Origin of the sequence: Chitinophaga varians (assembly GCF_014529945.1) — a bacterium.
Taxonomy (GTDB): domain Bacteria; phylum Bacteroidota; class Bacteroidia; order Chitinophagales; family Chitinophagaceae; genus Chitinophaga; species Chitinophaga varians.
The window spans coordinates 230,687-346,029 of record NZ_JACVFB010000008.1 but is presented as its reverse complement, the minus strand read 5'-3'; the positions used below and the strand labels follow the sequence as shown (position 1 = coordinate 346,029).

The window sequence follows — 115,343 nt, the reverse complement described above, 5'->3', positions numbered from 1 at the left end:
CCCGGAGGGCATATCAATGGCTACAATGGTATGGCGGGAATGCTGGTCGTTGATCTTGTGAATGATACCGGCCAGCCAGCCTTCGATGGGTTTGTTCAGCCCTGTACCAAAAATGGCATCTACAATCACCGCGGAGGCGGGTAGTTCAGGAAAACCCGTGACGTCCGCTATTTCACGGATACGACCGGCATATTGCTGTTGTAATCTCCGGTAATAATATACATAGTCTTCACTGGCCTTGTTACCATATTCGAGCAGACAGGCAGTTACCTGATAACCTTCTTCGAGTAGCCGTTGCGCGATCACCAGTCCGTCGCCGCCATTATTACCTTTTCCACAGAAAACAAAAAAAGCATGGGAAGGAGCAAAGCGGTCCAGCAACCAGTCGGCGCACTTACCGGCAGCCCGCGCCATCAGGTCGGTACTGCTTACAGGCTCATGTGCGATGGTGAAGGCATCTGCCTCCCGGATCTGTGCAGCGGTGAAGATTTTCATATCCTGCTGTTGAACAATAAAAGTAGCTCAAAAATAAGGAACATAAAAAAACGGATCATGCTTGCCTCATGATCCGTTTACGGGTTATTAGCGTTTCCGCTATGTTAGAAGGTATATCGTGCAGATATACCGCCAATTTCTTCTCCGATGAAGTTAGTTGGTCCGACAAACTGAACGTAAGGTTTCAGATCGGCGCTCAGGTTCAGCGGTATGTTCTTGAAAGTCCATTCAACACCGATGATACCATCCAGGCCGGGAGATACGTAAGTACCTTTACCTTTGTCCACATAACGGTCCCAGTCATAATCACGACGATCATAGAAGCCCAGGTGTGCACCACCACCGGCATACATGTTCAGTTCTGGTCTGCCGATATTCCAGTGGTATTCATACAGCGCAGTGAACGTTACGTTGGTTTTATGTTCGTGGTTGGTAGTTACCATTCCTTCAATGGCGTGAGGGCCCTGAATAAAGTGCTTAATGGTGAAACCCACTACCCATGGATTCAGGCGGATACCCAGTGCGGTGTTGTAGTTTTCAACACTGCTGCTACCGTAGCTTTTCTTTTTCTGCGCGTTAGCCTGTACTGCCAGCAAGGCAAACAAGCTGAAAAATAACACGACTTTTTTCATAGATGTTGCTATTTATTAATACAAAAAATGTATGCGACTATTAACGTTGGCTATACGCTCTAAAGTATATTCAGGTTGAATAAAATTCGGCATAGCCTTACAATAACAGTGCCAATCCGTCATTTGCTTTTCTTGATCGGGCTAACGGGCTTCAATAAACGAAGGAAAATAAATCCGGCTATCCCGGCTAACAGGGACGCGGCTATCACGGAAATAATGGAGATGATCTGATATTCTCTTTCTACATAAGCAAGGGAAGAAATAAAGATAGACATCGTGAAGCCGATACCGGCAATCAGGCCTACGCCGATAAGCTGTAACCAGCCTGCTTTGGAAGGGAGACTGGCCAGCCTTAGCTTCACGGCAGCAAAAGACAAAACAAAAATACCGATCGGTTTGCCCAATACCAGCCCTGCAATGATACCATAACTGATGTCATTGTGCAGTGCGCCCAGTATATCGGAGGGCAGTTGTATCGCGGTATTGGCCAGTGCGAAAACAGGCATGATGATGAAATTAACCGGATCGTGCAGGCCATGTACCAGATCAGCGATTTTATCCTGCGGGACGCAGAAAGCGAGTAATACCCCTGCAATAGTGGCATGTACGCCGGAATTGAAGAGGAAGTACCACAATATCACGCCCGGAATGAAATACAATATCAACCGCTGTACTTTCAGCAGGTTTAGTGCGATAGGAATCAGCAGTACGCCTCCGGCCATCAGCAGGTATTGCAGATTAAGATGAGGTGTATAAAAAATGGCGATGGTGAGGATAGCGCCGAGATCATCTATAATGGCCAATGCCATCAGAAATATTTTCAGGCTTACCGGTACTCTGTTGCCCAGCAGAGAGAGGATACCGAGAGAAAAAGCGATGTCTGTCGCCATCGGGATGCCCCAGCCATGGGCGTATTCCGTACCTCCGTTGAACAGGCTGAAGATCAGCGCCGGGAATAACATCCCGCCGATGGCGGCCAGTACGGGGAGAATGGATTTGCGCAGGGAAGAGAGTTCACCTACGGTCAGTTCTCTTTTTATCTCCATGCCTACCAGAAAAAAGAACAACACCATCATGCCGTCGTTTATCCATAACAGATAGGAATTGGGCAAATGCAGGGCACGGTACTGGTAATGATGGCCACCGGCAGGGTCGAAGAGCGCATTCCAGAAGTTGATATAACCTTCCTGCCACGATGAATTAGCCAATATCATAGACACGACGGTACAGAGGATCAGGATGATACCTACAGCACGGCTGTCTTTTAAAAAGGTGTGAATCGGGGACAGGAGGGTTTTGAATGCGTTTCTAATCATGTTGTTATTTTAATATTTTGCCATTTGGTTGTTTAAAGAGGGTCTTGTTTTCTTTAAACAACCAAATGGCAAAATAACTAAATAACAGCTAATTACTGCATAAGTTCATACTTCGTCTTCGGCTTGCGCTTGATGTCCCATTTGAAATTTTCCAGCTGGAGCTGTTCTTTGGGCCTTTGTGTGAAGGGATAAACGGTGCCTTCGGGGTCTTTGATCATCACCACTTTATCCACTTCTCCTTTTTTGAAGAATATATTAATAATGCCGCATTGCGCCTTATTGACGCTCATATAGGCGCCACTCTGGTCTTTTACGTAGTTGATTGTTTCGGCATTTCCTTCCACATGCATCCAGTCGAGCGATTCGCCGGCCACATATCCGGTGATGGTATTGCCTTTCACCTGATTGTACATGCCAGGGCCGGCGTCGTTGATGATAAAAGCATTTTTGATCATCAGCACTTTATCGGCTGTCTGGTTTTTCGTGAACATCAGCATGGTGTCTGCGCTCAGCTGGGTGGTATTATTGGACCAAAGCACCGGATCGCGGAAGAACCGGAAGATGGAGTCTTTGGTGGAATAATATACGCTGTCTGCTACGCCTTGCAGGGAATCGGAGAACATGCGCACATGATGGTAAGCCAGGATGTAGCGTTGGTCGGCCGTATCTTTCGCGGGTGGTGCAGACAAGGCGATGCTATCTGCATGGTGTTTGATACCGGGCAGCGAATCTTTCATGATAATTGGTGGCGGCTGCGCCATCTTCACCAGTTTTATCCGGTTGGAGTCCAGCTTGTTCTTTGTTTTGGCCAGCACGCTGTCGGCCACGAACATCATGACCGTACCGGGCACGCTGTCCAGCTGTTTTTTAGCGAGCGAGTCGCCCTGATTGATCAGTGTGATATTGATCGGGATATGTTCTTTCGGTGGCCGGATGGTCTTTACTGCCCGCAGTGGTTCTTTCACCGGCTCTTTTTTCAACCCTGACACGGACGGGATAGAGAGGCTGTCGCCTGGTCTGATGATGCCGGAGAAGAGCGTATCTGCTGCGAGGTACATGGTATCTTTATTTTTCTCCATGATGAGCAGCGGTTTCTGTGTGGCCAGGATGGTTTTGGCTATCTGGTTGACCGTGCCATGGTTGGCCAGCAGTGACATTTTGCGGACGGTATCTTTATATACCATGTTACCGGTGGCGTAGGCCATGCCGGTGAGTTTGTCCATTTCGATGTTGTCTGCGGTGAGGGTGCCGGTGCTGTCTTCGATGGTGGGGCGGTTGCCGAAGTTGCCATAGCCTTTGTCGGTGTCATAATAACCGCTGGTGGCGTACATGATGCGTTTCCCTTCGTTGATGGTGGTAGGCGCGATGATGTTGGCGATTTTTGTTTCGGTATTATAGAGCAGCGCGTCGGTGGACAGGGTATAGTCCGGGTCTACCAACACCACGTTCCGCTGGAAGTGCATTTCCTTTGTTTCGGTGTAGTAGTATCCTTCGTCGCTGGTCAGTACGCTTTTACCGTTCACGAGGCGGCCTGTTTTCACGTAGCTGCCTATTTTGGCGTTCATATCGTATTGCAGTTCCGGTCCGGTGATCGTGACTTTGCCGTCGGTGAGGCGGGCATTTTCCCGGAGGATGGCGATACGGGTATTACCGTCGTAGTTGAGGTAATTGCCATAGATATGGACGCTGTCGGCCTGGTTGATATGCACATTGCCGTAGGCGTCCACGATGTTGGTTTTATTGTTTTTAACGGCGCTATCGCAGAAGAACAGGGTGGTACCCTGTTTGAACCGGGCATGGCCGATAAAGCGGGTGACATTGATCGTGTCTTTCTCGATGAGCTGCAGGGTATCTGCCCCCAGGATTTCGATCACGGTCCCTTTTTTAGGCGCAGGCTGGGCCGGTATCTGGGCATGGGCGGGCAAAATGGCCGCCAGGCACATCACTGCCAGTAAAAGGACTGATCTGATATAATGATTCATGTATGACTATTATTGTACCGCTGCAGTATCGGAAGGCAGTGGTTTCGTTTTATCTTTTTTACCGAACAGGGAGAAATGCACATAACGTTTAGGATTGACGCGGAGGTCTTCCAGGAGTTTGTTGAGGCTGCCCAATGAAGCCTGCAGGTTGTTATACACCTTTTTATCGTTCAGCAGGAGGCCGGCCGTACCGTCGGTGGTATTGAGTTTGGCCATGGTGCTGTTGAGGCTGGCGGTGGTTTGCTGCAGCTGTTGTAATGTTTTGTCGATATTGCCGTTGGCCAGTGCGTCGGTGGCTTTTTTGGCGTTGTCGAGGATACCGCCGATTTTTTCATTGTTGGCCTTCAGGTTGCCGGTAACGGATGCCAGGTTGTTCATCGTGGCTTGTACGTTACCCCGCTGTGGGTCCAGCATATTATTGAGGGAGGCGGAGGTATTGGAGAAATTGCGCATGGTGGTGTTGAGGTTGCGCATGGTTTCCTGGAGGTTACCTTTAGCGGTGGTGTCGAGGATACCGCTAACGGCCAGCAGTACGGTATCGATATTGGACAGGGTGCCTTCCAGTTTTTTCACCAGCGGGGTGATTTGTTCCTTGATGGCATCTGTCATGGAGCCGTCTACGGAGGCGTAGATGGTATCACCGTTTTGCAGGTATTCGGTCGCGTTGCCGAGGTCCATCTGAACGGTCTTGGTTCCCAGCAGGTCGCTGCTGATGCGGGCTACCGAGTTGCGTGGGATGTTTACTTTTTTGGTGATGGTGAGGGTAACCAGTATTCTGGATGGATCGTTGTCTTTTACATTCAGCTCCGAAACGTTTCCTACCACCAGGCCGTTCACCTGTACGGCGTTGGACGGCTGCAGTCCATTTACCTGTTTGTAGACAGCATAGATGGTTTTGTTGTGTGAAAACAGGCTCTTTCCCTTCAATACATTAAAGCCCAGTACGAGTAAGGTGATACCCAGCACGGTAAGTATGCCTACCTTGGTTTCATTAGATAATTTGAGCATGAGATTCGTATACGTTCACCGCAAAAATAATCAAAAAGCATGCACGGGGCGTAGGTAGCAGAAAATGTTGATAATAAAAAAGGGGGGAGGGGTGGCGGGGGGAACGGGGTGGGGTGAAGTGTGGGCTCAGCAGGATGTTACGAAAGCATCTCTGAATCCGAGTTTGCGGGCTTTTCGTACAGCCGTGGAGGCCTGGCGGTCTGTTTTAAAGTGTCCCCAGGTATATCGGTGCATTTTTTTTTTATTCATGACAATCTGTTCATGACTGATAGAACCGTGGAGCTTCCTGAAAATGGAAGCTCCCGGTGTATATAATTTGTCAGTGGTCATCAGTTGAACGCAGTACGCGTCGTCAGACGGAGGAACGGAGTTTTTGCCTTTACCGGCCGGTTTGCGGACATGGTTGAAGGCCTGCGGGCGGCTGGCGGTAGATTCGTCCGTGTTGGAAGCGCGGTTGGTGAAGCGTTCCAGCTCATCGCGGTACCGTTTGATGGCTTTGAAGATACCCATGGCCAGTTCCTGTTGTCCGTTAGTGGAGTTGAGGTATTCTTCTTCTTCCGGATTGCTGATGAAGCCCAGTTCCACGAGTACGCTGGGCATAGCGGTGGCGGAGAGTACCCAGATACCTTTTTCATTACGCTGACGGGCGCCTCTGCTGATACGACCGGCTTTGGTGAACTCGTCCTCGATGAGGGTAGACAGCCGGAGGCTCTGGTCAAAGTAGGCGTTACGCAGGGTATTGAGGAGGATGAATGTTTCCGGGTTCTCGTCTGCGAGCTGTTTGGTTTCTTCTGAATCGGCGTCCAGTACGATCACGGAGTTTTGTTTGAGTGACTCCATTTTGGCGTTGTTCTTACTGGTAGCCCATATATACGTTTCCGTGCCTTTCGCATTGCTGGGGTAATAGGCGTAGATCGGTTGTTTTACGGCTATTTTCTTTTTCCCTTTTTTGCGGTAGACGGTTTTATAGTCGACCACTTTCCTGATTTTTGCGGTGGAGTTACAGTGGATAGACACAAAAAGGTCTCCTTTGGCGTCGTTGGCGATCTGTGCTTTTTTGCGGGGATCGTCGAAGCGGTCGGTTTTTCGTGTATACACTACCTTTACATCCGGAAGGTTGTCTTCGAGGATTTTACCCAGTTTCAGGGCAACAGCCAGTGTTACCTGTTTTTCTGTAGAGTAGCTTCCTCTGGCCCCGGGGTCGTCACCGCCGTGACCGGCATCAATTACAATAGTACGGATAGGGTTTTCCTGTTTCTTTGAAACTGGATTGTTTTTTGCCTGAATAAAAAAGGTACAGGTGAAAAGAGTTCCCAGTCCTAAAATCCAAAATCGGTTCCAGCGCATGATTCTCATTTTAATGGGTGCTGTTATCACAAAAAATAAAAAAATAAGTTTATCTGTTAAATTAGTAATTCCTTTGCTCCATGCGTGTTTACAGTCTCTTTCCTCTCGTCGGTCATCAAACTTTACAAGCTATCTTTTGTAATAATTTGTATAATTTCCTGTAGGTTTGTGCCCGCCTTAACACATGAGCTCTAGCTACAAAAATAATTATAAAAAGTTTTTACGGCAGACATACCTGGCTTTTGCAGGTGTGGTTATTGCCGTTCCCTTTATTATAGATGCATCAGGGGGCGCAAGGCCACAAGCATCTCCGACTTTTAACAAAACTTTGGCAGATACCGTTCCTGCCCGGAAAGACACCGTAAAGCCGAAAACGCCTAAAGTGATCGCCAAACCGGGTGCTGACACCAATGTGGTATCAAAAGACCAGGACACTACCAAAGAAGTGACAGTAGATACCGTTTTTGTGCCCAAGGTGTCCAAAGATACGCTGGATGCGCCGGTAACCTACAAAGCGAAGGACTCCATTATCCTGATGGTGCCCGATAAGCGCTTCTATCTGTATGGCACTGCCAGCACCAAATATAAATCGATTGATCTTTCTGCCGAAAAAATGAATTTCGACCAGAACACCGGCGTACTGGAGGCTACCAATGCCAAAGATACTGCGGGCAAGATCATCGGCCGCCCCGTGATGAACGACGGGGGCCAGAGCTTCGAATCAGACACGCTCAAGTATAATTTTACCTCCCAGAAAGCAAAGATCTATAATACCCGCTCCCAGTACGGCGAAGGTTATATCCATAGTGAACTTACCAAAAAGGAATCGGACAACACCATCTTCGGCTTTAAAAATGGTTACACCACCTGTAACCTCGATACGCCGCACTTTAGCTTTAGGGCCCGTAAAATAAAGGTTATCCCTGACAAACTGGTAATTTCCGGTCCGGCTAACCTGGAAATTATGGGAATACCCACTCCGCTGTACATTCCCTTTGCCATTTTCCCGATTACGCAGGGCCAGCGGTCCGGTATCCTGCCTCCCCAGTACGTGGTGAACCAGCAGAAAGGGATGGGCCTCGAAAATGGTGGCTACTACTTCGGGATGGGGGAGCATATGGACCTCACCCTGCGGGGCGACGTCTACTCCTACGGCAGCTGGAGCCTCACGGCCAGTCCCACCTACCGGAAACGGTATAAATACAATGGTGGCCTGAACCTGAGCTTTGCCAATACCCGCTACGGGGACCCGGCGGTACCATCGGAGTTTGTGAAGTCCCGCGACTTCCGCATTACCTGGAACCACAGTATGGACAGCAAGGCCCGTCCCGGGGTGAACTTCGGCGCCAGCGTGAACTTCGGTAGCTCTTCCTATAACAGATTCAACGTATTTGACTATAGTACCCGTGTCAACAACAACATCGGGTCGTCTATCACCTTTTCCAAAACATGGCAGGGCAAGCCTTACAACCTTACCCTGGGCCTGAACCACTCTCAGAACCTGGCTACCCGCGATGTGTCTATCTCTTTCCCGGACGGTACCTTTACGGTGAACACCATCTATCCGTTCCAACCGAAAGAAATGGTAGGCACCCCCAAATGGTACGAAAAAATCGGTATCTCCTATAATGCCGTATTACGTAACCAGGCCACCTTCAAAGACTCCGCATTTGGTAAGCAGGCCATGTTTAACGCCATGCAGACCGGTATGCAGCACTCCATCCCGGTGTCTTTCTCTATCCCGATCCTGAAAACGCTGACGTTTTCACCCAGTGTCAACTACAATGAGTACTGGTATACGAAGAAGGTAGTGAAAACATGGAATGAGCGGAAGCCTACCATCAAGCCAGACTCCCTGGGCGGCATTGATACCGCCTACCTGTCCGGTTTCTATGCGGCCCGCAGTATCAGCGTCGGCGCCTCCGTGTCCACCGCGGTTTATGGTATGTACGCTTTCAGCAAACACTCCAAAGTAAAGGCTATCCGGCACGTGGTACGTCCTACGCTGGGTGTCAGCTACAGTCCTGACCTCTCCGGCGCTTATTATTATAAATACCGTTTCTCTCCTAATAGAGCAGACTCCATCAGGGCATCCTATTTTGACGGCTCCATTATCGGGGTGCCGCCATCGGGCGCTTTCGGGGGTATCAACTTCGGTTTGGACAATAACCTGGAGATGAAAGTGTTCTCCCGGAAAGACACATCGGGGAACCATGAGCGGAAGGTGAAGCTGCTCGATGGTTTCGGCATCAACGGTAACTATAACCTGGTAGCCGACTCCTTTAAGCTTTCCAATTTCAATATCTATGCCCGTACCAACCTGTTCGATAAAGTGAATATCTCCGCCAGTGGCACGATCGATCCTTATCAGACTGATGGCCGCGGACACCGTGTTGATAAATTTGTGTGGCAGCAGGGGAAACTCAGTCTGGGCCGGTTAACCAACGCCAGCATCTCCCTGAGCACCTCCTTCCAGTCGAAAGACAAAAAAGGGCAGGACAAACAGAAGAAGATCGACTCCCTGGAGAATATTACCAATGCCGATGCGGCCATGGCTGCTCAACAGCGGCAGTTGCAGATGATGCGTAACAACCCCGGCGAATATGTGGATTTTGATATTCCGTGGCGGGTAGACCTGTCTTACAGCTTGTCGTACACCAATCAGCTTATTGCTGACTCCGGCGGAGTGATAAAGCGTATAACCCAGTACGTTAGTTTCAACGGCGACTTCAGCCTGACGCCTAAATGGAAAGTAGGTCTCAACAGTGGTTTTGATTTTACGAATATGCAGATCGCCTATACGAATATGTACATATCGAGGGACCTGCACTGCTGGCAGATGTCAATTAACCTGATACCGTTCGGTACATTCCGGCAGTTTAGCATCACGATCAACCCGAAAGCCAGTCTCCTGAGGGATTTGCGGATTAATCGATCGCGACAGTTCTACGACTTCTAGCTATTTTTTTATTTTTTTATTTTATTATTTAGATATTGAAAATGCAGCGGATCTCCGCTGCATTTTTTTAATGCCGAAACCGCTGAATGGATTTGGATATTTTTTTATTTTATTATTTGGATATTGAAAATGCGGCGAAGATCCGCTGCATTTTTTTAATGCCGAAACCGCTGAATGGATTTGGATATTCTTTTATTTTATTATTTGGATATTGAAAATGCGGCGAAGATCCGCTGCATTTTCAATATCCAAATAACAAAATGACTAAATTTCAACATGATTCCGGTGTTATTTTCTCTTCTTTTGGGGTGTTCTTCGCATGATAATGATTTCATAATATTAAACCCGTCTATGTATTTTTAATTTTATATCCTGTTGTGTAACTTAAAGTCAGATATCGATCTGCAATAATCCAATGATCTGATGAAGCTAACCGGAGTCAATGAGGAAACGTTATGGAAAGGCGTGATAGCCGGCGATCAGCAGGCTTTCAGGGTACTGTATGAAGCCTCGGCTGACATGCTGTATGCATACGCATTGCGGTATTTTCCGGATAAGGAGATGATCATGGATTGTATACACGACCTGTTTACAGATCTTTATATGCAGCGCCGGAACCTCGCGCCGCAGGTCAATATCCGTTTTTATCTGCTTGTTTCTTTCCGGCGTAAGCTGAATACCTCCCTGCGGAAAAATGCCCGTTTTTCGCTGCAGGGCGATATGGCCAACGCCGACAATTATTTCCAGCTCACCTTTGAGGCTAACGATGTACAGAGCCTGATCATAGCGCAGGAAGAAGAACAGAGCACCCTGCGGCGGCTGGCGACGGAGATGAATAAACTACCGGCGCGGCAGAAGGAAATCCTTTATCTGAAATATCACTGTGAACTTTCCTACGAGGAGGTGGCCCGTCTCATGCAGATTTCCGTGCCTACCTGCCGCACCCTTGCCTACAGGGCTATACGCCAGCTGAGACAAGAGATGCCGGTCACCACCATTCCGGCTTTCAGCATGTTGTTACTCGCCTGTCTGAAAAATTTTTAAATTTTTTTTCCGAAAGAAGTCTATAAAGCTGATATCAGTTGCTCTGTTATATAGGGGCAAATAGTAGCTATGGACATCAACAACCCATCATATGGAATGGAAGAAGATACGCCGGATGGTGCCGGGGGGGACAAGGAGAAAATGATCTCCCTTGTACGCGCGTCTGGTAATGAGCAGTTGTCTGTAGCAGAAAAGACCCTGTTGTGGGAGCGTATTGCTGCCGATATCACACAATCGCCGGTGCAAGTCTGGTGGCAGTCGTGGTGGACAATGGCCGCCGCTATTGCCATCCTGCTGTTGGCCGGACTGGGATGGTGGCAGTGGCAACGTACACAGGAATCGTTGCCCGCACTGGTGGCTTTCGCCAACCATCAGACCTATTCCCGCGGTGATAGCACGATGACCCGCATGATACTGGGTAATCAGCAGCTGAGCATCCGTAATACTCACGCGGCCATCGCCTATCAGGCCAGGGGCACGCAGGTGCGGGTAGATTCGCAGGAGATAAAGCAGGAGCTGGAAGCCGGCAAACAGGTATTTAATACCCTGCTGGTACCTTATGGCAACGTGGCGTCCCTGCAGCTGGAAGACGGCACCCGCGTTTGGCTCAATGCCGGCTCGCGGCTGATATATCCTGCCGCATTCGGGCAACAGCACCGGGAAGTGTTGCTGGAAGGGGAGGCCTACTTTGAAGTGGCCACCGATGCACATCGTCCTTTTAGTGTATACGCCAACGATATGAAAATAGCTGTGCTGGGTACGGCATTTAACATCTCTGCCTATCGGGAAGACGCCAACTCACAGGTAGTTCTCGCCAGCGGAAGCGTACAGCTGGAAACCTTCCGGGGGCCGGGAAAAAAAAGCACGCCGGTGCAGCTGTTGCCGGGCAACAGGGCACTGTATACCGGTCATAATGGTAGCATGACAGTAGACAATGTAGACGTCACCGGGTTCATATCCTGGAAAGATGGTCTTATGGTAGCAGAACATACATCTTTATATGAAATACTAAAAAAACTATCCAGGTATTATAATCAACCAATAACAACAGACGCGCGGTCGGGCAATGAAACATTTTCGGGTAAACTTGATCTGCAGAAAACACTGAACGATGTACTTGACATAATAGCTGCTTCCACTTCATTGAAGTACGAAAAGCAAGGGAACACAATCATTTTTAAAACCAAATAAGCATCAGCGAAAAGCCAAAAAAAAACCGGAAGATGCGGTAACATCTTCCGGTGAAGACTGCCTGCGGTAACAGGCGGCCCGGCTAACTATTTCATTAATTAAACCAAACAAATGTATGCAAAAAATTTACGTTTGTTGGCGCTACCTGCCTGCGGGCATAGTGCCAGCCAAATTATGGCATGTTATGCGGCTAATCATGATCCTGTTATTCGTGGGGCTGGTCAGCGCCCACGGTAAAACCTACTCACAGAATGCCCCGCTCAATGTGCGGGTGACGAATGCTCCGTTGCCGGAGCTTTTCCGCCAGATACAGGCGCAGAGCAACTGGCGTATTTTCTACAAAGATGAGCTGTTGCGCGGTGAGAAAAACATCACGTTGCACCTGCGTGGCAAAAGGCTGGTGGAGGTGCTGGACAAGGCCCTCGATGGTACCAGTCTCGGCTATACGATTGTAGGCACGCAGGTAGCGATCGTACCGAAAGAAGAGCAACCGGTGCGTCCGCTGAAACTGGCGCGGGAAGACAGTCTGCTTACCATCAAAGGCCGGGTGTATGATACCCATGAGCCGCCGGTAGCACTGCCAGGTGTTACCATCGGGGTGAAAGGCACTTCCCGTGGTACCACCAGTGATGCAGACGGTTACTTCACTATTCAGGCGCCTAAAAATGCCACGCTGGTTTTCAGCCTGGTTGGATTTATCGCCACAGAATACAATGTGTTGCGCAGCAACACCGGCCTTTCCATCGCATTGAACGAAAAAGTGTCAGCCCTCGATGAAGTAGTGGTGGTGGGAATTACAGAGCAACAGCGTAAACATATCGCCAGCGCTGTGGCTTCCCTTAATGTAAAATCGGCGATGAGTGGTAAGCCCATCACCACCATTTCACAGTCGTTGCAGGGTGGGGTGACCGGCCTGCAGGTAAGTCAATCTTCCGGCCTGCCCGGCGGTGATGCCGCTACCATCAAGATACGCGGTATCACCTCACTCAATGGGTCTAACCCACTGGTGCTGGTAGATGGTATTCCGATGGACATGAACTTCATCGATCCGCTCACAGTGGAAAGTGTGACCGTGCTGAAAGATGCGGCTGCAGCCTCTATCTATGGCGCCAGAGCGGCCAGCGGCGTAATCCTCGTTACCACCAAAAGAGGTACGCCCGGACGCGTTGCCGTGACCTACGACGGTTATTACGGCGTGCAGTCACCCACGAAAATGCCTGCCCTGGTAGACGCTCCCCAATACATGCGCATGTACAATGAAGCACTGGCCAATTCCGGTAAAACTCCCCTGTATTCCGAAGACGACATTCAACAAACCATCGCGGGCACCGACCCGGTAAAATATCCCAATACCGATTGGCAGAAAGTCATTGTCAACAAACAAGCGCCTATTACCAGCCATTCCGTAGGAGTGAGCGGTGGTAACAGCCTTGCCCGTTTTGCGCTCAATGCCAACTATCAGTACCAGGACGGCATGACACCGCTGACCAGCAGCAGGAAATATAATATCCGTGCTAATACCTCCGTATCGCTGGCTAAAAACTTCCAGATCAATATGGACCTGCTGGCCATCAAACGTAATATCCTGCTGCCCAACAGAACATTGGGGCATGATGGTACCCGTTTGCTGGAAGACGTATTCCGCGTGCCACCCACCATTCTGCCCAAGTATCCGCAGAAAGAAGGCAGCGCTGATATTTACGGCCGTTACGTAGATATCGTGAACCCATTGGCCTATGCTGAAAAAGGTGGCCGGTTTGTAAATGAATACGGACAGTCCAGCATCAACCTGCAACCTAAATGGGAAGTGATACCGGGACTGAACCTCCGCGGGCAGTTCAGCTACCGCCTCAACAGTGATCTGTTAGGCAGTCTGCGCGATAACTATAACTTCTTCGATTACTATACCGGACAGCTGCTGCAAACGTGGACGCAGCAAAGAGCTTACACACAGGCGCGGACCACCTACTATTACATCGCTGCCAATGCCGATTACACGCTGGAATTGAAAGATCATCATTTCTTTCTGATGGCGGGATATTCTCAGGAAGAAAAAAATACGAGTGCCAGCACCGCCGGAACTTACCTGTATATCAACTCGCTGTTGTCTTCCTATGCTAAGTTGAACTACTCCTATCAGGACCGGTATCTGTTGGAGCTGACCGGCCGTATGGACGCTTCTTCCAAATTCGATAAGGGACATAAATATGGTTTCTTTCCCTCAGTGGCCTTAGGCTGGAATATCAGTAAAGAAAAATTCATGTCGTCCCTGAAAGCGGTCAGCAATATGAAACTGCGTGCTTCTTACGGACAGCTGGGCAATGAATCCGATGTGGACCTGTATCAGTATCAGACCACGATCAACTCCGGTTCCGGTTTGGAGACGAACTACGGCAATCCCGACCTGAGCTGGGAGACAGTGAACATGGCTGATGTAGGATTAGATATCGGTTTGTTCAACAACAAGCTGGAGATCGTAGTAGATTATTATAACAAACTCACCAAAGATATTATCCTGCGTCCGCCATTATCCTTTACCGGCGGCTTCGAGGACAAAGTGCCTGTTAATGCCGGCAAGCTGCGCAACACCGGCTGGGAGGCTTCCGTGAATTATAATGGTAACATCGGTAAAAATGTTTCCGTGTCTTTCCGTCCGGGTGTGACCTACAATAAAAACGAGATCGTGTCCCTGTTGAGCGGGCCTTACGTGAGCGCCACCTCTATTCAGCGCGAGGGCGGTCCGTATGGTGGCATCTTCGGTTATAAAACCGCGGGACTGCTGCAGGCAAGTGACTTCGACAAGGACGGTAATCCGCTGGTGCCAGTATTGCCCGGCGCTAAACCCGGTGATATCAAGTACCTGGACATCAGTGGCAATAAGATCATCGACGGTTCTGATCAGACATTGATTGGTAATCCCATTGCGCGACTGAACTACTTCGCTAATTTCAGGGTGGCCTATAAAAATTTTGATCTTGAATTTCTGTTGCAGGGCACCGGCAAATCGGACGTAGTACTGGCTGGTATGCTGGCGTTGCCGATGGACAACAGTAAAGATGGCGGTGTGCCTACCCGCTTTTATGCAGACAACTACTGGACACCTGAACGCACCAACGCGATGTTCCCGCGTTTGAACACATTGCCCACCAATAACAAATTATCCTCTGATTTCTGGTTCCAGAATGGCGCTTATATGCGGGTGAAATATATACAGCTGGGATACAATACGCAGGCCGACTGGCTGAAACGTGCCGGTATCCGTGGTTTACGGGTGTATGTGAACGCACAGAACCCTATCACTTTCACCAAAATGAAGCTCACCGATGCCGAAAGCCAGGGTGATCAGTGGACCTATGGTATCATGAAGGCATTTATTGCCGGTATTAATGTTCAACTTTAATAATGGTCGTATGAAAAAGATATATGCAGTCATTTTTTCAGCCGTGATGCTGACATGCAGCAGTTGTGAAAAGTTCCTCACCCATGATGATCCTGTGAGTGTGACCGATGATAACTGGTGGAAGACAGAAGCCAATGCCACCGGCGCATTGGGCTCTGTGTATGCCGGTCTGCCGGGCGGTTCCAGCGGACGGCAGTTGATGTTCCTCTCAGCTTTGAGTGATGAGGCCGTGGCCCGTCAGGATACGCGTGGCGCTTATGAGGCGTATGCCAAAGGTTTACAGAACAGCAGCTGGGACGTGGCGCTGGGCCTGTGGCGGGATGATTACAAGGATATACGCCGTGCCTGCCGGTTCCTGGAAAACGTAGACCGCTGTTATATGGACTCGTCGCTGAAAGACCGCTACAAATATGAAGCGCGGGCGATGCGGGCTTACTACCATATGGAGATGATGTTGTTCTTTGGCGGTATTCCGATCGTCACCAAATCGCTGGAGCCGGCCAACAGCAACACTACCCGTAATTCTGAGCAGGAAGTATATGATTTTGTGGTGAGTGAGCTGACTGAATGTGCGCCTCATCTGCCGGAAGTGTACAACAATAACGAAGCGTGGCGTATTTCGTCCGGCGTATGCTGGGCGCTGATCTCCAAGCTGGCCATGTTCTACAGGCAGTATGAGACCGCTAAGATGGCCGCCAAAAAGGTGATAGATCAAAATGTATATGCGCTGTACCGCAGCACCAATACAAAAGTGAACAGTTTTGCGGAGTTGTTTACCTATGCCGGTGAATTGAATAAAGAGCGGGTATTTTTCCGGGATAATGGTTGTTCCAATGCGTGGAAAACTTTTGCGCCTTATGGTGTAGGCGGGCAGACCGTAGTATCGCCGACGATGAAAGTTGTCAACAGTTTTGAAACGCTGCAGGGCAAGACTTTACAGGAGCTGGGGCCTGATTCGCTGACGGTGTATCAGAAAGATCCTTTCTACAAAAACAACCGTGATCCGCGATTGGTGGCGTCTGTACTGGTACCGGGACAGGTATATGAGAAAGACACGCTTCGGCCGTTTGCCAGCGAGGGGAGTGATCGTATCGGTATCCTCAACAGTACCGCTACCGGCTTCTGGGTAAAAAAATACCTCGATCCCAAAGATCGTAATGGCGCCAGTCCTTCACTGGATTATATGATCATCCGTTATGCAGAGGTGCTGCTTAATTACGTAGAAGCGCTCACTGAGCTGGGTGACTGGCAGAATACCGATGTCATCAAACACCTGAATGATATCCGTACGCGTGCAGGCATGCCCGTAGTGGATGTTACCAAATACAATACGCAGGAGAAGCTGCGTCAGCTGATACGCCGCGAACGTACCGCAGAACTGGCGTTTGAAGGCGCCCGTTTTTATGATATCCGTCGCTGGGATATGCTTGGAGACGTGATGAACGGGCAGGTGTATGGCGCTGTGGACCCTGCCACCGGACAGCCGGTAATGGTAGAAACACGTTCCTGCAATGTGCAGCGTGATTTCCGTTATCCTATTCCGCTGAATGAGTTGTTAGCCAATCCGAAGATGACACAGAATCCGCTTTATTGATATTGTCCTATACCAAATGAAAGAACCCGTTTGAATCATCAAACGGGTTCTTTGTTTTTATCTTTCTCTGATTAGAGTTTGTCCTGGTTAGTGGTGTAGTAGTCCCACATGATTTTAAATACTTTCTCTTTCAGTGCCGGCAGGTCGTCGCGGGTCATGCCGGTGGTGGGAATGGGAGGAAGTACGTGATAGTGGATAGGATGCGGCCAGGCAAAGAATGTTTTACCCGGCGGCTGTATTTTTCTGGTATTAAACAGCAGGGAAGGCATCAGTGGTGTCTGGGTGTCTATGGCGAGGGCGAAGGCGCCGTCATAGAATGCTTTCAGTGGTTCGGGCGTGCGGTTGCGGGTACCTTCCGGGTACAGCAACATATGGATACCGAGACTGAGGGCATGTTTCATGTCCACCACACTTTGTTTGCGACTGGCTTCACTGCTGCGGTCTACCAGGATACTACCGATTTTGTACAGTACGCTGAACAGCGGGATTTTAGCCATAGAGGCTTTCGCCAGCGTTTTATTGGCGCCGGGCACATAACCGGTAGTAACAGGGATGTCCATCAATGCGTTGTGGTTGCATACTATTACATAGGTTTGGCCGGGGGCGAAATGTTCCTGGCCTTTTAGTTTGGCCGGGCAACCGATCAGCGGCAGGTAGATGTTCATCCACCAGCGGCCGAGGCCCACAAAAAAGGCTGAAGGGGTAGGCTCCGGCCAGAAAGAGGCGATCCAGATAGGGATAAAGACGATCAGCATGGTGGTTGCAAACAACAACAATGCGTATAGTGCGTAAATTCTTCCCAGTATATTTTTTAACATAACTGACAGCTTATGGTAAAGATACTGATAGTATGTAAATGATTAAAGGCGCCAGTCAACTGGCTCTATGCCCGCTTTAAGCAGCAGTTCGTTGGTTTTGGAAAAGTGTCTGCAACCGAAGAATCCATTAGCTGCGCTGAAAGGAGAGGGGTGCGCTGCTTTCAGGATATGATGGCGGGTAGCGTCTATCAGGATTTGTTTGTCCTGTGCGAAGCGGCCCCACAGCAGAAATACCACATCATTTTTCATGTCGGATATTTTGCGGATCACCGCATCGGTGAAGTTTTCCCAGCCTATTTTGCTATGAGATGCCGGCTCGCTGGCCCTTACCGTCAGGAACGCGTTGAGCAGGAGCACACCATGTTCCGCCCATTTGGTCAGGTTGCCGCTGGTGGGTATTTCCAGGCCGAGATCGGTTTGCATTTCCTTGTATATATTGCCGAGTGACGGAGGCGGCTTGATGCCGTCCGGTACGGAGAAACTGAGGCCATGTGCCTGTCCGGCGCCGTGATAGGGATCTTGCCCCAAAATCACTACTTTTACCTTGTCGAAAGGTGTTTGCTGGAAAGCGTTGAAGATATTGTTACCTGCCGGATAGATGGTTTTTCCCAGTGCTTTCTCGTGTTTCAGGTGCATGACAATCTCCGCGAAATAGGTTTTGTTGAACTCATCTTTGAGTACTTCTTTCCAGCTGTCTTCGATCTGTACGTCCATAGTTTTTAATCTATATTTCAGAAAAATTAAATTAAATTTGATTTATTGGAAAATATTTCCATAAATTTGCACTCCCAAAATGAGAGATAAATATAGGAATTTATTTCACATTGAAAGGAAAAACAAAATATAAGTCTCGGTAGCTCAGCTGGATAGAGCAACTGCCTTCTAAGCAGTAGGTCATTGGTTCGAATCCAATCCGGGATACAAACGAAGAGGAAAATTGCGAAAGCGGTTTTCCTCTTTTGGTTTCCGGAAGGAGGCTTTTTATGAAAACCGCTGTTAACAGTTTCAATCTTTACCTATGACCGCCCTGGCTTTGCTACTGCAAATCATGCAGTATGAGTACAGAGAAGGAGATATCGACATCGAAGAATGTCTGCCCAAACAACTCCGGCTCACACAGATTGTCAGCCTGGCCCACGCTTTAGGTTATTATGACGGATCAACCGCCGTGACCAAGGCCTGGCAGCAACCCAACGTATTGCGTGATATATATCTTTCCCTCAGGCCCAACAGGGAAACTCCTGTGAGCCCTGCTTTGCGGGAGAAGATACTGGCCTTTGTAGCGGAACATTATCCGGAATTTGAGCGGAGAGCTCTGAGAGGAGCGGAACTGCAATGGATGTTCATAGAATTATATGATTACAGAAAACGTGTGCTGCAACTGCTGTATTCCGGAGGCTCCATGCTGGAAGGGTTTTCCGGCGGATTGTTTTATGCGCAGCATCTGACCGGTAAAGTGAATAAGATGATGGCTGGTCAGCTGGCAGACATCGATGAGGCTCTATGGGAGTTGGCTGATCCGGCGAAACGTGTGCTGGACAAACTACCGGAAAGCTACCCCGATGAACAGACGGTGAAGAGCGCTGAACTACAATGGCGGATGGATCATTATTGATCACCTCGCAGCCCTCACCCAGCGCGGCGCATCGCCCGTATCTTTCCTGAGCAGCATATTCAGCTGCGCCGTATGATGTTGTACATGGCGCATATTATACAAAAACAATTCGAAAACAGGCATTACCTTATTGCCGTCTACTTCTACCCATAATTGAGCGAAATCGGCCTCCGTCATGTTAAGGATAAGATCGTGGCATTTTTTTCTGCTCATCTGCAGATAGGCAATAATTTCAGCCTGGCTGTAAATCCTGTCCGGCACAATGTCGTCAATGCCATCCTCCGGAATATCATCACTGAGCGTGAAGGAAAGCGGGGAGGAGAGCGGCCCTGCGGGGATTGTCAGGTAGTAGTCCAGGAAAACGGCGACATGATAAGAGATGTAAAAAAACTTTTTCTCTGTGTTCCAGCGATTTTCAGGATAGGCTGCAACAGCATTGATCAGCATATCAATACTGGCGCCAAATTGTTTCCACAAACCTTCTTTGATGGTAGGTGTCATGATGATGGTTTTTACCAGATCAAAAGGTAGATATTTCTGACCAGTTTGCCGGAATTTTAACCTGAAAATAAAGAAGTATCTTCACCGTATACAATAGCCTGTATTAATATATATCAAATGACCGACCTGTCAAATCGAAAACCTTTCTGTACCATTGTAGACAATAAAAACATCGTGGTGGTGGTGTTCGGCAATGAGCTGAATGAATTATCAGATAATGCCATGGATGCCGGAGATCCGTTCTGGTACATTATGGGAACCGATGCCTGGTTCGAACTACAGGAAATTGGCGGCCAGCCGTTATTGGCGGCTTGTACCTACGACAAAACCTATTTCCATTGCCCGGTGGATGAGCAGGCAATTGCCCTGCTTCAGGAAGAAAGCGGAGTCCTGGTCCTCTTTCCCCAGGTGCCGCTAAATGCTGCGGACATCAAACAAACATCAGACCTGGAAGAAATGAGGGAATGGATCAGCCATGAAATAGGGGAGGATAAGATGGATGGGCTCATCTATTGTTTTTACACAGCAGAAGACAAGAAAAAATATCATGGAGATAACTGATCGTAATTAGTTTTATTTTGCAATAAATATATCAACCATCACTGCCACTGGAGAATAACTTATGAGAAAATTGTTTTTATTGTTTTTGCTGTCACAATCATTGTCCCAGGAGATATTTGCCGCGCCCGCAGGGCCGCAACCAACGGGCGACAGCCTAAAGATCTATAACAAAGTACTGACTGTCCGTGAGATGAAGGAAGACCTTTTGCTCTTCCGCGATATCCGGGAAAAGGCCAATTCGGGATTATACCGCTACCGCACCAAAAAGCAGGTGGACAGTATTTATAAAGCAGCTTTTAAAGAGATCAGTAAACCCTTGAGTACCACTGAATACTTCAAGGTGATATTGCGGTTGACCGATTTCGAAGGCAGCTGTCATAACTACACCGAAGTAGGTAAAGACCTGATGGATTTTTACAGCCGTCAGCGCGGTTATTTCCCTTACGACCTGAAGTATGTTCAAGGCAAAATCATTTTCAATAATCAGACAAAAGACATCCCCGCAGGATCTCGTGTACTGAGCATCAATGGTGTGCCTGACACCACCCTGATGCAGTCTTTCTACAAATATTTCACTACCGACGGGTTTAACCGTACCCAGAAATGGACCGGAAGCGTACACCGCTCCTTCAATTACCGCTACATGATCGAGTATGGCGTGAAGGACAATTTTACGGTTACGTTTAATCCGCCGTACAGTAAAGAAGTGAAGACAGTCACGCTGCCGGCGGTAACGTTGGACGCCCGTAAGGAAAACCAGAAGAACCGGTACAGCATTGCGGTAGATAGTCTCATCGATTATAACACGCAGCCGAAATACAGTTTCAAGATGGTGAACCCGTCCACCGGGCTGCTTAGCTTCCGCATCTTCAGCATGGCCGACGGGGCAGATGACCCCAGGTTTCCGGGATATGTGCGTTTCATCGACAGCGTGTTTCAGGTGCTGGATAAAAATGCGGTGCCCAACCTCATCCTGGATATCAGGAGCAATCCCGGCGGCAGCGATCCTACTTTCGAACAACCCATGATGTATCTGACAGATCATTCTTTTAAAGAAAACATATCTGCCTATGCAAATTTTGACAGGGATACGATCCCTTATATGCAGTATTTCTGGGGAGTAGGCACCGACAGTAAATGGGGACCGGAAGAAATAAAGGAAGGCAGAAAATTCCTGAAAGGATACCTGCTGCCCTTCAGCAAAGGAAGAAGCTATCAGGACAGCGTCCATAATCCGGTGTATTATCCTAAACAGCCGGCATATAAAGGACATTTATACCTGATGATCGATGAGAACACCGCTTCTGCCGCTTCGCACCTGGCCTCTCTGGTGAAAGCATACGCCAGAAACACCACTGTTGTAGGGGTAGAAACTACCGGCGGATATTATTGCCACAACGGACATGCCGGTTTGGTGTATGAACTGCCACATTCAAAAATTAAGACAAAGTTTTCCATTATGTACGTAGTGCAGGATGCACCTGTAAAACCCGACCAACCGGAAGGGAGAGGGATTATGCCTGACCACGAAGTATGGCAGAACTACGAGGACTATATGAAACAAAAGGACTCGCAAATGGAGTACGTGCTTCGGCTTATCAGCGGGAAGAAATAACATCTGTAAATAAAGCAAACATAAAGCCTTGCAACTCAATGTTGTAAGGCTTTTTTGTTTCGGGATTATCTTCTTTCCCGCTTATATTCCCCCGTTTGTGTGTTTATTTTAATCAGATCAACCTGGTTTCTTTTGTTCTCATCTTCTTCCCCAAAAACATAAAAACTGCCTTCCTGTCCGACTTCTATTCTGTAGGTGATCCGTGAAATAAGATGTTTGTTGGCTTTGTTCTGCTCAAATATCTCCTCCGCTTTTTCATAAGAGATGGTAGCTGATTGGGAGATACTATCAAAGGCAGGTGTTTGAGGAGCGATCATCCGTTTGTGTTTGTCGGTTTCCGGATGCCACCAGCCATCGTTTTTAAGTAAGGTACCGCTTGTCTGTTCATTGTTGATCATACATTCTGCTGCAAAGCGGCAATCGTGGCTGCCTACATAACCAAACATGCCATAATGCAGGGATGCGTAATGGTGGTAGCCCGAAATATAATAGTGCAGGCCGCCTTCCGTGCTCACCACAATGGTGTCTGTTTTTAGGAAAAGCGGATAGGGGAGGCTGGTAGCAAAAAAAGTACTGTCATCGGATACATAGGAGAATTGGGTTTTTACCAATGTATCCCTGGTGAACTGCCCGTTTCTCAGGATTTTAAACCGTAATTGCCGGATTTCTTTCAGGCGGAACCCGGAAAACTGGATCTTTGGTTGTTCGGTGATGACACGGATGGTATCGCAAATCCGGCTATATTTTTCACCGTCTTCCTTCGCCTGTCGGTATTTTTGTTCCGTAGTTACCCAGAAACACCCTGCCACGAACAGTATCAGCACCAGGAAGATGCCGATGAAAATGAGGAAATATTTCAGGAGTTTTTTCGGAGGTGTCATTTTATTATTTTCTGATGACGGCAATATGTTAAAAAAATGGATATGGTGAGCTGGTGAATTCATATTTACCGGCATCGGGTTGATATTCGCAGTCCAACGGGAATCATTGCTTATTCGCCAATCTTTTAGTAAATTGATTCTGTCCGAAACAAATCCGGTTTTCCGATATGAGCACCCGTATTCCATCCACCTCCCGGAGGATCATAGAAACGATCATTGTGCTGCTGCTACTGCTGGGGCTCATGTATGCTTTATACGATGTGCTGAAGGTATTTTTCGGTGTCTTTACGTTTGCCATTATTTTTTCGGTGTCTTTGTTTAACCTCTACGAAAAGAGCGTGGTGTGGCTGGGCGGCCGGCGCAAGCTGGCGGCTGTTATTTATTCCCTGCTGCTGGTGGCCGTGGTGGCATTACCTTTTGCTTATGCGGTCTCCACGGTCAATGACCACCTGAAAGAAATCGGTTACTGGCTGGAAACGGCCAGGGACGAGGGCATCCCGGACCTGCCGGTGTGGATCACCAACCTGCCACTGGTGGGGAAAGAGATGGCGCAGTTCTGGCATGAGCTACAGCTGCGGCCGAGGGAGACGGCCAGTATCTACGAAAGACAGATCATGCATAGTATTCATCATGTGGTGACTACCGGAGTAGGTATCCTCGGCATGGCTTTGCAGGTGGTGTTGGGCATTGTGGTCTCCGCTATTTTTCTGGTCAGCGGCGACCGCCTGATGCGGCCGGTACGCGCTACGATGACGCATATGTTTGGCGACAAAGATGGTTATGCGCTGCTCGCAGCCACCGCACAGGCCGTGAAAGGTGTTTCCATCGGTGTGATGGGCACCGCGCTTGCCGCCGCAGTAGTATCCTGGATAGGATTCACAATAGCTGGCATCCCCTTCGCGCTGGCGCTGGCGGCCATCGTATATTTTCTGGTGCTGATACAGGTGGGCCCGCTATGGGTGTGGATACCGCTCGTGATCTGGATGGCCATGCAGGGAAATACCGGCTGGGCCGTTTTTCTGGCCATCTACGGCGCCGGTGTGCTGATACTGGATGGTGTATTAAAACCGATTCTCATTGCAAAAAGCGGAAAACTTCCGTTTCTTGTGCTTTTCCTCGGAGTTATCGGTGGCATGATCGCGTGGGGATTTACGGGTATGTTCAAAGGCGCCATTATCCTGGCGGTGTTCTATACTGTCTTTAACTCCTGGCTGGAAAAAACGAAATACTATGCACCTAAAGAATAAGTAATGAGATATTTTTTCCTGCTGAGCACCGTGATCGTGCTGACCCTATGCCGGACAGTGACCATGGCCCAAAACGCGTTCAAATTTGCGCTGATGACAGACATCCACGTGGGCAGCGATCATGCTGCGGAAGACGTACAGCGCAGCGTGGCCGATATTAATCAGGACCCATCCATCGCATTTGTGATCATCTCGGGAGATATTACCGAATTTGGCGCGGACGAAGAACTGCAACTGGCCAAACGATTGCTCGACAGCCTCAACAAACCCTGGTACATCATCCCCGGAAACCACGACACCAAATGGTCTGAGAGTGGCGGCAATACTTTTCGCCGCGTATTCGGCAACGAAACATTTTCGTTTAAGCATGGCGGTTATTGGTTCATCGGTACCAACTGCGGCCCTAACATGCGCATGGGCCCGGGACAGGTGCCCCGCGAAAATGTAGTGTGGCTCGATAAGTTACTGAAGACAAAAGATACCACCACACCGATTATTTATATCAACCACTACCCGCAAAACCCGGACCTCAACAACTGGTACGAAGCACTCGATCGCCTGAAACAACACAACATCCAGCTGATCCTTTGTGGGCACGGTCATACTAACAAAACATACGATTTTGAAAATATTCCCGGCGTGATGTGCCGCTCCAATCTCCGGGCAAAAGACAGCATCGGTGGTTACAATATCATCACAGTGGCTAACCATCAGGCTACTTTTGAAGAACGGACACCGCTGATCGGAAAGAACCGGCAATGGACCGTGCAGCCGCTGAAAAGCCATCATGCCCGTTATGATGCGGCGCCATTTGAACGCCCGTCATTTGCGATGAACGATTCTTTCCCCGGTGTAAAAGCTATCTGGACGTTTCAGGACAACAGTGATATCGGCTCCGGTATGGCGCTGGTGAAAGACCTGGTGATCTCCACCAACACCGCCGGCGAAGTATATGCACTGAATGCCGCCACCGGAAAAATGAAATGGTCTTTCAAAACCGGCGGTAAAGTATATGCTACACCGGTAGTAACGGGAGATAATATTGTGGTGGCTTCTTCCGATCATTACATCTATTGTATCCAGGCTTCCAACGGGAAACAACGCTGGCGTTTTGAAACAGGTAAACCTGTGGTGGCCAGCGCGGAGGTGGCTAACGGTGTCGCCTATGTAGGGGCTTCCGACGGGCATTTCCGGGCTATCGACGTAGCAACGGGCAAACTGGTATGGGAATTTACCGGGGTGAAGGGGTTTGTGGAAGATAAACCACTGATCTATCAGGGCAACGTCTACTTCGGCAGCTGGGGCAACGATTTCTACGCCCTCGACGCAGCTACCGGCACGCTGAAATGGAAATGGAACAACGGCGCCTCTAACCGTATGTTCTCTCCGGCAGCCTGCTATCCGGTGGGAGCACAGAACAAAGTGTTTATCGTAGCGCCGGACCGCTATATGACGGCGTTTGACAGCCAGACCGGCAACGTTATCTGGCGTAAAACAGTACCCGGTGTAAGAATGCGTGAATCTATCGGACTGGCGGCAGACAGCAGCCAGACTTTCATCAAAACGATGGACGGCAACCTGTACGGCGTGTCTGCCACGGCAGATACGATGCAACTGCTGTGGAAATCTCCTATTGAAATGAGCTACGAACTGAATCCCGCGGCGGCGGTGGAACGCGACGGCGTAATCTTTACACCTACGCATTCAGGCGTGGTGTATGCAGTTAACCGTAAGGACTATACGTTATTATGGAAACATAAGCTGTCCAACTGCCTGGTGAACGCTGTGCTGCCGATAGACAACCGGAAAGTGCTGGTGAGCACCATGGATGGTAAACTGGCTTGTATCGGTTACTAAACGTACCTTTAAATAAAAAGAGCGGGCAAAATTGCCCGCTCTTTTTATTTAGAGGTACATTCCCCCAACTTTACCTTTGTTGGGGATAGGATTATTTTTCATTTTCCAATACAACCGGGCATAACTGTCGGTGCCATAAATGTTGAAGTCAGGATGGATAGTGCTGATCTGGTTGTTACTGAAGTCTGCATTCTGAATGAAGATGCGCGCAATGTGTGCCGGTAGTTCGGTCAACTGGTTGTGGTGCACCCAGAAGTCATCAAAACGAGTACCGGCGGCAATTGGCGGCAACTCAGCAATCTGGTTGTGATGGCCGTAAAAATCTTTAATCGGCGCCACAAATATAGACGGATGTAATTCCGTTAGTTGATTGTGGGAGATATCGAGTACGCGCATTACAAATCTGCAGCCTGTCATTTCAAAGGATGACAGCTGGTTGCGCGACAGGTTCAGTTCTCCCCATGAAATAGGTTCACCCCTGGAAATCGTTGCCAGCTGATGGGTATCTACTTCCGGTATTTTATTGGAGCGCAGCAGCAGCGAGGATAATTTGTATTTCCCCAGAAAGTAAGGGAAGGTAGTGATCTGATTATTGCTGAAGTCCAAGCGGTCCAGTTTCGGCAAACGTGCCAATGCTTCCGGTACGGCCGTCAGCTTGTTATTCCGGGCTTCGAGCAATTCCAGTTGCTGCATATTAAACACGGCCTCCGGAATGGCGGGCAGCTGATTGTTGTTTAACATGAGCCCTGTGAGGCTTTTCAGCGGTGTAAGCCAGTCCCAGTTTTTCAGTTTTACACCCGTAACATCCAGTGATTTCAGGTGTACCAGGGATTGCAGCGAATCTTCCACCGCCAGCGTATTGTGGGCTATCTCCAGCGTTTCCAGCTGTGTCAGCGTACCGATGGTAGCCGGTATCTGAACGTGGCAACTATTGAGCCGCAGGTGCTTTATGTTAGGCATCTCCGCAAAAATGGGGATAGCTGCTTCGATATTAAAGCCTTCGCAGGTTTCAAAATCCCAGTCGGTGATCTGGGAGAAGAAGGCTATTTCCGGCGGTAGTGTAATGTTGGCAATGCCCTTCATGCTGAAGGAGCTGACACGTACTTTACTGATATTGTTGTTGGAGCCGGCCACCAGCTGGTACATCAGGCGGAACATCACTTCATCCACATCCTGGCTGGCCACTACCCGTTGTAGTTTTGAACTAACGTTTCCGCCTACACGCAAAGATATTTTATTGTTTTTTACCTGCTGCCGGAACGCCTGTGAGCCGTATTTGTCATACAGCTTTTCTGCTTTTTTGTGAATTGTTTTGTCCGGATGGGCCAGCATCACTACGGCCAGCAGCGTCTGAATGATTTTGTTGGCGCCGCCCGTTTCGATGATCTCAAAAGCCAGCTGGTAGTTGTCCGGATCATTAGAGGTGAAGAGGCGCAGCAGCTGCGTATTAGCCGCTTCATTGTCGTCCTGCAGCAACCAGTGATCATCTTTATTGATCAGCACTTCATTGAGCTGGTCGGTGGTGATGACCTGGCAACCGGCGTCCAGCAAAGGCATCAGGTCTTCCATGGTGGTATCGGTGCCCATCACCACGATGGTGTTGCTGTCGATCTGTTTGTTGTTGACGGAGATGCCGTACTGTTCCAGCTTTTCGTTGATGGATTTCTGACTTTCTCCTTTGGGCTTTGCCAGCAAATGCAGATTGGGATGCTGTTGCGCAGCAATGGCGCTGGCCAGTTGATTGGGCAGTAATACGTTGATAGCAGGTATCACTTTTAAGTATACGCCAAACAATAGCTGTAGCTGAAAGTCATTGTAGGTTTTATCTTTTACTTTCAGGCGGAAGGCCGGCAGGCTTTCCCGGAAAGCGTAATGTATCTGCACCTGACGGGTGGTGGCCACACATAAAGGCGTTTTATAGGGTTCGGTGCGCCAGAGGCCATTGTACTGAATGTCCAGCATCCGCAACTTGTCCAGCAGCGGCATGTTTTCCGGTGACAACAACTGATAGTAGTCGTCTCCGGTGACCGTGATGTGTAGTTCCCGCAGGTTGGGTAGCGCTGTTACCAGCGCCATGACCTCCGGAATATTGCCTTTCATCTTGTCGTTGGAGAGAGATAGCTGCGTCAACTGTTTCAGCTGAGACAGGTTCGTAGGAAAGGCGTTTCCGCGCCAGTTGCCCAGGTCGAGGATACGAAGGTCCGGCAGTTGTGCGAGCAGTGGCAGTCCTTTGTTGACATCCATATTGCCGTTGCTGAGTTTGAGGCTCTGCAGTTGTTGCAGCTGGCTGAGCTCTTCCGGCACGGCTTTCATTTTGGTACCTGAAATCACCAGTGTTTTTAACTGTTTCAGGGAATAAATGGAACCTGGCAGGGCGGTCATGTTTTTAACATGCAGCGCCACATTTTCGGCGTGGGGGTATTCCAAAAAGATATCGTCGGGCAGTTGATCGATTTCTCCGTTGGCGTCCCATATATCGAGACTTTTATTGTTTCCGTAACGGACATATTTACTGAGATCTTGCATCACATTACATTTTGGCGAGCAGCAGTTTGGCTACTTCGGGTATGCTGTACAATTTTTTCAGGCTTTTGTTGGTGGCGTTTACCAGGTCCTGCGCCATGGCCAGCCGCAGATCGTTGGGGATGAAACCCAGCAGGATAAAGGATTTCAGATTGGCGAAAGCTTTGTCGCTGAGTTCTTCTTTGGCGTTGAGCAGGTGGTTGGTCAGCCTGGTCATCATCACGGAGAGGATGTCCATGCGTTTGGTCTGGCCGTCTACCAATGCTTTGATCTGGCCTTCCAGTATCTGGAAGTTGGGCGCGTTGAGGATATCCTGCGGCGCGATGAGTTTGTCGAGGTCCATGTTCACGAAGGTGATGAACGCGGAGGTGGTGGCTTCATCGAGACAGCCGTCGCCGAGCATTTTCACCAGATCGAGGTCGGCCCGCAGATCGGCAATGGTTTCGAGCGACTGGAAAAACTGCACCAGGGAGCGGGGCGTGGTACGGTTGCCGGTGACCACTTCCGGGTAGGTGAGGATGAAGTCGATGCCACGGGGATCGATGCCGGCGTTTTCTGCCCAGCGTGCCCATGTTTTTACGTCAAACTCCATGGTCACGTGCATCATACGCGTGAGCATGGCGTCGTCCATGGTGGAAACGGAATAGTCGCCACCATCAGGGTTGGCGGTGAGTATAATGATCCAGCCTTCGGGGAAGCGCCAGCTGACCAGCTCATAGTTTTGCAGCAGCTGCATGATACCACGCAGGATGCGGTCATCGGCGCGGTTCACGTCGTCTATCAGGAAGATACCGGGACCGGCCTGTTTGGGTACCCAGTCGGGCGCCACAAACTGCGTCGCGGCGGTATCGAGGTGTTGTGATATTTTGGGCATCCCCAGCAGGTCGCCCATTTCTTCAAATTGTGCGGGGGCAATGTAGGTGAACTGGTAGCCTTTGCGCAGCGCAAAATCGCGTACCATTTCTGTTTTGCCGATACCGTGCAGGCCCCAGATACAAATGGGGGTAGGCCTGCGTTTGCCGGCATGTTCGGGGTTATCGAAATGCTGATGGGTCACATGTTCGAGCATTCTCTCCACCTGTTGGGCATTGACCTTTGTTCCGTAGGTGATGTAGTTGAATTGCGGTGTTTTCGTTGTTGCCATAGTTTTTACGCAGTTCTCGGTCTGTATTTTTCAGGATGATGTTAATTTGGCTTTTCTGCCAGGCAGTGCCCGGAATTCCCCGGAATCGCCGGCGATGCCGTTGTTGCTGATAACCCACAACAACGGGAAACGGGCCATGACGGTGGGCGCTGGCGCAACGCCATCGGTAAAGTAGATCAGTCCGTCGGGACGGAAATTATCATTGCCATACTGGATAGGCGGATTAAAATCGGTACCGCCACGCCCCATGATGAATTCCGGCGGAACACCCTTATAGGCGTACACGCGCTGTACGGCGGCATCACACTCGAGCACCTGTATTTCAGCGCCCTGCCGCCAGATATGGTGTACTTCGCTGAAGAAAGTGGACAGCTCGTCCCTGCTGATACTGCCGGAAGTGTCTACCGCTATCAGCAGTTTTTTCTGTTTCCGGATTTTGATGCCCGGATTGGTACCAAAGCGCTTGGACGGACGTTTGAGTGTGCTGCGCACTTTCGTTTTGCTGCTGCTTTCGGAGAATATCTTGATTACCCGCCGCCAGTCTACCAATGGTTTGCTTTTGAGCAGAATCGTATCCAGATAAGACCGGAGTGACGCCGGCAATTTACCATAACCTTTTTCACTTGTTCTGTTGCGGGCTATGCCAATAAGATTATCTATTTCCAGGCTGGTCAGGTCTTTGTCGAGCTGGCTGCGTTCAAAGATCTCTCTCCACTGGCGGTGACGGTCCATACCATGGGATGCTTCTGAGATGGAACACAGCATGCGCGCGCATTCGGTGTCTTTGTACAAAGTATCCATGTTGTTGCGCAGGTGTACCAGTTTCTCATAGTAGTAGCGCCAGGTCTGGCCTTTTTCAAACTGTAATTCCGGAAACCCCTCCATGAATACAGACTCCACGGGCAGGTGCGCACGGTCAATGTACTGGTTCACCACAATGTCCATGGCGATATTGACCAACAGGCGATCTGCCATGGGTTCATGGACCAGCGTATGTTTAAAAACGATGTGTAATACTTCATGTTTCACCACCCCATAACGGTGACGCTTATCCGTAAAAAAAGTGTCCCAGAATGTCGGGTTGATGTAAAGGGTATGTCCTCTCTGACGCAGGCCTACGGCCATGGTCTGGATATCAGCATCGGGGCTGGTGACTTCTTTATTGATCGCTGCAAAAAAGTGAGAATAGAAAGGCTCCTGCATCAATAGTTCTATGCTGGTCCGGGTAACTTCTTCCAATATTCTTCTATGGTCCATTGCTGTTGGCGGGGTGGTTTGGGACAGCAAAATATAATAAAAAGATTAATGCACAAAAGCCTGAGACTGATTTTAGGAATCGGTAAGCAATGTAATCCCTGTGGTGGGGCCCTGCTGGCGGAGAATAGACTGCCGGCCGGTGGCCAGATTGACTTCACGGATATATCCGCCGAGGTCCGTTACATAAGCTCTGTTATCTTTTTCATCTACCGTGAGGCCGATGCCTTCCTCCAGGCCGGTAACCAATACGTGATGATTAATCAGCCGTCCGTCTTCCGTGAGGGTAGCGCTGTTGAGAGAATTGCCGTTGGGCGGCGCGCCGCGGTCTGTCCAGTACAGGCGCCCACTGATCTCCCCAAATTCCAGATCAATGGGTTCCGGTAGATCATCGAGCAACAGCGTAATATCGGTCCTGTTATCTGCTGTTTGCCCTTCCGGGATGTTGATGCCGGCCCGGAATATGCGTCCTTTCCCGCCTTTGGCGGGACCTTTCTGTGTCCAGTAGATATGCTGGCGCGATGTATTCAGGGTGATGCCCACACAGTGTTTTGTTGCGTCCGCGCGGTCTTGTTCGCCCTGGCCACGCCTGACCAGTGTTTCCAGCTCTGAGCCATCCATGCGGCAGCGCATCACCGCCATCCCTTCCCGGTCGCACCAGTAAAGGAATCCGTGTTCCGGATCTCCTATGATCTGTTTGGGAGTGATGACAGCGCCGTTGCCTACCAGTATGGCGTGTTGTGCGCCGTTCAGGTCACAACACTGAACAGAACCATCTTTCGCGGCATATTCCCCTTGCCCGCTGGTCAGGTTGCCCATGTTGGTCCAGTATAACAGGCGGGTGTTTTCATCAAACCAGACGCCATCGGGGATACCGTCTGTGATGGTGAAGATGGTCCGGGGAGGAGCATCGTAGAGTGGAAATGCGATGATAGCAGCAGGATGCTTCTGTAGGGTAATCAAGGATTTGTTCATGGACTATTTTTTGTAATCGTTGTAAAAACCTTCTGATTTATTAAAAAAACAGATAGGCAGGATCTTTGTTCAAAGGGGCGTTGGTACGATGTTTTACGGGAATCAAATAATTCCTGCTGCGCACCGTTAATAGGAGTATATTTGCAACGTTTTTATTTGCCAGGCTATTATGATTGCATCCATATTGACCAGGCTGGAGTCGTCCCGAAAAGAGCTCCTGGACCTTGGACTGAAGAATCCCCTTTTAAACTACAAGTTATCTGCCAGCAAAGGGTTACATATTGTTGACGAAGTATCGGTGGCCGTATATGAGCTGCTGGTAAAAGAGAATAAAACACTGACATTTCTCGACCGTCCGGATAAAAAAGCCGGACCGTCTGATGTGATGTATCAGGAACAACCCGCTGCTGCCGGTAAAGACGCGGTGCACGATACACGGTTGCAGACCAACGAGTCGCAGCTGAATCTGCACACCCGATTGCTCAATACTTACTATGCTGCCAGAATGAGCCTGGAAGAACAGGGCTTTAACATCCTGTATTTGTCGCTCGGTATGCTGCAATGGTGCGAAGCCGGTAGCACAGAGCCGCGGCTGGCGCCATTGGTGCTGGTACCTGTGCAGCTGGACCGTTCGGATATCCGTGAACGTTTCCGGCTGAAATATACGCTGGAAGAAGTAGAGGGCAATATCTCGCTGGAAGCGAAGATGAAAACTGATTTTAACATCAGCATCCCTGAACTGCCGGAGACAGAAGATTTTGATATCGCTGAATATTTCAAGGCGGTGGCCGCAGCCGTAGATGGCATGCCTGGCTGGAAAGTGGAAACCGATGCCATTGAGCTGGGTTTTTTCTCTTTCGGAAAATTCATGATCTACAATGATCTGGATGCTTCCAACTGGCCGGGGGATAGTGGCCCGCTGACCCATCCGGTGATCAACAGCCTGTTTGGTGGCGGTTTCTCCGACAATCAGCCCGGTATCCCGGAAGATGCTTTTATCGATAACGAACCACGCGCCGACGAGCTGTTTCAGGTAGTAGATGCTGATAGCTCACAGATCCACGCCATGCTGGCCGTACAGGAGGGAAAGCACCTCTTGATACAGGGCCCTCCGGGCACGGGTAAATCGCAGACCATTACCAACATCATCGCCGATGCCGTCGGCAGAGGAAAGAAGGTGTTGTTTGTAGCAGAGAAGATGGCGGCGCTGGAAGTGGTAAAACGTCGTCTGGATAATATTCAACTCGGCGAAGCCTGTCTGGAGCTGCACAGCCATAAAGCCAATAAAAAGGAACTGCACCAGGAGCTACGCCGCGTGCTGGAACTGGGGCGTCCTTCCGTACAGAAGCTACGCGAAGAAGTGTTGCTGCTCAACACACACCGGCAGGAGCTAAATGAATACTGCCAGGCCGTCAACGAACCGATAGGACAGAGTGGCCTTTCCGTACATCAGATCACAGGCTACCTGTTACGCATAAACGAAGATATTGCCGGTAAACAGCTGCCGGTTATTACGCCGCCGGACATGGCCTCCTGGGACGCTTCAGCCATGAATAAGGCCACGGCCATGGCTCAACGAATACAGGCCTGCCTGAGTGAAGCCGGCATGCCATCACAGTTGCTGTTCCTGGGCAGCCAACTGAACGTCCTGTTGCCGCATCAGCAGGAAGCGCTGCAGCGTCAGTTGCAGGATACCGCCACTGCATTGCAGGACTTGCAGCAAACCCTCGCCGGTATTGCCGGGAAGATGGGGCTGGAGATACCGGAAGAGGTAGCGGCCATGAAGCAGCTGATACATGTCTGCGATCTGCTGTCGCGCAAGCCGGACCTCGGTGGGCTGAACGCAGCCAGCAAGGCGTGGTTGCAGCAACAGCAGGACATCACTGCCTGGCTGGAAGCAGGCCGCCGCCTCACGGCTATTCATCAGGAATATCAGGACATCCTGATACCGGAAGCTTTTTCGCAAGACCTGATGGAAGTGCGACAGAATCTGCTGGCGCATGGTACCAAGTGGTATAAGTTCCTGATCGGCGCCTATAACCGCAGCAACAAACAACTGGCGGCCCTCTGTAAAGGTGCGCTGCCTAAAGACAATACGGAGAAGCTGCAATATGTAGACAGCATCATGGAATATCGCCGGCACGATGCGCTGTTGCAGGAACACGCCGTCCTGGCGCGCGACCTGTTTGGTACGCGCTGGCAGAAACACCAGACCGACTGGGACGCGCTGGACACCGCCACGGCCTATATAACGGACATGCACAAACGTATTTCCGCCGGCACCTGTCCGGAAGCTGTGTTGGATTGTCTGCATAAAAACATAGACCCCGCCGTGGCCGCCGCTGACCGCGATGCGATGCTGCAGGCAGCTGATAAAGCAGCTAACCTGCAGGCAGGCGCATTACAACAGTTGGACATGTTGGGCTATCAATGGCAGGCCACTTTTGCTGCCGCTGCGCAGCAGCTGGTCACCTGGAAGGAAAGACTACCGGAAATACATCATGCCATCGCGTGGAATAACATCACCGAAACAGCCACGCAGGAGAATTTATCCTGTCTGATCACGCCCTCCACAGACTGGGCTGAAGCGGCCCGTTTGCTGAAAACCGTATTGCAAAAGACATGGTACGAATACCTGCTGGAAACCGCCGTGAAAGCGCATCCTGCGCTGCGCCGGTTCGACAGGGCAGGGCACGAAGAGCTGGTACAGCAGTTCCGCCGCCTCGACGCCATGAACTTACAGTATAACCGTGCCCGTGCCGCCCTCAGCCACTGGGAGCAAATGCCCCGTATGGAAGCAGGCGGACAGGTGAACATCATCCGTACGGAATTCAATAAAAAAGCCCGGCACATGCCGGTGCGCAAACTCATGAAAGAAGCCGGCCTGGCGATACAGGCCATCAAACCGGTGTTCATGATGAGCCCCTTGTCTATCGCTAATTTCCTGCCACCGGCGACGCTGGAATTTGATCTGGTGATATTTGACGAAGCCAGTCAGGTAAGACCGGTAGAGGCGCTGGGGGCCATTCTGCGTGGCAAACAGCTGGTCGTGGTAGGAGATACCAAACAGCTGCCGCCTACCAGCTTCTTTGACACACTGACCAAAGAAGTGGAAGACGAAGAGAACATTACCGCTGATATGCAGAGTATCCTCGGCCTCTGCGACGCGCAGGGTGCGCCGCAACGTATGCTGCGCTGGCATTACCGCAGCCGTCATGAATCGCTGATCACTTTATCGAACCACGAGTTTTATGAAAACAAGCTGGTGATATTCCCCAGCCCCGGCTCTAAAGACAGCCGTGGCCTGGTGTTTCATCACCTTCCTGATACAGCCTACGACCGCGGTAAAACCCGCTCCAACCCCAAAGAAGCGGAAACCGTGGCGGATGCTGTGATGGAACATGCGCGTCGGCATCCGGGACTGAGCCTCGGCGTAGTGGCGTTCAGCACTTCCCAGCGGGAAGCCATCACCGTAGCGCTGGAAACACGCCGCCGCAACAATCCGGAGCTGGAATCGTTTTTCCGTCAACATGCCGACGAGCCCTTCTTTGTAAAGAACCTCGAAAACGTGCAGGGCGATGAACGTGACGTGATTTTCATCTCTATCGGTTACGGCCGTACGGAGGAAGGGTATGTAGCGATGTCTTTCGGTCCGCTCAACAATGAAGGCGGAGAGCGCAGGCTCAACGTACTGATCACCCGCGCAAAGTCGCGCTGTGAGGTGTTCACCAACCTTACGGCAGATGATATTGATCTTAACCGCACCCAGAGCAATGGTATTGCCGCGCTGAAGAACTTCCTGTACTACGCGCAGCATGGACGGCTCAATACGACCGTGGAAACCGGTCGGCCGGCAGACAGTCCTTTCGAAGAAAATGTAGCCGCCAAACTGGAGGAGAAGGGATACATCGTCAGGAAACAGGTGGGCTCCCGTGGTTTTTATATTGATCTTGCTATCGTAGATCCGGATAATCCGGGCCGTTATATCCTGGGTATCGAGTGTGATGGCGCCGCATATCATTCCGCCCGCTCCGCCCGTGACCGCGACCGGTTGCGGCAGCAGATGCTGGAAGCCATCGGCTGGAAGATGTACCGTATCTGGAGCACCGACTGGTTCCGCAACCCGGCGAAAGAACTGGACCGGCTGGTAGCCGCTATCGGGGCCGCTAAGTCCGCGCTCAGCCTAGATGATCAGGACGTTGAAGAGGAAGCGCCGCCGGCAGTTGCGCCATTACTGAAGAGGGAAGTGGTGGCGGAAGACACGGACGAAACGCAGATGTATGAAATAGCTACATTACCGGAAGAGATCAAAGACCAGGAGTTCCACGCCGCACCTATTGGCAGTTTGTGTAACTGGATAGAGCAGGTGGTGAACGTAGAAAGCCCGGTCCACTTCGATGAGCTGGCCCGTCGCATGGTGGAAGCAGCTGGTATTACGAGGGTAGGCCCCCGCATCCGGGAGATCCTTCGTCATGCCGTAAGACATTCCGACGCGAACAAACGCATCAAAATAAAAGGACAGTTCCTGTGGCATACCGCCCTGCCAGAACCCGTGGTACGTAACCGCAGCCTGCTGCCGTCTGCCGCCCGTAAGATCAACTATATTTCTGTAGAAGAAATGGGCGTGGCGCTGGAAAAAGTGGTGAAAGACGCTATTGCCATCCAACGGGAAGACGCCGTTCCTTTTATCGCTAAAATGTTCGGCTACAGCCGTGTTACAGAAGAGATGAAAGAAGAAATCCTGAAGGCAATCGACGCCGGCATCGCCAACAACGTGGTGCAGGTGGAAGGCGATCTGCTGAAAGTATAAACGAACAATCAGTGTATCGGAAACGGACATGTGTATATTTATTATTATACATATGTCCTTTCTTTTTATAGCCGGGGCCGCGTGGCATACTTTTGACAGCCCTGGTCACGTGAGGAGGAAGTAGTGGGAGGTGTCACCCTAAACTGTAATCACATGTTCCGGAATTATCTGTTGATAGCCTGGCGTAATCTGTCCAGGTACAAGTATTACACGCTGATCAATATTGCCGGACTGGCCATTGGCCTGGCTACCTGCTGGCTGTTGCTTTTATATGTGCTGGGAGAGACCAGCTATGAAAATTTTTTCCCCAATAAAGATCGTGTATACCGCACAGTAAATGATGCTGCCTGGGCCGGTGGCCGGCTCAATGTAGCTACCACATCGGCTCCTTTTGCCTCTCTGTTAAAAAGAGACTATCCGGAAATAGAAGAAGTGACGCGGGTATTAACCGACGGTGGCAGCCTGTTGGAATACAACAGCAAAAAAATGGAGGTGGGAGACATCTTTTTGGTTGACAGCACTTTTTTGAAGGTGTTACCTTTTCCGCTGCTGGAGGGCGATGCGGCGGCATGTCTCACACAGCCTAATGGACTGGTACTTACCCGGTCGCTGGCAAAGAAAATGTTTGGTGACCCGATGACTGCCATGGGAAAAATGGTCCGTACAGAAGACAGCGCTTTTGTATTTCAGGTGACCGGGATCATGGAAGATGTACCGGCCAATACACATATGTCTTTCAGCGCGCTACGGGTAATGCCGGCTAATTATAATGCAGACGGCTGGCAGAATTTCGACGTATATACGTACCTGTTATTACGCAAAGGCGTAGATGCCAAAGCGCTGGAAGCCAAGCTGCCACAGTTCGGAGAGCGATATGTAAAACCTCATATGGGAGAAGTGGAGTATCGTATGACGTTACAACCGCTGCCTTCCATTCACCTGCATTCACACCTGGGCTATGAGATGGGACCGAATGGTAATGTACTCTACGTATATGTGTTCCTGTTTGTGGGATTGCTGATATTGGTCATTGCCTGTATCAACTATATGAACCTGGCCACCGCTCGTGCCGTAGGTCGTGTGAAAGAAGTGGGCGTGCGCAAAACGCTGGGGTCAGGCAGGGAGGAAATAGCCAGTATGTTTCTCGCAGAGTCTTTGCTGCTTACCCTGGTATCCGCTGTGGTAGCCTTTGGGCTGGTCGTAGTGGCGTTACCGTATTTCAATGGTTTCGCGCACCGTCAGTTGGAGTTGTGGCAGTTTGGCGTAGTCCGTACTATTGGTGCTATTTTCCTGTTGGTGGCTTTCGCCGGGTTGATGGCCGGTATTTATCCGGCCGTGTTCATGTCCGGTTTCCGCGTGATCAGTGCGCTGAAGGGGCGGTTGAGCGGCAGCAGTCATGCCGGTTTCCGCAAGGGACTGGTCACTTTCCAGTTTATGATCGCTATTGTACTGACGGCCAGCACGCTGATTGCTTATGATCAACTGCAATATGTGATGCACACCAATCTGGGCTTTAACAGAGAGCAGTTGTTGTCTTTTCATATCAGTGACGTGCAGGCGCGGAAAAATATTCCCGCCATAAGACAGCAGCTGCTGGGCAATCCATTGATACTGGAGGCATCTGCGGTCAGCAACCCGATAGGGCGGAATGATCTGGGTACCACTGGTTATTTTGTGGAGCAGGGGGGTAGTATTTCGCAATCGTCGATACTCGCGCAAAGCCTCATGGTAGACGCCAATTTCCTGAAAACGATGGGCATCACTTTGCAGCAGGGCCGCAATTTCTCCGATACCGGCGAAGCTGATCGTTTTCATGCAGTACTGGTGAATGAAACACTGGTGAAAAATTTTCAGCTGAAAGATCCGATTGGCAAGCGGATACAATTTAAGATAGATAATAAAGGCACCCGGGCGGAACGCATTATCACCGGTGTGGTGCGGGATTTTCATACCTATTCACTGCAACATAAAATAGCCCCGCTGGTGATGCAGATGGCGCCTTTCCCGGAAATGGAAGATAATATGTACGTGCGGGTTAGTCCCCAAAATATCCCTGCGGCGTTGGCGCATATTGAAAAGGTGTATCAGCATTTTGATGCCGCCCATCCGTTCAGCTACCAGTTTCTCGATGATAATTTTGCAAAGCAGTATGTCGGAGAGCAGCAGCAGGAGAAAATATTTCTCTTGTTTACTGTGCTGGCGCTGTTCATTGCCTGCCTGGGCCTCTTTGGTCTGGCGGCGTTTATGGCGGTGCAACGTACACGGGAGATAGGCGTACGCAAGACGCTGGGAGCTTCAGCAGGCAGCATCGTAAAGATGTTGTCGCAGGATTTCCTGCGGCTGGTGCTGATAGCTGCCGTACTGGCGTTCCCGTTATCCTGGTGGATCATGGACCGCTGGCTGCAGAGCTTCGCTTACCGTACCGGTATCAGTATATGGGTGTTTGTGCTGACAGGCGTGGGCGTTACCATAGTGGCGCTGCTGACGGTCAGCTACCATGCGCTGCGTGCGGCTATGGCCAATCCGGTGAAGAGCCTGCGGGCCGACTGATTATGCCGTCCGGAAGCAGCGCATGCTGATGCTGCCGTTCTGAATTTCTTCGTAGGTAAATTGAATTTCTTCGTTTTTATTGACCAGTCCGAGCGTATACAGCATCGGGAGGTAGTGGTCGTTCGTTGGAATAGACAACTGTGCTGCCGTTCCCAGGGTGTGGTAGTTGATCAGGTCGTTGAATGCCTTTTGTTCCAGTTTTTCTTTTACGAGATGATCGAAGGAGATGGCCCAGTCGAATGGTTTGGCGTTGTCGGTGAATACGATCTGGCGCAGGTTGTGGACGATGTTACCGCTGCCCATGATGAGCACTCCTTTGTGGCGGAGGGCCTGTAGTGCTGCTGCCAGTTTAAAATGATATTCCGGTGGCTGGTGATAGTCGATGCTTAACTGATAAACCGGGATGTCCGCCAGTGGATACATGTGTTTGAGCACAGTCCAGGCACCGTGATCTAGGCCCCAGTGATCATCTTCCACAACTTTGGTAGCGGTGATGAGGTCTTTTGTTTCGCGGGCTATGGCAGGAGCGCCGGGAGCAGGGTATTGCACTTCGTACAGCGCTTCCGGGAAGCCGCCGAAATCATGGATCGTTTGTGGTTGTGGCGCTACCAGTACGTGTGTGCCTTTGGTCAGCCAATGGGCGGAGATCACCAGGATGGCGCGTGGTTTATCCGGAATTTGTTGCCCCATTTGCGTGAGTGCCCGGGTGAAAGCGTTGTCGCTGATGCCGTTCATCGGGTTACCGTGCCCGATAAACATAACGGGCATTGCTTTGTCAGCGGTTTTCAGGTCGCTGGTAATATGATGAAAACCCTGTAAATCCATTTGGTTATTTAGTTATTTGATTATTTAGTTGGTGCTTTTAGTGAGCACTGTTTTGTCAGGGAAGCCGGAAAATGACAAAATATCAAAATGACAAAATATCAAAATTTGTTGGCGAAATCCGCCAGCGTCATATGTTCCAGTTTCCGTAGTAAAGCCCCTTCAATGTCTTTGTACAGGTCGTCGAGGTGCTGATTGATCTGTTTGCCTACCGCGCAGTCCGGGTTGGGATGGTTACGGCTGTTGCCCAGCAGGGAGGTTTGCTGTACCGCATGATAAATATCTGACAGCAGGATGGTGCCCGCGGGTTTGGCGAGCGTGGCGCCTCCGTTCTTACCTTCTTTGCTTTCTATCATGCCGTGGTTGCGCAGGTTGCTGATTTCCTTTCTGACGAGTACCGGATTGATGTTGATACTACCGGCGATGTAGTCGGACGACAGTAATGTCCCGCTTTCCCTCGCCAGGAGCGTCAGTATGTGTAAGGATATGGGAAACCGGGCATTATTCATTCTGTAATTCTATTTATTACAGTACAAAGGTACACCAAACGATGGGAAAGGAAAAATTTATCCTGACGGGCAGGGTGGCGGCTATCGCCGGGTAAAGAAATAGATGATACTGGCGATGATCAACAGAATGATAATCAACGCAATAACACAACCGTTGCGGCTGGGCTTCCTGACGGCGCTGGTCAGTCCACGTGCCTGCAGGAGGGCCTCCACGGTATCTTTGGACTGTTGAAGGGTAGTTTTGGTGTCTGGCAGTTTGTTGACCTCTGTGTAATAGTATTTGATGCCATGTAGCTTACCGGCGCTGAGGCATATCTGGATGGCCTTTTCGGCGATCGTGCGTACAGCGGTGGTAGTTTTGCCGGGAGTGCCGTCGTGTTCAGGAGTAATCACCCGCTGGCAGCTATGGCAGATGACCATTACATTAAATGGATCTTTTTCGGGAACAGTGCGAATCAGCTCTTTGCTGCCGCAGTAGGGGCAGATAGTTGGTGGAATTGATGTCATTAATAGTTTTTAGGATTCCTTAAAATAAGGAAAAATTACGAATTGGGGGTAGAAAGGTGTGTGCCTTCCTAAAAGCAAGGGGTAAAGCGGGATAAATGATAAGGAGGTTGCTATAGCGGCGACTGCTGTATGAAAGGGAGAATGCGGACCTATCCACGAAACCCGGGGCTGAAGCCCTGGGTTTATGGGGCAAAAAAAAGACAACAGGCCGATCTTTTGATCCGGCTTGTTGTCTTTTAGCGTATCCTTTACGGATTATTGTTTCTTCAGGTGGTCTTTAAACACCTTTTTGAATTTCTCCAGTTTAGGTTTGATGACGAAGGTGCAGTAGGGCTGCCGTCCGTTCTGATTGTAATAGTTCTGATGGTAATCTTCGGCTTTATAGAAGGTGGTCATCGGGGCAATTTCTGTCACGATAGGCTTATCATACGCGCCGGCGTCCTGCAGCTTTTTCTTATAGAACTCCGCTTTTTCCTTTTGCTCGGGCGTATGGTAGAAGATAACGGACCGGTATTGGGTACCTACGTCGTTGCCCTGGCGGTTAAGCTGGGTGGGATCGTGGCTTTCCCAAAAGGCCTGTAGTAGTTCATCGTAACTGATTTTGGCCGGGTCGTAGGTGACCTGGATAACTTCAGCGTGGCCGGTGTTACCTTCACAAACCTGTTCGTAGGTGGGATTGGCCACCGTGCCGCCGGCATAGCCGGATTCCACTTTGAGTACCCCATCGAGGTATTGAAACTGGGCTTCTGTACACCAGAAGCAGCCGCCTCCGAAAGTGGCTTTTTCTACATGTGTATTATTGGGTATTTCCATATCTCCGGGAACTTTTTCTTTTTTGTTCTGCGCACAGGCGAACAAGGCCAATGTTACGAAAAAGATGAATATTGAGTATTTTCGCATAAAATATTTATTTAAAAATGCTGTCTTTTTAACATATGTAAAATACAGCACTGTAGCGGTATTTCAGGGTGTTTACTTATTTTTGCATCCCCTGTGTCAATAATAATTTACGTAAAAAATGATGCAGGTTAAGCGACAAGTTAGTAACTTTAACATTCTTTTTTAGCCAGAAGGAACCCATTAAGGGCCTGAAAGCCCTCAAAAAAGTAGTCAGCAGCAGCAGCAATATAGATAGAAACACCGGGCAACCGGATACTATTGATAGTACAATGACAAGCCGATGAGAAAGAATTAATTTATTTCCCAGCATACTTCTTCCCAGGCAGCTACAGCGCTTAGTGTAGCAGCATATATGTTTATTTATTGGCTCCGGCGTAAAGCCGCAGCACATTCGTTTTAACCGGCAGCATACTTCTGTTGTTGTAAGTTTATGCCGTTCAATTAAATATATTATCACTTGAAATATTTTCCTGAGTCTGCGTTAGTGCAGTTGGAATTCGATAAAATACAGGCATTGCTCCAGGACCACTGTAAAACGGAACTGGGCACGCAAATGGCTATTGATCTTCGTTTGCACACGCATATAGACTACGTAAAAGCCGCCCTGCAACAGGCGCATGAATACAAACAGCTGATTCTGTTGCAGGAGCATTTCCCCAATGATCACGTCCTGAACCTGCATACCGAGTTAAGGTTGCTGTCTATCCAGGGCGCCGTATTGACCGGTGATCAGGCGATGTCCATCCGCAAACTGGCGGAGAGCATGCACAGCATCGTCCGGTTTTTTGACCACGACCGCCGTATTCAGTATGGTGGCCTGTATGATGTGATCAAGGACACTTATTATGAGAAAAAGATCACGGCACTGATTGATGAAGTGCTGGATGAAACCGGGCAGGTGCGCGACAACGCTTCCCCTGAACTGGCCAGGATCCGTATCTCCCTGTTCCGTAAAAGAACAGAACTACGCCGCGTATTTGAGCGTATCCTCCAGAAGCTGCAGAAGCTGAACTACCTGGCCGACCAGGAAGAGGCTTTCCTCAACGGCAGAAGGGTGGTGGCCATCTACGCCGAAAACAAACGTATGATCAAGGGTATCATCCATGGCGAGTCCGATACCCGCAAAACCGCTTTCCTCGAGCCCGAAGAAACGATCGAACTGAATAACGATATCCAGTCGCTCGAAAGAGAGGAAGGCCGGGAAGTATACCGCATCCTGAAGGCGCTGACAGGCTCCCTGAGCGGTTATAATGAGCTGCTCAACGGCTACCACCAGATACTGGGCATGTACGATTTTATCCGGGCGAAGGCCAAACTGGCGCTGGACATGGACGGTAACTACCCGTCGCTGGTGCCACACGCCCAGCTGCACCTGGTACAGGCTTACCACCCGCTGTTATTATTATATAACCGCAAAAACAGCAAGCCTACTGTACCGGTCAACATCAGTCTGGATAAAGACGCGCACATACTGGTGATCAGCGGTCCTAATGCCGGTGGTAAAACGGTGACGCTTAAAACCATTGGCCTGATACAGCTCATGCTGCAGTCCGGCCTGTTGGTACCGGTGCATCCGTCTTCCCAGCTGGGCATCTTCAAACAGCTGATGATCCACATCGGGGATACCCAGTCGCTGGAATTTGAACTGAGTACCTATAGCTCTCACCTGAAGAATATGAAGTATTTCATGGAGACCGCCAATGGCAGGACCCTGTTCTTCATCGACGAGCTGGGTAGCGGTTCTGACCCTAACCTGGGTGGCGCTTTCGCAGAGGTGATCATGGAGGAACTGGCCAAGAAACATGCTTTTGGCGTGGTGACGACCCACTACCTCAACCTGAAAGTGATGGCCAATAAGGTAAAAGGCATCATCAACGGGGCTATGGGATTCAATGAACAGACCCTCATGCCCATGTATAAACTGATGATCGGTAAACCCGGCAGCTCCTATACCTTTTCTATTGCTGAAAGGATTGGCCTGAACCCGGCACTCATTGCCCGGGCCAAAAAACTGGTAGACGAAGGTCATTTCCAGCTGGATAAACTGCTGAACAAAGCGGAACAAGATCTCCAGAAAGTAGAAAGCAAAGAGAAAGAGTTACAGAAGCTGGTGAAAGAAAACGAGAAGCTGAAGCGGGAATATGAAATGTTGGCAGATAAAGAGAAAAAACATCAGCAGATCACTTTCCTGAAACTGCAAAATCAGATCAAGGAAACGGACCTGGCTTATCTGAAAGACATGGAACGCAAGCTGAAGCAGATTGTAGTAGAGTGGAAACGTGCCGGCGACAGCAATGATAAAGAGAAAGTGATGAAACAGGCAGAGATATTGCTGTTCCGTCGCAGGGAAAAACAGATCAACGAAAAGCACAATAAAAAAGTGCAGGACAAGTTTGAAGAGGTGGGCCGTGACGTGCAGGTAGGTGATCAGGTGAAAATCCTGACCAATCGCCAGGTGGGCCGCCTGATAGAAATCCGGGACAAACGCGGTATTGTACAGCTGGGTAATATTCCGATCAACGTGAAGTTGAGCGACCTGGTGGTAGTACAGGAAAAGCCGAAAGAGCCCGTTGACTGATCACTTCAAAAAAAGTATCCACATGGAAGTAACAAAAGCAGGAAAGATAGCAGATATACCCATGTACCGTCTTGAAGACTGTGTGAATGGCATGCCCTTTTTTATCGGTAAGATAGATGGTTGTGATGAAGAGGAGATAGAGCACTGGGGGACGCCGCACCGTCATAACGGATTCAGTATCGACATACTGCTGAAAGGAACTATCCGGCAAGCGATTGACTTTAAACAATATGAAGTGAGTGCACCCGCCATCATGCTGATGGAACCTGACCAGGTCCATCAGCATGCGATGGGGGATGATGTGGAGTTGATTAATATATCTTTTACACCAGACTTCCTGGTCCCTGAAATGCAGGGCGTGATCAGCTGCTGGCATTGTATTTTTAATTCCGGTATGGTGCCGCTGACGGACGAGCAGCTGGACGAACTGCTGGTTTATGCCCGGCTGCTGAAGCAGGAATACGAGAGCGACAAAGCGCGTAAGGAAGCCGTGCTGCGTAACCTGCTGAATGCGATGGTGATCACTATCGGCCGTATTTCGGAGCCTTCCAATGCGTGGCTGAACGGAGAAAATTCGCAATACAATATGGCGCGTCAGTTTAAAGTACTGGTGGACCAGCATTTCCATGAGAAGACGCAGGTGTCTGACTATGCTGAGATGTTGTTTGTAACGCCCGGACATTTAAATGACACCGTGAAAAGTCTGCTGGGCAGAAACGCCAAATATGTGATCGATGAAAAAAGGACGATGGAAGCAAAACGGTTATTATACTGGGGCGAACACTCTGTAAAACAGATCGCTGCGCGCCTGAATTTCGAGGATGATGCTTATTTTAACCGCTTTTTTAAAAAACATACCGGACTTACGCCAGCCTCGTTCCAAAAGACGACCCGTGAAAAGTACAATTAAACCCGTAATAATTTAAACGTCCGTTAACATTATTATACTAATTTTGCATCGTTGTCAATAAAGAAATGATGTTGCCCGTGCATCATTTAAAAAATTTGAAAACCATGGATATTCATTAGCAGCACAACTGCAATGCCCTTTCTTTTTATTATTTATTTACAGAAGTAACATTTTGTTGCGTGCTTACGTATAACCAGCTGTGGCGTTATGCGTGGCCCGAAGCCGCAACGTTGACTGCCTGTACTTTCCTCCTGAACGCTGTTTACTAAAACTGCTGCTGTGAAGCAATGTGAGTTGTATTGTCTTCGCAACGAAGAGGAAAAAAATTGTCGTATGATTAAAAAAACAAGTATGAAACCAAAAAGATCCGTTTTTGCAAACTTGCCGGCAGGCTTACTCTATAGTGTCGTAATTCTTTCCCTGTTGTCTGGCTGCGGCGCTTCAGAGGCGCACATGGAAGGACAGCAGGCGGCAGCTTTACCGGTATTGAAACTGAATGCAGTGCCTGCCACTACTTACCGCGAATACAGCGCAACGCTGGAAGGCCGTACTAATGTGGACATTCGTCCGCAGGTGGAAGGTATACTTGATAAGATTTATGTAGATGAAGGCGCTTTTGTGAAGGCCGGTCAGCCGTTGTTTAAGATCAATGATCGTGTGTACACAGAAGTACAAAGCAACGCAAGTGCCACCCTGCTGGCTGCTAAAGCTAACCTGGAAAAAGCACAACTGGAAGTAGACCGTCTTACGCCGCTGGTAAATAATAATGTAGTAGGCGAAGTACAACTGAAAACCGCGCAGGCCAACTATCAGGCGGCCAAAGCAGCGGTAGCGCAGGCACAGGCCCAACTGGGTAGCGCAGGCATCAATGTCGGCTATACGCTGATCACCGCGCCTGTTAGCGGTTATATTGGCAGAATCCCTTATAAAGTGGGAGCGCTGGTAGGCCGTGCAGAACCGCAGCCGCTGACAGTATTGTCTGATGTAAACCAGATGTACGCTTACTTTTCCATGAGCGAAGGCGACTTCCTGAAATTTAAAAACGAAACCGCCGGTGGCAGCCTTGCTGATAAAGTAAAACAGCTGCCGCAGGTAGAACTGAAACTGGCAGATAATACCATCTACACAGAAAAAGGAAAAATAGAAACCATGGAAGGTCAGTTTGACAAAACCATGGGCGCTATCAGCTTCCGCGCCACTTTCCCGAACGGAGCAGGACTGCTGCGTACCGGCAACACCGGTAAGATCCGCATCCCTGAACAATTCTCCGATGCGGTGGTGATTCCGACCGAAGCTACTTATGAGCTGCAGGATAAAGTGATGGTATTTGTGGTGGCCGACAGCAACAAAGTGACTGGTGTTCCCATTACTATATCCGGTAAAAGCGGTAACTACTATTTTGTGGAGAAAGGGGTGAAATCCGGCCAACGGATCGTTTACTCCGGCCTGGACCGTCTGCATGACGGTACGGTGATCGCTCCGCAACAGATGTCACTCGACAGTTTGCTGAAAGTAAGACCGCTCTAATGTTTCGTGATGCATCCGCAAAGCGGGGCGCCTACCATGAATGGTGTTGCGCTTTGCGGATAACCTTCATTCTTCATCATCTTTTCTGATGATGCTTAAATGCTATTGACATTATGTTTAGAAAATTCATAGAACGGCCAGTATTGGCTACCGTTATATCAATCCTCCTGGTCTTGCTGGGAATACTGGGGTTGCTGACCCTTCCCATGAGCCAGTTCCCGGACATCGCACCGCCCAGCGTAGCCGTAACGGCCTCTTATCCCGGAGCCAACTCCGAGGTGGTGGCCCGTTCCGTGGCCACGCCTATCGAAGAGGCGGTGAACGGGGTGGAGAACATGACTTACATGACTTCACAATCCAACAACGATGGTTCCATGACGCTCAACGTTTACTTCCGTTTGGGCACTGACCCGGACCTCGCTGCGGTGAACGTGCAGAACCGTGTGGCCAAAGCCACCAGCCAGCTGCCGGCAGAAGTGATACAGGCCGGTATCAGCACCCAGAAAGTACAGAACAGTATGATCATGGTGGTGAACCTGCAGAGTGACAAACCGGAGTATAATGAGACCTTCCTGCAGAACTATGCGAAGATCAATATCATCCCGGAAATACAACGTGTAAAAGGGGTTGGTCAGGCGATGGTGTTTGGCGCCAAAGACTACTCTATGCGTATCTGGCTGCGTCCTGACAGGCTGACGGCCTATAATATGTCTCCGCAGGAAGTACTGGGCGCTATCCGCGACCAGAACCTGGAAGCTGCGCCCGGCCGTTTCGGTGAAGGCAGCCAGGAGTCTTTCGAATATGTGATCAAATACAAGGGTAAGCTCAACAAGAACCAGCAGTATGAAGATATCATCCTGCGCGCCAATCCGGACGGTTCTGTGCTGCGGCTGAAAGACGTGGCCCGTGTGGAATTCGGTTCCTTCACTTATGGCAGTGATACCAAAGTAAACAGTAAATATGGTATCGGTATCGCGATCAACCAGACCGCTGGTTCCAACGCGAATGAAATACAGGAAACGATCAACAAGCTGATGAAAAAAGCGGAAAAATCGTTCCCTACCGGTATCGAGTACTTTAATATTTACAGCACCAAAGAATACCTGGATGAATCTATTGATCAGGTGAAACACACACTGGTAGAGGCTTTTATCCTTGTGTTTATTGTGGTGTTCATCTTCCTGCAGGATTTCCGCTCCACCCTGATCCCGGCGATAGCCGTACCGGTGGCCATCATTGGTACCTTCTTTTTCATGAAGTTGTTCGGCTTCTCTATCAACCTGCTGACGTTGTTCGCGCTGATCCTTGCGATCGGTATCGTGGTGGATGACGCCATTGTGGTGGTGGAGGCGGTCCATGCGAAGATGGAAAAAGGGGCGAACCCGCGTATCGCCACGTTGTCGTCCATGCAGGAGATCTCCGGTGCGATCATTTCCATTACGCTGGTGATGTCTGCCGTGTTTATCCCGGTAGGTTTCATGGAAGGCCCTGCGGGTGTGTTCTACCGGCAGTTCGCCTTTACGCTGGCCATCGCCATCCTGATCTCCGCGCTGAACGCGTTGACGCTCAGTCCTGCGCTCTGTGCCTTGATCCTGAAAAATAATCATGCCGATCACGGACAGGAACATGGTAAACTGAATGGTCATGCGCCGCAGCAGAAAAGCTTTGGCAAACGTTTCTTTACTGCTTTCAATACCGGCTTTAATGCCATGACAGAAAAGTACGCCCGCAGTTTGCAGTTCCTCATCAAACGTAAATGGTTGACGATTGGAGGACTGGTGATCATTGGCGGCGTTACTTTCTGGATGATGCGTACCACACCTTCCGGCTTTATTCCCACAGAAGACCAGGGCTTTGCGGTATATGCCGTGACCATGCCTCCCGGTTCTTCACTGGAACGTACAAGACAGGTAGTGGACAAGGTGGAGCATATTGTGAAAGACCTCGAGTCTACCAGCTCTTACCTGAGCGTGTCCGGCTTTAACTTCCTCAGTAACTCCAGCAGTGCCACTTCCGGTGTAGGGTTTATTAAACTGAAGCCGCACGCCGATCGTGGTAAGATCAAAGATATGAATGCGCTGATGGGCATGTTGCAGGGTAAGTTTGCCGCCATCCCCGAAGCCAGCATTTTCGTGTTCAACATGCCTACTGTACCGGGCTTTAGTAATGTGGCCGGTTTTGAAGTGGTATTGCAGGACCGTACCGGCGGATCGCTGGATAAACTGGGTGGCACCGCCTACGGATTTATCGGTGAACTGATGAAACGTAAAGAGATAGCCTTCGCGTTCACCACGTTCAATAACGGTCATCCGCAGTTTGAAATAGAAATTGACGACCGTAAAGCCAAACAGCTGGGTATCGCTGTGGGAGATATCTTGCAGACCATGCAGGTGTATTATGGTAGTATGTTTGCCTCTGACTTCAACCGCTTTGGTAAATACTACCGTGTGATTGTACAGGCCGACGCTGAGCAGCGTAAAGACCCGGGCTCACTGGATGGGGTATACGTAAAAAACCAGTTCGGCGAACAAGTGCCTATCAACACGGTGGTATCACTGAAACGCGTATACGGACCAGAGACCGTGACCCGCAACAACCTGTTCAACGCGGTGACCATCAACGGTCAGGCGAAACCGGGTTACAGTAGTGGTGACGCCATCAAGGCCGTAGAAGAAGTGGCGGCGCAGTATCTGCCGAGAGGTTACACTTACGAATGGGTGGGTATGACCAAAGAAGAGATCAGCGCTGGTAACCAGTCTACCATCATCTTCACGCTGTGTCTGATATTCGTGTACTTCCTGCTGGCAGCACAATACGAAAGTTATATCCTGCCACTGGCGGTGATCCTCTCTATACCGTTGGGTATCTTCGGTGTGTTTGCGTTCATCAACCTGTTTGGTATTGATAACAATATATATGTACAGGTAGGTTTAATCATGTTGATAGGGCTGCTGGCGAAAAACGCCATTCTGATCGTGGAATACGCGGTACAGAGAAGACGCAGTGGCATGGGACTGGTAGCATCCGGTATCCGTGCGGCCCGCCTGCGTCTGCGCCCTATTTTGATGACCTCTTTCGCCTTTATCGCAGGTTTGTTGCCGCTGATGCGCGCTACCGGCTCTTCCGCGCTGGGTAACCGTTCCATCAGTACCGGTGCTGCCGGCGGTATGCTTACCGGTGTAGTGTTGGGCGTGTTTGCCATCCCGGTATTGTATGTGATTTTCCAGTTCCTTCAGGAAAAAATCAGTCGCAAACCTATTGTGACCGAGGAAGAGAAAAAAGCAGAGATGGCCGAACTGGTGCACTAACAGTCAACAGATCTATTACCAGAAACAGAAAAAAGACAGATGAATACCAGATATAGCACATTCATAATTTTGTTGTTGTCCTTAGTTGTAGGGTTAGCAGCTTGCCGGGTTGGCCGTAATTACGAGCGGCCCCCGGTGGCGCTGCCCAACCAATTCGGCAACGTAGCTCCTTCCGACAGCAGTATTGCTGAAATGGAATGGAAAAGATTCTTCAGCGATGTGACCCTGCAGCAGTTGATCGATAAAGCCCTTACCGGCAACTACGACCTGCAGCTGGCCGTGAAAAGGGTAGAAGCGTCACAGGCTTATTTGAAACAGGCCAAAGCCGCCTGGCTGCCAGCGTTCAACGCCACCGCCACGGCTAACACCAACTTCCCGTCCAAGAATAGTTTCACCGGTATGAACCTGAGTAATTTCAACTTCGGTGATCATATTGAAGACTATAACCTGGGGGTGGGGATGTCCTGGGAGATAGACGTATGGGGTAAAATCCGCCGTCAGCGTGAAGCTGCACAGGCCACCCTGTTACAGTCATACGAAGGGCAACGTGCCGTTCAGACCGGCCTGGTAGCCGCCATCGCCAGCAGCTATTTTAACCTGCTGATGCTGGACAACCAGCTGGCCATCGCCAAACGCAACGTAGCGCTGAGCGACACCATCGTACAGATGATCCGTCTGCAGAAGACAGCCGGTGAAGTCACTGAACTGGCCGTACAGCAGGCTATTTCCCAGAAGCAGACCGCAGCCTTGCTGGTACCGCAACTGGAGCAGGGCATCGGCATTCAGGAAAACGCGATCCGCATCCTGACAGGCGAACTGCCTGCACCTATCAGCAGGACCAGCCAGCTGCATGATTTTAAAGTAGCTGATTCCTTACCTACCGGTATTCCTGCCGGTATGGTGAGCCGCCGTCCGGACGTGAGGGCTGCTGAATTGGGCCTGGTAGCCGCCAACGCCCGCGTGGGCGCTGCCCAGGGTAATATGTACCCTTCCCTGAACATCACGGCTAACGGTGGTGTGAATGCTTTCAAAGCCAGCAACTGGTTTACCCTTCCTGCCTCTTTGTTTGGTACCGTGGCGGGCAGTATTACCCAACCTATCTTCCAGCGCCGTGCCCTGAAAACACAGCTGGAAGTAGCTAAAATAGAGCGCGAGCAATCTGTGATCTCCTTCCGTCAGGCAACGCTCAACGCCGTCGGCGAAGTAAGCGATGCATTAATTAAACTGGACAAGCTGAAAACACAGCAGCAGATTGCAGGCGAACAGGTAGCGACTACCCAGCTGGCCGTACAACAGGCACAGATGCTGTTTCGCAGTGGTATGGCCACTTACCTCGAAGTGATCACCGCCCAGTCACGTGCCCTTCAGGCAGAACTGGGACAGGCCGATGTTGACCGTCAGCGCCTGAGCGCGATGGTAGACCTGTACCGGTCACTCGGCGGCGGATGGAAATAGCCATCGACCTAAAAAAATAACAGACAGGCTATCATCAACAGACAGGAAATTAATGAAGATAGCATGGCGATAGTGAATAAAAGACACGCAGAACGAATGTAAGAATCAACAGCAGAACAGTAGCTCAACAGCAAAAAAGTAAGCCAGAATAGAAAGAGGGAGCCCCGTTCAGTTGTATACTGGACGGGGTTTTTCTTTTAGGTTACCCGTGAGAGCCGTTTTGTTACACCAAAAATCAGCAAAGATGAAACAGACTATTTTAGGCGCCGGTGGCGCCGTAGGCGTAGAAGTGGCCAGAGCGCTCACCACCTATACACACGACATCCGGCTGGTAAGCCGGAACCCCAAAAAAGTCAATGCCTCCGACGAACTGGTTAAAGCAGACCTCACCAACCGCGATCATGTGTTCCATGCCGTAGCCGGCAGCGAAATCGTTTACCTGACGCTTGGCTTTGAATATAGCACCAGAGTATGGAAAACAGCATGGCCTGCGTTGATACGGAATGTTATCGACGCCTGCCTCGCGCATCAGGCCAAACTGGTATTCTTTGACAACGCCTACGCCATCGGCGGAAATCATGTACACCATATCACAGAAGATACGCCCTTCCGCCCGTCGAGCCAGAAAGGACAGGTCAGGACCGAAGTGGACGAGATCATCCTGCAAAGTATAGCGCAGCGGGGACTACAGGCCCTCATCGCCAGAGCCCCGGATATTTTTGGTGATATCAAGGTGAACAGCGTATTGATGCACCTGGTATATGATAACCTGGTCAGAGGTGAGAAGGCCGTCTGGCTCTGCAAAGCCGATGTGGTCCACAGTATCGGCTATACGCCGGAACTGGCCAAAGGTACCGTGATGCTGGGCAATACGCCTGATACCTATAACCAGATATGGAACCTGCCCACCGACCCGCAGCGTATCACCGGAAAAGAGTGGATACAGCTGTTTGCCCAGGCATTAGGCAAAAACGATGCGTTTGACGTGTTGCCGGCATCGCTGGTGAAAGAGCTCGGCGTGGACAACCAGATCATGCACGAACTCTTCGAGATGTTGTATCAATACGATCGTGATTATTATTTCGACAGTAGCAAGTTCAATCAACGATTTAATTATACGCCCATGAGCAACGCACAGGCCGTGCAGGAGACCGTGGAGCGGTTAGCTTAGTTTTTTTCAGACTAATACCAGCACCAGCCGGTGGCAGCAGGCCCACATGCAGCTTTTCCGGCTGGTCTGTATTTTTTTGTAATTTTTTTTGGCGATTTTAAAAGACTTATATACCTTTGCGCTCCACTGGAGAGTTGGCAGAGCGGTCGATTGCGGCAGTCTTGAAAACTGTTGACTGTAACAGGTCCCGGGGTTCGAATCCCTGACTCTCCGCTAAGAAGGAAACGATCAATATTGATCGTTTCTTTTTTTTGTGCCCTTCCTCAAATCCTATCGAAACATATTTTGAGAAAAAAGTGTTTTATAGCACGTGGCTACTTCGCCGGAATCAACCCCCCAAATTGTCGTTTCTACACAGTGTTAAATTCTCAAACGAATTCCATCTTTGTATGGCTAATTAAATCAAAACGGCGCTATGAAAACGTATCATCTCTTTATATCAATACTAATAACTGCAATCGTTATGTCTACAGTATCTCCATCTTACGGTCAGCATGTCCAGCCGTCCGAAAAAGGCTATGCATCTGTCAATGGTACCAAGGTTTACTACGAGGTGTATGGCAAGGGTATGCCCGTCATTTTATTGCACGGTGCCTATATGACCATCGATTTGAACTGGGGCGAGCTAATCCCTGAACTGTCAACATCCAGAAAAGTAATTGCTATAGAACTGCAGGGGCATGGGCATACGCCGTTTTCAGACAGGGAGTTATCGCTGAATACTTTAGCCAGTGATGTGGAAGGCGTCATGGACCAATTGAAAATTGACAGCGCGGATATTGTAGGATATAGTTTTGGCGGCAAAGTAGCCTATCAGTTTGCCATACAAAGTCCGAAGCGGTTACGGAATTTAGTGATCATTTCCTCTACATATAAGAGCAGTGGCTGGTTGCCCGAGGTAAACAATGGGTTTAAAGCAGCGAAGCCGGAATTCTTTGCCAATACCCCCATGAAAGCAGCATATGATGCAGTGGCGCCAGATAAAACCAAATGGACCCGCTTCGTAGAGCAGATGATTGCTTCCGGCGCAACGCCATTCGATCTGGGAGATGCCAATATCTCAAAAATCTCCGCACCGGTATTAATCATCGCGGGGGATAATGACGGCCTGGATAAAATTGAGCTGGTAAAAACCTATCAGTTGCTGGGAGGTAATGTGGCCGTAGGCTTTAGCCCAACGCCCAAATCACAACTGGCTATTGTGCCCGGACAAGGACATATCAGCCTGATGAAACAGACGGCAACGATTTTGTCTTACCTGAACGGCTTTTTGAAATAACCCGGCGCCCGGATGTTTCTTTTGTATCTTTATAGATAACCAATTTGGGTTTTAGCAATGAAGCATCACGAGGCGACACCCTGCACGGAATTAGCAGGCTATATCCACGCTTTCTGGGAATTGAAAGGCGATGACGGCGATGGCCAATGGGAACGAATATTTCCTGATGGCCGTCCCGGTATCATTATGAATTTAGGAGCGTCCTGCCGGACAGATAGCGGCTTAGTTACGATGGAGCATGGTAAAACTTACGTGGTAGGCGCTATGACTACTTTTAAGGATAGTTTTATTGATAAGAATACCCATCTGCTGGGCGTGTGTTTAAAACCAGCGGTGTTCTCGTCTTTTTACCACTATGCACCACAAAATGAATTGACCAATCATACGGTTGAATTTGACTTGTCGCATTCATTTGATATGGGTAAGATCAGCAAAGACCCCTATGCTTATCTCAACAGATATTTTCTGGATAGAAAGGGGGGCATCAACCAGTTGCTGCAGTCGGTGCTCGACGATATTCATGTTTATAAAGGAAAGGTAAGCGTCTACGATATTGCGAAGAGGAATTTTACCACGGTCAGGCAGGTGGAGCGGATGTTTAAAACACATATCGGGGTAACGCCGAAGGAGTATGTAAAGATTATCCGTTTCCAGTCAGTGCTGGCTGTGATGAACGAAACAACCAAACCGAAAAGCCTGTCAGATATTGCTTTTGAAGGCGGGTTTTATGATCAGTCGCATCTGACGAATGAGATGAAACGTTACACGGGGCTTACTCCTGCCCGGTTATAATTTTGTCGTGTTTTTCCAAAAAAGTAACTGCACCTGGTATTTATTTTTGTGAAAAGTCTTTAGCATGAAAAAAATCATTTTGAATTTAGCGGTTACTTTGGATGGATTTATTGAAGGGCCAAATGGAGAAGTGGATTGGTGTATTATGGATGATGATATGGATTTTGGCAGCTTCATTGCAAGCATTGATACGATATTTTACGGCAGAGTGAGCTATGATGCCTGGGGGAATTTCCAGCCAGACGAAACGACCAGTCCGGCGGAAAAGGAGATGTGGCAGGGGATTCATTCAAAACAGAAATTCGTTTTCTCGCGTCAAAGCCGGCAGGATAATAAAGCCACGTTCATCCATGCTAATATCGTTGACCAGGTGGCTGACATAAAACGGCAGGGCGGCAAAGATATTTGGTTATATGGTGGGGCAAGCCTTATCAAAACATTTATACAATCAGGTCTTATTGATGTATATAAAGTATCGGTACATCCGGTGGTTTTAGGAACCGGTAAACCCTTGTTTGAAGACTTAAAGGGGCGGATAGGTTTACAGTTGACCAATACCCGGGTTTTTAAATCGGGGGTGGTGGAACTTACCTACGAACCAGTTAGTTAGACAATAAGGCGCTTTTATTTTTTGGGCGCGGGCCAACAAAAAATGAAAGCGTTTCCCATTTTTCGCGGAAATTTCCCAGTCACGCTACCTTGCAGTTTTTTATTATTTGGGAGTTATCAAATAACTTTGCCCTAATAACTGCATAAGTATGAGGATAGCTATTAATGGTTTTGGGCGTATTGGCAGGATATGTTTACGCGTGTTACTGCAAAGAAAAGGAATTGAAGTAGTGGCAATAAATGATCTGGCAGATACTCCAACATTGGCACATCTTTACTGTTACGACTCCGTACATGGGCCGTATGAAGGTGAGGTAGAGGCTACTGCGGATGCTTTGATTGTTGACGGGAAACCGATTCGTATTTTAAGTGAGCGTGATCCGCTGAAGTTGCCCTGGGCTGCCCTGGATATTGATGTGGTAATCGAATCGACCGGTAAGTTTACTACGAGGGCTGCAGCTGAATTGCATTTGAAGGCCGGAGCCAAACAGGTTATCGTGTCAGCGCCATCGCCTGATAAAGATATTCCTACGGTGGTATTAGGGGTGAACGACCATCTGATAGATCTTACCTCACCAATATTGTCCAATGCGTCGTGCACCACTAACAACGTAGCACCGATGGTAAAGGTTTTAGACGATAACTGGGGAATCATGGATGGATATATTACGACCGTCCATTCTATGACCGGAGATCAGAACCTGCATGATGCGCCACATAGAGACCTTCGCAGGGCGCGTGCTGCATCGGCATCTATTATACCCACGTCTACAGGTGCTGCCAAAGCCATCACTAACATATTTCCGCATTTGGAAGGTAAAATGGGCGGTGCCGGGATACGGGTGCCGGTTTTGAATGGTTCCCTTACCGATTTTACCTGCATCCTGAAAAAACAACCTAAAGATGTCAATGAAATCAACGCCAGGTTTAAAGAGGCGGCGCAGACGTCGATGAAGGGGGTGCTGAAATATACCGAAGCGCCCATCGTATCTGTGGATGTTATCGATAATCCTTATTCCTGCACGTTCGATGCCTTATTAACTTCGATTGTGGGCGATTTGGTGAAAGTTGTGGGCTGGTATGATAATGAATTCGGATATTCTAACCGTTTAGCTGATTTAGTGGTGCGCATTGCGGAACTGCAACATCAGGCTGCGGCGACAAGTAAATAGATGCTCCACCTGCAAAACAGGAGGAGTTTAGCGAAAAATCAGGAGCCTTCGGATCTGCATCCGAAGGCTTTTTATTATACCAGTTTATTCCTGAGATACGCCGATATCGCTACGATGACCTCTTTGCCCTGATCTATGACACCTCCCATCTGAAAGAAGCCATGTATCATTTTGGGATATAGCTTTTCTGTCACTTCTACATTTGCCTGGCGAAGCTTTTGGGCATAGTTCATAATTTCATCCCGCAGCGGATCGTATTCTGCTGCGATCATGAAGGTATCGGGCATGCCTGACAGGTCATTATTGTATATCGGGGCCGCCTTGATTTTATCGTCCGTATAATAATTCCATAACTCAATACCACTCTTGAGGGTTACGATAGGACCTTCCGCGAAGGTAGACCAGGAGGGCGTTGTAAGGGAGGAGTCGGTAGCAGGGTAGATGAGTACCTGGCATACGATGTCGGATAGTTCTCCTGCAACGGCGGTAGCCAATGTACCTCCCGCGCTATCACCGGCCACGGCTATACGATGATGGTCTATTCCTAATTCCGTGGCATGGCCTATGGTCCACCGGGTAGCGTCGATACAATCATGCAGGCCATTCGGGAAAGGATATTCAGGGGCCAGCCGGTAATCCACTGAAATGATCACCATCCCTGATAAATTAGCGAGCTGCCGCAGTGGACGGTCGTGTGAGTCGAGGCTTCCCTTGAAGAACCCGCCGCCATGAAAATACATGACCGCGGGCAATGTTTTTTCACCGGAAGGTCTGTAAATTCTAATGTTGATTTTTCGATCGGTGAAATCGAGTGTCCTGTTTTCGACGCTGAATACAGCTTCCTCATCTCCGGCCAGCGGCACCAGCCTTTCGTAGAATTCTCTGGAAGCCTGCAATCTGTCTGCTATATGCGTAACCCTCACTGCATCCATGTAGGCCAGCGCTTCCTGTACCTGTGGTAGAATTTCCATAGTGTATTCGTTTTACAGGCAAATTTCCTTCCCTCAGAGATATAAGTAAAATAGCTTATTTTATGAGCGGTCATAAAAACAATTATAACTTTGGGGTATGGTAAATCTGGAATGGTACCGAACATTTAAAGCTGTATATCAAACAGGGTCGCTGACAGCTGCATCGAAGATTTTGTTTATCTCGCAGCCTAATGTGAGCCAGCATCTCGCTTTGCTCGAAGCGCACGTGGGACAGCCGCTGTTTGAACGGAAGCCGAAAATAGTGCCTACAGACTATGGCAAATTGTTTTACACGCAGGTAGTGGTGCCTTTGGAGATGCTGGAGGAGGTAGAAGAGGGCTTTCAGGCAGCCAGCTTAAAAAAGCAGGCATCTATTATCCGCATGGGTGTGGTACAGGAATATTTTCAGTCGGTATTATCTGAAAAGGTGATGGCCATCGATGCCCATCTTGTTTTCTCTTTTGGCAATACCAGAGAGCTGCTGACCAGATTGCACAAAGGCACATTGGAATTTGTGGTCGCAACAAAACTGACTGACTATAAGCACCTTGTTTTTGAGCCTGTCAGGCAGGAGACTTTTGTCATCGCAGGCAGTAAAACAGTTGACACTACTGAGTTTGAGCGTTATGTAAAAAACGAAGACTGGGAAAAGGCGGAAGCCTGGTTGTTGTCGCAGCCCTGGGTGGCCTATACCTCCGATCTTGCGATCATACGCAGGTTCTGGCAGAAGAACTTCGACAAACGTCCGGTTATCAAACCGTCTTGTGTGATACCAAACATGAGCTTTATCCTGCAGTCGCTGAAGCCTTCTACTGCTTTGACCATCGCGGCAGACTACCTGCTGGATGATGATCTGAAAGTGATCTGGAGTGGAAGGGTAGCTACCGCAAATACCCTGTATCTGGCTTATGATAAAACCAGGGTTACGGACGAGCAGGTGAAGCGGATGAAAGAATTTTGCCGATAAACCATCGTTTTTGTTTAGTTTTCACCCATTGTATTATTGTAGCATTATATGAAATATTTTTTATCGTTATTCCTGTTACCCCTGATGTTCTCCTGCCAGGGACAAACCAACCCCAAATATGTAGGTGAGCCCAACAGCACATTCCAGCTGGATAAAATTACTTTCGCTGAGCAGCCCGACACCCTGCTTTCCAAAGTAGCGCGGTACTACAAGCTGCCGGAGGATGACGGCTATTTTAATGATACCATCAAACAATTCATTAAAACCGGTACGCTGTATCATATCTATCGGATAGTGCCGAAGCATGTAAGTGCCGGCATGTTTGCGTTTAGTACCTTGAAGTTGCCAGCCGGGCAGATCGTCGATTTTTATGTGGACCCATCTCAAAAGCTGAGAAAGCTGGAGTTGTCTGTGTATATGACCGAAGCGGAATACAAGCAGTTAATAGCAGCTGGTAAAGGTCTGAAAGATGTTACCCCGGATAATGTCAGGAAATTCAATCAGGGTAAATATGTCATCTATCAACAGGATGAAGATCAAAAGCAAACAACATTATACTGCCTCGATAACCGGAAAGAGAATGAGCCGGGTAAGGATTATTTTCTGCGAATAGCGATGATGAGCCTTCAAATAAAGACAGATAGGTTTTACCAGCGGTTGCATACGGATATGGAGGCCGCAGGAAAGAAATAGGCGGATTATCCGACAGGATTGGTAATCCGCAGAGAGATTGCGTTTTATGCTATTTGTAATACTTTTTCGTAATCGTATTTTTTATACTTCTTTTCCAGCTTCGTCTCCTGCTCAAATTTTATCATTTCATTTTTAAACTGTACTCTAAGCCACAAATCAGCAGGAGTATGAAAGAAATGCCCAAATTTTAAGGCCAGTTCCGGATTGAACTTTCTATCTTCTTTATAATATTTGTTCAGATTAGCAAGATCAATTTCAATATAATAGGCGAACTCCCCCTTTTTTAATTTCAAAATACGCAGGAAATCATTGGCAAAATCCCTGATAGATCGCATTTCGTTTGCTGTGATTGTTTGATCTAGAACATAGGATTCCATCTGATAGCGAATGGTCAGCATTTCGTTCCTTATTAGTCGGGCTGTGCTTCGATTGGTATTATGTTCTTTGGCCGCAGCGGCAACTATTGCCTTATGTTTGGCGCTTCTTGCATGACCATCTTTAGGGGCAAGCGTGACGTCTGGTTGGTGGGTTCGTTTTTTCTTTTCCATTGCACAAATTTTTGAATTTATTCTGTTGATTTCAGGTATTTTTCTACGAGCTTTTCCCCGTCTTCATCCGCAATAACCATAGTGGTAGTGGTGCCGATCCGCTTCGCATGGTATCTTGTTGAATACACTTCCATTAGTTTTCGCTCATTTTCCTCCTGCTCTTCCAGGACATCCAATTGAAGGTAAGCTTTGTAATCGTCCCGGCCCAGCCGGACACTCAGCATAAAGGCGTAGGCAATAAGGCAACCAGCGACCCAGTCATACTTCTTTCCTGCATGCCTGTTATGAGGTGCAACTTCTATCATAGATAAATATGGCGCCTTTTTATCAATAAGCTGAAATATCATACAACCTTCTACCGTAAGCGGATCTTCGTCAGTAACCAGGAGATAACCTGTCGCGTTTTTCAATTTTTGAAGTTCTTTGTCAAAATTGAACTGCCAGCCGTCATGCATGGACGGCATCTCCCTGATTGTACCCTTCCTGATTAGGGCTTCAATTTCACTCCCAGATTTAACTTCAAAAATTTTTACCTGCAATTTTGCTTCATTTCGCTGAATATTTTGGTTACTCAAAGATACGTAAAAATTGATTTTGGTACAAATTGTACAAATTTATTGATGCATTTTTCTAATAACATGATGCAAGATGGCGGCTATTGCGGCATATCATCTCCAGGAATATCGTTTGTTATAAATAAAGCACCGTTCCTCCCATTCTTGTCAGAACGAGTGATAAGGTGTCGTAAACAGCATTTTTAATGCCTCCCTATCGGCGGCATCTTCTTCTCTTCACTGTTATTATTCGCTTTCAACGATCCAAATTTCCAACTGAGGGCTATATGGAAACCCCTGTTGAAGTAGTGATTGACTTCTGTACTGCGGAAGCTGGGCGCTGTGGCGGTGCTGCGTTGCAACATACTGGTCTGAAACGGATTGGTGACACCTATCATTACGCTGGCTTTTTTATGGAAGAACTCCTTTTGAGCGGAGATACTATACGACCAGGACGCTGAATTCCTCCCCTGGAGCGTTACGTAGCCATTGCTATAGTCACCGGATGCCTGTAGGGTATAATCTTTCGGCAACGACCACGATACGTTTAAGTTGAAGGAATAGAAGCCTGCCTCGTTTTTCACCTGAAGGGCATCGCTTTTGAACCACACCTGGTACAGCTCGACGCCACCGTTGACACTCAGGCTGCTACTGAGGTCCATGGCGGCATTGATGTTAGCCCCTAATCGCTTGTTAGCGGCAACGTTACGCGGACTGGTACTGGAGATACCGAGGCTGTCTACGGAAGTCAGCATTTCGATAGCGTTGCTGTTGGAGCTGAAGTACACGCTGTTGTTTAAGGTGAAGCCGGAAGGGGCGTTGTAATTATACCCGGCTTCGAGCGTTCTTGTTGTCTCCGGCCGCAGCAAAGGATTGCCGGACGTGAGGTTGCGCGGATCGCTGGCATTCACGAATGGGTTAAGGTCCCATATCCATGGCCTGCGGATACGTTCCGTGTAACTGAATTTCACATCGTGCTGATCGTTCAGTGTTTTGGAGATCAGCAAGCTGGGCACCAGATTGTTGAACGAAGTATGGAAAGACGATGGCGCCCGCCGGAACGCGCTCCCCAGCTTTGTGCCTTCAAAACGAAGGCCGGTGCGGAACAGCCATTTATTTTCGGTTTCGAACTTCAGGCTGGCGTAGGTGGCATAGATGTGCTGAAAGTAGTTCATGTGATCGGAGCGGGAAGGTATCTCTATCAGATCATCGCCACCAGGATTGTGCTCGTTGTTCCGGGCGCTGTAGGAGGTGGAGGCGCTGGTCCTGCTGAACCTGACGCCCGTTTCGAGCACATTTCTTCCGGATAGGTTCAGTGGATGGGTGTAGTCTGCCTGCAGGCTGAAATCCCACGATTTGCTGCTGTTGGGGCCTGATTCACGGAAATAGTTCATCCCTGAAAGGGCATACTGATTGGTGAGGTATTCAGAACGATCGGTGACGTTGCTCACCTGGCCCAGGACCTGTAATTCCTGCACCTTCCGGCGGAATCGTTTTTGGTAGTTGGCAGAAAGCTCATAGTATCCGGAACTGTTTGTCTGACGGCTGTTTTGATTGTATTCCGTGTTGCTCTTGCCATCCTGATAACGGTTGTACAGCGTGCTGCGTGAAGGCCAGGAACCATTCCAGAAAGTAAGGGTGGTACTGATTTTCTGGAGGGAGTCGGCATGCCAGGTAAGACCGGCATCTCCATACAGGCCCCGCTCATGCTGGATGATTTCATTTTGCTGAAACAGTTCTCCTACCGGCTGGTCTTTGAACAGGGAGGTTCTGTTGAGCGTGGAAGTTCTCCGTTCTCTTTGATTGTTGGCATTGATGTTCAGACTAAGCTCCACATTTCCTTTTACTGTGCTCAGGGCGGCGCTGGCCGACTGCTCGAGGTTACCGGCGCTGACGGCTGTTTCCACGCTGGTACCTTTTATCTTCTTTTTGGTGATGATATTGATAACACCGGCGGCTCCTTCTGCCTCGTATTTGGCAGAAGGGGAAGTGATCACTTCAATGGATGCGATGCTGCTGGCCGGAATCATCTTTAAGGCTTCTTTCAGGTTTTTGGCGAAGATGCCGGAAGGGAGTCCATTCAGCAGTACTTTGATATTCGGGTCGCCCCGCATTTTGACTTCTCCATCGGCGCCTACGGTCAACAGGGGAACTTTCCGCAGCACATCGGTGGCGGAGCCGGCTTTGTTGCTGATATCGGCGGAGGCATTGTACACCAGCTTGTCGCCTTTCGTTACTACCAGCTTTTTTTTCCCGCTGATAGTAACGGCATTCAGGTGCTTTGTGCTGCTGACGATATTGGTATCGGGCTGCTGGGATGGCGGTTGCTGTGCATGGGCACTAAGGGAGGCCAGCATACACAGTATGGGTAAAAACAGTAATTTGATAACCGAAGGCATGGATTACAATTGAAATACATGCAAAACAAACCGCTTTGATGTCAACCTGAAAAAATGAATGAGCAAGTACCCGAATAGGATGACCAATGCAGTTCATCATCCAGTTTTGCAGGTTGTATTAAAATGAAAGAGCTTTGTTTTGACTTAAAGTGCAGGTAATGGAGAATAAAGCAAATTGGCTTCGGAGCAGGTTGCTGCAGGAACTGGTCGTATTTATTGCGATGTTCGTCCTCACAATACTGCATGAATGGATGAAGTTGGACTCTTTGATGGCGGTCCTCCAGGCATTGGCATTTTTTATATTGCTGTACGGACAGGCGCAGTTCAATCTATACCTGATATTTCCGCTGGTGATGGCCAGGAGGTATGCATTATACTTTCTGACTTTTGTAGTATCCACGCTGGTAGGCGCCCTGCTGTTGTTTGGACTGGATTATTTCTGGCTCTCTCCACAGTTCTACAAGGAGCCGGATGTGTCTATCCCGATGAACATTGCGTACAACTTTGTGCTGTGCATCATCAGTACGGTGACCATCCTTTCGCTGTTCCTGATACGCCAGTATTCGAGAGAACTACAGAAAAGGAGTGAGGTACAGCTGAAGCTAAGCGAGATGAACATCAAATTCCTCCATGCCCAGCTGAATCCGCATTTCTTTTTTAATATGTTCAATAACCTGTACGGGGTGAGCCTTACTGATCCGGCCCGGACACCGGAACTCATCCTGAAGCTGGCTGACCTGATGCGGTATCAGCTGGAGAACGGTAATAAATCCACGGTGAGTATACGGGAAGAACTACAGTTTATTGATAACTACATTGCTATGGAGCGGGAACGTATCGGGAAACGATGTCAGATCAGCTACGATTTTCCGGAGGACGATGCGTTGCTGCACCAATACCGGATTGCGCCGCTTATCCTGATTACCCTGGTGGAAAATGCTTTTAAACACAGTGTTACTATCAGCCATCCCTGGTTTGTGAATATCAGTGTTTACCGTTATGAAGATGATTTGGTGGCAGATGTGCGTAATTCATTGCCGGATGAAGCGCTGAAAAGTAATTCCACCGGCATTGGGTTGATCAACATCAAAGAGCGGCTGGAGATGCTCTATAAAAACAGATACAGTCTGACCAGCACCAGCGACCATCAGGAATACCGGACAACCCTGACGTTGAGGTTAAATACGACAGAACATGGATAATACGTTGAAATGCATTATTGTGGATGATGAAGAAGGCGCGCACCTGGTATTGAAGCAGTACATTAAAAACCTGCCTAACCTGGAGCTGGCGGAGTCGTTTTTTACAGCGGTGGAAGCCATGGGCTACATGTACAGCAACCGGGTGGATTTGGTTTTTCTGGATATCAATATGCCGGGACTGAGTGGGCTGGAACTATTGGAAACATTGTCGGATCCGCCGTTGGTGATATTAACGACCGCTTACCGGGAGTATGCGCTGGAAGGCTATAAATACCGCGTGGTGGACTATCTGGTGAAGCCATTCAATTTTCAGCGGTTTATGGCAGCTATAGACACCGTTTATTCCAGGCTCCGTCCCAGGATGACCATCGTGAATGAGTCGACCGGCATGCCCGATGCACCTTCGGCTTTTGTGATGCTGAAAGTGGATGGAGAAATTGTGAAGGTGATGTATGATCAGATTGTCTATGTCCGCAGCTGGGGCAACTATGTGAAAGTCGTCACTAAAGATGCTACCTACCTGAGCCCTATGACCACTACGGAAATAGAACAGAAGCTCGACAAGGTCCGGTTCAGGCGGATTCATAAATCCTATATCGTGGCCATGAGCCGTATCAGTAAAATAACCGGTGGCCAGGTAGCGCTTGACGAAGGAACGGTATTACCTATCGGTACGACTTATCGCAGAGACCTGTTGGACAACTTTCAATGATATATCCTTACATTAGTGCAAACAGACGATCATATGACCAGCAGAAGCGAAGCAGAAATGATGGATTTGATCCTTAGCGTGGCAGCGAAAGACCCGCGAATACTTGCCGTATTACAGGATGGATCGCGGTCTAACCCCCATGTGACCCCTGACATATTTCAGGACTTCGACATCATCTATGTGGTGGAAGATATTACCCCCTTCCTGCGAGACCACAGCTGGGTGGATGTTTTTGGAGAGAGAATGATACTACAGATGCCCGAGGACATGGAGCTGTATCCGCCGGCGCCGGAGCTGGAAGGCGCTTTCTCTTATCTGTTACAGTTTAAAGATGGTAACCGTATCGACCTGATGATGGTGCCGCTGGCGAAACTGAGTGCTTTTACGGAAGACAGTTTGTGTAAAGTGCTCTGGGATAAGACCCATGTGTTCTCAGACGCACCGCTTCCGCCGGCCAGTGACGCCAGTTACATCGTGAAAAAACCTTCGGAACGTTCGTATATCGACTGTTGTAATGAGTTCTGGTACACCAACGCCGGTTTGGCTAAAGGGTTGTGGCGGGAAGAAGCGGTATTGGCCAAAGAGCTGATCAATCAGGTGGTCCGCGGTGCGCTGATGCAGATGATGAACTGGTATATTGGTTGCCGTTATCACTTCGCGGTAAACCCGGGCAAGTTGGGGAAATATTACCAGCGTTATCTGGAACCGGAAGTGTACGACAAGTTTATGGCTACCTACGGAGAAGGTGACCTGCAAAGCATATGGCAATCTGTGTATACCACCATGGACCTTTTCAGCGACGTTGCCCGGTTGGTAGCTAAACAATTGGGCTACACTTACCCCCAGGACTGGGACGCTAACGTAAGGGCATATATGCAGCACGTGCAGCTACTGCCCAAAGACGCGGCCCGTATTTATTCACATTAAAACTCATCACATGGAGATAGGCATCGATAGCTTTGCCGCCACCAAATCACAAACGGGCGGCCATAATGCAGCAGCTGATATGCAGGAAATGGACAACCTGCTGGAACGCATAGTCCTCGCCGATCAGGCAGGCCTTGCCGTGTTCGGGCTGGGAGAGCATCACCGCCGCGAGTTCCTGGACTCTGCGTCTACGCTGATACTCGCTGCTGCGGCCGCGCGCACCAAAAACATCAAACTGACCAGCGCCGTCACGGTATTGAGCGCGGCCGACCCTGTGCGGGTGTTTCAGAGCTTCGCCACACTGGATATTATTTCCAAAGGAAGGGCGGAGATGGTCGTGGGGCGTGGATCGTTCATTGAGGCATTCCCGCTTTTCGGGTATGACCTGGACGATTACGACGCCTTGTTCACCGAAAAGCTGGACCTGTTGTTAAAGATAAGAGACCATGAGCGGGTGGAGTGGAGCGGAAAATTCAGGGCGCCGTTACAAAATGCGCCTATTTATCCGCGGCCGGTGCAGGAGCCGCTGCCCATATGGGTAGGTGTTGGCGGCACGCCGCAGTCGTTTGTGCGGGCGGGTTTGCTGGGACTTCCCCTGATGGTGGCAGTCATTGGCGGAGAAACGCACCGCTTTAAGCCGCTGGTAGACCTGTACCGCGAAGCCGGCGCCAAAGCCGGGCATCCGGAAGAGAAGTTGCAGGTAGGGCTGCATTCGCTGGGATATATTGCCCAGACATCGCAGCAGGCGAGGGACGAGTTTTTCCCGGGATACGCGGAAGTATTTACCCGCATCGGGAAAGAGAGGGGCTGGGGACCGGTGACACGTGCGCAGTTTGATGCGCAGAACGGGCCTACAGGGGCTTTGCTGGTAGGCAGCCCGCAGGAAGTGGCGGAGAAAATCAGGCGGCATAGTGAAGCGTTAGGCGGTATCACCCGGTTTACCTTCCAGATGGACAACGCCAATCTGCCACACGATAAGCTGATGAACTCCATAGAACTGATTGGGAAAGAGATTGTCCCACTATTGAAATAGCCCGGTTTAAACCGATATCCTATGAGTATGACCCTGACCGTCAGCACGATTGCTGACAATGACATCCATGACATCCTGAAATGCCCGCTGTTGCAGGAAGTGCTGCTCACCTATGGGGAGGATAAAGATGCCCTCTTTGACGAGCTGGCAGACTATGAAGACATAGACGGTGAAACGGAAACGGCTGTACGCCGTTGGAACCCTGTTACAACGGAGCGGCAGGCTATTCACCTGGTGGGCGTTTTTCAGGCGCTTCACTGCCTGCTAACAGGCCAGCCGGACAGCGCAGGCACCAGTTTTCCGCTTAATTTTATCCAGTCGCCCTTACATACCGGCAGGGAAAAAGGCTGGCGGCCGGTCAGTTACTTTTTCGCCGCGGAAGTCCGTGACATCAGCGCAGCACTCAACGCGATGACTGCCGACATCCTCCATGCCTGCTTTGACCCGGAGGTGTATAATTCGCTGAAAATATACCCGGGCGCCAACTGGGAAGCAGAGGACATAGCACCGCTGGTGGAGCAGTTTCAGGAAACGAAGGCATTCATCGCCAAGGCTGCAGAGGCCGGGAAGGGTATTTTTTTGATATTAATGTAAAAACCCTGCAACTTTTTCTGTTTCCGGTCGTCTTTAGGTACGACATATGTTTGTTATAAATCGATCTACACTATGAAATTGTTACCTGTACTCCTTTTGACAGCATGGAGCATCCCGGCATTAGCCCAGCAGCTCCCGGTCATCAAAGCCAACGCTAAAGCCGTCAGCATCAGAGATGGACGAAATTTTAACAAAGATGCCTGGGGTATCGAGCCGGCTACTAAACCGGACATCTATACCACCACCGCAAAGAAAGTGACCTTCTATACCGATGTGGACTCGATCACGATCAGGGTAAAACCCGGGCAGCCGCAGGATTTTTATATCCTCCTGAATGGTAAGGACTCTGCACTGACGAGGGTGGAGTATCAACCTTCCCGGCTGGACATGCTGAAACAGGCAAAAAAATACAACTACGCAGATAAAAGGGAGCTGCCGGCATTCACTTACCTGTCGGCCGATGACGAGGCGCTGAAACGCATCCGCCGGGAGCTCAAACTGGATTCCATTGCGGGCAACGGTAATGACATCTCCCAAATGATCAACCTGATGCACTGGGTGCATGATATCATCCGGCATGACGGCAACAGTAACAATCCTGCCGTAAGAAATGCCCTCGGTATTATCGATGTATGCAATAAAGAAAACCGGGGCGTCAACTGTCGTATGATGGCCACTGTATTGAACGAATGTTACCTCGCGATGGGTTTCAAATCCCGCTTTCTGACCTGTATGCCGAAAGAATTGAAATTCGATGATTGCCATGTGATCAACATGATATATTCAACAGAAAAACAAAAATGGGTATGGATGGACCCTACCTTCAACGCCTATGTGATGAACGAAAAAGGCGAGGTACTGGGGCCGCAGGAAGTGCGTGAACGGCTGATCAACGGACAAACCCTGATCGTGAACCCTGATGCTAACTGGAACCGGAAAAATTCAACCACCAAAGAACAGTACCTGGAGACCTACATGGCTAAAAACCTTTATCGTATGGAGTCTGCTGCTGCCAGCATATACGATCAGGAAACACAGCAAAAGGGCAAGTGGCTCACTTATATTCAACTGGTGCCGCTGGATGGATTGAACCAACAAAATACCAAGTCAGAAAGCCCTACATGGAATTCTTTCAATACATTGGTGACCAACAACCCGGATGTTTTCTGGGCAAAACCATAAACCGCCATTTTCGGAAACCCGGGGCTAAAGCCCCGGGCTACGATATTTGATATGTTTTAAGAGGCGGGCATTGAATACCCGCCCAAAGAAAGTTGATTTACAGCTTCACGACCTTCTTCACGATTTGTTTTCCCTGCCCGCTGAGTACCAGCCAATACATGCCCGGCCGTACATTCGCCAGCTGCAATTCAAACTGTTGCCGTCCATTTAGTTTTTCTGTCCGCAGTACTTTGCCTGCTGCGTCCCTGAGCTCCGCCTGCTGCCACGGCGTGGCCGTCTGTACCCGAACATAGTCGCCGGCGGGGTTCGGCGAAAGGGTAATATCCTTGATGGTGGTCGTTTCATGCCCTGCCATCATGGCCTGAAAGGCGGTGTTGTTATTGCTGCAAACGAGCACGGGGCGTTGTGTAGAGTCGCTGCCTTCGCGGGAGATGAAGATAGCGTCGGTAGTGGCGCCTGCCAGTCCGGACACCAGTTTAAGCGTCAATACGCCATCTGCTGCCTGCTCCGACAGGGCGATGTCTGTTACGTCCCACTCGGCGAAGTTGCCTGCGGCACGCCCCATGATGGTGTCCACTGCTTTAATGACAGCGGGTTTGTTGCTATCGGTGATACCGGATTCCGTCCAGTTGTCGTTGCTGACATACTGGGCAATCCATGGCACCGTGGCGATGCTGGTATTCGCATAGTTGACATACATGCGCAGCTTCACCTGGCTGGTCCCTGCCGGCAGTGCGCCCACATTGAATTTCAGGAATACTTCCCGGGTATAGCTGATGCTGGCGTCCTGCTTCAGCACCAGGTTGCCGGTGCCGTAGTTGGTGGTATTGTAGGTGCCCCCTCTCACATAGGCGTCAGCGATGGCGGTAATGGTGGAGGCGGTATATACCGGTGTGTTGTTGTTGACATGATAGTTGACAGAGGAACCGGCATAAGGTCCGGCAGGCAGACTGGCGGCGAGTTTTCGCGTTTGCGGAATGCCGGGCAGTGTGAGGTAGATATTCACCGGTGCGGAGGACTGCGCCGGATCTGCTACAGACACCGTTACGTCGGTAGTCCCAATGTCACGCAGCATCAGCGCACAAGGTCTGTCAACGGTTATGGTCACGGAGTCTTTATGGAAGGTGCCGGCCTGATAAAACACCAGCTGCCGGATATTCAGACCGGCATGATAGACGGCTTGTATGTCGGCGGTGTTTTGTTCTATCCGCACGGCGGTGGTGTCGTAGGTGTTCATGTCTTGTCCGGGGAGCACGTAGTAGGCGTAGGTGCCGTTCACCGGCGCGGCGCCATGGTCGAGCCAGAGCTGGAACACGTTCATGTTCTGGGTGGTGGTGCTACCGCCGTTGTTGATGCTTCTCCAGGTGCCGGACTGCGACTGCATGCTCAGCTGCAGCTGGCCGCCGGCAGGGAAATAATAGCTGATGCCGTTATGTGTGATCCATTTCAGGGTGTTGTTGTAGCTGTAGGTGCCGTTGCCCACGGTGCTTACCACGCCGTTGATGTTAGCGGAAACGGTGCCGTTGAGCACACACTGGTTCACCGTAGTGTTCACGGATTGTGCTGCGGTGGAGGTGATGCCGGCGCCGAGGCAAACGACCTCTTTATCGAAGAAGAACCAGGCTTTGCGCGCTTGTGTGCTGTAGTCGGAGAACTGCAATGCAGACACGCCGTACAGCGAGTCGGACACGCCGCCGGCGAAGGCGGTAGTGCCGAAATTGACGCCCCAGGGAGAACGTACCGGGAAAGTGGTGATATATGGCACGGTGGTACCGGGAATGCGGCTCCAGTTCCATACCGGCGGAATATTGTAATAGTCGTTGCCGCTGGCAGCAATATGGGTGGACCCGTCCGACAGGTAGTAGCCTTTCAGGTTTTCGCCATTGCCATTTTCCTGCTTGGCGGTGCGGGTGGACGTAAGGTGCAGCCCGAACAGATAGCCGGTCCGATGATGCAGGGTGTAGTCGGAGCGCCAGAAATGGGTATGCAGGGCGGGCAACTGATAGCCGGGCGGCTGGGTGCCGTTGAGCCGCGCCATGTTATCATCATACTCGGCAACGTTGGCGGTGTCCAGCACTTTCAGTTTTTGCAGGAGGCTGGTGACACCTACCTGGAGGTTGTTTTCACGACTGATACTGCGGCCGTTGGTACCGAAGTCGATGTATTTGGAACGCATGGCTTTGAGGAAGCCATTACGCACAAAGCCGCTGAAAATGGCCAGCTTGCTGCCGGAGAGGGCGTAGGAGGTGCCCCGCAGATAGTAGGCAACTTTTATCTCGCCGTCAACGAATACGGAACCGTAGCCGTAGATATACAACTGTGGCCCATGTTGCTGGTAGGAGAAGTCGTGCTGTATGCCTTCTGCCGTGGTGAGCACCAGCGGATAGAAGGCTTCGCCTACGCTGTACTGCATCAGGGAATCATTGGCCGTAAGGCAGGAGCGGTACATAAAATGGGTGGCTTCGTCCAGTTTGTTGGCCCCGGTTTGTTTGGTGGGATTGCCCCGGCTCATTTGGGTGAGCAGCGCGCTGCGCAGGCTGCCCAGGCTCTGAGGGGCTGTTTCCAGCAGGATCAGGATTTCACCGATACGCTGCGGATTGGAGATATCGTTGTGGTACCAGTTCCAGCTTTTGGGATCGGTAGTATTCCAGTAGGTCAGCGCATTGACCATCGCGGTAAAGAGCGTGGTGCTGTGGTAGTAGGAGCTGGCCGTTTTCGTATAGGCCTGGGCGAAGGTCTTCACCCGGTTGATATGCGTATCTGCCGTATAGGTGGTGGAGCTGTAGGCATAACTCACGTCCGGCCAGGAGCCGTTGGCTTGTAGGGTGGCCAGGGTGGCGGTGACGTTATTGTCCAGCGTGGTGGTGTTAGAAGCCTGCGCAAGCAGCTCTTCCCGGATACGGTCCATGATGGTGGTGTATTCCGTTTGGGCCATCGCACCGAGGGTACGGAACAGCAGCCCGAATAGAAGTAGAATTTTCATCTTCATAACAGTGGGATTTGTAACAAATCTACGGATACCCGCGGTGGTAGCGGGGTGGTTTTTCAGAGAGAATAGGGGGAATTTTCACAATTCCGGCGTTTCTGCGAACTCAGAAGGTGTTTTACCGAACTGTTTTTTGAATTCCCGGCTGAAATATTTGCGGTCATTGTATCCGACCATATAGGCAACCTGGTAGACGGTATGTTGCCGGGTACGGATTAACGCCGCGGCCTTTTTGAGGCGCAGCGATTTCACAAAGTCGTTCACCGACATATTGGTAACGGCTTTCAGTTTCTTATACAACACCGGCTGGCTCATGGCTACCTTGCGGGCCAGCATCTCCACGCCGAAATCAGGGTCGTCCATATGTTCTTCCACGAGGGCCATCACTTTTTCGAGGAAAGCATTATCCAGGCTATTGGGTAGCGGGTCGGGCACAACGGTTTCGGTTTGCAGCTGCTGACTGTAACGTTCCCGCATCTTTTCCCGGGAGGCGATGAGGTTGCGTACGTTCAGTGCCAGCACCCGGGTGCTGAACGGTTTGGTGAGATACAGATCGGCACCGGTTTCCAGGCCGCTCACATGGTCGGCCTGTGAACTTTTGGCGGTGAGCAGCACCACCGGAATGTGACTGGTACGTTCATCGGTTTTAAGGGCTGTGCAGAATTGCAGCCCGTCCATCTCCGGCATCATCACATCGCTGATAACGATATCGGGGATTTGGGTGGTGGCAACGGATAAACCGGCGGCCCCGTTTTCACTTTCCAGCACCTTGTATTGCTCCCGGAATGTTTGGCGGATAAGGGCGCGCAGCTCAGGGTTATCTTCCACAATAAGAATGGTAAATGGCTGCGGGGTATCTGTAACAACGGTATCCGCTGCTTCCGCAGGGAAAGGTATTTTCAGCGGTGCGGCGGGCATGGCCGGTTCCCCGCCCACGGTATGTTGTGTGCCCTCAAAATGCCGGAAGCCCAAAGGAAGGCTAACGGTAAAGCAGGTACGACCTTCTTTCTCTGCTGCAGATGGCTCGCTCTCTACTGTCAGCGTGCCTTTGTGCTGCTCCACAATATTTTTGGACAACGCCAGCCCGATACCGTAACCCGTGTTCTGTAAGCCATGGTCCTGCACCTGGAAGAAATTGGTGAACAGCTTGTCCAGGTATTCAGGAGCAATACCGCGACCGTTGTCGGTGACGGTGACCACAATGTACTGTTTTACCTGGGACACATGCAGTTGTATCTGGCCGCCATCGGGGGTGAATTTAAAGGCGTTGGTCAGCAGATTGAAGAATACTTTCTCCAGCTGTTCCCGGTCGAAGTAAACGGGCGCATGATCCACATCATGCCGGAAAGCCATGCTGATATTGCGGTCCAGCGACAGTTCCCGGAAGCTGCTGTAGATCTGATCGAGGAATGGTATCAGGTCCTGCTCCTGCACATGCAGTGTCAGGTGATTGGTTTCCGCTTTCCGGAAATCCATCAGTTCGTTCACCAGCTTCAGCAGCCGGTCGGCATTATTGCGGAGCTGCGACAGCGTGGTTTGTAACGGATCGTCTTTCTTTAGGGTGTCTATCATTTTCTCTACCGGTACCAGCAACAGCGTGAGGTGCGTCCTGATTTCATGGGACACATGGGTGAAGAAATTCAGCTTCACCTGATGCAGTTCTTCTTCTTTGTGTAGCAGCGCCCAGAGGAAAAAGAAGCGGGTGACGAGGAATATCAGCAGAATGATACACAGCCCGTAAATAGCATAGGCCCACCAGGTGCGCCAGAAAGGAGGAAGGATGGTGATCTCCATTTTAGCAGGCTCGCTCCATATGCCATCGTTGTTAGCGCCTTTCACCCAGAAGGTATAGTGGCCGGCCGACAGATTGGTATAAGTGACAGCAGGGTTGGTGGTTTCTATCCAGTTGCCATCACCGCCTTCCAGCCGGTAAGCATAGCGGTTTTTGTTGCTCTTGATATAGTTGAGCAGGGCAAATTCCAGCGTGAACACATCCTGGTTGTAGCGGAAACGCAACGCGCTGGTGTAACTGATATCTTTTTCCAGCAGCTCATCTTTCTCGGCAATGCGCACCGGATTGTTGAACAAACGCAGGCCGGTAAAGCGGATGGGCGAGGGATGGGTATTGGTGACAATACTTTGCGGGAAAAAACTGGTGATGCCGTTGTAGCCGCCGAAGAGGAATTCGCCGCGACTGTCGCGCAGGAAGGAGTTGTAGTTGAACACATTGCCGGCGATACCGTCACTGACAGTATACGTCTGGAACTTGTTATGCGCAGGGTCCAGCCGCGTCAGTCCGTTATGGGTACTGATCCACAGGTAATGCTGGTCATCTTCCAGCAGTCCCAGCACGTTGTCATTCGGCAGCCCGTCTTTCTCCCGGTAGCGTATTTGTTGTTGCAGGTCAGCATTGTATTTGACCAGTCCCCCGAAATAAAGGCTTACCCAGATATGATGTCGGGAGTCTTCCTGTACAGCATTGATATATCCCTGTTGTAATACCCGGGCGGAGTCACCGTCCAGCACATACAGGCCGCTGATGGTACCCACCAGGATGCGGTGGCGGCTATCTTCCAGGATATAACGGATAGACTGCCGTTTGGCAATGCCCATGATGACTGTGTCTGCCTGCGGCTCCAGTTCAATGCCTTTGCGGTGGAACAGGTACAATTGCACGTTGGTGCCTACCCAGAACCGGCCGCGGCTGTCTTCCAGCACGGAGGTCACTTCCCCGGAGAAGGTAGCAGGATCTTTAGGGTTATAGAGATAACGTCTGAAGCCGTTGTTCTGCAATAGGTTCAGTCCCCCGCCGTGGGTGCCGGTCCAGATATGATGGTCTTTGTCTTCATACACCACTTTCACCAGATTGGAACCGAGGCTCGCGGGATTGTTGACGTCATGTTTGTAATAGGTAAAGCGGCCGGTGGTACGGTCATAGTAATTCAGGCCGCCGCCTTCGGTGCCTATCCAGTAGTTGTGGCGGGCATCTTCATGGATGCTGCTGATCACATTGTTGCTGATGCCGTCCAGCGGAGGATGTTGCTGCCAGGCTTTAAACGAACTGCCATCAGGGCGTACCATGTTCACGCCGCCGAAGTAGGTGCCTATCCAGAAAGTACCATTGTTATCTTCATAAATACTGTGGATGGAATTCTGGCTAAGGCTGTTGTTGTTGCGTGGCTCCTGCTGGTAGTGGCGGCCGCTCATGTCAGCGGGATTGATGATGCTGAGGCCTTCCTGTGTGCCGATCCACATGTTACCGGCTTTGTCGGGAACGATCCGCCTGACAATATTATTGATGATGGCCGGTTGCGCCAACAACGAAAAACGACCGGTGACCGGATCATATATATTGATACCACCGGTTTGGGTAGCAATCCATAACCGGCCGAATTTGTCTTCCGTAATGGCCGTGATGAAGTTCATTGCGAGACCGGAACTTTGACCGTCTTCATGCCGGAAGGTCTCTGTTTTGTCGCCGGACATTTTGGTGAGGCCTTTGTTGGTGCCTATCCAGATGTTACCGTGGCGGTCTTCATACACGCATTTCACCACATAACCGGCAATTTTCCCCGGCGTCAGTTGCACCAGTCGTTTACCATCCTGGAGGAAAAGCCCGTTGTTGGCGCCTACCCAGCGACGGCCTTTACTGTCTTCATAAATACAATTGATGTTGGTACGACGGGGGGCGGGCTCCAGGGGTACCCGTTCAAAGCGGTCGTGCACCGGGTCATATTTGGCCAGCCCGCCGGTAGTGCCTATCCACAGCGTATTGTGGGGATCGCGGTACATGGTCATGATCTGATTGTCCGGCAGGGAGGTGCTGTCATCCGCCTGGTAACGATATATTTTGAAGCGGAAGCCATCATACCGGTTGAGGCCATAGTGTGTGCCTACCCAGAGGAAACCTTGTTGGTCCTGCATAATAGACAACCCTGCGTTGTGTGACAGTCCGTTTTCTACGGTGAGGTGTGAAAATGTGATGTCCTGCCCGCTGCTTTTGAAAAAGACAGCCAGGAGCAACAGGCATAAGAACACAAAGCACCTCGAAATCATGCTCTAATATAAGCATTGTATTCGCCCGTTGGGATTTTTTTATCCGCAGAGACCTTTTTAGTCTTCTGATAATCAATAGATTGAGGGAGGGTTTATAAAATTCACCCCATTCATTTAGGATTGTCCCCCTGCAGTCTGACCGCGTTACAACATATTTGTACATCAACCAGAATTCCTTTCAATTCCACTCTTATGAATATGAGATGCCAATCATCCTGTAAGGGAAGAATGTCCCGCTTCGCCTTCAGTTGTTTTCTAGTGGGGATCATGTGGGTATTGATCGTGCCGCTGTCCCTTTTTGCCCAACAAAAGAAGACCGTGTCCGGTATCGTAAAGGACAAAGACGGTAATCCGTTGGTAGGGGTAACGGTCATGGTGAAAAATGATAAAACGGGCACCAGTACCAATGATGCCGGTCGTTTTGTGATTACCACCGCACCGGGTTCCACCCTGGTATTTACTTTTATCGGATATGAAAAAACAGAGCTGCCGGTAGATAACCGCACGGAGTACCAGGTACAACTGAAAGACCGTGTAGGTACGCTCAACGATGTGGTGGTGGTAGGATATGCCTCCGTACAGCGTAAAGACCTGACCGGTTCTGTGGGCAGTGTAAACATGAAGGAGTTTGAGAAAGCGCCGGTGAAGTCGTTCGATGAAGCGCTGGCCGGTCGTGTGGCCGGTGTGGCGGTAGCCAGCAACGACGGGCAGCCTGGCTCTATCGCCAACATCGTGATCCGTGGTGCGGGTTCTATCACACAAGATAACTCTCCGCTGTACGTGATCGATGGTTTCCCTACGGAAAGCTCCAACGCCAATGCGATCAGTCCTGCTGATATCGAATCCATCGACGTATTAAAAGATGCTTCTGCCACGGCTATTTATGGCGCCCGCGGTTCCAACGGCGTTATCCTGATCACCACCAAAAAAGGTAAATCAGGCGCACCGCAGGTCACCTATAACGGATACTATGGCTGGCAGCAGATCCCGAAGAAAATACCGCTGCTGAATGCCTATGAATTTGTGCGGTATGTAGGCGATATCAATCCTTCGATGTATGATTCCATTTATCTCGCCGGCGGCGTGAAACTGGACGACTATCGCAACAAGGAAGCCATCGACATGCAGGATTATATTTATCGGGTAGGGCAGAACCAGAACCACGATATTGCCGTTCGGGGTGGTAATGATAAAACCCGTTATTCTGTATCGGGCAACTTCAACAATCAGAAAGGCATCATTATCAACAGTGGGTTTAAACGTTATCAGGGCCGTTTCTCGCTGGACCAGACCGTGAGCAGCAAGCTGAAAGTGGGCATCAACGCCAACTACGCTTACAACGAAAGTTTCGGTATCCCTGTTTCTGCTACTAACTTCTACGCTTCCGCCACCACGCTGTATTCCGTATGGGGTTTCCGGCCTACCAATAGTATTTCGGGGAGAGACAGTGCGGCTAACCTGATCGACGAGTTTTATGATCCGGGAAATGAGATCGCCAATAACCAGGATTACCGGGTGAACCCATTACAGAACATACAAAACCAGTATACCGTAACGCGTGTCAATAATCTTATCGCGAATGCATACGCGGAATATGCTATCACCAAAGACCTTACGTTGCGTATTGCCGGTGGTATTAACACGGTGAATACCGGCATTGACATCTTCAACAACTCCAAAACACAGGCCGGCAGCAAGTGGAACTCCAATGGTGTAAATGGTAGCGTAGAATATAAGCCTACCTCCTTATGGCGTTCCGAAAATGCGTTGACTTATCGCAAACGCTGGAACAAAGTGCATAACCTGACCGTGTTGGGCGTATTTGAAGCGCAGGGCAACAAGAGCTCCCGTCGCAGGTTTGCCGCCAATCAGGTGCCCAACGAAGATCTCGGCATGGACGCGCTGGACCTGGCCGCACCGGCCAATACGTCGCTGATATCGCAGAGCTCCCGCTGGAGCATGGCTTCCGGAGCGCTGCGGGTGAACTATGATTACAATTCCAAATATCTCTTCGCCGCTTCTATCCGTGCAGATGGTTCTTCCAAATTCGCGCCCGGCAACAGATGGGGCTATTTCCCTGCGATGTCTGCCGCATGGCGCTTCAGCAGCGAAGAATTTATGAAGGGCCTTCGTTTTGTTTCCGATGCTAAAATCAGGTTGGGTTATGGTGCTTCCGGTAACAACCGCGTAGATGATTTCGCCTATCTGTCGCAGTTGTCGCTCACCAATAATCAATATTGGTACTCTTCCGGCAACGGTCCATTAGGCATCGGCGCGGTGATGGTTTCTTCCGGCAATCCCAATTTGCGCTGGGAAACCAACGAACAAACCAATATCGGCCTCGACCTGGCCTTCCTGAAAAACAGGCTTAGCCTGACACTGGACGTTTATCAACGTACTACCAAAGATCTGCTGCTGTATGCCGCGCTGCCTTATGCACACGGTATCGAAAGCGCACAGGGTTTTAAAAATGTGGGCAAGTTGCAGAACAGAGGCCTCGAGATCACGGTGGCCGGTACGGTGGTCGATAAAAAAGATTTCACCTGGAACAGCAATTTTAACATCAGCTTCAATCAAAACAAAATATTATCACTGGCAGAAGGGCAGCAGTCCATTCTTTCCGGTTCCGGTACTTTCTTCAATACCACTTATTCCGGACTGTTTCCCTATATCTCCGTGATCGGAAGGCCGTTGGGAGAAATGTACGGCCTTGTGTTCGACGGCGTGTACCAGTATTCCGATTTTGATGCGATGCCCAACGGTACTTATCTGTTGAAGCCGGACGTGCCTACCAATGGCGCCGCGCGGAATGCTATCCGTCCGGGTGATATTAAGTACAAAGACCTCAACGGTGACCTGCAGGTGAACAACCAGGACTACACCATCATCGGCAGTGGTTTACCGAAACATACCGGCGGCTTCAGCAACGATTTCCGTTATCGCAATTTCGATCTGAACATCTTGTTGCAATGGTCTTATGGTAATGACATCATCAACGCCAACCGTTACGTGTTTGAAGGCGGCATCGTGAACAATCCCAACCTGAACCAGTTCGCCACCTACGCCGACCGCTGGACGCCCACTAACCCCAGCAATACCTTGTTCCGTGCCGGAGGTATGGGCAACGCAGCCTACTCTTCCCGCGTGGTGGAGGATGGTTCTTATCTGAAACTGCGGACGGTATCACTCGGGTATAATTTCCCCGGCGCCTGGCTGAAACGTGCTAAAATCAAAAACGTGCGTGTCTATGGTTCTGCACAAAACATCTACACCTGGACCAAATACTCCGGCATGGACCCGGAAGTAAGCGCCAGGCCCGGCAACCTCACGCCCGGCTTCGATTACGCCGCCTATCCGCACTCACTGTCTTATGTGACCGGCTTAAACGTAACCTTCTAAAATGATGAACATGAAACGTATTTGCATTATCGCATGTATCGCTATAGCGGGACTTACCTCCTGCAATAAATTCCTCGATACCAAACCGACGGATTTTTATACGCCTGATAACTACTATCAGACCGAAGCACAGCTGCAACAGGCGCTGAACGGTGTATACAGTGACCTGATGCGTCCGGAACTGTATGCGCAGGTGATGGGTTTCAACTTCGTGTCCACCACCGACGAGGTGATGGCCAACCGTACCGCCGATGGTGATGCCCGTGGCCTGCGTTACAACTACGACGCATCCTTGGTGCATGTGGCCAATATCTGGAAGTTTGCCTACATCGGTATCAACAATATCAATGTGTTGTTGCAGAACATCGACAAGCCGGTGATGGACCAGGGCAAGCGGAATATCCTCAAAGGACAGGCACTGTTTCTCAGAGGTTTTTTCTACTTTATTCTTACCAGCAACTATGGGGATGTGCCGCTGGTGTTGCGCCCGCTCGCTATCAACGAAGTGAACATTGCGCCGGCCAGGCAGGGCGAGGTATATGCGCAGGTAGAAAAAGATATGAAAGAAGCAGAAGCGCTGTTGAAAGACTATACCGTCATACAGGCGAAATTTAATGACGTAGTGACGCTGACCGCTGTGCAGGCCATGCTGGCAAGGGTGTACATCTATTGGGCCGGCTATCCGCAGAATAATACCACGAAATACCAGGATGTCATTACCTACACCGATAAAGTGATCAATTCCGGCCTTCATGCATTGAACCCCGATTACCGGCAGGTATTTATCAATTTAGCCAAAGATCTGTATGACGTAAAAGAGAATATCTGGGAACTGGGGTCGCTCGGCGCTGCCGCCGGTGTGGTCAATAAATCGGGGAATGATATTGGCAACTTTGTAGGTATACAGTCGGCGCTGACAGCGCTGGATACCAGTTCCTATAATGCAGCAGCCTGGGTATGGGTGACTAAAAAACTGTTTGACGCTTATGACGTAGATCCCAACAGCACCGCTACGCCTAATAAAGCTTCGCTGGATATCCGCCGTGACTGGAACTGCGCCAATTATATCTACAATGGTACCAATCCCCGTGTAAAGGCCGCCCGTCCTAATATCTGGCAGATGTGCGCCGGTAAGTTCAGAAGGGAATATGTGCCGCAGGCCATCCGAAATACTAACGGTACCGGGGGTACGTATAATATCAACTGGCCGATGATGCGCTATTCTGATGTGTTGCTGATGCGTGCCGAAGCGGAGAACTACGTGAATGGTCCCGCTAACGCCTATACGTACATTAACCAGGTGCGTAAAAGAGGCTTTGGCATGCTGAATGGCAACGTGGTGAAATCCGTGACCATCGTGAATCCCGGTACGGGGTATACTACTGCGCCAGCTATCACTATCACCGGTGGCGGCGGTAACGGCGCTACCGCCAACGCGGTCCTGACCAGCGGTAAAGTGACCGGTATTTATCTGAGCAGCCCCGGTGCGCTGACGCCGGGTTCTTATTACAGTTCCGCACCGGTGGTGGTAGTGGGTACGTTCTGGACGCCGGGAGTGAGTTATACCGCAGGCATGCAGATCACCAACGGCGCTAACCTGTATACCGTGACAACGGCCGGTACTTCTACCAATACGGCTCCTACACATACCAGCGGCGCCTCCGGCGCTGCGGTGACGGGCGCGGTGTTTACCTATGCCGGCGCTGCGGCCACGGCTACGGCTACTATTACCACCGGCACCGAATCCGATCTCACGCCGGGGCTTAGTAAAGAAGCGTTCCAACTGGCTATCCGCGATGAGAGAATGCGGGAGCTGTGTTTTGAAGCGGTGCGCAAGGCTGACCTGATACGCTGGGGACATTTTGTGGCAGACATGCAGGAATTCGCTGCATGGGCCACCAGCAACGGCGCCGGCGTAACGGCCACCGGCAATCCTAACGGACTGCAAGGCATCCGTAACGTAAGTCAGCGCCATGTGCTGCTGCCCAAACCGACGTATGAACTTAACCTTAACCGTTTACTGGTACAGAACGAAGGCTGGTAATTCAAAAAACAGGACACATGAAAAAATCACTCCTCATACTCTTCGCATTGGTAGCTGCCGCCTGCTCTAAAAAAATGCAGGTAGACAGACCAGACTTCAATGTCTCCCCGGACCCTGCTCACCAGATAGCCGATACTTTTGTGTACCGGCTCGGAGATTCCACCCGGTTTAAGTTCAGCGGATCTGTAGGCAACATCGCTTTTTATTCCGGCGAAGCCGGCAAGCGGTACGATAGCCGTGCTATGACCTATCAACTTGGCAAACTGACGCTGAGCTTTTCTTCCAAATCAGAGTTTGGCGCACAGACCAATACCCTGCAGGTACTGGCCACCAATAAACTCCCTGGCTTTGATTCTGCGTCGGTGGTGAATGCTGCCTGGAAAGATATCAGTTCCCGCGGCAAACTGGCCACCAATGCTACGGTAGTGGCCTTCGGGACGGCCGATCTGACAGATCTGGCCGCAAATGCCCATGATTCGTTGTTTATTGCGTTTAAATATAGTGGTGTAACGGGAACGACCCAACGTACATGGACCATCACGGATTTCGCGGTGAACAATGTATTGCCGGACCGGACTATTTCCATCAGCTCCGTAGCTGCGGACGTAGCTTACTGGACACGATACGGCAACGTATGGAATCCTGCGAATAGCCGCTGGACGCCCTCTGCCACCGATCTTAAAATCACCGGCGGCAATGAGACCGCCGCTACCAATATCAGCTGGATTATCACCAGGCCACTATACGTAGGCCGCATTGCGCCCGATGTAAGTACAGGCGTGAAAAGCATCAACGAACCAGACAAAACGGAATATGTTTATGTATATCCGGCCACCGGGGTATACAGGGCGACTTTCATCGCTTACAACCATACGCTGGACGAAGAAAAAAGTACTATCCGTGAATTTATCATTAAAGTGACACCATAAAGATTATGAAACCATTGCTTTGTTTCGTGGTAGCCGCAGGACTGACGGCTTACACCACTTTGACAGAAAAGGATTTTATCAGCAGCAATACCGGCTTTGCGCAGCAGCAGTTGACACATATGCTGCAAGAAACGGCCACCCGCGATAGCCTGGCTTTTCCCCGGACGACCGATAAAGCGGGGAAGATGACCACCACGTCTATGTATGACTGGACACCCGGCTTTTTCGCCGGCTCGCTCTGGTATGCGTATGAGCTGACTAAAGACCCGGCCATGCAGCAGCAGGCTGTTCGCTGGACGGAAAAGCTGGAGCCGCTGCAACATTTTACGCAGCACCATGACCTGGGCTTTATGATGTATTGCAGCTATGGCAACGCCTACCGGTTGACCGGTAACAACGCCTACCGCGACATCCTGGTGCAGGGCGCCCGCTCGCTGAGTACCCGCTACAACCCGGTCACCAAAAGCATTAAGTCGTGGAATGCCTTTAAATCCTGGCATGGGGAGCAGTTGTACCGCTACCCGGTGATCATCGATAACCTGATGAACCTGGAACTGCTGTTCTTTGCTTCCAAAGCAACCGGCGACACCAGCTTCCGGCACATCGCTGTCAGCCACGCAGAAACCGCCATGCGTAATCAGATACGCCCTGACTATAGCTCCTATCACGTGGTATGTTATGATACCACTAATGGCAAAGTGCTGGCCCGGGAAACCGCACAGGGATACGCGGACAACTCCACCTGGGCGCGTGGTCAGGCATGGGGTATCTATGGTTTTACCATGATCTACCGGGAAACAAAAGATGCCCGTTTCCTGAAAACCGCCGCGGGGATGGCCGACTGGTATCTTAACAGCAAAAATCTGCCGAAAGACAAAGTGCCCTACTGGGATTTTAACGCGCAGGAAAAAGGCTATACGCCTGGTGTGCGGTCCAATGCCCTTCAGGTGAAAACAAAATACCGCGACGTGTCTGCTGCTGCCATTGTAGCTTCTGCATTGTTTGAACTCAGTGGTTATGTAGATGCGGCCAAAGGCGCAAAATACCGTCAGGCAGCCATTGACATGCTGCATGTATTGGGCAGCCCCGCTTACCGGGCGCCGGAGGGAGCTAATGGTAATTTTATCCTCATGCATAGCGTAGGCAGCATCCCGCATAATAATGAGATCGATGTGCCGCTGGTGTACGCCGATTATTATTTTATGGAAGCGTTGGAACGATACCGTCGTTATTTAGGGATTTTTTGATGTACGATTTTTGATTGCATAGATTGATAAAGGCGAAGACCGAAGCGAGTACATCATTTGCTTCGGTCTTCGCCTTTATTCGCTCTTTTGATTCAGGACATCAAAAAATCGTACATCAAAAAATCCCTAAATGACTATAGTTCGCTTACATTTAGGGTATGATTACAGGAGCTTCCACGATCTCCATTCCCAAATACTCCCTGGAACAATCCGGTGGACGGAACAATCTTTTTGACGTCCGCCGCATAGGCACCGATGACCGGGAGATGCCCTCCATTCTGCTGTCGCCGCACCGCAAAGATTTTTATATGCTGGTGTTGGTGGAGCAGGGGAGCAGTCGCCATTGGGTAGATATGCGTCCTTATACGCTGAAACCGGACACGTTTTATTTTACGGCGCCGCATCAGGTGCATGTGAAAGAAGAGCCGGAGCCTATGAAGGGCATGGTGCTTTATTTCACTGAAGCGTTCCTGGATGCTGCCGCCAACCAGCAGATCAGGCAGCTGCCGCTGATGCAGAACCCCGACAATGGCCATGAGCTGGTACTGGAAGCAGGAGAGGTAACGTATATCCGGGACATTATGCTGCGTATGGCCGATGAATATGAGCAGCGGCCGGACTGGCATAACACGATGTTACAGGCATACCTGCATGTGCTGCTGATTTATCTTAGCCGTTTATATACCCAACAGTTTACCGCCCATGAAAAACAACCAGGTCGTCAGTTGTTGAACAAATTTCTGGGGCTGGTGGCATCAAATTATACACGATATCATGAGGTGGCGGCTTATGCGGGTTTACTTAATATTACCGCCGGCCATCTGGGGGATGTTGTCCGGGAGCAGAGCGGCAAGTCGGCTATTGAACACATCCACGCCCGCGTGTTGCTGGAAGCCCGGCGCATGCTTTTCCATACCGATCAGTCAATCAAAGAGATCGCGTTTGCGCTGGGATTTGAAGATGCCTCTTATTTTAACCGTTTCTTTAAACGCGGCTGTCAGCAGACGCCGTTGGCCTTCCGGACGGCTACCCGGAAAATGTACCATTGATCCCGCAAAGTGTGCTGTTGCGGAGACAGGCATACCGGTAATTTTGTGCCGTAACAGATAAATCAATCATCTATGAAAACAGCACTCATTACAGGAGCTAATAAAAGCATCGGCTTTGAAACCGCCAGACAACTGCTGGACGCAGGGTATTTCGTATATATCGGCAGCCGCGATATGGCGAGAGGAGAGGAAGCTGCCGCGCAGCTCGGATCGGAAAATACCGCCGTTGTAGCGCTGGATGTAACGGATATCCATTCCATCCACGCGGCACGTGAACTGGTAGGGCGTACCACAGACAAACTCGATGTGCTGATCAACAATGCAGGCATCAGGGGAGAATTTCCGCAGACCCCGGCATCAGTATCTACATCGACTATACGACATGTCTTTGAAACCAATTTTTTCGGTGTAATTGACGTTACGCAGGCATTTCTGGACCTGCTGCGACAAGCCCCCCATCCCAGGATTGTGAATGTAACTTCCGGTCTTGCTTCGCTCACGTTGCACAGTGACCCGTCATGGGTATACTATCCTATCAAAGGCGCTGCTTATGGCCCGTCTAAAACAGCGCTGAATGCCTGGACGCTCGCACTGGCCTATGAACTGCGCGATACCACCTTCAAAGTGAATGTGGTGGACCCGGGGTATACCGCTACGGATTTTAATGACCACAGCGGTACCGGTACCGTGGAAGACGCCGCGGCAATATTAGTTCGCTTTGCTACACTCGATGTTGATGGTCCTACCGGTAAATATTTCAGCAATGACCTGGGGGGAGAGGAAAGTCCGTGGTAAAAGAATGACAACCGTTAATTAGCTTCCGTATATTTTTTGTAGTTGTCCAGAATAGCTTGCCAGCCGGCTTTCTGCATCTCTGCGGGGTTCTGGTCTTCCGCATCGAAGGTAACGGTAATGGCTGTATTGTTGCCCTGGCCTTCAAACACAACATCCGCCGCGCGGCCATCACCCATCACGTAGGTGAAGCTTTTTCCGCTGTCGATGTTGCTATAGATGGCTTCAAAATCAAATCCCCAGCTGCCGTCTTTGGCTTCCATGCGTGCATTGTATTTGCCGCCCACCCGTAGGTCGTTGCTGGCGCTGGGGCAATGCCAGTCGTCAGATGCAAAATTCCATTTGGTGATGTGTTCCGGCTGTGTGTAGCAATCCCAGGCTTTTTGCGCGTCTGAAGCTACAACGGTGTGTACGATAAGTTTGGTCATATGCTATCGGTTTTTAAGTAATGAATAAGTATAGCCCAGGGCTTTAGCCCTGGATTTGCTGCAGCAGTTCGTCCAGTTTTTCGAGCGTTAATTTCATTCCTTCTTCCATACCCATCTTAATCACGGTTTCGAGATCGGTGAGTGATTTGTAGGTAACGATCGTTTCTACCAGGGCATTTTCGCCTTTGTCCTGGAAACTAACGTCCCAGTTAGCGCGGGGCAGCTCGGGGTTGATGTCGCCGTTATCGTCACAGAAGGCGTCCAGGGCAGAATAGTGATCAATCGGATTGATTTTCTGGTAGTCTGTACGTCCCCAGTATTCTTTGCCTTCAGGGTCTACCATGGCATACAGCCAGTAACCACCTTCCCTGAAGTCCATGTGTTTGGTTTTCGTGGTAAAAGGTTTGGGGGCAAACCACTGGTCCAGCAGTTCACTTTTCGTATAGGCGTCCCATACCAGTTGGCGTTTAGCCCGGAATTCCCGCCGGATGGTCATCGTGTTTTTGTCCTTGTCTACCAGGAAGTCAAATTGCAGGTGGATACTCATGGTTGCTTATTTAAGTTGGATAATAAATTGTCGAGTTGATGGAAACGGTCTTCCCACATTTTGCGGAATTGTTCCAGCCAGATGTCTATCTCTTTCATCTTCTTCAGTTCTAATTGATAATAGATTTCCCTGCCTCTGTGTTCCTGGCTGACCAGCTCACATTCCGTCAGGATTTTCAGGTGTTTGGACACCGCCTGACGGGTAGTGTCAAAATGCGCCGCGATTGCGTTAGGTGTCAGTGCCTGCATGGCGATAAGCACCATGATGGCCCGTCTGGTGGGATCTGCTACTGCCTGAAATATATCTCTTCTCATGTGCTGAATTTTATTATAGCAACCGTTTGGTTGCAAATATATGTGCAACTATTCGGTTTCGCAAATTTTTTTTTGTTAACAAGCGATCTGAGGAACGCATTTTCGTTTTCTTACAATTCCAGGCGCCGGAGGTGGACCATCTTTGTGTCATCAAACAAACAAAAAATAAAGTTTATGACACAGGCCACCATACTGATTACCGGCGCTACCGGAAACGTAGGCACTCAACTGGTAAAACAACTCGATGCTGCCCAGGTACCTTTTAAAGCAATTGTCCGTAACGGGGATAACAACGATTACCTGAAAAGCCTGCCGCTGGCGGAGATCATTCATGCTGACCTGGCAGACGGTGTGGCTGTCAGTGAAGCTTTGCAGGGCGTAGAAAAGGCTTTCCTGCTCACCAATTCATCCGAACAGGCGGAGTCATTACAACTGAACTTTGTCACGGCGGCTCATCAAGCAGGAGTAAAACACCTGGTTAAATTGTCGCAGTTTGCAGCGGCGGAAACATCACCTGTTCGTTTTCTGCGTTATCATGCCCGCGTGGAAAACAAGATCAGGGCGCTGGGCATGGCCTACACTTTCCTGCGGCCCAATCTATACATGCAGGGACTGTTGGCTTTCGCAGACTACATCAAAAAAGACGGACAGTTTTATGCGGCCGTGGGTAATGCGCGCATCAGCGTCGTGGACGTGCGGGACATCGCCGCGGTAGCGGCATGCGCGCTCACAGCAGCCGGGCATGAAAATAAAATTTATGATATCACCGGTGGAGAAGCCATTACCCACTATCAGGTGGCGGATATATTTACCAACGTGTTGGGAAAACCGGTACGGTTTATCGATGTAAGCCCTGAGCAAATGGAGGGAGCGGTGCGGGCCGCAGGATTCCCTGAATGGCAGGTAGGTGGCTTAATTGAAGACTACGCGCACTACGCCCGGAACGAAGCGGCGGTGGTGAGCACGGCGGTGCCGGAAGTGACAGGCCATGCAGCCATTCGTTTTGAGCAGTTTGTGGAAGATTACAAATCCCTGTTTGTATAGTAACCAAGGCAGCAGTTGAACCTGCTGCCCTGGTTGTATTTATTTTCCTTCCAGCACCGGGACCAGGTGTTCCCAGTTGAGCTGTTTGGCGAAGTCCAGCGCGGTTTTGCCGCCAGCGGTCTTTTTAGCTGTATCGGCGCCTTGTTCCAGCAGCACTTCCACGATGCTGAGATTACCAGCGATGGTTTCTTTATGCAGCAAGGTGAATCCTGCTTCGTCTGCAGCATTCAGTTCATCAGGGTTTTGTTTCAGGAAGTCCACAAAACCGGGTTTCATGTTTTTGCTCATCGGATGTTCGACGAGGTTCTCCGGACTTTCTGTTTGTTTGTTGACAACGAGCACATGGTTGTAGTCGCCGAACTCGAGGCCCCATGCTTCGTCATGCTCCCGGCGTTCTTCTTCAGTCATGCCGGCGCGCATGGCCTGTATGGTAAATCCGCCGTAGGTCTGGTCGTTGATGGCAAACAGCCAGTCGCTGATCTGGTTTACGGGGATACTGATTTCATCTCCATTGCTCACATTGGTCAGCTCATTCGGGTCATTGATCAGGATGCCGTAGATGGTGTCGCCATCGAAGCTGATATCGTTGATCCACATGTGTTCTACGGTGGGTTTATCGTTCCCGGGGAACTGTTGGGAGAAGGCTACTTTTACGCAGGCTACGTTCAGACCAGGAACGATGCGGCGATGTTCCCAGGAAAGTTCCCGCCAGAAGTATTTAAAAGTGGACTGGGCTTTTGTATATGCATCGAGCATTTCGGGGCTTTCTCCTTCGGCGAAGAAAATTTTTGATTCGGACATGATAGCTTGTTTTTTTCAGGTTAAGGTGTCAGGCCAGTTCGGCACTGTGGATGGATACAAATTCACCCTGCTGCGTATAGGCGTCGATAGCGAAAGCATCAAAGCCGTTGCGTTGCAGGTGGGCAAGATCAGTTTTTTCGCCGGTGATCAGCCGGAGTTCCCCTTCTTCATTCAGAAAGGTGTCTGGTTCGTCCTCGTAATCGATGTTAAAGAAAGCATGTAGTACAATCTCGAACACACTATTGCCGGCAGCATCGGTGTAGTTATACGCGGCGGTCCTGTTGTTTCGTTGCTCAGGCGTCCATTCGTTGCAAAAGTAATTGTCATGACCTTGCCGGCAGCCGTCGAACAGCAGGATCTCTTCACCGGTGTGGATGTCTATGGCGTAGATCAGTTCCGGTGCTTCGTCCGTGTTGGTGATGAGGCCATTGAAGTGTTTACCATAATGTTTCACATGATGTTCGATATGCCGGGGCTCCTGTTTTACTTCCCAGCGATACAGCTCACCATAATATTTTATGTGGAACAGCCGGCCGCCGGTGGATGATTGAAGCTGGGCGCGCCATTCTACAGGGTGAATGTTGCTGAAGTAGACGGCTTTGTCGTATACAGCGTAGGGTGCATACAAATCAGGAGCGGGTTTGTGCTGGCTCATGGTCAAAAAATTGCGGATGTCAATAATCAGGCAGGATACGCAAAAGTCCTGCCTGATATGATCAATACTATTTTATTGCGGTAACTTTTTTGTTTTCGGCATCCCAGACATACCGTGCACTTTTCTTGTCTGTTACTTTCAGGATATTCATACCGTCTTTATCTACTTTGTCGGTGGCTTCTGCTTCTTCCATGTTCCACACGATCATGTCGGGCTGTCCGTTCTTTTCATTGGGGAAGGTGAATTCTTCCGTATGATAGTAGGCGCCGGCATCTCCGATATTCGTTTTAGAGGGCAGCTGTATCAGCTGGCCGTCTTTGGTCCAGGCGTAATAATAATCATCTGTGGGCACGCCGCAGGCTGCTCCGGTGAAGGTAAGTACCACAATATGCTGCACGTTGGTGAGGCCCATACCGCTCATGATCTTACCGGAGCTGAAGTTGGCGGTTTCGTTGTCGCCTATGGTCTGCATCGTTTTTGCCAGCAACACTCCGTTCTGCACCACTTTCAGGCGCACCCTGTAATATGGGAAAGTATCTTTCCTGTTGTCTGTCAGGGTGATGCTGTCGATTTTGCGTTCTATGCCATACACGAACTTCAGGTCACCGCGGCGTAGTGGGGTACAGCTCACGAGTCCCTGCCAGATGTAGCCTTTACGGTATTCGCCGTTTTTAGTATAGGCGATTTTCAGCCATGGGCCCTGAATACCACGGATGGTGAGGCTTTTGGTGGTCATGCCGGTCACCGTGATATTGTCACCTGCCAGCAGTGTGTCTGTAGGCGTTTGTTTGGTGTCAGGAGATATCCTGATGTAAGCGGTGTCGGCAAAAATATACCGGTCGATAGTATCGGTGCCATTCATGTACAGCGACCAGCTGCGCATGTCCGGGAAGTTAGGCTCTTCCTGCGCAAACAGTTGATGGGAGATACAAACAAATAAGAACAATAAAAACTTTTTCATAAATAACAGATTCTTTTTCAGTTGGGATATGTGATTAGGTATGTGCCAGCGTGGGTATCATCAGCTGGTTGCCGGCGAAGAGATCCTGCTTGCCCTTTCGTACAAAGAGCGTGAGATCTTCTGTCTTCAAAGGCAACATGGTAAAGCCGCTGGTATCTTTCGGTGTAAAGCCCAGTTTTATTTGCCGGGTATCTTTTTCCATCAACACAGATAAGATGTGATGCAGTGATTGCCGGGTGTCGCCGAAAATATCATGACAGGTCATTACGCCGTCTTCGTGTTCCACTACAGCGACAACATCTGTTTCTTCGAGATGATATACGCATGTTTTCATAAACTGGGTGCAATAGAACATCAGCAGGCCGGCGGGAGCTGTGACAGTAAGCGCTGCAAAGCGGTTGGACCGGGCATATTTCCGGAGCAGCAACGCGGTGTCGGCAATATTGTCCATATCCAGCCGGCGAATTTTCGCCGATTGTGGCGTTAGTGCCTGGGTATGGTACTGGTATTCGCTGGCCGGCACAAATCCGAATTTCGGATAGAAGTCCAGCACTTTTTCATTGGCAAAAAGGAACATGACGTCGTACTTACCTTTCCATTCTTCAAAAATTTTGTCCATCAGCCAGCGGGAAAGGCCCTGATGGCGATAGTCAGGGTGTGTCATGACGGTGCCCAGCTGCAGCCAGGTCTTTTCCTCGTTCTGCCAGCGTACGCGGAGCACATTGACGGTGGCATTGGCCACTACGGTGTCACCATCCATGAGCACATGTGGTACGCAGGAATGGTCCCAATAGCCTTGTTGGTACCACGGCTCAAAGCTGAGGTGGAAAGTTTGGACGGACAGCTGATCAAAACTAAGTCTGACGGGGTTATTGTCTTTGATGTCAGCAATATAGGTATACGTTTTACCCTTGATGTTGTATTTCATGTCGTTAACGCACAATTTCAGATCATGATGGCGAAGATAGGGAATATAAAACAAACGGGACGGCCATATGGCCATCCCGTTCGTTATGGTTTGTTGGGTGGAACTTAATGATTTTCGACATACCGGCGGAAATGTTCCAGCACGCCTGCGCAAAAGGCTTGCTGCTCTGCTTCCGGGGTACCTTTTTCCGGATCAAACAGCTCTGTGATGGTCACACCTTCCGGCGTAATGCTGAACAGGTCGATGGTCCTTCTGCCGTCGGATAGGACGTAGCTCAGTTTTTCGTGCGGTATCACTTCGTCATAAGCGCCTGCAAAAGCAAAACCACCGCCATTTTCTGCTTCCATGACGAAGCTGAATTTGCCACCGGAGCGAACATCATTTTCTACGGAGGTCGTCTTCCATTCGCTGGAAGGGTTGTTCCATTGCATGATGTGTTCCGGTCCTGTCCAGTAGTCCCATATTTTTTCGATGGGCGCCTTTACCAGGGTAGAGGCAGAAAGAAGCGCTGTCTGGTTTTCCATAAGGAAGCAAATTGATGATCTCGTAAGATAACCAATATTATCCATGAACGTCCATGAAAGCGCTGATTTTCTCCAGTGTGCTGATCGTGGCGGGCGACTGTATCGCTGTCAATGGCCATACATGCGTCTGGTCGTCGAGCGTGACCATATCGGCGAAGGGAGCAACCGTCCGGATGCGTTCGTAGAAATGTTTGCTATCGTCGTATAGTACTTCCCGTGAGCCTGTCATTATCAGCACCGGCGGGAATGTGCCGAAGGTGCGCAGACCTGCGCTGGCAGGTTCAATCTTGCCGGCTGCATAATAATCTGCAAACCGTTTCATCTCTTCTTTGCTGAGGATAGGATCATCTGCGCGGCGTGTTTCATACGATTCATTTTCACAGCGGAGGTCCAGCCAGGGAGAAATGAGCACCACACCGGCGGGTTGCTTGATGGGAGTGCCAGACAACTGGTGCATGGCGGAAACGAGGATACCTCCGCCTGCGCTGTCTCCCAGCAGGAAGATACTGGCGGCAGGGTAGGCGGCAGCGATGTAGCGATATACTTTCTCCGCATCGTTGCGGCCTGCGGGAAACGGATGTTCCGGCGCCAGGGCATATTCCACCAGCAGTATTTTCCGGTGTAGGGCAGTGGCGAAGTGGCTGGTCATCGCTTTGTGTGAATGTAACGATCCGAGTGCGTAAGACCCGCCATGAAGCAGAATGATAATTTCATCGCTGGTAGCCTGGGTGGGTGTAAACCAGTGGCAGCGCACGTCTGCGATGACGGTGCTTTCAATGTTCACCGTTTCATCGGCGGGGTAGATGTCCCCCAGTTGGTCAAATTGTTGTCTTATTTGCTGGATATCCATACGGTTATTGGTTTGGGCGATGGCCGGCAAGGTAAGTATTGCCAGTAGGATAAAGCATAGTTTTTTCATGGTATTTTTTATTGGTGCCGGTTGAGCAACGCCCATACAAGCAGAATAAAGGAGAAAAACTGGAGGATGTTCCGGGAGGTGGTCCATCGTATCCATCGCTGGCTCCTTTTCAGCAGTTCCGGTGTACGTGGCGTGTCTGCGGTCATTTTGGAGAAGGCAATAATTTCCTTCACAAAATAGGTCGCGGTGGGAATCGTCACCAGCAGGAAACATACCAGCGCCATGAGCAGATAAGGCCTTACCTGCTCATGGGACCAGTTGGTGACCAGCGCAGTGATGAAAGATGCAAGGAACAGCAATTGCAGCGGTATCCAGAAACGGGCAGACTGTTTGGTTTGTGATGCGATCAATTCAAAAGATTGTGGTGGATTGGCAAACCAGTGCGGCATGCGGAAGATACGTTCCCAGGAGCCGGCGAGGAAAACGACAGCGGCGGTGATGGCGGCTGTCCATAGTGACACGAGATGCATAACGATGATTTAAGGCGTTTATCCGGCGGTGATGCCGCCATCGACGGCGATAGCGGCGCCGGTGATATAGGTGGACTGTTCAGATGCGAGGAACAGGATGGTGGGGATGATATCTTCCACGGTAGATATCATCCCCAGGGGCATGGCGGCGGCTATCTTTTCCTGCATGCCGGGTTTGGACGACACGTTCTGCAGCCACTGTTCCGTTTGGATGGCACTCACCACCAGCGCATTGACACGGATGCCGTTGCGGGCCTGCTCCAGTGCTGCTGCTTTGGTAAGACCGATCACACCGTGTTTGGCTGCCACATAAGCAGCGATGCCTTGTCCTACCCCTTTTACGCCAGCAGTACTGGCGGTGTTAATGATGCTGCCTCCTGTGGCCTTCATCGCCTGTATCTCATATTTGAGGGCATGGAAGATGCCGGTGAGGTTGAGCGTCATGGTATCCGAAAACTGCCGGCTGGTCATCTGCTCCAGCGGACCGGTGTACAGGTTGGCGCCGGCGTTATTAAAAGCAGCATCCGGCGGGCCATACAGCTTGCATGTTTCGTTGACGAGTTGTTCCACTTGTTGCTCGTTCGTCACATCTGCCTGTAGGAAGGTGGCTTCGCCGCCGTCCGCACGGATGCTGGTTTCCAATTGTAATCCTGTTGCCAGGCGTCTGCCACAAAAAATTACCCGCGCCCCCATGGCGGCGAAGGCACGGGCGGCGGCGGCACCCAGCCCCGAAGTACCGCCGGTGATCAATATCGTTTTAGGTTTCATGTTCTTCTTGTTGTTAATGTAGTTTGTGTTGCAAACTAAAATGATCTAAAAAAAGCCGGTTGCCAGCCGGTTGACTGCCCTTACAGGTGCAGGTACTTTTTGATGTCTTCTACATACTGCTCAAAAGCTTTGCGGCCTTTAGCCGTAAGTTTACAGAGGGTATGTGGGTAGTTCCCCTTATAGGTCTTAATCACTTCTATATAAGCTGCTTCACTTAGTTTTTTAATCTGATGGCTCAGGTTACCTTGCGTGGTATGGGTGACTTCCATCAGATGGGCAAAATCAGCCTGTTTTAATTTGATCAGTACCGACACAATGGCCAATCTCACTGGTGTATTTAAAACAGGATCTAAATCATTGAACATCCGCTATTGTTTATACTGTTGACTTTTTAAGCAGGTACCCCGGCGCCAGATAGCCGGTCAGTACGGCTACGCCCAGCAGCAGCGGGGCATACTGGTCCGGCACAAAGATACTGGCCACCGCCAAAATAAAAAACAATATACCGCCACTCACCAATGGCCGGAAACGTAATACCAGTCCGGTTAACAACGTACCGGCCCCACCAATCAGCATATTGCTGGTAAAGGGTTGGGTGTGTTGCAGCACATTCACCAGCACCGACAGGATAAAGCTGACGCCCATTACCAGCCAGAGGTTCTTCAGGTAAAAGCCGAGGTAGGTCTGCACCGATCCGGGCCCTGACTGATAATGCCGGAAGGAAAGGAAAATGCCTACCGCCACCAGCACCGGGAAGGGGAGGAAAAATAATTTAAATGAAGTAAATGTCTTCAGCACAAAAAACAGGATACTGCCCGCTGCTATCAGCCAACCCCAAAGGAGAAACAGAAAACTGTGCTCCCTTGCGTTTTCCCGGGTCTGGGAAATAGCTTCTGTAATGATTTTCAACCCTTGCAGGGGGTCCATATTGTTGTCGGTTGTTTCCATGCGGCGCTCAACTTTAAATCAAATATAAATATAGTTTGCGTTACAAACCAAAATATATTTTGTGGAAGAAGATATTACCTGCGGATTATGGAAGACGATAATTGTTATGTATAGCGGTGGTTGGGCTGGTTCATCGTTGTTTGGGACCACAGGAAAAAAAACGCAGGGTATATCTGCCTGTTATGGAACGCCACGATGTTATAGGGTAGTGGCCGTCAGCAGGTGCTTGGTTGTTCGGAGCTACAATGGAAAGCGCAGGGTAAATGTACTTCCCTGGTCCATCGTTGTTTCCACGCTGATCTGTATGTGATGGTATTGTGCAATAGTATGGGCGATCGCGAGGCCGAGCCCGTAGCCTTCTGCGGTGCCTCGTTGGATTTTCCGGAAGCGATGGAAGATGGTATCTACTTCCCGGGAGGAAATACCGATACCGGTATCGGAGATGATCAGCAGGTAATGATCGGGATGGATTTCGTCAGTCACGGTAATGCTGCCGTTTTCCCGGTTGTACTTGACCGCATTCTGCAGCAGGTTGTATACCAGCTGAAAGATCAGATCATGATTAAGGCGATGGAGCATCGTTTGCGGTGAGAGTTGCATGGAAAAGCGAAGGTTTTTCTCTTCCAGGCGATGAGATAATTCCTCCATGACTTCTGTGACCAGCAGGTAAGGAGAGAGGGCGTCGTTTTTCGGAAACTGGTCGTTTTCTATGCGTGAAATCAGCAGGAGGGAATGAACAATTTTTTTCAGGCGCTTTAATGTTTTCATCATGCCCTGTACCGTGTGCTGTAGCGCTTCGTCTGTGTCTCTTTCATCGAGCAGGTTTTCCATTTTAGTTTGCAGGATACTGATAGGCGTCATCAGTTCATGGGAGGCGTTGGACGTGAACTCCCGTTCTTTTTCAAACGCGTCGTTGATTTTATTCATCAGTTCCACGAGGGAATCGTCGAGGTATTGAAAGTCTGCCGTGGAGGTCCTGATGGGCGGTGCCTGTTCCCTGAATGGAAAGCGGCGATGCAGCAGCCGTGTCTGGATAATGACGCCAAGTGGTTTGAGCAGCAGCCGTGTAAATACAAGGTCGATGAGAATAGTGATGATAATGAGACCACCGAGCACATAGAGGGCCATGCGTTGCAGCGGACGGTTGTACTGACTGATGGTGGTGGTTTTCCTGCCCACTTCCAGCAGAAAAGCGCGATGGTTGGCCTGAAGGATATGGGTCAGTACGCGGTAGGTCAGCGTATCGCCTTCCACCAGTCGTTGCACGGTGGCGATAGTATCCGCCATGATGGTGTTGCCGGCTGGTTCCAGCGATATGTATTCTTCTTTGAGCATGGTATAGCTACCGTAGGTTTCTTCTCCCTGTAGGTAGGCATCGATGCCGTTTTGCTGAATTACCTGCAACACTTTTTTCTTTTGTTCACGGAGATAATAGTCGTTGTATTGATGTGCAATATCTTCTACCAATACCGGCAGCAATAGTACAAACAGCAATGCTACCGCCATTTTTGACAGTGTGATAAATAGTGTCAGTTTGGTAAAAAGTTTCACGCTCAGATCTTTATTTTATAACCTACATGACGGATGGTCTGCAGCCAGTCCACCGTGGCGTAGGTTGACAATTTTCTCCGGATATTTTTGATGTGGACGTCAATGTAATTGGAATCATATTCATCATCTGCCAGATCGCCCCAGATATGTTCGCTGAGCTGCATGCGGGACAGCGGCCTGTTTTTATGCAGCAGCATATAGCTCAGCAGATCAAACTCTTTGCGGGACAGGGTAATCTCCGTTTGTTCGAAATATACGTTTCTTTTTTGCAGGTCCACACTGAAATCGCCGAGTGGTATCAGTACGTCCTGAAGGCCAAACTTCCTTCGGGAGATAGCCTGCATACGGGATTGCAGCTCCAGCAGGGAGAATGGTTTTGGGAGATAGTCATCTGCTCCGAGGTCCAGGCCTTTGATACGATCTTCCAGTTGGCCGCGGGCGGTAAGGATAATATAGGCCGCTTCCGGGCATAGTTTCCGGGCTTGCTGCAGTAGCTGCAGCCCGTCCATGTCCGGCAGGCCAAGGTCCAGTAACACAAAGTCATAGGCATTGTCTTCCAGCCGGGCAACCGCCTGGCTGGCGGATGCCACGAGGTCACAGTGGTATGCCTTTTTCAGGAAGGCCTCCATTTCTGTGGCCATGGATCTTTCGTCTTCGATGATTAACACCTTCATATCAGAACTGGTAGTAAAAACTGCAATTCACAAAAGAGTGGGTTTCGCCGGCGCCGGTGAGGGCTTTATCACTCAGGAGCGACAGTTGGTATTCCACTTCTACCATATAGTGTGCACGATTGTAAGCCAGCGGTACTTTGAGATTGTAGGATAACAAGTCGAACCGGGTGGCTTCTTCGGTGACGGTCTGCCGCCCAACAGGTACGCCTGGAAGCAGCGGTAGCGGCAGTCCCAGTTTACTGAGCTGCAGATATTTTTCGCGAACATAAGTCTGGTAAAAACGCTGGGTACCGGCCACGATGTCCAGGGCTGGTGTCAGCGTAATGAGGTCTTTGTTCTTTGCGATGCTGCCCAAGGTAATTTGTTTTTCCGTGTTTAAGGTGACGAACATATCTTCCTGCTCCCCGAAAGCATAGTCGGCCTGGATACCGGTTGTCATCCAATATCGGTATTTCAGTTCTGCCGACGCATTGTTGGGGTTGGCGGCCTGCAGGAACTGGGAGGATGCCGGGTAGAAGGTATGGCTGTAGGCCACTGTGGCGGTCAGTTTCTTTCCTATCGGGAAGTTGAACCCTGCGGTGGCGCTGGTGGCCGATACCGTGTTGGCCGAGTCGTGCAGCAGGCGGTAGGCGGTGCCACTGAAATAGAAGCCAAACGGAAACTGCAGGACACCGCTGGCCGCTACGTAGGGTAGGGCCGCGGGGGCCGTTTGCCCGTAGTAGTTGGCATTGTTGGAGTAGAGTGCCCCCAGGGTAAAGGTTGTTTTTTTCGGCGCTTCCGTTTGTACAGTATCTGCTGGCACGTGTGCAGTATCTGTTTGTGCCTGCACGGACGTATGGCACAGCCCTGTCAGAAAGGCCAGTATTAGTGCATATCTCATGTCAATATCAATATTTTAACCCGTCAGATCAGCTTTCGGATAATGATTTTTGGTTTAATGATCCTGATTGGTTGGACAGGCAATGGAGAAGGAATAGCCATCGGTTTGATGACGCGCCTGGATTTAGGCACTTCTTTTATTTCCGGCAGTTTCACTTCCGGAAGGACCGACGGGTCTACTGGTTTTTCAACAGGTTTATCTGCCGGCGTACGGGCCGGCGGAATACTGTCTGTTGACAGGTCCGTATGGTCAGTGGTACTAACATGTCCATATCCATAGCCTTTTTGAGGCTGCAGCCACGTCATTGCAGACATGAGCAGGGATGCCAATATGAACAGTCTTACCATACGAACAGGATGAGGGCAGAATTTCGCCGTAGCGTTGCCGGCAAAATTCTGCTTTTTCTTTTGAAATTACAATATGCCCAGGCGTGTGCCTCCGGTTATCTTCGTATTCACCCGCATCGGAGCAGCCACTTTTACTGCCTGCCGCGTAGTCGCCTGTATACCGGATTGGGCATTGATGCCACCAGTGCCGGCTTTCAGCGCTTGTTGTCCGGTAGCTTGCATGCCTGATTGAACGTTGATCACCCCGGTGCCGGTCTTCACTGTTTGCTGCCCGGCAGCTTGTATGCCCGATTGGGCATCGACCGCAGTTGCTTTCAGCGTTTGTTGTGCCGCCGTTTGCACGCCGGCCTGCGTTTCGGCTACATGGGTACCCACCTGTACGGCCTGTTGGCCGGTTGCCTGTACCTGGGTGCCGATTACTTCGGTGCCTGCATGCACACCTTGTTGCACGGTAGTTTTTAAGCCGGTAGAGGTCTGTATGGCCCCACTTTCCACTTGTGCAGTAGGATCGATCACGGCCCCGGCGGCCGTCGTTACACCATGATTAGCAGGAGAGGCCTGTTGGCTGGAAGCTGCTCCGGTGGCGGTTTGACTGGTGCCCACACCAGTGCTGTTGCCTGCCGGCCCGGATACGGCCGCATGGCTGTTGCCGCTGGCCGTTGTTTGCACGTTACCGGGTTGTACCCGTGTCGTCATACTCCCGCTGGCCTTAACGGTGGCCTGCTGTGCAAAAACTGCTCCGGAAAAAGTGAATGCTGCAAGGAACAATACTGTAGATCTCATAATAAACGGTTTTTCAGGTATTTGAATGATTATCTAGAATCAAAAGTAGCAGGGCAAGATGAAGCGAAGATGAAAAACGGAAATTTTCTGTATCAGCCTGATCATACGGCTGTCAGAGCGGATCTTTGAATCATTCCGTACCTTGCTGCCATGAAATACCAGGAAGCCACTATAGAAGAACTGTTGACGACCGCTTTTCAGGATGAGGCCCTGCGCAACGCCTATTACGAGACGGCACAGGAAAAGATGTTTAAAAAAGGAGACCTGCTGCTGGAGCAGGGACAGATCTGCCGTTACTGTTATACCCTGCTTTCCGGAGCTGTCAGAGGGTTTTACCTGAAAGACGGCCGGGAAATCACCACGTCTTTTTGTTTTACCAACGATGTGGTGATGTCACTGGAAAGCGCTACCCGCCTCACGCCCAGCCCGGAGTCATTCGAAGTGCTGGAAGACAGCCTGGTGGAAGTGGTGTCTGTGGAGAAACTGAACCAGTTACGCCAGCAGTTCCCGGTATTGGAAAAAGTATGGACGCTGAGCATGGAAGCCTACGCTATCTGGCTGGAAGAACGGCTGGCCAGCCTGCAATTCGCCACGGCAAAAGAGCGCTATGAACAGCTGTTGGAGCGCTACCCCGAGATAGTGCGAAATGTACAGCTAAGCCATATCGCTTCTTATCTGGGCATTACCCTCGAAACCCTGAGCCGCATCCGGGCGAAGGGATAATTATTTGACATATATCAAATGGCGACTGCCGCCTGTTCCCCAATTTTGCTGCAGCAAATAAAAAAACAAACCTATTTTATGCAGTCGTTCGTACCCACGCTTCCATCACCTGCCAGTCGCCGTATCGATGCACTGGACGCTATCAGGGGCGTGGCATTGGCAGGTATCCTGCTGGTGAACATGGGCCTTTTCGCTTTCCCGGCCCTTTACATGACCCCGTCTGCCTATTGGCCCGGTGCCTCCAACAAAATGGTGGAGCAGCTGATCAGCTTTTTCGCGGAAGGCAAGTTCGTGTCTATGTTCTCTTTTCTGTTTGGCCTCGGGTTTATACTTTTCCTGCAAAGTGCGGAGAGAAAGGGGCTGCCGCCGGTACGGCTGTTCCTGCGCCGCCTGTTGGTGCTGCTGGGCATTGGCTGGATACACGCACACCTGATCTGGTTTGGCGATGTGCTCTGCTTTTACAGTGTGCTGGGCGTGTTGTTGCTTTTTTTCAGGAAGATGTCCCCGCCGGCCTTGGTGAAATGGGCTGTGGGTTTACTGATAGTGCCGGTGATATTATATATGACAGCCGGCACCCTCATCGGACCGGATTTTTATAAAGATGGTATTGCATATAGTGAGGCGGGTAACCGGGCAATCGAAGTATACCGTTCCGGCACGCTCCGGCAGATATGGGAGCAGAACGGGACCGACCTGATGATGGCCCGCATGGGCTACCTGATCGAAACGCCGATGATGCTGGCCATGTTCCTGCTGGGCGCCTATGCCGGCAAAAGAGGCATCTTCCGTCAGCCGGACGCGCATGACCTGTTTATCCGGAAAGTACAAGCCTGGAGCGCCATCATCGGCTGGCCGCTGGTCATTTGTGTGGCGCTGTTTGGCAAAGCCGGTCCTACAACGCCCATCGGCGGCAACCTCATGATCATAGACACTTACATCGGAAGTCCGCTTATCGGAATATTTTATATCGCCACCCTTACCCGCCTGCTGCAACGTGCCCGATGGCAGCAGTGGTTACGGCCTTTCCAGGCCGCCGGGCGGATGGCGGCCACCAACTATCTCCTGCAATCTGTTACCTGTATCTGGATCTATTACAGTTTTGGCGGCGGACTGTATGCTTATGCCAGTCCACCTGTGTACCTGCTTATTTGGCTGCTGGTGCTGGGGGGCCAACTCGCCGTCAGTTCCTGGTGGATGAACCATTTCCGTTTTGGCCCGGTGGAGTGGATATGGCGGAAGCTGACCTACGGTAAAGCCTACGCGATAAAAGCGGAATAGAACATCCTTGTGCGTGACCTAAAGCCCTCTGCTGTTTATCAGTGGGGGCTTTTTTGTATTTCCCGATATCGGTGAACTGCCTGATATTTCAAATTATCGGTAACTTTCCCGATATGACCATCATGAAGAAAATTAACAACATCATATACAAAACACAACTGGAAACACCGCTGGGCATCATGATCGCCGGTGCTACGGAAGAAGGCATTTGCCTGCTTGAATTCACCGAACGCAACATCCTGGAGGCACAATGGGCCTCTCTCCGTAAACTGCTGAAAGCCAGCGTAGAGGAAGGGTACCATCCGCATTTTGCCCGGCTGCAACAAGAGCTGGACGCCTACTTCGCGGGAGCGCTGCATACTTTTTCCGTACCACTGCATATGCCGGGAACGGATTTTCAGCAGGCGGTATGGCAACTGCTGCTCGCCGTGCCATACGGGGATGTACGGAGCTATAAACAGCAGGCAACGCTGCTGCAACGCCCCGACGCGGTGCGCGCCGTAGGGCATGCCAACGGTATGAACCGCATCTCTATCCTGGTGCCCTGTCACCGTATTGTGGCGGGCAATGGTAACCTGACTGGCTACGGCGGTGGTATCTGGCGTAAAGAATGGCTGCTGGCGCACGAAAGCCGTCATCAAAAAAAAAATTGAAAACAACGGGTGATCATCTCCCGTTGATGGTATCAACAGGTTGATTAAATCATTTTTATGACAACGCTTACCGATCAGGACCTCATCCTACAACTGAAAACAGGCGACCGCCAGGCAACGGCTGTCATTTACCAACGGTACTTTCCCATGGTAGCGGCCTATGTGCAGCAAAACAGTGGTCACGCTGCTGATGCGGAGGATGTTTTTCAGGAAGTTATGCTGGTACTGATACAGAAGATACAGGCCCCTGATTTTGTACTGACCGCCTCGCTCAAAACATACCTATACGCTATTGCGCGCAACAGCTGGTGCAAACGCCTGCGCGATAACCACCTGCTGCTGCCGGGAACGGACCTGCCGGAAGACGCCGGCATGCCCGACCTGTTCCCGGAACCACCCGCCACGGCGCAGCTGCAGGGATGGCTGGCACGTATAACGGACAACTGTAAACGAATTTTAAAAGCGCTCTTTTTTTATCAGCAACCCATGGCGCTGCTGGCGCAAAAAATGGGCTGGAAAAACAAGCATACGGCCGATAACCAGAAATACAAATGCCTGCAACAGCTGCGTAAAGCAGCGCTGGAGAAGTAACTAACTTTATCACCTAAAAAAGACGGAGCTTTGCATATGATGAATATTTTCCGTCATTCAAATTTAACAGCAGCCGATCTCGACGAATTACAACTGATCATGAAAACCATCCGGCTGGAAAAACAGGATTACTTTATCCGCGAAGGAAATGTATGCCGGCAACTGGCTTTTCTCAGCAAAGGCATCCTGCGTTCTTTTTATGTGAAAGACAACGGAGAGGAGATAACCGATTGTATTATGTTTGAAGGACAACTGGTGACAGCTTATTCCAGCCTTATCACCGGTCAGCCTGCCTTTGAACATATACAGGCTATTACCGATTGTGAGCTACAGGTGCTGGACCGCGACGACCTTTATGGCCTGTACGAACGGAATATCCGCTGGGCCAATACCGGCCGCACTTTCGGAGAACAGGAGTTTGTATTGATGGAACAACGTATCCGTTCTTTCCAGCAATACACGGCCAAAGAACGTTATGAGGAAATGGTCCTCAAACATCCGCATATGATACAACAGGTACCGTTGCAATACCTGGCGTCCTATCTCGGCATTACGCCACAGCATCTTAGCCGCCTGCGGAGAAATTAACATTTGTTCAGCGCCGGCTACAGCGCTACCAGTAGCTTTGCAGGCATGAAAAAGATATTGATCATCAATGGTCACCCTGACCGTGAAAGCTACAACACGCAATTACAACAAGCCTATACCTCCGGCGCGCTGCAAGCCGGCGCCGACGTGACGGAAATTCATCTTGGCTCGCTGCAGTTTGACCCCAACCTGCGCTACGGCTACCGCAAACGTATGGAACTGGAGCCGGACTTACTGGATGCCTGGGAGAAAATCCTGGCTGCTGAACATATTGTATGGATCTTTCCTTTGTGGTGGGGCTCCCTGCCGGCGCTCATGAAAGGATTCTTTGACCGCCTTTTCCTGCCGGGATTTGCTTTCAGCTATAAGCCCAACAGCATGATGGTGGAAAAGAAACTCAAAGGCAAAACGTCCCGCCTCATCTGTACCATGGACTCGCCCATCTGGTTTCACACGCTGTATTACAGGGCTACCGGCGTGCGGGCCTTCCGCAGCATGATTCTGCGTTTCTGCGGGATTAAAATAACAGGGACTACGTACATAGCCCCTATTAAATTCATGAAGCCCGGTGGTAAAGAAAAAGGGATCCAAAAGGTGACAGCCCTCGGAAAGCGTTTAGGCTAGACCGTTATTTCACGGAAGTGATCCACCAGGTATTGCCGCAGGGATCTTTTACGCCGCAGGTCCTGCCATAGGGCTGGTCGCTTAATTCCATCACCGTGAGGGCGCCGTGGTCAAGTGCTGTCTGGAAGCTGGCATCGGCATCTTCCACATAGATGAATAGCTGGCCCGGCTGTGCCTTCCACTGGTCGCGCGAACTGCAGGCCATAATGGTGCTGTCGCCGATCACCAGTTCTGCATGGCGTACCAGTTTATTGTCATGTAAACTGACATGACTGAGTTTGGCCTGAAACACTTCTTGTGCAAAGGTCAGGAAGTCGCTGGCGTTGTCGAGCATGAGATAAGACATAACGGCCTGATGCCCTGCTGGAATCTTCATAATAGTAGTTATTAACAGTGAAACAATACTGCGAAACTACTTTCGGCAGTGTTGTCAAAATTGGAAAAACGCGACATTTTTAATCCATCCAGGCAGTGGCGCCCGAACGGCCGGAGAAGAAGGTTTTGGGATGTTCTCCGGAGAACTCCCTGAAATCATGAATGAAATGTGACTGGTCGTAGTAACCACAATCCAGCGCTATCTGTGTGAGCGAGGGAGCATCGGGGCCGTATCGGTGGATGGCCGCATGAAAACGGGCGATGCGGGAGAATATTTTCGGGCTGAAGCCTGCATATTGCCGGAACTGTCTTTCAAACTGGCGGGTGGACAGGTAATGGTCCTGCGCCAGCTGTTTTACCGGCACCATGCCCTGATTTTCGATGATGGCCTGGATGGCACGGAACACAGGCGGCTGTACGTTGTCCTGCCTTGACAATCGTTGTTCCAGAAAATCTTCCAGTATCTGTATCCTTTGTTGATGATGGATGGCCAGCGCGATTTTTTCTTCCAGCTGTTGGCCGACTTTATTCAGCAAAGTACCCAGATCTGGCATCTGGTTGGTCAGTTCGCTGGTCGGCATGTTAAAAAGCAACGGAATAGCCTGGGGGTAAAGATAAACGCCGAACATGCCAAAACCCTGATTGACGTGGAATTTGCGGGTGGTTTGACATTGTCCGTGGATGCCGGCGGAGAACGAAGCATTCCGCGTGCCATCGGGCAACAACTCGTCGAACAGGCCGTTATAATGAAACAGCAATTCCGGGCACATATCCGCCATGGAATGATGTGTGTAGGGCTGATCGCTCTCCAGTACCCAATAAAATCTCACTATGTCGCGAAACCTGGCCGATGGCCGGATGGTCTGGTATTGCATGGAACGGGCCGTTTGATGCCGGCATCCTAAAGATAAGAAAAGTCAGAGCAACTGATGTAATTGTGCATATTGTAGCAGCATAATCGTTTTGCCATCGCGGATGCGGCCGTCGGCAATCATCTGTATGGCTTCTTTGAAGGGAATCTCCAGCACTTCTATTTCTTCCTGTTCTTCTTCCAGACCGCCGCCATCTGCTATTTTCATGGATTTGTTGTATGCTGCCACAAAGAAATACAGGATCTCCGTTACGGAACCGGGCGACATATAGGCCTCGAATATTTTCTTCACATCGGTGATACGATAGCCGGTTTCTTCTTCCGCTTCCTTGCGAATGCAGTCTTCCGGATTATTTTTATCGAGCAGGCCGGCGCAGGCTTCTATCAACATGCCGTCGGTATTGCCGTTGATATAGGTAGGCATCCGGAACTGCCGCGTGAGGATGACCGTTTGCTGCGCTTTGTTGTACAACAGGATCACCGCGCCGTTGCCACGGTCGTACGCTTCGCGGGACTGTACCTCCCAGTTACCATTCCTTTTCAGATAATCGTAGGTTACCTTTTTCAACGTATACCAGTTGTCAGACAGGACTGTTGTGTCAATGATTTTTACTTTGGCTGTCATAAAAATGATTATATTTGATCGAATTTGATTGTTTTGATCAAAAGTAGATAAAAAATGGGATTTCCGGAGCGAAAACAAAAAATATTAAAACTGCTGGACCAGCATGATAACAGGGAGGTGCAGGAGATCGCGGACACATTGGGCATTTCAGCGATCACCATCCGGCGTGACCTGCAACAGCTGGCGGAAGAAGGGCTGCTGGTACGCACGCACGGCGGCGCCATGAAAGCGCCGGCATTGCATCCGTTCACCGCTTTTACAGACAAAGCCACCGTAGGGCAGGAGCGTAAGCAGCATATCGGTAAACTGGCGGCGGCGCAGGTGAAACCGGGAGATACCATTTTCCTCGATTGTGGCAGCACCGTATTTGCCATGTGCCAGCACCTGCGCAAAACAGGGCCGCTGCGGGTGATCACCAATTCGCTGCCGATAGTGGCGGCTTTCATGGACTGCGACCAGATAACGGTGAACCTCATCGGCGGCGAGATAGACAAGGAAAGAAAGGCCATGCACGGTCAGCGGGCATTGCAGCATATCGACAGCTATCGCGGCGCTAAGGCGTTCATCGGCACAGATGGGCTGTCGCTGAAAAACGGGCTGACAGCTTTCAGCGAGAAAGAAGCGTCCATCAGCAAAGCCATGGCGGCACAGGCAGACACGGTGTACCTGCTGTGCGACTCCGGCAAAATAGGAAAAGACAGCTACCTGAAATACGCGCCATTCACCATCTTTGATCACCTCATTACAGACCGGCAGCTGCCAGCCTCCACAGCAGCACAACTCAAAGCCAAAGGCGTCTCCGTCATGTCCTGAAATGCGCTATTTTTGGCAGTATGATCAATGACGCCTGGTATCTGCAACGGTACCATTCCCAGTCGGACCCCGTGCGGCTGGTGATGGACGTGCTCTCCATATATCTTTACCCGTTAGACAAGCATACCTTGTTTGACGCTGTGCAACTGCTCACGCCCTTTTCACGGCCGGAGCTGGAAGACATGCTGCTCGACCTGCGGGAGCAGGAGCTGTTGCAGATGAATGTCAACGGGCATTACAATCTGCCGCCCGCACTGGGTTTTCAGTTGTTACCCGGCAATATTATACGACCGGAATATCAGCCGGTGGTAGACCGCACCGGTCGCGCGATACATGCGTTTTATTCCGTCAACGCCCGGCTGCAGGACCTGCAACAGTTGCTGGTAGCATGGTTTACCGGTGACCGCTACCTGCTGTCACCGCCCATCCGCCGCATGGAACTGGAGCTGTCCGAATACCAGCCGTGGTTGTCTTACCTGTTATTTTTTCCGGCCTATGAAGGGTTGTTGAAGCTGTTCTCCGAAACAGCGATGGACAACATCTTCGCTTTTGCGGTGAAATTTCATCTGCTGCAACTGCCACCCATGGAAGATTTGCTGGCCTTGCAGCAACGCAGTGGTCAGCTTTTTCCGGAGCTACAGTTATTACAGGGCGATCTGCATACTGCTTTCGGTGACACCACCGCTGATGAATGGTTTGGCAAAGCGTTGGTAACGCTGTACCAGGGACAGCCTGCGGCGGCCCTCGCAGCTTTCGATAAAGGCATCAAACGGCAACGGCAACACGACAAAAAGAACACGCTGCCTGTTTCTCCGCTGTTCGCCTTCTATTATGTGCTCACGCTGACGCTGCTGCCGGGAGAGAAAACGAATCCTGTGATACAGAAGCTGCTGACCACCTACGAGCGAAAAATTTTTCCCGCGATAACGCCTGCTATCTGCCTGTTGTACCTGCATGCCGGCAGAAAAGAAAAAGCGGAGAGCCTGTTGCTGTTATTATTAGAGAGAAACGAACAGCCGTTGCTGAGCTACCTGTCTGTGATAGCGCTGCAACTCCTGCATCCGCGCAGTAAGCTGCTGATCACTTTCCGTGTGCAGGCAGACGTATTGCTGCGCCGCGGCATGGAATACAACTACCGGTTACTCACCTACGAATATTTATATCTTTTCCGCGATGCCGGTTATGCCGGCTATGCGCCCGCCTTTACTGCCGCCGGTGCGGTGATTCGGTATGAGCCGGTACTGTCGCAGATAAAGATCACGGCCGACTGGGAACGGCTGCTCAATACGCTACTCACGCCCGATGATGCCGCCGGTAAGGCCAAACCTGCGCCGGTACACCGTTTGATCTATCTGATAGATTTTAACCACTACAAGCTGCAACCGGTAGTGCAAACAGCGAACGGCGACGGCACCTGGAGCAGCGGCAGGAACGTGCCGCTGAAAAAATTGAAGGATGGCAAAGCGGAAGCCATGACCGATCAGGACCAGCGTATCAGCACTACCATACAAAAAGATCATTACTACAATCACGACGGCGAAGCTTTCTCCTTCGACAATCGCATCTGGGAAGAACTGGCAGGGCATCCCTTCCTTTTCCTGGATGAAAATCCAACGGTACCGGTGGAGATTGTAAAAGGCATGCCGGAGCTGATGGTGAATTATAACGGTAAGGGGTATACGTTTACTGCCAATATCGAAGACTATTCGAGTGAGTTGGTGTTTGTAAAAGAGACGCCCACCCGGTTGAAAGTGATCCGCCTTACCCCGCAGCAGCGTAAAGTATTGCAAACGCTGTCGCAGGTGCCGGTAGTGCCCGCAGAAGGGCGCGAGAAACTAATGCAGGTACTGAAAAGCATCGGTGCTCACCTAACCGTGCATTCTGAGCTGGGCGATGGCGCCATCAATATCCGCAAACGCGAAGGGGATGCCCGCATAGTAATACAGTTGCTGCCTTTCGGCGCTGGTATCAAAGCGGGATTGTTTGTGAAGCCTTTCACGCTGGACCCGCCTTATTGCAAGCCCGGCGCCGGCGCTGCTCATATCATCGGTATCAGCAACGGAGAACGCTGGCAGGCCAATCGTCAGTTGGAGCTGGAGAAGGCCAATGAAACACGGTTGCTGGAACTGATACAGCAGATCGTACCGCAGGAGCTGGTGGCCGATACACTGGTGTTTGAAGATCCGGCCGACTGCCTCGAGCTGCTCGATCTGATACGCGCTTATCCTGAACTGGTACGTGCCGAATGGCCGGAAGGGGAACGTTACCAGGTAAAAGACCAGGTGAATTTCTCTCATGTGGCTTTATCCCTGAAAGAAAAAGGACACTGGTTCCTCTGTAATGCGGAAATACGCGTGGATGAAAATCTGGTATTGACATTCCGGGAATTGCTGGACACCAAACGCATTATCAAAAAACGTTTCCTTGCGCTGGACAACGGCGAGTTCCTGTCGCTGACCGCCGACCTACGTAAACGGCTCAACGAACTGGCGAGCATCGCCATAGAAGGGCCGCAGGGGCTGGGTATTCCGCGATATGCCGCTTCCATGCTGGACGATTGGTTGTATGAAGCCGGCCAGGCAGAAGTAGATGAAGCCTGGCGGGCGTTTATCCGTAAACGTGATATGGCCATGGAGCTGCATCCTGAGGTGCCGGTAACGTTACAGACCAGCTTACGTCCATACCAGGAGGAGGGTTTCCGCTGGATGGCACACCTCGCCGCATGGGGCGCAGGCGCTTGTCTGGCAGATGATATGGGCCTTGGTAAAACCGTACAGGCGATCGCGTTATTGCTGTACCGTGCCGCGGAAGGGCCGGCGCTGGTTATCAGTCCTGCTTCTGTACTGCCCAACTGGGTCAATGAAATCAGCCGTTTTGCACCCTCGCTCCATATTATCCAGCTGCAGCCTGGCAAGCGCGCAGCGCAGCTGAAAGGTGTGGGCGCTTTCGATGTGGTAGTAGCCACTTATGGCATTTTGCAGCAGGAAGCGCAGCTGTTTGCCGGCGTACAATGGAGTACCGCCATACTGGATGAAGCCCATACCATCAAAAACTATCAGACTAAAACGTCTAAGGCAGCTATGGCATTACAGGCAGATTTCCGTCTGATGCTAACAGGCACGCCTATACAAAATCACATGGGCGAAATATGGAACCTCTTTAATTTCCTCAATCCCGGTCTGCTGGGAACGCTCGATCATTTCAACGAACAATTTGTATTCCCCAGTGTGCGCAATCCGGAGAGTACGGTGAAGCAACACCTGAAACGGTTGCTTCAGCCTTTCCTGCTACGCCGCACCAAAACAGCCGTGCTGGAGGAGCTGCCGCCTAAAACAGAGATCACGCGGCTGGTAGAGCTGTCTTATGAGGAGATGTCGTTTTATGAAGCGATACGCCGTAAAGCCGTGGAGAATCTGGCCGTGCCGGAAGAGAACCTGGGCCGGCGCCAGATGAAGGCGCTGGCGGAGATCAGCCGGCTGCGCATGTCGGCCTGCCATCCGCAACTGGTGGATGGAGAAAGCAGTATCACTTCTTCCAAGCTCAACGTCTTTCTGGAGATAGCGCAGGAGCTGATTTCCAACAATCACCGTGCGCTGGTGTTCAGCCAGTTCGTGCGTCATCTGGAGCTGGTAAAAGAGGCGTTGGTGCAACGGGGCATTGACTGTCTGTACCTCGACGGGTCTACGCCGATACCACAGCGGGAGCAGCTGGTGCGGGATTTCCAGGCAGGCAGGGGACAGCTGTTCCTCATCAGCCTCAAAGCCGGCGGCGTAGGGCTGAACCTGACCGGGGCAGACTATGTGGTGCATCTGGACCCGTGGTGGAACCCGGCCATCGAAGAGCAGGCCTCCGACAGGGCACACCGTATCGGACAAACGAGGCCGGTAACGATCTACCGGCTGGTAGCGCAACATACCATCGAAGAGAAAATTATCGAGCTGCATAACAGCAAACGTGACCTGGCCGACCGCCTGCTGGAAGGTAGTGATCAGTCGGGCCGCCTCTCCGCAGAAGAGCTGATGGACCTGATATCGGTAGGCTACTAAGCCAATGACGAATTAGGAATGACGAATGACGAATGGAGGGCTTTTTTATAGTACGGTTACTAAATAACCTGTCTAAAAACGGCTCCTCCATTCGTCATTCCTAATTGACTCAGGGTTGTGGGCTGGTGCTGGTCCAGCCGCCATCGATCACGAGGCTTTGGCCGGTGATATGCCGCGCTTGTTCTGATACCAGAAACAATGCTGCCTGTGCAATATCTGCTGTGGAGGCAGCGCGTCCCATGGGCGTGAGCTTCGACCAGGTGTCGGCGTAGCCGGGTTCAGACATGGTCCTTTCCGTGAGGGTGGCGCCCGGCGCAATTGTGTTGACAGTGATCTTATAAGGAGATAATTCAATCACCAGATTTTTAGCGAGCATTTCCAGGGCGGCCTTACTCATACCGTAGGCCGCAAGGTCTTTGTGTGCCTGATGACCGGTAACGGACGAGGTGAAGAGGATAGCGCCACCGCGTTGTTGTTTTTTCATCTGGTTGGCCGCTGCCTGCGCCAGAAAGAAGGTGCCGGCCAGGTTGACCTGCATCACGCGTTGGAACGCCTCCGGCGTGTAGGTGAAGAAGTCGCCGAACAGGGTGATGCCTGCGTTGGCGATCACGATATCGAGGCTGCCGTATTGTACCACGGCGGCATGTACCATTTTCTTAATAAAAGCGATATCGCTGGCGTCGCCGGGGAAGGCAATGCACCGGCCGTTTTCGGAGGCGATGGTGTTGGCTGCCGCCGCTGCCAGCGGGGCGTCCATATCATTGAGGATAACGGCGACGCCGTTGGCCGCCAGTTGCCGGCAGATCTCAAAACCAATGCCCTGGCCGGCGCCGGTAACGATAGCCACTTTGGATGCTGTATTCATAACGGGAATATGTTTTTAGTGGGAGTCGCGGGTCACCTGACTGCCGGAGCTGCCTTTTAGGAAATCCAGGTCGGCGCCCAGGTGCGCCTGTTCCACATGTTGCTGGTATAATTGTACGTAGCCTCTGTTGGCTACCGGATAGGCCGGTTGCCATGCTGCTTTGCGCCGGGCAATCTCTTCCGGTGATAATTCCGCATGCAGGCTACGATTGGCCACATCGAGCGTGATGATGTCGCCATCGCGGAGGATAGCCAGCGTACCGCCGGCCGCGGCCTCAGGAGACACATGCAGCACCACTGTCCCGAAGCCGGTACCGCTCATGCGGCCGTCAGAGATCCTGACCATATCGGTGACGCCTTGGGCCAGCAGTTTGGCCGGCAAGCCCATATTGCCTACTTCCGGCATGCCAGGGTACCCTTTGGGGCCGACGTTTTTCAGTACCAGCACACTGTTTTCGTCTACCTCCAGTGCCGGGTCATCGATGCGGCGCTTGTAGTCGTCGATGTCTTCAAAGACGATGGCAGGGCCGGTGTGGCGCATCAGTCGCGGTGTGGCCGCCGATGGTTTGATCACGGCGCCTTCCTCGCAGATATTGCCTTTCAATACCACGATGCCGGAGATATTATTGAAGGGGGCTTCCAGGGTGGTGATGACTTCCGGGTTGTAGCCTGTAGCGTGGCGGTAGTTGTCGCCGATAGTGCTGCCATTGGCGGTGAGGCAGTCTTTATGCAGGCGGGAGAGCAGGGCGTTCATCACCGCCGGCAAGCCACCGGCGTAATACAGGTCCTCCATGAAGTACATGCCTGACGGCTGCAGATTGGCCAGCAGCGGTATACCGGCCGACCATGTGTCGATGTCTGCCAATGTTACGTCCACGCCTATACGGCCGGCGATGGCCAGCAGATGCACCACAAAATTGGTAGACCCGCCGATGGCAGCGTTGACCATAATCGCATTCTCGAAAGCCTCCCGCGTGAGGATATGTGACAGGCGGCGGTCTTCCCGCACCATCTTTACGATCTCCATGCCCGACAGATGTGCCAGCACTTTCCGTGCCGCGTCAGGAGCCGGGATGGCGGCATTCTGTGGCAGCGAGAGGCCCAGCGCTTCCACCATACAGGCCATAGTGGACGCGGTACCCATCACAGCGCAGTGGCCATCGCTGCGGCACATACCGGCTTCGGCCATGGCCATCTCTTCGCTGGTCATTTTGCCGGAACGCAGCTCTTCACTGAACCGCCATATGTCGCTGGTGCCAATACTTCTTCCCATATGCCTGCCCGTTAGCATAGCGCCGCCAGACACCACAATAGTAGGCAGGTCTACGCTGCTGGCGCCCATCACCAGTGCCGGCGTGGTTTTGTCGCAGCCACAGAGCAATACTACGCCGTCCAACGGATTGGCGCGTATCGATTCTTCCACATCCATGCTGACCAGGTTGCGGTACAGCATCGCCGTTGGCTTGATCAGCGTTTCTCCCAACGACATCACCGGAAATTCCAGCGGATAACCACCCGCTTCGATGACGCCGCGTTTCACGGATTCAGCCAGCTCCCGGAAATGAGAATTGCAGGGCGTAAGCTCCGACCAGGTGTTACAGATGCCGATCACCGGCTTGCCCTCCAGCTCATGCGCCGGGATGCCCTGCTTTTTAAGCCAGGCACGATATATAAAGCCGTCTTTGCCATCACGGGCAAACCATTGGCTGCTTCTTAATTTTGATGATTCCATGCTGCTGAATATACAAAAATTTCCCAGGGCTGAAGCCCTGGGCTACATTTTGTTTTCGTGGGGTATGCTACGTGTTTCTTTGTGTAATGGAGCCTGTGCAAATGTGATCGTGCTTATACAACTATCCTTGCATAACTATCCTTACACATCTGTCCTTGTCAATGGCAAATGTTAGCGCTACATGTAGCCCGGGACTTCAGTCCTGGGGCCGCTGCGATATCATCGCATGGAAAATCGTCATCGGAGAGTATCATTCCATAGCAGAAATATCATTATTGTTTCTCTACATGATAAATAGACTTATATTTAACAGATGTTTATCATCTCCCGGATATTATATTTAAAATTTATTATGGAATTTGTTGCCCTAAGCATCTTACCAAACAACCTGTAGTCGCCCACAAATGAAAAAACTATTGTCATTCATTTTTTGTTTGACCGTTTACAGTATCAGCCAGGCCCAGCACGCGAAAATCAGTGGTCATGTTTCTGATACGTTAAACCATGTTAAACTTCCCAACACTGTCGTAGCCCTTTTGCACGCCAAAGATTCAGTCCTGTACAAGTATGTCCGGGCGGGTGAAACCGGCGGGTTTGCCTTTGACAACATCCAGGCAGGCAAGTACCTGTTGATGATCACCTACCCGGCTTTTGCGGATTACGTTGAGCCGGTCACGTTATCCGACACCAGTGTGCTCCGTCTTGATAACATTATGATGACCCTGCGCTCCCGGCTCCTGCAGGAAGTGGTGATACAGCAAAAAGTAGCTGCCATCAAGGTGAAGGGAGACACTACTGAGTTTAATGCCGGTAGTTATCAAACGCAGCCCAATGCGACCGTGGAAGACCTGCTGAAAAAACTACCGGGTATCCAGGTGGATAATAAAGGACAGATCACTGCGCAGGGAGAGAAAATCAAAAAAGTACTGGTAGATGGGGAAGAGTTTTTTGGCGATGATCCTACCCTGGTGACCAAAAACCTGCGGGCGGACATGGTGGACAAAGTGCAGCTCTACGACAAAAAGAGCGAGCAGGCCGCTTTCACCGGTGTTGATGATGGTCAGACCAGCAAAACACTCAATCTCAAACTCAAAGAAGATAAGAAAAACGGCTATTTCGGGAAAGTAGAACTGGGCGCCGGTACCAATGGGTATCATGATAACCAGGTCATGCTGAACCTGTTCAAAAAGAAAATGAAGGTGGCTGCCTATGGCATCATTTCCAATACGGGCAAAACCGGCCTTGACTGGCAGGAGGCAGACAAATATGGGCAAAGCATCGCTGATAACGTCATCCCCGAATCATCCGATTTTATACTCATCGGCGGCGGGGGAGACGATGAGTTTTCAGGATGGGATGGCCGGTATAGCGGAAAAGGTTATCCATTGGTACAAACCGGTGGTCTTCATTTTAATAATAAATGGAATCAGGATAAACAGAATGTAGGTGGCAACTATAAGTTCATGAAACTGTATATGGATGGTAACAGTACCACCACCACGAAGAACATCCTGCCAAACAATACCAACAGTTACCGTAACCAGCGGGAGAACTTTAATAACAACGTGCTGCGCAACCGCATCGATGGCCGTTATGAAATACAATTGGATTCTTCGTCTTCCATACGACTGGATATGAACGGTGGCCTGGACCATAAAAAGACGAACAGTAACTTCTACTCGGAATTCCTGGACGGCGACAGCCTGCTGGTAAACCGGAACAATCGTCAGCTTTCAGTGACAGATGATAACCGTCAGCTAAACAGCAACCTGTTATGGCGCAAGAAGCTGAAGAAAAAAGGACGCACGATTTCCGTGAATATCGCGGAGAATTATACGCTCAACGATGGTGACGGCGTGCTGCACTCTTTTACGGAGTACTTTAAAAAGGGTGGCGGTGTGGATTCTTCCTACCTCACCGATCAGCGTAAAGTATTCAGGACAGAAAGCGTTAATGTGTCGGGTATGGCCACCTATACAGAACCGATATCATCGTTGTCATCTCTCGTCGTTAATTACGGCTTGTCCATGGCCAACAGCAAATCGTACCGCAACTCTTTTAATGCCGGAGATGCTGGTAAATATGACATGATGGACAGCACTTACAGCAATAGTTATCTGTTTAATATGCTCACCCACAAAGCAGGGTTGGGATATATGTATACCGGCAAAAAAGTGAGGATCCAGGCCATCAATAATGTTGGTCTTACTACCTTCCGGCAGGATGATATTTACCGGAAAACCAATCTCGATCGTAATTTTGTGAACTGGTTCCCGGCCGCCTCTTTTATCTATAATTTCAGTCAACAGCGACGGTTCAGGATTAACTACAACGGTAATACCGGCCAGCCGAGCATGAATCAGCTGCAACCATTGCGCTCCAACGACGACGACCAGGATGTCAGGATCGGTAATCCGAACCTGAAACCTTCTTTCAGAAATAATTTCAGCGCCAGCTATTTTAACTTTCAGGTGCTTTCTGAACGCTCGCTATGGGTCAGTGTAAATTATTCTTCTGTCAGCAATGATTTTGGTGAATCTTCTTTCATCGATGAAAAAGGAAAGCGTACCACGCAGTTCATCAATATCAATGGTAATGAGAATGCGAATTTGAATCTTAATATGGGCTGGAAAATCAAACCGCTCAATGTTTCTTTGGGATACACCCTGCGAGGCGGTTACTATCGTAATGCCAATTACATCAACGACCAGCTGAATACGACCAAAACCTTCAATGGTACAACGGGCTTCGATCTGATGAGTTCCAAAGAAAAGAAATACGAACATTATTTGTCAGTAGACGCCACCTATAACACCAGCACTTCTTCTGTGCAGCAGTTTACCAGCACAAACTACTGGACATATAATGTGACAGCG

At 50.3% G+C, this 115,343-nt stretch carries 93 protein-coding genes and 2 tRNA genes (2 of these 95 running past the window's edge); 48 read left to right on the top strand and 47 right to left on the bottom strand.

Annotation, left to right across the window (positions count from 1 at the left end):
• From ICL55_RS32510 to ICL55_RS32485, 6 genes are all read right to left on the bottom strand, one after another.
• Positions 1 to 495, bottom strand: partial view of an NAD(P)H-hydrate dehydratase gene (locus tag ICL55_RS32510; protein ID WP_188105704.1) — the 5' end (the start) only. Its footprint begins 1,023 nt before the window's first position; only the first 495 of its 1,518 coding nucleotides appear in the window; the start codon lies at positions 493 to 495; its stop codon lies off the left edge, out of view.
• Positions 496 to 599: 104 nt separating this feature from the next.
• Positions 600 to 1,127 (bottom strand): hypothetical protein, encoded by a 528-nt coding sequence (locus tag ICL55_RS32505; protein ID WP_188105702.1) that lies wholly within the window; start codon positions 1,125 to 1,127, stop codon positions 600 to 602.
• A 119-nt stretch (positions 1,128 to 1,246) separates the two neighbouring features.
• Positions 1,247 to 2,443: a Na+/H+ antiporter NhaA gene (gene nhaA, locus ICL55_RS32500; RefSeq protein ID WP_188105700.1), complete on the bottom strand. Its 1,197-nt coding sequence runs from the start codon at positions 2,441 to 2,443 to the stop codon at positions 1,247 to 1,249.
• A gap of 92 nt (positions 2,444 to 2,535) precedes the next feature.
• A complete protein-coding gene (locus ICL55_RS32495; RefSeq protein ID WP_188105698.1) occupies positions 2,536 to 4,425 on the bottom strand; it encodes an OstA-like protein in 1,890 nt (629 codons plus the stop codon).
• A gap of 9 nt (positions 4,426 to 4,434) precedes the next feature.
• On the bottom strand, positions 4,435 to 5,433 hold the full coding sequence (locus ICL55_RS32490) for an MlaD family protein (protein WP_169227960.1): 999 nt from the start codon (positions 5,431 to 5,433) through the stop codon (positions 4,435 to 4,437).
• Between the two features lie 126 nt (positions 5,434 to 5,559).
• The gene (locus ICL55_RS32485; RefSeq protein ID WP_188105696.1) at positions 5,560 to 6,780 is read right to left on the bottom strand and encodes an N-acetylmuramoyl-L-alanine amidase family protein; all 1,221 of its coding nucleotides are present in this window, start codon (positions 6,778 to 6,780) and stop codon (positions 5,560 to 5,562) included.
• A gap of 328 nt (positions 6,781 to 7,108) precedes the next feature.
• On the opposite strand from ICL55_RS32485, the gene ICL55_RS32480 reads away from it, so the two are divergent.
• The 5 genes from ICL55_RS32480 to ICL55_RS32460 all read left to right on the top strand — a co-directional run bounded on the left by ICL55_RS32480 (position 7,109) and on the right by ICL55_RS32460 (position 16,968).
• On the top strand, positions 7,109 to 9,739 hold the full coding sequence (locus ICL55_RS32480; protein WP_188105694.1) for a putative LPS assembly protein LptD: 2,631 nt from the start codon (positions 7,109 to 7,111) through the stop codon (positions 9,737 to 9,739).
• 423 nt (positions 9,740 to 10,162) lie between these two features.
• The gene (locus ICL55_RS32475) at positions 10,163 to 10,783 is read left to right on the top strand and encodes an RNA polymerase sigma factor (protein WP_188105692.1); all 621 of its coding nucleotides are present in this window, start codon (positions 10,163 to 10,165) and stop codon (positions 10,781 to 10,783) included.
• Positions 10,784 to 10,852: 69 nt separating this feature from the next.
• Positions 10,853 to 11,974, top strand: a complete 1,122-nt coding sequence (locus tag ICL55_RS32470; protein WP_188105690.1) for a FecR family protein — start codon at positions 10,853 to 10,855, stop codon at positions 11,972 to 11,974.
• A gap of 115 nt (positions 11,975 to 12,089) precedes the next feature.
• Complete coding sequence (locus ICL55_RS32465) at positions 12,090 to 15,374, top strand: TonB-dependent receptor (RefSeq protein WP_188105688.1); 3,285 nt, start codon at positions 12,090 to 12,092, stop codon at positions 15,372 to 15,374.
• A 10-nt stretch (positions 15,375 to 15,384) separates the two neighbouring features.
• Positions 15,385 to 16,968, top strand: coding sequence for a RagB/SusD family nutrient uptake outer membrane protein (locus ICL55_RS32460; protein WP_188105686.1), 1,584 nt, complete (start codon positions 15,385 to 15,387; stop codon positions 16,966 to 16,968).
• A 71-nt stretch (positions 16,969 to 17,039) separates the two neighbouring features.
• Here the strand turns inward: ICL55_RS32460 and ICL55_RS32455 are convergent, their stop codons facing one another.
• Both ICL55_RS32455 and ung read right to left on the bottom strand, forming a co-directional pair.
• Positions 17,040 to 17,786 (bottom strand): 1-acyl-sn-glycerol-3-phosphate acyltransferase, encoded by a 747-nt coding sequence (locus tag ICL55_RS32455; RefSeq protein ID WP_188105684.1) that lies wholly within the window; start codon positions 17,784 to 17,786, stop codon positions 17,040 to 17,042.
• Between the two features lie 42 nt (positions 17,787 to 17,828).
• On the bottom strand, positions 17,829 to 18,500 hold the full coding sequence (gene ung, locus ICL55_RS32450) for a uracil-DNA glycosylase (protein ID WP_188105682.1): 672 nt from the start codon (positions 18,498 to 18,500) through the stop codon (positions 17,829 to 17,831).
• A 133-nt stretch (positions 18,501 to 18,633) separates the two neighbouring features.
• On the opposite strand from ung, the gene ICL55_RS32445 reads away from it, so the two are divergent.
• Positions 18,634 to 18,707: transfer RNA gene (locus tag ICL55_RS32445), tRNA-Arg, on the top strand.
• Between the two features lie 97 nt (positions 18,708 to 18,804).
• Positions 18,805 to 19,401: a hypothetical protein gene (locus tag ICL55_RS32440; protein ID WP_188105680.1), complete on the top strand. Its 597-nt coding sequence runs from the start codon at positions 18,805 to 18,807 to the stop codon at positions 19,399 to 19,401.
• Here the strand turns inward: ICL55_RS32440 and ICL55_RS32435 are convergent, their stop codons facing one another.
• Entirely contained in the window at positions 19,402 to 19,902 is a 501-nt protein-coding gene (locus ICL55_RS32435) for a DinB family protein (RefSeq protein WP_188105678.1), read from the bottom strand. It abuts the gene before it with no gap.
• Between the two features lie 117 nt (positions 19,903 to 20,019).
• Between ICL55_RS32435 and ICL55_RS32430 the strand changes: the two genes are divergently transcribed.
• Positions 20,020 to 20,463: a hypothetical protein gene (locus tag ICL55_RS32430; protein ID WP_188105676.1), complete on the top strand. Its 444-nt coding sequence runs from the start codon at positions 20,020 to 20,022 to the stop codon at positions 20,461 to 20,463.
• Positions 20,464 to 20,524: 61 nt separating this feature from the next.
• A complete protein-coding gene (locus tag ICL55_RS32425; RefSeq protein ID WP_188105674.1) occupies positions 20,525 to 22,078 on the top strand; it encodes a S41 family peptidase in 1,554 nt (517 codons plus the stop codon).
• Between the two features lie 65 nt (positions 22,079 to 22,143).
• Here ICL55_RS32425 and ICL55_RS32420 read toward each other — a convergent pair whose 3' ends face one another.
• Complete coding sequence (locus ICL55_RS32420; protein ID WP_188105672.1) at positions 22,144 to 22,959, bottom strand: hypothetical protein; 816 nt, start codon at positions 22,957 to 22,959, stop codon at positions 22,144 to 22,146.
• A 167-nt stretch (positions 22,960 to 23,126) separates the two neighbouring features.
• Here ICL55_RS32420 and ICL55_RS32415 point away from each other — a divergent pair, with 167 nt between their 5' ends.
• Together ICL55_RS32415 and ICL55_RS32410 are read left to right on the top strand one after the other, a co-directional pair.
• On the top strand, positions 23,127 to 24,206 hold the full coding sequence (locus tag ICL55_RS32415; RefSeq protein ID WP_188105670.1) for an AI-2E family transporter: 1,080 nt from the start codon (positions 23,127 to 23,129) through the stop codon (positions 24,204 to 24,206).
• A 3-nt stretch (positions 24,207 to 24,209) separates the two neighbouring features.
• Positions 24,210 to 26,063, top strand: a complete 1,854-nt coding sequence (locus ICL55_RS32410; RefSeq protein ID WP_188105668.1) for an outer membrane protein assembly factor BamB family protein — start codon at positions 24,210 to 24,212, stop codon at positions 26,061 to 26,063.
• A 48-nt stretch (positions 26,064 to 26,111) separates the two neighbouring features.
• On the opposite strand, the gene ICL55_RS32405 is transcribed toward ICL55_RS32410, so the two are convergent.
• The 4 genes from ICL55_RS32405 to ICL55_RS32390 all read right to left on the bottom strand — a co-directional run bounded on the left by ICL55_RS32405 (position 26,112) and on the right by ICL55_RS32390 (position 31,959).
• Positions 26,112 to 28,589 carry a leucine-rich repeat domain-containing protein gene (locus tag ICL55_RS32405; RefSeq protein WP_188105666.1) on the bottom strand — a complete coding sequence of 826 codons (2,478 nt, stop codon included), beginning with the start codon at positions 28,587 to 28,589 and terminating at the stop codon, positions 26,112 to 26,114.
• A 4-nt stretch (positions 28,590 to 28,593) separates the two neighbouring features.
• Positions 28,594 to 29,730, bottom strand: coding sequence for an ATP-binding protein (locus ICL55_RS32400; RefSeq protein ID WP_188105664.1), 1,137 nt, complete (start codon positions 29,728 to 29,730; stop codon positions 28,594 to 28,596).
• A 30-nt stretch (positions 29,731 to 29,760) separates the two neighbouring features.
• On the bottom strand, positions 29,761 to 30,987 hold the full coding sequence (locus tag ICL55_RS32395; RefSeq protein WP_188105661.1) for a vWA domain-containing protein: 1,227 nt from the start codon (positions 30,985 to 30,987) through the stop codon (positions 29,761 to 29,763).
• Positions 30,988 to 31,059: 72 nt separating this feature from the next.
• Complete coding sequence (locus ICL55_RS32390) at positions 31,060 to 31,959, bottom strand: hypothetical protein (RefSeq protein ID WP_188105659.1); 900 nt, start codon at positions 31,957 to 31,959, stop codon at positions 31,060 to 31,062.
• A gap of 169 nt (positions 31,960 to 32,128) precedes the next feature.
• Between ICL55_RS32390 and ICL55_RS32385 the strand changes: the two genes are divergently transcribed.
• Both ICL55_RS32385 and ICL55_RS32380 read left to right on the top strand, forming a co-directional pair.
• Positions 32,129 to 36,769 (top strand): DUF3320 domain-containing protein, encoded by a 4,641-nt coding sequence (locus tag ICL55_RS32385; protein ID WP_188105657.1) that lies wholly within the window; start codon positions 32,129 to 32,131, stop codon positions 36,767 to 36,769.
• A gap of 153 nt (positions 36,770 to 36,922) precedes the next feature.
• Positions 36,923 to 39,319 carry an ABC transporter permease gene (locus ICL55_RS32380; RefSeq protein ID WP_188105655.1) on the top strand — a complete coding sequence of 799 codons (2,397 nt, stop codon included), beginning with the start codon at positions 36,923 to 36,925 and terminating at the stop codon, positions 39,317 to 39,319.
• Here ICL55_RS32380 and ygiD read toward each other — a convergent pair whose 3' ends face one another.
• The 4 genes from ygiD to msrA all read right to left on the bottom strand — a co-directional run bounded on the left by ygiD (position 39,320) and on the right by msrA (position 42,057).
• Positions 39,320 to 40,144, bottom strand: coding sequence for a 4,5-DOPA-extradiol-dioxygenase (gene ygiD / locus ICL55_RS32375; protein ID WP_188105653.1), 825 nt, complete (start codon positions 40,142 to 40,144; stop codon positions 39,320 to 39,322).
• A gap of 98 nt (positions 40,145 to 40,242) precedes the next feature.
• Positions 40,243 to 40,650: an Rrf2 family transcriptional regulator gene (locus ICL55_RS32370; protein ID WP_188105651.1), complete on the bottom strand. Its 408-nt coding sequence runs from the start codon at positions 40,648 to 40,650 to the stop codon at positions 40,243 to 40,245.
• Between the two features lie 81 nt (positions 40,651 to 40,731).
• The gene (locus ICL55_RS32365; RefSeq protein WP_188105649.1) at positions 40,732 to 41,157 is read right to left on the bottom strand and encodes a hypothetical protein; all 426 of its coding nucleotides are present in this window, start codon (positions 41,155 to 41,157) and stop codon (positions 40,732 to 40,734) included.
• 255 nt (positions 41,158 to 41,412) lie between these two features.
• Entirely contained in the window at positions 41,413 to 42,057 is a 645-nt protein-coding gene (msrA, locus tag ICL55_RS32360) for a peptide-methionine (S)-S-oxide reductase MsrA (RefSeq protein WP_169227937.1), read from the bottom strand.
• 457 nt (positions 42,058 to 42,514) lie between these two features.
• Between msrA and ICL55_RS32355 the strand changes: the two genes are divergently transcribed.
• The 11 genes from ICL55_RS32355 to gap all read left to right on the top strand — a co-directional run bounded on the left by ICL55_RS32355 (position 42,515) and on the right by gap (position 56,858).
• On the top strand, positions 42,515 to 44,635 hold the full coding sequence (locus ICL55_RS32355; RefSeq protein WP_188105647.1) for an endonuclease MutS2: 2,121 nt from the start codon (positions 42,515 to 42,517) through the stop codon (positions 44,633 to 44,635).
• 22 nt (positions 44,636 to 44,657) lie between these two features.
• On the top strand, positions 44,658 to 45,545 hold the full coding sequence (locus tag ICL55_RS32350) for a helix-turn-helix domain-containing protein (RefSeq protein ID WP_188105645.1): 888 nt from the start codon (positions 44,658 to 44,660) through the stop codon (positions 45,543 to 45,545).
• 351 nt (positions 45,546 to 45,896) lie between these two features.
• On the top strand, positions 45,897 to 47,072 hold the full coding sequence (locus ICL55_RS32345; protein WP_188105643.1) for an efflux RND transporter periplasmic adaptor subunit: 1,176 nt from the start codon (positions 45,897 to 45,899) through the stop codon (positions 47,070 to 47,072).
• A gap of 113 nt (positions 47,073 to 47,185) precedes the next feature.
• On the top strand, positions 47,186 to 50,380 hold the full coding sequence (locus tag ICL55_RS32340; protein ID WP_188105641.1) for an efflux RND transporter permease subunit: 3,195 nt from the start codon (positions 47,186 to 47,188) through the stop codon (positions 50,378 to 50,380).
• 75 nt (positions 50,381 to 50,455) lie between these two features.
• Complete coding sequence (locus ICL55_RS32335) at positions 50,456 to 51,835, top strand: efflux transporter outer membrane subunit (RefSeq protein ID WP_246496780.1); 1,380 nt, start codon at positions 50,456 to 50,458, stop codon at positions 51,833 to 51,835.
• 244 nt (positions 51,836 to 52,079) lie between these two features.
• Positions 52,080 to 53,006 carry an NAD-dependent epimerase/dehydratase family protein gene (locus ICL55_RS32330; RefSeq protein ID WP_188105637.1) on the top strand — a complete coding sequence of 309 codons (927 nt, stop codon included), beginning with the start codon at positions 52,080 to 52,082 and terminating at the stop codon, positions 53,004 to 53,006.
• Positions 53,007 to 53,134: 128 nt separating this feature from the next.
• Positions 53,135 to 53,219 (top strand) — tRNA-Ser (locus ICL55_RS32325).
• Positions 53,220 to 53,469: 250 nt separating this feature from the next.
• The gene (locus ICL55_RS32320) at positions 53,470 to 54,285 is read left to right on the top strand and encodes an alpha/beta fold hydrolase (RefSeq protein ID WP_188105635.1); all 816 of its coding nucleotides are present in this window, start codon (positions 53,470 to 53,472) and stop codon (positions 54,283 to 54,285) included.
• Between the two features lie 57 nt (positions 54,286 to 54,342).
• Complete coding sequence (locus ICL55_RS32315) at positions 54,343 to 55,077, top strand: helix-turn-helix domain-containing protein (RefSeq protein WP_188105633.1); 735 nt, start codon at positions 54,343 to 54,345, stop codon at positions 55,075 to 55,077.
• 64 nt (positions 55,078 to 55,141) lie between these two features.
• Positions 55,142 to 55,687, top strand: a complete 546-nt coding sequence (locus tag ICL55_RS32310; RefSeq protein WP_188105631.1) for a dihydrofolate reductase family protein — start codon at positions 55,142 to 55,144, stop codon at positions 55,685 to 55,687.
• Positions 55,688 to 55,835: 148 nt separating this feature from the next.
• On the top strand, positions 55,836 to 56,858 hold the full coding sequence (gene gap / locus ICL55_RS32305; RefSeq protein WP_188105629.1) for a type I glyceraldehyde-3-phosphate dehydrogenase: 1,023 nt from the start codon (positions 55,836 to 55,838) through the stop codon (positions 56,856 to 56,858).
• 74 nt (positions 56,859 to 56,932) lie between these two features.
• Here gap and ICL55_RS32300 read toward each other — a convergent pair whose 3' ends face one another.
• A complete protein-coding gene (locus ICL55_RS32300; protein ID WP_188105627.1) occupies positions 56,933 to 57,829 on the bottom strand; it encodes an alpha/beta hydrolase in 897 nt (298 codons plus the stop codon).
• Positions 57,830 to 57,926: 97 nt separating this feature from the next.
• Between ICL55_RS32300 and ICL55_RS32295 the strand changes: the two genes are divergently transcribed.
• Complete coding sequence (locus tag ICL55_RS32295; protein WP_188105625.1) at positions 57,927 to 58,796, top strand: LysR family transcriptional regulator; 870 nt, start codon at positions 57,927 to 57,929, stop codon at positions 58,794 to 58,796.
• A gap of 48 nt (positions 58,797 to 58,844) precedes the next feature.
• On the top strand, positions 58,845 to 59,489 hold the full coding sequence (locus ICL55_RS32290) for a hypothetical protein (RefSeq protein ID WP_188105623.1): 645 nt from the start codon (positions 58,845 to 58,847) through the stop codon (positions 59,487 to 59,489).
• Positions 59,490 to 59,533: 44 nt separating this feature from the next.
• Here the strand turns inward: ICL55_RS32290 and ICL55_RS32285 are convergent, their stop codons facing one another.
• The 3 genes from ICL55_RS32285 to ICL55_RS32275 all read right to left on the bottom strand — a co-directional run bounded on the left by ICL55_RS32285 (position 59,534) and on the right by ICL55_RS32275 (position 62,990).
• On the bottom strand, positions 59,534 to 60,037 hold the full coding sequence (locus tag ICL55_RS32285) for a helix-turn-helix transcriptional regulator (RefSeq protein ID WP_188105620.1): 504 nt from the start codon (positions 60,035 to 60,037) through the stop codon (positions 59,534 to 59,536).
• Between the two features lie 17 nt (positions 60,038 to 60,054).
• Positions 60,055 to 60,612, bottom strand: coding sequence for a hypothetical protein (locus tag ICL55_RS32280; protein ID WP_223151670.1), 558 nt, complete (start codon positions 60,610 to 60,612; stop codon positions 60,055 to 60,057).
• A gap of 182 nt (positions 60,613 to 60,794) precedes the next feature.
• Entirely contained in the window at positions 60,795 to 62,990 is a 2,196-nt protein-coding gene (locus ICL55_RS32275; protein ID WP_188105618.1) for an outer membrane beta-barrel family protein, read from the bottom strand.
• Positions 62,991 to 63,148: 158 nt separating this feature from the next.
• Between ICL55_RS32275 and ICL55_RS32270 the strand changes: the two genes are divergently transcribed.
• The 6 genes from ICL55_RS32270 to ICL55_RS32245 all read left to right on the top strand — a co-directional run bounded on the left by ICL55_RS32270 (position 63,149) and on the right by ICL55_RS32245 (position 68,640).
• Positions 63,149 to 64,192 (top strand): sensor histidine kinase, encoded by a 1,044-nt coding sequence (locus tag ICL55_RS32270; RefSeq protein ID WP_188105616.1) that lies wholly within the window; start codon positions 63,149 to 63,151, stop codon positions 64,190 to 64,192.
• The gene (locus ICL55_RS32265; RefSeq protein WP_188105613.1) at positions 64,185 to 64,904 is read left to right on the top strand and encodes a LytR/AlgR family response regulator transcription factor; all 720 of its coding nucleotides are present in this window, start codon (positions 64,185 to 64,187) and stop codon (positions 64,902 to 64,904) included. Before ICL55_RS32270 ends, ICL55_RS32265 begins: the two co-directional genes overlap by 8 nt.
• Before the next feature lie 33 nt (positions 64,905 to 64,937).
• The gene (locus tag ICL55_RS32260; RefSeq protein WP_188105611.1) at positions 64,938 to 65,831 is read left to right on the top strand and encodes an aminoglycoside 6-adenylyltransferase; all 894 of its coding nucleotides are present in this window, start codon (positions 64,938 to 64,940) and stop codon (positions 65,829 to 65,831) included.
• 10 nt (positions 65,832 to 65,841) lie between these two features.
• Positions 65,842 to 66,864, top strand: coding sequence for an LLM class flavin-dependent oxidoreductase (locus ICL55_RS32255; RefSeq protein WP_188105609.1), 1,023 nt, complete (start codon positions 65,842 to 65,844; stop codon positions 66,862 to 66,864).
• Between the two features lie 21 nt (positions 66,865 to 66,885).
• Complete coding sequence (locus ICL55_RS32250; RefSeq protein WP_188105606.1) at positions 66,886 to 67,458, top strand: DUF1877 family protein; 573 nt, start codon at positions 66,886 to 66,888, stop codon at positions 67,456 to 67,458.
• A gap of 72 nt (positions 67,459 to 67,530) precedes the next feature.
• On the top strand, positions 67,531 to 68,640 hold the full coding sequence (locus tag ICL55_RS32245; RefSeq protein ID WP_188105604.1) for a transglutaminase domain-containing protein: 1,110 nt from the start codon (positions 67,531 to 67,533) through the stop codon (positions 68,638 to 68,640).
• Between the two features lie 97 nt (positions 68,641 to 68,737).
• On the opposite strand, the gene ICL55_RS32240 is transcribed toward ICL55_RS32245, so the two are convergent.
• Both ICL55_RS32240 and ICL55_RS32235 read right to left on the bottom strand, forming a co-directional pair.
• Positions 68,738 to 71,629 carry a polysaccharide lyase family 8 super-sandwich domain-containing protein gene (locus ICL55_RS32240; RefSeq protein ID WP_188105601.1) on the bottom strand — a complete coding sequence of 964 codons (2,892 nt, stop codon included), beginning with the start codon at positions 71,627 to 71,629 and terminating at the stop codon, positions 68,738 to 68,740.
• A 78-nt stretch (positions 71,630 to 71,707) separates the two neighbouring features.
• Positions 71,708 to 75,682 (bottom strand): hybrid sensor histidine kinase/response regulator transcription factor, encoded by a 3,975-nt coding sequence (locus ICL55_RS32235; RefSeq protein WP_246496778.1) that lies wholly within the window; start codon positions 75,680 to 75,682, stop codon positions 71,708 to 71,710.
• A 192-nt stretch (positions 75,683 to 75,874) separates the two neighbouring features.
• Between ICL55_RS32235 and ICL55_RS32230 the strand changes: the two genes are divergently transcribed.
• From ICL55_RS32230 to ICL55_RS32205, 6 genes are all read left to right on the top strand, one after another.
• Entirely contained in the window at positions 75,875 to 79,081 is a 3,207-nt protein-coding gene (locus ICL55_RS32230; protein ID WP_246496769.1) for a SusC/RagA family TonB-linked outer membrane protein, read from the top strand.
• A 10-nt stretch (positions 79,082 to 79,091) separates the two neighbouring features.
• A complete protein-coding gene (locus ICL55_RS32225; RefSeq protein WP_188105598.1) occupies positions 79,092 to 81,125 on the top strand; it encodes a RagB/SusD family nutrient uptake outer membrane protein in 2,034 nt (677 codons plus the stop codon).
• A 17-nt stretch (positions 81,126 to 81,142) separates the two neighbouring features.
• On the top strand, positions 81,143 to 82,054 hold the full coding sequence (locus ICL55_RS32220; RefSeq protein ID WP_188105596.1) for a DUF5017 domain-containing protein: 912 nt from the start codon (positions 81,143 to 81,145) through the stop codon (positions 82,052 to 82,054).
• Between the two features lie 5 nt (positions 82,055 to 82,059).
• Positions 82,060 to 83,301, top strand: a complete 1,242-nt coding sequence (locus ICL55_RS32215; protein ID WP_188105593.1) for a glycoside hydrolase family 88 protein — start codon at positions 82,060 to 82,062, stop codon at positions 83,299 to 83,301.
• Positions 83,302 to 83,459: 158 nt separating this feature from the next.
• The gene (locus tag ICL55_RS32210; protein WP_188105591.1) at positions 83,460 to 84,350 is read left to right on the top strand and encodes an AraC family transcriptional regulator; all 891 of its coding nucleotides are present in this window, start codon (positions 83,460 to 83,462) and stop codon (positions 84,348 to 84,350) included.
• A 72-nt stretch (positions 84,351 to 84,422) separates the two neighbouring features.
• Entirely contained in the window at positions 84,423 to 85,145 is a 723-nt protein-coding gene (locus ICL55_RS32205) for an SDR family oxidoreductase (protein ID WP_188105588.1), read from the top strand.
• Positions 85,146 to 85,159: 14 nt separating this feature from the next.
• Here ICL55_RS32205 and ICL55_RS32200 read toward each other — a convergent pair whose 3' ends face one another.
• The 3 genes from ICL55_RS32200 to ICL55_RS32190 are packed head-to-tail and all read right to left on the bottom strand — an operon-like array spanning position 85,160 to position 86,431.
• Complete coding sequence (locus tag ICL55_RS32200; protein WP_188105586.1) at positions 85,160 to 85,570, bottom strand: SRPBCC family protein; 411 nt, start codon at positions 85,568 to 85,570, stop codon at positions 85,160 to 85,162.
• A gap of 43 nt (positions 85,571 to 85,613) precedes the next feature.
• Positions 85,614 to 86,117: an SRPBCC family protein gene (locus ICL55_RS32195; RefSeq protein WP_188105583.1), complete on the bottom strand. Its 504-nt coding sequence runs from the start codon at positions 86,115 to 86,117 to the stop codon at positions 85,614 to 85,616.
• Entirely contained in the window at positions 86,114 to 86,431 is a 318-nt protein-coding gene (locus tag ICL55_RS32190) for an ArsR/SmtB family transcription factor (RefSeq protein WP_188105581.1), read from the bottom strand. Before ICL55_RS32190 ends, ICL55_RS32195 begins: the two co-directional genes overlap by 4 nt.
• Positions 86,432 to 86,605: 174 nt before the next feature.
• Between ICL55_RS32190 and ICL55_RS32185 the strand changes: the two genes are divergently transcribed.
• On the top strand, positions 86,606 to 87,475 hold the full coding sequence (locus ICL55_RS32185) for an SDR family oxidoreductase (RefSeq protein ID WP_188105579.1): 870 nt from the start codon (positions 86,606 to 86,608) through the stop codon (positions 87,473 to 87,475).
• Positions 87,476 to 87,514: 39 nt separating this feature from the next.
• Here ICL55_RS32185 and ICL55_RS32180 read toward each other — a convergent pair whose 3' ends face one another.
• The 15 genes from ICL55_RS32180 to ICL55_RS32110 form a co-directional block, all read right to left on the bottom strand.
• The gene (locus ICL55_RS32180) at positions 87,515 to 88,276 is read right to left on the bottom strand and encodes a DUF2314 domain-containing protein (RefSeq protein ID WP_188105578.1); all 762 of its coding nucleotides are present in this window, start codon (positions 88,274 to 88,276) and stop codon (positions 87,515 to 87,517) included.
• 28 nt (positions 88,277 to 88,304) lie between these two features.
• Positions 88,305 to 88,931 carry a hypothetical protein gene (locus ICL55_RS32175; RefSeq protein WP_188105576.1) on the bottom strand — a complete coding sequence of 209 codons (627 nt, stop codon included), beginning with the start codon at positions 88,929 to 88,931 and terminating at the stop codon, positions 88,305 to 88,307.
• A gap of 67 nt (positions 88,932 to 88,998) precedes the next feature.
• Complete coding sequence (locus tag ICL55_RS32170; protein WP_188105574.1) at positions 88,999 to 89,892, bottom strand: SH3 domain-containing protein; 894 nt, start codon at positions 89,890 to 89,892, stop codon at positions 88,999 to 89,001.
• Between the two features lie 34 nt (positions 89,893 to 89,926).
• Entirely contained in the window at positions 89,927 to 90,820 is an 894-nt protein-coding gene (locus ICL55_RS32165) for a GNAT family N-acetyltransferase (protein WP_188105572.1), read from the bottom strand.
• Positions 90,821 to 90,924: 104 nt separating this feature from the next.
• Entirely contained in the window at positions 90,925 to 91,344 is a 420-nt protein-coding gene (locus tag ICL55_RS32160) for an SRPBCC domain-containing protein (protein ID WP_188105570.1), read from the bottom strand.
• A 37-nt stretch (positions 91,345 to 91,381) separates the two neighbouring features.
• Positions 91,382 to 92,263, bottom strand: coding sequence for an alpha/beta hydrolase fold domain-containing protein (locus tag ICL55_RS32155; protein WP_188105567.1), 882 nt, complete (start codon positions 92,261 to 92,263; stop codon positions 91,382 to 91,384).
• 8 nt (positions 92,264 to 92,271) lie between these two features.
• A complete protein-coding gene (locus ICL55_RS32150) occupies positions 92,272 to 92,733 on the bottom strand; it encodes a DUF1772 domain-containing protein (RefSeq protein WP_188105565.1) in 462 nt (153 codons plus the stop codon).
• An 18-nt stretch (positions 92,734 to 92,751) separates the two neighbouring features.
• The gene (locus ICL55_RS32145) at positions 92,752 to 93,501 is read right to left on the bottom strand and encodes an SDR family NAD(P)-dependent oxidoreductase (protein ID WP_188105563.1); all 750 of its coding nucleotides are present in this window, start codon (positions 93,499 to 93,501) and stop codon (positions 92,752 to 92,754) included.
• A gap of 80 nt (positions 93,502 to 93,581) precedes the next feature.
• Entirely contained in the window at positions 93,582 to 93,866 is a 285-nt protein-coding gene (locus tag ICL55_RS32140) for a winged helix-turn-helix domain-containing protein (RefSeq protein ID WP_188105561.1), read from the bottom strand.
• Between the two features lie 10 nt (positions 93,867 to 93,876).
• Complete coding sequence (locus ICL55_RS32135; RefSeq protein WP_188105558.1) at positions 93,877 to 94,449, bottom strand: hypothetical protein; 573 nt, start codon at positions 94,447 to 94,449, stop codon at positions 93,877 to 93,879.
• Positions 94,450 to 94,689: 240 nt separating this feature from the next.
• On the bottom strand, positions 94,690 to 96,000 hold the full coding sequence (locus ICL55_RS35615) for an ATP-binding protein (RefSeq protein ID WP_188105556.1): 1,311 nt from the start codon (positions 95,998 to 96,000) through the stop codon (positions 94,690 to 94,692).
• 2 nt (positions 96,001 to 96,002) lie between these two features.
• Positions 96,003 to 96,674: a response regulator transcription factor gene (locus ICL55_RS32125; RefSeq protein WP_188105554.1), complete on the bottom strand. Its 672-nt coding sequence runs from the start codon at positions 96,672 to 96,674 to the stop codon at positions 96,003 to 96,005.
• A gap of 1 nt (position 96,675) precedes the next feature.
• Complete coding sequence (locus ICL55_RS32120) at positions 96,676 to 97,554, bottom strand: hypothetical protein (protein ID WP_188105552.1); 879 nt, start codon at positions 97,552 to 97,554, stop codon at positions 96,676 to 96,678.
• A gap of 23 nt (positions 97,555 to 97,577) precedes the next feature.
• Positions 97,578 to 97,901, bottom strand: a complete 324-nt coding sequence (locus ICL55_RS32115) for a hypothetical protein (protein WP_188105550.1) — start codon at positions 97,899 to 97,901, stop codon at positions 97,578 to 97,580.
• Positions 97,902 to 97,967: 66 nt separating this feature from the next.
• Complete coding sequence (locus ICL55_RS32110) at positions 97,968 to 98,684, bottom strand: hypothetical protein (protein ID WP_188105548.1); 717 nt, start codon at positions 98,682 to 98,684, stop codon at positions 97,968 to 97,970.
• Between the two features lie 150 nt (positions 98,685 to 98,834).
• Between ICL55_RS32110 and ICL55_RS32105 the strand changes: the two genes are divergently transcribed.
• The 6 genes from ICL55_RS32105 (at position 98,835) to ICL55_RS32080 (ending at position 103,141) form a co-directional block, all read left to right on the top strand.
• Positions 98,835 to 99,407, top strand: coding sequence for a Crp/Fnr family transcriptional regulator (locus ICL55_RS32105; protein WP_188105546.1), 573 nt, complete (start codon positions 98,835 to 98,837; stop codon positions 99,405 to 99,407).
• Positions 99,408 to 99,485: 78 nt separating this feature from the next.
• Complete coding sequence (locus ICL55_RS32100) at positions 99,486 to 100,685, top strand: DUF418 domain-containing protein (RefSeq protein WP_188105545.1); 1,200 nt, start codon at positions 99,486 to 99,488, stop codon at positions 100,683 to 100,685.
• 122 nt (positions 100,686 to 100,807) lie between these two features.
• A complete protein-coding gene (locus tag ICL55_RS32095; protein WP_223151669.1) occupies positions 100,808 to 101,338 on the top strand; it encodes a methylated-DNA--[protein]-cysteine S-methyltransferase in 531 nt (176 codons plus the stop codon).
• A 57-nt stretch (positions 101,339 to 101,395) separates the two neighbouring features.
• Complete coding sequence (locus ICL55_RS32090; RefSeq protein WP_188105541.1) at positions 101,396 to 101,929, top strand: RNA polymerase sigma factor; 534 nt, start codon at positions 101,396 to 101,398, stop codon at positions 101,927 to 101,929.
• Between the two features lie 36 nt (positions 101,930 to 101,965).
• Positions 101,966 to 102,517, top strand: coding sequence for a Crp/Fnr family transcriptional regulator (locus tag ICL55_RS32085; RefSeq protein ID WP_188105539.1), 552 nt, complete (start codon positions 101,966 to 101,968; stop codon positions 102,515 to 102,517).
• Between the two features lie 45 nt (positions 102,518 to 102,562).
• Positions 102,563 to 103,141 carry an NAD(P)H-dependent oxidoreductase gene (locus tag ICL55_RS32080; RefSeq protein ID WP_188105537.1) on the top strand — a complete coding sequence of 193 codons (579 nt, stop codon included), beginning with the start codon at positions 102,563 to 102,565 and terminating at the stop codon, positions 103,139 to 103,141.
• A gap of 4 nt (positions 103,142 to 103,145) precedes the next feature.
• On the opposite strand, the gene ICL55_RS32075 is transcribed toward ICL55_RS32080, so the two are convergent.
• From ICL55_RS32075 to nudK, 3 genes are all read right to left on the bottom strand, one after another.
• A complete protein-coding gene (locus ICL55_RS32075) occupies positions 103,146 to 103,517 on the bottom strand; it encodes a VOC family protein (protein ID WP_188105535.1) in 372 nt (123 codons plus the stop codon).
• A gap of 79 nt (positions 103,518 to 103,596) precedes the next feature.
• Positions 103,597 to 104,391, bottom strand: coding sequence for an AraC family transcriptional regulator (locus ICL55_RS32070; RefSeq protein WP_188105533.1), 795 nt, complete (start codon positions 104,389 to 104,391; stop codon positions 103,597 to 103,599).
• 42 nt (positions 104,392 to 104,433) lie between these two features.
• Positions 104,434 to 105,012, bottom strand: coding sequence for a GDP-mannose pyrophosphatase NudK (nudK, locus tag ICL55_RS32065; protein WP_188105531.1), 579 nt, complete (start codon positions 105,010 to 105,012; stop codon positions 104,434 to 104,436).
• Between the two features lie 54 nt (positions 105,013 to 105,066).
• Between nudK and ICL55_RS32060 the strand changes: the two genes are divergently transcribed.
• Together ICL55_RS32060 and ICL55_RS32055 are read left to right on the top strand one after the other, a co-directional pair.
• Positions 105,067 to 105,825, top strand: a complete 759-nt coding sequence (locus tag ICL55_RS32060) for a DeoR/GlpR family DNA-binding transcription regulator (RefSeq protein ID WP_188105529.1) — start codon at positions 105,067 to 105,069, stop codon at positions 105,823 to 105,825.
• Positions 105,826 to 105,845: 20 nt separating this feature from the next.
• Positions 105,846 to 109,871, top strand: coding sequence for a DEAD/DEAH box helicase (locus ICL55_RS32055; protein WP_188105527.1), 4,026 nt, complete (start codon positions 105,846 to 105,848; stop codon positions 109,869 to 109,871).
• A gap of 109 nt (positions 109,872 to 109,980) precedes the next feature.
• On the opposite strand, the gene ICL55_RS32050 is transcribed toward ICL55_RS32055, so the two are convergent.
• Both ICL55_RS32050 and ICL55_RS32045 read right to left on the bottom strand, forming a co-directional pair.
• Positions 109,981 to 110,736, bottom strand: coding sequence for an SDR family NAD(P)-dependent oxidoreductase (locus tag ICL55_RS32050; RefSeq protein ID WP_188105526.1), 756 nt, complete (start codon positions 110,734 to 110,736; stop codon positions 109,981 to 109,983).
• A gap of 15 nt (positions 110,737 to 110,751) precedes the next feature.
• A complete protein-coding gene (locus tag ICL55_RS32045) occupies positions 110,752 to 112,467 on the bottom strand; it encodes an IlvD/Edd family dehydratase (protein ID WP_188105524.1) in 1,716 nt (571 codons plus the stop codon).
• Between the two features lie 404 nt (positions 112,468 to 112,871).
• Between ICL55_RS32045 and ICL55_RS32040 the strand changes: the two genes are divergently transcribed.
• Positions 112,872 to 115,343: the 5' portion of a TonB-dependent receptor gene (locus ICL55_RS32040; RefSeq protein ID WP_223151668.1), read on the top strand. 318 nt of this gene lie beyond the right edge of the window; 2,472 of the gene's 2,790 nt are visible here — the first part of the coding sequence; the start codon lies at positions 112,872 to 112,874; the stop codon falls past the right edge of the window.

Excerpts from the sequence above, each read along its gene's own strand:
- ICL55_RS32110 (WP_188105548.1), bottom strand. The coding sequence starts at position 98,684 with ATGAGATCTACAGTATTGTTCCTTGCAGCATTCACTTTTTCCGGAGCA.
- ICL55_RS32490 (WP_169227960.1), bottom strand. The coding sequence starts at position 5,433 with ATGCTCAAATTATCTAATGAAACCAAGGTAGGCATACTTACCGTGCTG.
- ICL55_RS32250 (WP_188105606.1), top strand. The coding sequence starts at position 66,886 with ATGAGTATGACCCTGACCGTCAGCACGATTGCTGACAATGACATCCAT.
- ICL55_RS32090 (WP_188105541.1), top strand. The coding sequence starts at position 101,396 with ATGACAACGCTTACCGATCAGGACCTCATCCTACAACTGAAAACAGGC.
- ICL55_RS32190 (WP_188105581.1), bottom strand. The coding sequence starts at position 86,431 with ATGAGAAGAGATATATTTCAGGCAGTAGCAGATCCCACCAGACGGGCC.
- ICL55_RS32170 (WP_188105574.1), bottom strand. The coding sequence starts at position 89,892 with ATGAAAAAGTTTTTATTGTTCTTATTTGTTTGTATCTCCCATCAACTG.
- ICL55_RS32245 (WP_188105604.1), top strand. The coding sequence starts at position 67,531 with ATGAAATTGTTACCTGTACTCCTTTTGACAGCATGGAGCATCCCGGCA.
- ICL55_RS32085 (WP_188105539.1), top strand. The coding sequence starts at position 101,966 with ATGATGAATATTTTCCGTCATTCAAATTTAACAGCAGCCGATCTCGAC.
- ICL55_RS32340 (WP_188105641.1), top strand. The coding sequence starts at position 47,186 with ATGTTTAGAAAATTCATAGAACGGCCAGTATTGGCTACCGTTATATCA.
- ICL55_RS32180 (WP_188105578.1), bottom strand. The coding sequence starts at position 88,276 with ATGTCCGAATCAAAAATTTTCTTCGCCGAAGGAGAAAGCCCCGAAATG.
- ICL55_RS32210 (WP_188105591.1), top strand. The coding sequence starts at position 83,460 with ATGATTACAGGAGCTTCCACGATCTCCATTCCCAAATACTCCCTGGAA.
- ICL55_RS32115 (WP_188105550.1), bottom strand. The coding sequence starts at position 97,901 with ATGGTAAGACTGTTCATATTGGCATCCCTGCTCATGTCTGCAATGACG.
- ICL55_RS32300 (WP_188105627.1), bottom strand. The coding sequence starts at position 57,829 with ATGGAAATTCTACCACAGGTACAGGAAGCGCTGGCCTACATGGATGCA.
- ICL55_RS32330 (WP_188105637.1), top strand. The coding sequence starts at position 52,080 with ATGAAACAGACTATTTTAGGCGCCGGTGGCGCCGTAGGCGTAGAAGTG.
- ICL55_RS32370 (WP_188105651.1), bottom strand. The coding sequence starts at position 40,650 with ATGAATAATGCCCGGTTTCCCATATCCTTACACATACTGACGCTCCTG.
- ICL55_RS32105 (WP_188105546.1), top strand. The coding sequence starts at position 98,835 with ATGAAATACCAGGAAGCCACTATAGAAGAACTGTTGACGACCGCTTTT.
- ICL55_RS32485 (WP_188105696.1), bottom strand. The coding sequence starts at position 6,780 with ATGCGCTGGAACCGATTTTGGATTTTAGGACTGGGAACTCTTTTCACC.
- ICL55_RS32270 (WP_188105616.1), top strand. The coding sequence starts at position 63,149 with ATGGAGAATAAAGCAAATTGGCTTCGGAGCAGGTTGCTGCAGGAACTG.
- ICL55_RS32465 (WP_188105688.1), top strand. The coding sequence starts at position 12,090 with ATGCAAAAAATTTACGTTTGTTGGCGCTACCTGCCTGCGGGCATAGTG.
- ICL55_RS32045 (WP_188105524.1), bottom strand. The coding sequence starts at position 112,467 with ATGGAATCATCAAAATTAAGAAGCAGCCAATGGTTTGCCCGTGATGGC.
- ICL55_RS32260 (WP_188105611.1), top strand. The coding sequence starts at position 64,938 with ATGACCAGCAGAAGCGAAGCAGAAATGATGGATTTGATCCTTAGCGTG.
- ICL55_RS32265 (WP_188105613.1), top strand. The coding sequence starts at position 64,185 with ATGGATAATACGTTGAAATGCATTATTGTGGATGATGAAGAAGGCGCG.
- ICL55_RS32150 (WP_188105565.1), bottom strand. The coding sequence starts at position 92,733 with ATGCATCTCGTGTCACTATGGACAGCCGCCATCACCGCCGCTGTCGTT.
- nudK (WP_188105531.1), bottom strand. The coding sequence starts at position 105,012 with ATGACAGCCAAAGTAAAAATCATTGACACAACAGTCCTGTCTGACAAC.
- ICL55_RS32165 (WP_188105572.1), bottom strand. The coding sequence starts at position 90,820 with ATGAAATACAACATCAAGGGTAAAACGTATACCTATATTGCTGACATC.
- ICL55_RS32120 (WP_188105552.1), bottom strand. The coding sequence starts at position 97,554 with ATGAGATATGCACTAATACTGGCCTTTCTGACAGGGCTGTGCCATACG.
- ICL55_RS32185 (WP_188105579.1), top strand. The coding sequence starts at position 86,606 with ATGACACAGGCCACCATACTGATTACCGGCGCTACCGGAAACGTAGGC.
- ICL55_RS32055 (WP_188105527.1), top strand. The coding sequence starts at position 105,846 with ATGATCAATGACGCCTGGTATCTGCAACGGTACCATTCCCAGTCGGAC.
- ICL55_RS32220 (WP_188105596.1), top strand. The coding sequence starts at position 81,143 with ATGAAAAAATCACTCCTCATACTCTTCGCATTGGTAGCTGCCGCCTGC.
- ICL55_RS32195 (WP_188105583.1), bottom strand. The coding sequence starts at position 86,117 with ATGAGTATCCACCTGCAATTTGACTTCCTGGTAGACAAGGACAAAAAC.
- ICL55_RS32255 (WP_188105609.1), top strand. The coding sequence starts at position 65,842 with ATGGAGATAGGCATCGATAGCTTTGCCGCCACCAAATCACAAACGGGC.
- ICL55_RS32225 (WP_188105598.1), top strand. The coding sequence starts at position 79,092 with ATGAAACGTATTTGCATTATCGCATGTATCGCTATAGCGGGACTTACC.
- ICL55_RS32380 (WP_188105655.1), top strand. The coding sequence starts at position 36,923 with ATGTTCCGGAATTATCTGTTGATAGCCTGGCGTAATCTGTCCAGGTAC.
- ICL55_RS32290 (WP_188105623.1), top strand. The coding sequence starts at position 58,845 with ATGAAATATTTTTTATCGTTATTCCTGTTACCCCTGATGTTCTCCTGC.
- ICL55_RS32395 (WP_188105661.1), bottom strand. The coding sequence starts at position 30,987 with ATGGACCATAGAAGAATATTGGAAGAAGTTACCCGGACCAGCATAGAA.
- ICL55_RS32470 (WP_188105690.1), top strand. The coding sequence starts at position 10,853 with ATGGACATCAACAACCCATCATATGGAATGGAAGAAGATACGCCGGAT.
- ICL55_RS32215 (WP_188105593.1), top strand. The coding sequence starts at position 82,060 with ATGAAACCATTGCTTTGTTTCGTGGTAGCCGCAGGACTGACGGCTTAC.
- ICL55_RS32400 (WP_188105664.1), bottom strand. The coding sequence starts at position 29,730 with ATGGCAACAACGAAAACACCGCAATTCAACTACATCACCTACGGAACA.
- ICL55_RS32310 (WP_188105631.1), top strand. The coding sequence starts at position 55,142 with ATGAAAAAAATCATTTTGAATTTAGCGGTTACTTTGGATGGATTTATT.
- ICL55_RS32295 (WP_188105625.1), top strand. The coding sequence starts at position 57,927 with ATGGTAAATCTGGAATGGTACCGAACATTTAAAGCTGTATATCAAACA.
- ICL55_RS32460 (WP_188105686.1), top strand. The coding sequence starts at position 15,385 with ATGAAAAAGATATATGCAGTCATTTTTTCAGCCGTGATGCTGACATGC.
- ung (WP_188105682.1), bottom strand. The coding sequence starts at position 18,500 with ATGGACGTACAGATCGAAGACAGCTGGAAAGAAGTACTCAAAGATGAG.
- nhaA (WP_188105700.1), bottom strand. The coding sequence starts at position 2,443 with ATGATTAGAAACGCATTCAAAACCCTCCTGTCCCCGATTCACACCTTT.
- ICL55_RS32440 (WP_188105680.1), top strand. The coding sequence starts at position 18,805 with ATGACCGCCCTGGCTTTGCTACTGCAAATCATGCAGTATGAGTACAGA.
- ICL55_RS32285 (WP_188105620.1), bottom strand. The coding sequence starts at position 60,037 with ATGGAAAAGAAAAAACGAACCCACCAACCAGACGTCACGCTTGCCCCT.
- ICL55_RS32405 (WP_188105666.1), bottom strand. The coding sequence starts at position 28,589 with ATGCAAGATCTCAGTAAATATGTCCGTTACGGAAACAATAAAAGTCTC.
- ICL55_RS32145 (WP_188105563.1), bottom strand. The coding sequence starts at position 93,501 with ATGAAACCTAAAACGATATTGATCACCGGCGGTACTTCGGGGCTGGGT.
- ICL55_RS32095 (WP_223151669.1), top strand. The coding sequence starts at position 100,808 with ATGAAGAAAATTAACAACATCATATACAAAACACAACTGGAAACACCG.
- ICL55_RS32050 (WP_188105526.1), bottom strand. The coding sequence starts at position 110,736 with ATGAATACAGCATCCAAAGTGGCTATCGTTACCGGCGCCGGCCAGGGC.
- ICL55_RS32080 (WP_188105537.1), top strand. The coding sequence starts at position 102,563 with ATGAAAAAGATATTGATCATCAATGGTCACCCTGACCGTGAAAGCTAC.
- msrA (WP_169227937.1), bottom strand. The coding sequence starts at position 42,057 with ATGCGAAAATACTCAATATTCATCTTTTTCGTAACATTGGCCTTGTTC.
- ICL55_RS32135 (WP_188105558.1), bottom strand. The coding sequence starts at position 94,449 with ATGGAAACAACCGACAACAATATGGACCCCCTGCAAGGGTTGAAAATC.
- ICL55_RS32200 (WP_188105586.1), bottom strand. The coding sequence starts at position 85,570 with ATGACCAAACTTATCGTACACACCGTTGTAGCTTCAGACGCGCAAAAA.
- ICL55_RS32060 (WP_188105529.1), top strand. The coding sequence starts at position 105,067 with ATGGGATTTCCGGAGCGAAAACAAAAAATATTAAAACTGCTGGACCAG.
- ICL55_RS32385 (WP_188105657.1), top strand. The coding sequence starts at position 32,129 with ATGATTGCATCCATATTGACCAGGCTGGAGTCGTCCCGAAAAGAGCTC.
- ICL55_RS32420 (WP_188105672.1), bottom strand. The coding sequence starts at position 22,959 with ATGACACCTCCGAAAAAACTCCTGAAATATTTCCTCATTTTCATCGGC.
- ICL55_RS32175 (WP_188105576.1), bottom strand. The coding sequence starts at position 88,931 with ATGAGCCAGCACAAACCCGCTCCTGATTTGTATGCACCCTACGCTGTA.
- ygiD (WP_188105653.1), bottom strand. The coding sequence starts at position 40,144 with ATGGATTTACAGGGTTTTCATCATATTACCAGCGACCTGAAAACCGCT.
- ICL55_RS32415 (WP_188105670.1), top strand. The coding sequence starts at position 23,127 with ATGAGCACCCGTATTCCATCCACCTCCCGGAGGATCATAGAAACGATC.
- ICL55_RS32315 (WP_188105633.1), top strand. The coding sequence starts at position 54,343 with ATGAAGCATCACGAGGCGACACCCTGCACGGAATTAGCAGGCTATATC.
- ICL55_RS32475 (WP_188105692.1), top strand. The coding sequence starts at position 10,163 with ATGAAGCTAACCGGAGTCAATGAGGAAACGTTATGGAAAGGCGTGATA.
- ICL55_RS32495 (WP_188105698.1), bottom strand. The coding sequence starts at position 4,425 with ATGAATCATTATATCAGATCAGTCCTTTTACTGGCAGTGATGTGCCTG.
- ICL55_RS32505 (WP_188105702.1), bottom strand. The coding sequence starts at position 1,127 with ATGAAAAAAGTCGTGTTATTTTTCAGCTTGTTTGCCTTGCTGGCAGTA.
- ICL55_RS32345 (WP_188105643.1), top strand. The coding sequence starts at position 45,897 with ATGAAACCAAAAAGATCCGTTTTTGCAAACTTGCCGGCAGGCTTACTC.
- ICL55_RS32155 (WP_188105567.1), bottom strand. The coding sequence starts at position 92,263 with ATGAAAAAACTATGCTTTATCCTACTGGCAATACTTACCTTGCCGGCC.
- ICL55_RS32160 (WP_188105570.1), bottom strand. The coding sequence starts at position 91,344 with ATGGAAAACCAGACAGCGCTTCTTTCTGCCTCTACCCTGGTAAAGGCG.
- ICL55_RS32230 (WP_246496769.1), top strand. The coding sequence starts at position 75,875 with ATGAATATGAGATGCCAATCATCCTGTAAGGGAAGAATGTCCCGCTTC.
- ICL55_RS32365 (WP_188105649.1), bottom strand. The coding sequence starts at position 41,157 with ATGACATCAATTCCACCAACTATCTGCCCCTACTGCGGCAGCAAAGAG.
- ICL55_RS32240 (WP_188105601.1), bottom strand. The coding sequence starts at position 71,629 with ATGAAGATGAAAATTCTACTTCTATTCGGGCTGCTGTTCCGTACCCTC.
- gap (WP_188105629.1), top strand. The coding sequence starts at position 55,836 with ATGAGGATAGCTATTAATGGTTTTGGGCGTATTGGCAGGATATGTTTA.
- ICL55_RS32205 (WP_188105588.1), top strand. The coding sequence starts at position 84,423 with ATGAAAACAGCACTCATTACAGGAGCTAATAAAAGCATCGGCTTTGAA.
- ICL55_RS32140 (WP_188105561.1), bottom strand. The coding sequence starts at position 93,866 with ATGTTCAATGATTTAGATCCTGTTTTAAATACACCAGTGAGATTGGCC.
- ICL55_RS32235 (WP_246496778.1), bottom strand. The coding sequence starts at position 75,682 with ATGATTTCGAGGTGCTTTGTGTTCTTATGCCTGTTGCTCCTGGCTGTC.
- ICL55_RS32100 (WP_188105545.1), top strand. The coding sequence starts at position 99,486 with ATGCAGTCGTTCGTACCCACGCTTCCATCACCTGCCAGTCGCCGTATC.
- ICL55_RS32425 (WP_188105674.1), top strand. The coding sequence starts at position 20,525 with ATGAGAAAATTGTTTTTATTGTTTTTGCTGTCACAATCATTGTCCCAG.
- ICL55_RS32350 (WP_188105645.1), top strand. The coding sequence starts at position 44,658 with ATGGAAGTAACAAAAGCAGGAAAGATAGCAGATATACCCATGTACCGT.
- ICL55_RS32390 (WP_188105659.1), bottom strand. The coding sequence starts at position 31,959 with ATGAACAAATCCTTGATTACCCTACAGAAGCATCCTGCTGCTATCATC.
- ICL55_RS32435 (WP_188105678.1), bottom strand. The coding sequence starts at position 19,902 with ATGACACCTACCATCAAAGAAGGTTTGTGGAAACAATTTGGCGCCAGT.
- ICL55_RS32455 (WP_188105684.1), bottom strand. The coding sequence starts at position 17,786 with ATGTTAAAAAATATACTGGGAAGAATTTACGCACTATACGCATTGTTG.
- ICL55_RS32410 (WP_188105668.1), top strand. The coding sequence starts at position 24,210 with ATGAGATATTTTTTCCTGCTGAGCACCGTGATCGTGCTGACCCTATGC.
- ICL55_RS32075 (WP_188105535.1), bottom strand. The coding sequence starts at position 103,517 with ATGAAGATTCCAGCAGGGCATCAGGCCGTTATGTCTTATCTCATGCTC.
- ICL55_RS32125 (WP_188105554.1), bottom strand. The coding sequence starts at position 96,674 with ATGAAGGTGTTAATCATCGAAGACGAAAGATCCATGGCCACAGAAATG.
- ICL55_RS32275 (WP_188105618.1), bottom strand. The coding sequence starts at position 62,990 with ATGCCTTCGGTTATCAAATTACTGTTTTTACCCATACTGTGTATGCTG.
- ICL55_RS32320 (WP_188105635.1), top strand. The coding sequence starts at position 53,470 with ATGTCTACAGTATCTCCATCTTACGGTCAGCATGTCCAGCCGTCCGAA.
- ICL55_RS32070 (WP_188105533.1), bottom strand. The coding sequence starts at position 104,391 with ATGCAATACCAGACCATCCGGCCATCGGCCAGGTTTCGCGACATAGTG.
- ICL55_RS32430 (WP_188105676.1), top strand. The coding sequence starts at position 20,020 with ATGACCGACCTGTCAAATCGAAAACCTTTCTGTACCATTGTAGACAAT.